Source organism: Enterobacter sp. SGAir0187, from assembly GCF_002952735.2.
Lineage (GTDB): Bacteria > Pseudomonadota > Gammaproteobacteria > Enterobacterales > Enterobacteriaceae > Enterobacter > Enterobacter quasiroggenkampii.
The window spans coordinates 3,764,584-3,879,926 of record NZ_CP025034.2 but is presented as its reverse complement, the minus strand read 5'-3'; the positions used below and the strand labels follow the sequence as shown (position 1 = coordinate 3,879,926).

The 115,343-nt window shown below is 57.1% G+C and carries 99 protein-coding genes and 2 pseudogenes (2 of these 101 only partly in view); 40 read left to right on the top strand and 61 right to left on the bottom strand.

Annotated features, from left to right (window positions below):
• Positions 1 to 42 carry the final stretch of an oxygen-dependent coproporphyrinogen oxidase gene (gene hemF / locus CWR52_RS18705; RefSeq protein ID WP_104950389.1) on the top strand. It extends 858 nt beyond the left edge of the window, so only the last 42 of its 900 coding nucleotides appear in the window; its start codon lies beyond the left edge, outside the window; its stop codon occupies positions 40 to 42.
• A gap of 79 nt (positions 43 to 121) precedes the next feature.
• On the opposite strand, the gene maeB is transcribed toward hemF, so the two are convergent.
• Entirely contained in the window at positions 122 to 2,401 is a 2,280-nt protein-coding gene (maeB, locus tag CWR52_RS18700) for an NADP-dependent oxaloacetate-decarboxylating malate dehydrogenase (protein WP_104950388.1), read from the bottom strand.
• Positions 2,402 to 2,647: 246 nt separating this feature from the next.
• Here maeB and tal point away from each other — a divergent pair, with 246 nt between their 5' ends.
• Positions 2,648 to 3,598, top strand: a complete 951-nt coding sequence (gene tal, locus CWR52_RS18695; RefSeq protein ID WP_045909457.1) for a transaldolase — start codon at positions 2,648 to 2,650, stop codon at positions 3,596 to 3,598.
• Positions 3,599 to 3,617: 19 nt separating this feature from the next.
• Positions 3,618 to 5,606, top strand: a complete 1,989-nt coding sequence (gene tkt / locus CWR52_RS18690; RefSeq protein WP_104950387.1) for a transketolase — start codon at positions 3,618 to 3,620, stop codon at positions 5,604 to 5,606.
• A gap of 94 nt (positions 5,607 to 5,700) precedes the next feature.
• Here tkt and CWR52_RS18685 read toward each other — a convergent pair whose 3' ends face one another.
• The 3 genes from CWR52_RS18685 to aegA all read right to left on the bottom strand — a co-directional run bounded on the left by CWR52_RS18685 (position 5,701) and on the right by aegA (position 9,485).
• Positions 5,701 to 6,744 carry a DUF1176 domain-containing protein gene (locus CWR52_RS18685; RefSeq protein WP_104950386.1) on the bottom strand — a complete coding sequence of 348 codons (1,044 nt, stop codon included), beginning with the start codon at positions 6,742 to 6,744 and terminating at the stop codon, positions 5,701 to 5,703.
• A 101-nt stretch (positions 6,745 to 6,845) separates the two neighbouring features.
• On the bottom strand, positions 6,846 to 7,439 hold the full coding sequence (nudK, locus tag CWR52_RS18680; protein ID WP_104950385.1) for a GDP-mannose pyrophosphatase NudK: 594 nt from the start codon (positions 7,437 to 7,439) through the stop codon (positions 6,846 to 6,848).
• A gap of 66 nt (positions 7,440 to 7,505) precedes the next feature.
• Entirely contained in the window at positions 7,506 to 9,485 is a 1,980-nt protein-coding gene (gene aegA / locus CWR52_RS18675) for a formate-dependent uric acid utilization protein AegA (protein WP_104950384.1), read from the bottom strand.
• Positions 9,486 to 9,637: 152 nt separating this feature from the next.
• Here aegA and narQ point away from each other — a divergent pair, with 152 nt between their 5' ends.
• Positions 9,638 to 11,332 (top strand): nitrate/nitrite two-component system sensor histidine kinase NarQ, encoded by a 1,695-nt coding sequence (gene narQ / locus CWR52_RS18670; RefSeq protein ID WP_104950946.1) that lies wholly within the window; start codon positions 9,638 to 9,640, stop codon positions 11,330 to 11,332.
• A gap of 142 nt (positions 11,333 to 11,474) precedes the next feature.
• Positions 11,475 to 14,588 carry a multidrug efflux RND transporter permease AcrD gene (gene acrD, locus CWR52_RS18665; protein WP_104950383.1) on the top strand — a complete coding sequence of 1,038 codons (3,114 nt, stop codon included), beginning with the start codon at positions 11,475 to 11,477 and terminating at the stop codon, positions 14,586 to 14,588.
• 109 nt (positions 14,589 to 14,697) lie between these two features.
• On the opposite strand, the gene ypfM is transcribed toward acrD, so the two are convergent.
• On the bottom strand, positions 14,698 to 14,757 hold the full coding sequence (gene ypfM, locus CWR52_RS18660; RefSeq protein ID WP_015572204.1) for a protein YpfM: 60 nt from the start codon (positions 14,755 to 14,757) through the stop codon (positions 14,698 to 14,700).
• A 387-nt stretch (positions 14,758 to 15,144) separates the two neighbouring features.
• Between ypfM and CWR52_RS18655 the strand changes: the two genes are divergently transcribed.
• The 3 genes from CWR52_RS18655 to CWR52_RS18645 are packed head-to-tail and all read left to right on the top strand — an operon-like array spanning position 15,145 to position 16,855.
• On the top strand, positions 15,145 to 15,495 hold the full coding sequence (locus CWR52_RS18655) for an ArsC family reductase (protein ID WP_023294259.1): 351 nt from the start codon (positions 15,145 to 15,147) through the stop codon (positions 15,493 to 15,495).
• Positions 15,496 to 15,505: 10 nt separating this feature from the next.
• Positions 15,506 to 16,633 (top strand): succinyl-diaminopimelate desuccinylase, encoded by a 1,128-nt coding sequence (dapE, locus tag CWR52_RS18650; protein WP_104950382.1) that lies wholly within the window; start codon positions 15,506 to 15,508, stop codon positions 16,631 to 16,633.
• Between the two features lie 24 nt (positions 16,634 to 16,657).
• Positions 16,658 to 16,855: a YpfN family protein gene (locus CWR52_RS18645; protein ID WP_008501627.1), complete on the top strand. Its 198-nt coding sequence runs from the start codon at positions 16,658 to 16,660 to the stop codon at positions 16,853 to 16,855.
• A gap of 38 nt (positions 16,856 to 16,893) precedes the next feature.
• Here CWR52_RS18645 and ypfH read toward each other — a convergent pair whose 3' ends face one another.
• The 6 genes from ypfH to dapA all read right to left on the bottom strand — a co-directional run bounded on the left by ypfH (position 16,894) and on the right by dapA (position 23,351).
• Complete coding sequence (gene ypfH / locus CWR52_RS18640) at positions 16,894 to 17,589, bottom strand: esterase (RefSeq protein ID WP_104950381.1); 696 nt, start codon at positions 17,587 to 17,589, stop codon at positions 16,894 to 16,896.
• A gap of 73 nt (positions 17,590 to 17,662) precedes the next feature.
• Entirely contained in the window at positions 17,663 to 19,609 is a 1,947-nt protein-coding gene (locus tag CWR52_RS18635; protein ID WP_104950380.1) for a tRNA(Met) cytidine acetyltransferase TmcA, read from the bottom strand.
• On the bottom strand, positions 19,609 to 20,478 hold the full coding sequence (gene ypfJ, locus CWR52_RS18630; RefSeq protein WP_028016137.1) for a KPN_02809 family neutral zinc metallopeptidase: 870 nt from the start codon (positions 20,476 to 20,478) through the stop codon (positions 19,609 to 19,611). Before ypfJ ends, CWR52_RS18635 begins: the two co-directional genes overlap by 1 nt.
• Before the next feature lie 120 nt (positions 20,479 to 20,598).
• Positions 20,599 to 21,312, bottom strand: coding sequence for a phosphoribosylaminoimidazolesuccinocarboxamide synthase (purC, locus tag CWR52_RS18625; RefSeq protein WP_008501631.1), 714 nt, complete (start codon positions 21,310 to 21,312; stop codon positions 20,599 to 20,601).
• A gap of 109 nt (positions 21,313 to 21,421) precedes the next feature.
• Positions 21,422 to 22,456 (bottom strand): outer membrane protein assembly factor BamC, encoded by a 1,035-nt coding sequence (gene bamC / locus CWR52_RS18620; protein ID WP_028016136.1) that lies wholly within the window; start codon positions 22,454 to 22,456, stop codon positions 21,422 to 21,424.
• 16 nt (positions 22,457 to 22,472) lie between these two features.
• Positions 22,473 to 23,351, bottom strand: a complete 879-nt coding sequence (dapA, locus tag CWR52_RS18615) for a 4-hydroxy-tetrahydrodipicolinate synthase (protein WP_008501633.1) — start codon at positions 23,349 to 23,351, stop codon at positions 22,473 to 22,475.
• A gap of 145 nt (positions 23,352 to 23,496) precedes the next feature.
• Between dapA and CWR52_RS18610 the strand changes: the two genes are divergently transcribed.
• Both CWR52_RS18610 and bcp read left to right on the top strand, forming a co-directional pair.
• Complete coding sequence (locus CWR52_RS18610; protein WP_104950379.1) at positions 23,497 to 24,066, top strand: glycine cleavage system transcriptional repressor; 570 nt, start codon at positions 23,497 to 23,499, stop codon at positions 24,064 to 24,066.
• A complete protein-coding gene (gene bcp / locus CWR52_RS18605) occupies positions 24,066 to 24,536 on the top strand; it encodes a thioredoxin-dependent thiol peroxidase (protein WP_104950378.1) in 471 nt (156 codons plus the stop codon). Before CWR52_RS18610 ends, bcp begins: the two co-directional genes overlap by 1 nt.
• An 85-nt stretch (positions 24,537 to 24,621) precedes the next feature.
• Here the strand turns inward: bcp and CWR52_RS18600 are convergent, their stop codons facing one another.
• A complete protein-coding gene (locus CWR52_RS18600; protein ID WP_104950377.1) occupies positions 24,622 to 25,686 on the bottom strand; it encodes an AI-2E family transporter in 1,065 nt (354 codons plus the stop codon).
• Positions 25,687 to 25,907: 221 nt separating this feature from the next.
• Between CWR52_RS18600 and bepA the strand changes: the two genes are divergently transcribed.
• The gene (gene bepA, locus CWR52_RS18595; RefSeq protein ID WP_045908582.1) at positions 25,908 to 27,371 is read left to right on the top strand and encodes a beta-barrel assembly-enhancing protease; all 1,464 of its coding nucleotides are present in this window, start codon (positions 25,908 to 25,910) and stop codon (positions 27,369 to 27,371) included.
• 18 nt (positions 27,372 to 27,389) lie between these two features.
• Complete coding sequence (arsC, locus tag CWR52_RS18590) at positions 27,390 to 27,746, top strand: arsenate reductase (glutaredoxin) (RefSeq protein ID WP_104950376.1); 357 nt, start codon at positions 27,390 to 27,392, stop codon at positions 27,744 to 27,746.
• Between the two features lie 84 nt (positions 27,747 to 27,830).
• Here the strand turns inward: arsC and CWR52_RS18585 are convergent, their stop codons facing one another.
• The 4 genes from CWR52_RS18585 to CWR52_RS18570 all read right to left on the bottom strand — a co-directional run bounded on the left by CWR52_RS18585 (position 27,831) and on the right by CWR52_RS18570 (position 32,275).
• Entirely contained in the window at positions 27,831 to 28,532 is a 702-nt protein-coding gene (locus CWR52_RS18585; protein ID WP_213014348.1) for a DnaA inactivator Hda, read from the bottom strand.
• 95 nt (positions 28,533 to 28,627) lie between these two features.
• Entirely contained in the window at positions 28,628 to 29,917 is a 1,290-nt protein-coding gene (gene uraA, locus CWR52_RS18580) for a uracil permease (protein WP_032646790.1), read from the bottom strand.
• Between the two features lie 86 nt (positions 29,918 to 30,003).
• Positions 30,004 to 30,630, bottom strand: coding sequence for a uracil phosphoribosyltransferase (gene upp, locus CWR52_RS18575; protein ID WP_008501641.1), 627 nt, complete (start codon positions 30,628 to 30,630; stop codon positions 30,004 to 30,006).
• 214 nt (positions 30,631 to 30,844) lie between these two features.
• On the bottom strand, positions 30,845 to 32,275 hold the full coding sequence (locus CWR52_RS18570; protein ID WP_104950375.1) for a 6-phospho-beta-glucosidase: 1,431 nt from the start codon (positions 32,273 to 32,275) through the stop codon (positions 30,845 to 30,847).
• Positions 32,276 to 32,541: 266 nt separating this feature from the next.
• Between CWR52_RS18570 and purM the strand changes: the two genes are divergently transcribed.
• From purM to ppx, 4 genes are all read left to right on the top strand, one after another.
• Entirely contained in the window at positions 32,542 to 33,579 is a 1,038-nt protein-coding gene (gene purM / locus CWR52_RS18565; protein ID WP_025758936.1) for a phosphoribosylformylglycinamidine cyclo-ligase, read from the top strand.
• Positions 33,576 to 34,217 (top strand): phosphoribosylglycinamide formyltransferase, encoded by a 642-nt coding sequence (gene purN / locus CWR52_RS18560; RefSeq protein WP_032675307.1) that lies wholly within the window; start codon positions 33,576 to 33,578, stop codon positions 34,215 to 34,217. Before purM ends, purN begins: the two co-directional genes overlap by 4 nt.
• Before the next feature lie 184 nt (positions 34,218 to 34,401).
• Positions 34,402 to 36,462, top strand: coding sequence for a polyphosphate kinase 1 (ppk1, locus tag CWR52_RS18555; RefSeq protein WP_104950374.1), 2,061 nt, complete (start codon positions 34,402 to 34,404; stop codon positions 36,460 to 36,462).
• Positions 36,463 to 36,465: 3 nt separating this feature from the next.
• Positions 36,466 to 38,004, top strand: coding sequence for an exopolyphosphatase (gene ppx, locus CWR52_RS18550; protein WP_024907553.1), 1,539 nt, complete (start codon positions 36,466 to 36,468; stop codon positions 38,002 to 38,004).
• 4 nt (positions 38,005 to 38,008) lie between these two features.
• Here ppx and CWR52_RS18545 read toward each other — a convergent pair whose 3' ends face one another.
• Positions 38,009 to 40,249 (bottom strand): EAL domain-containing protein, encoded by a 2,241-nt coding sequence (locus CWR52_RS18545; RefSeq protein ID WP_104950373.1) that lies wholly within the window; start codon positions 40,247 to 40,249, stop codon positions 38,009 to 38,011.
• A 351-nt stretch (positions 40,250 to 40,600) separates the two neighbouring features.
• On the opposite strand from CWR52_RS18545, the gene CWR52_RS18540 reads away from it, so the two are divergent.
• The gene (locus tag CWR52_RS18540) at positions 40,601 to 40,789 is read left to right on the top strand and encodes a YfgG family protein (RefSeq protein WP_021241815.1); all 189 of its coding nucleotides are present in this window, start codon (positions 40,601 to 40,603) and stop codon (positions 40,787 to 40,789) included.
• On the opposite strand, the gene CWR52_RS18535 is transcribed toward CWR52_RS18540, so the two are convergent.
• Positions 40,786 to 41,676 (bottom strand): LysR family transcriptional regulator, encoded by an 891-nt coding sequence (locus CWR52_RS18535; protein ID WP_104950372.1) that lies wholly within the window; start codon positions 41,674 to 41,676, stop codon positions 40,786 to 40,788. The two genes, CWR52_RS18540 and CWR52_RS18535, sit on opposite strands and share 4 nt — an antisense overlap.
• Before the next feature lie 97 nt (positions 41,677 to 41,773).
• On the opposite strand from CWR52_RS18535, the gene CWR52_RS18530 reads away from it, so the two are divergent.
• Genes CWR52_RS18530 through CWR52_RS18520 form a run of 3 tightly spaced genes read left to right on the top strand, consistent with a single transcriptional unit; the run spans position 41,774 to position 44,277 of the window.
• On the top strand, positions 41,774 to 43,003 hold the full coding sequence (locus CWR52_RS18530; protein ID WP_104950371.1) for an MFS transporter: 1,230 nt from the start codon (positions 41,774 to 41,776) through the stop codon (positions 43,001 to 43,003).
• Positions 43,004 to 43,054: 51 nt separating this feature from the next.
• Positions 43,055 to 43,522 carry a DUF6130 family protein gene (locus CWR52_RS18525; protein ID WP_104950370.1) on the top strand — a complete coding sequence of 156 codons (468 nt, stop codon included), beginning with the start codon at positions 43,055 to 43,057 and terminating at the stop codon, positions 43,520 to 43,522.
• Positions 43,523 to 43,533: 11 nt separating this feature from the next.
• Positions 43,534 to 44,277 carry an alpha/beta fold hydrolase gene (locus tag CWR52_RS18520; RefSeq protein ID WP_104950369.1) on the top strand — a complete coding sequence of 248 codons (744 nt, stop codon included), beginning with the start codon at positions 43,534 to 43,536 and terminating at the stop codon, positions 44,275 to 44,277.
• 13 nt (positions 44,278 to 44,290) lie between these two features.
• On the opposite strand, the gene CWR52_RS18515 is transcribed toward CWR52_RS18520, so the two are convergent.
• The gene (locus CWR52_RS18515; RefSeq protein WP_104950368.1) at positions 44,291 to 44,734 is read right to left on the bottom strand and encodes a winged helix-turn-helix transcriptional regulator; all 444 of its coding nucleotides are present in this window, start codon (positions 44,732 to 44,734) and stop codon (positions 44,291 to 44,293) included.
• A 116-nt stretch (positions 44,735 to 44,850) separates the two neighbouring features.
• Here CWR52_RS18515 and CWR52_RS18510 point away from each other — a divergent pair, with 116 nt between their 5' ends.
• Entirely contained in the window at positions 44,851 to 46,065 is a 1,215-nt protein-coding gene (locus tag CWR52_RS18510) for an MFS transporter (protein WP_104950367.1), read from the top strand.
• On the opposite strand, the gene iolB is transcribed toward CWR52_RS18510, so the two are convergent.
• The 10 genes from iolB to CWR52_RS18460 all read right to left on the bottom strand — a co-directional run bounded on the left by iolB (position 46,031) and on the right by CWR52_RS18460 (position 59,148).
• The gene (iolB, locus tag CWR52_RS18505; RefSeq protein ID WP_104950366.1) at positions 46,031 to 46,855 is read right to left on the bottom strand and encodes a 5-deoxy-glucuronate isomerase; all 825 of its coding nucleotides are present in this window, start codon (positions 46,853 to 46,855) and stop codon (positions 46,031 to 46,033) included. The genes CWR52_RS18510 and iolB overlap by 35 nt on opposite strands.
• 9 nt (positions 46,856 to 46,864) lie before the next feature.
• Positions 46,865 to 47,755, bottom strand: a complete 891-nt coding sequence (gene iolE / locus CWR52_RS18500; protein WP_045908575.1) for a myo-inosose-2 dehydratase — start codon at positions 47,753 to 47,755, stop codon at positions 46,865 to 46,867.
• A gap of 11 nt (positions 47,756 to 47,766) precedes the next feature.
• Complete coding sequence (locus tag CWR52_RS18495; RefSeq protein ID WP_104950365.1) at positions 47,767 to 49,671, bottom strand: bifunctional 5-dehydro-2-deoxygluconokinase/5-dehydro-2-deoxyphosphogluconate aldolase; 1,905 nt, start codon at positions 49,669 to 49,671, stop codon at positions 47,767 to 47,769.
• A 12-nt stretch (positions 49,672 to 49,683) separates the two neighbouring features.
• Positions 49,684 to 50,817 carry a Gfo/Idh/MocA family protein gene (locus CWR52_RS18490; protein WP_104950364.1) on the bottom strand — a complete coding sequence of 378 codons (1,134 nt, stop codon included), beginning with the start codon at positions 50,815 to 50,817 and terminating at the stop codon, positions 49,684 to 49,686.
• Between the two features lie 8 nt (positions 50,818 to 50,825).
• Complete coding sequence (locus tag CWR52_RS18485) at positions 50,826 to 51,854, bottom strand: ABC transporter permease (RefSeq protein ID WP_023308786.1); 1,029 nt, start codon at positions 51,852 to 51,854, stop codon at positions 50,826 to 50,828.
• Between the two features lie 11 nt (positions 51,855 to 51,865).
• On the bottom strand, positions 51,866 to 53,413 hold the full coding sequence (locus CWR52_RS18480) for a sugar ABC transporter ATP-binding protein (RefSeq protein ID WP_032675318.1): 1,548 nt from the start codon (positions 53,411 to 53,413) through the stop codon (positions 51,866 to 51,868).
• A gap of 54 nt (positions 53,414 to 53,467) precedes the next feature.
• On the bottom strand, positions 53,468 to 54,397 hold the full coding sequence (locus CWR52_RS18475; RefSeq protein WP_008502118.1) for a sugar ABC transporter substrate-binding protein: 930 nt from the start codon (positions 54,395 to 54,397) through the stop codon (positions 53,468 to 53,470).
• Positions 54,398 to 54,428: 31 nt separating this feature from the next.
• Positions 54,429 to 55,415, bottom strand: a complete 987-nt coding sequence (gene iolG, locus CWR52_RS18470) for an inositol 2-dehydrogenase (RefSeq protein ID WP_104950363.1) — start codon at positions 55,413 to 55,415, stop codon at positions 54,429 to 54,431.
• Positions 55,416 to 55,705: 290 nt separating this feature from the next.
• Complete coding sequence (gene iolD / locus CWR52_RS18465; RefSeq protein ID WP_104950362.1) at positions 55,706 to 57,631, bottom strand: 3D-(3,5/4)-trihydroxycyclohexane-1,2-dione acylhydrolase (decyclizing); 1,926 nt, start codon at positions 57,629 to 57,631, stop codon at positions 55,706 to 55,708.
• A gap of 11 nt (positions 57,632 to 57,642) precedes the next feature.
• Entirely contained in the window at positions 57,643 to 59,148 is a 1,506-nt protein-coding gene (locus CWR52_RS18460; RefSeq protein WP_104950361.1) for a CoA-acylating methylmalonate-semialdehyde dehydrogenase, read from the bottom strand.
• Positions 59,149 to 59,440: 292 nt separating this feature from the next.
• On the opposite strand from CWR52_RS18460, the gene CWR52_RS18455 reads away from it, so the two are divergent.
• Together CWR52_RS18455 and CWR52_RS18450 are read left to right on the top strand one after the other, a co-directional pair.
• Positions 59,441 to 60,271, top strand: a complete 831-nt coding sequence (locus tag CWR52_RS18455) for a MurR/RpiR family transcriptional regulator (RefSeq protein WP_008502123.1) — start codon at positions 59,441 to 59,443, stop codon at positions 60,269 to 60,271.
• A gap of 110 nt (positions 60,272 to 60,381) precedes the next feature.
• The gene (locus CWR52_RS18450; protein ID WP_104950360.1) at positions 60,382 to 61,080 is read left to right on the top strand and encodes an HNH endonuclease; all 699 of its coding nucleotides are present in this window, start codon (positions 60,382 to 60,384) and stop codon (positions 61,078 to 61,080) included.
• 224 nt (positions 61,081 to 61,304) lie between these two features.
• Here CWR52_RS18450 and CWR52_RS18445 read toward each other — a convergent pair whose 3' ends face one another.
• From CWR52_RS18445 to guaB, 4 genes and pseudogenes are all read right to left on the bottom strand, one after another.
• Positions 61,305 to 63,074, bottom strand: a complete 1,770-nt coding sequence (locus CWR52_RS18445) for a hypothetical protein (RefSeq protein ID WP_104950359.1) — start codon at positions 63,072 to 63,074, stop codon at positions 61,305 to 61,307.
• Between the two features lie 55 nt (positions 63,075 to 63,129).
• Positions 63,130 to 63,279: pseudogene (locus tag CWR52_RS18440) on the bottom strand (Arm DNA-binding domain-containing protein); the annotation flags it as partial.
• A gap of 303 nt (positions 63,280 to 63,582) precedes the next feature.
• Positions 63,583 to 65,160 (bottom strand): glutamine-hydrolyzing GMP synthase, encoded by a 1,578-nt coding sequence (gene guaA, locus CWR52_RS18435; RefSeq protein ID WP_024908661.1) that lies wholly within the window; start codon positions 65,158 to 65,160, stop codon positions 63,583 to 63,585.
• Positions 65,161 to 65,229: 69 nt separating this feature from the next.
• On the bottom strand, positions 65,230 to 66,696 hold the full coding sequence (gene guaB / locus CWR52_RS18430; protein WP_008502128.1) for an IMP dehydrogenase: 1,467 nt from the start codon (positions 66,694 to 66,696) through the stop codon (positions 65,230 to 65,232).
• Positions 66,697 to 66,854: 158 nt separating this feature from the next.
• Between guaB and xseA the strand changes: the two genes are divergently transcribed.
• The 3 genes from xseA to CWR52_RS18415 are packed head-to-tail and all read left to right on the top strand — an operon-like array spanning position 66,855 to position 69,657.
• On the top strand, positions 66,855 to 68,228 hold the full coding sequence (gene xseA / locus CWR52_RS18425; RefSeq protein ID WP_104950358.1) for an exodeoxyribonuclease VII large subunit: 1,374 nt from the start codon (positions 66,855 to 66,857) through the stop codon (positions 68,226 to 68,228).
• Positions 68,229 to 68,286: 58 nt separating this feature from the next.
• Positions 68,287 to 69,306, top strand: a complete 1,020-nt coding sequence (locus tag CWR52_RS18420) for a M4 family metallopeptidase (RefSeq protein ID WP_104950357.1) — start codon at positions 68,287 to 68,289, stop codon at positions 69,304 to 69,306.
• A complete protein-coding gene (locus CWR52_RS18415) occupies positions 69,307 to 69,657 on the top strand; it encodes a protealysin inhibitor emfourin (protein ID WP_104950356.1) in 351 nt (116 codons plus the stop codon).
• On the opposite strand, the gene CWR52_RS18410 is transcribed toward CWR52_RS18415, so the two are convergent.
• The 3 genes from CWR52_RS18410 to CWR52_RS18400 form a co-directional block, all read right to left on the bottom strand.
• Positions 69,654 to 69,875, bottom strand: coding sequence for a zinc ribbon domain-containing protein (locus tag CWR52_RS18410; protein ID WP_104950355.1), 222 nt, complete (start codon positions 69,873 to 69,875; stop codon positions 69,654 to 69,656). The two genes, CWR52_RS18415 and CWR52_RS18410, sit on opposite strands and share 4 nt — an antisense overlap.
• Positions 69,876 to 69,933: 58 nt before the next feature.
• Positions 69,934 to 71,475 (bottom strand): peptide MFS transporter, encoded by a 1,542-nt coding sequence (locus tag CWR52_RS18405; RefSeq protein WP_104950354.1) that lies wholly within the window; start codon positions 71,473 to 71,475, stop codon positions 69,934 to 69,936.
• A gap of 724 nt (positions 71,476 to 72,199) precedes the next feature.
• Positions 72,200 to 73,078 carry a LysR family transcriptional regulator gene (locus tag CWR52_RS18400; protein ID WP_024906930.1) on the bottom strand — a complete coding sequence of 293 codons (879 nt, stop codon included), beginning with the start codon at positions 73,076 to 73,078 and terminating at the stop codon, positions 72,200 to 72,202.
• Positions 73,079 to 73,182: 104 nt separating this feature from the next.
• Here CWR52_RS18400 and eamB point away from each other — a divergent pair, with 104 nt between their 5' ends.
• Positions 73,183 to 73,770 (top strand): cysteine/O-acetylserine transporter, encoded by a 588-nt coding sequence (gene eamB / locus CWR52_RS18395; protein WP_024906929.1) that lies wholly within the window; start codon positions 73,183 to 73,185, stop codon positions 73,768 to 73,770.
• A gap of 99 nt (positions 73,771 to 73,869) precedes the next feature.
• Here eamB and CWR52_RS18390 read toward each other — a convergent pair whose 3' ends face one another.
• Together CWR52_RS18390 and CWR52_RS18385 are read right to left on the bottom strand one after the other, a co-directional pair.
• Complete coding sequence (locus CWR52_RS18390; protein WP_038808063.1) at positions 73,870 to 74,880, bottom strand: aldo/keto reductase; 1,011 nt, start codon at positions 74,878 to 74,880, stop codon at positions 73,870 to 73,872.
• A gap of 110 nt (positions 74,881 to 74,990) precedes the next feature.
• A complete protein-coding gene (locus tag CWR52_RS18385; RefSeq protein WP_024906927.1) occupies positions 74,991 to 75,392 on the bottom strand; it encodes a MarR family winged helix-turn-helix transcriptional regulator in 402 nt (133 codons plus the stop codon).
• Positions 75,393 to 75,629: 237 nt separating this feature from the next.
• On the opposite strand from CWR52_RS18385, the gene CWR52_RS18380 reads away from it, so the two are divergent.
• Entirely contained in the window at positions 75,630 to 77,018 is a 1,389-nt protein-coding gene (locus CWR52_RS18380; protein WP_104950353.1) for an MFS transporter, read from the top strand.
• A gap of 71 nt (positions 77,019 to 77,089) precedes the next feature.
• Here the strand turns inward: CWR52_RS18380 and CWR52_RS18375 are convergent.
• Both CWR52_RS18375 and CWR52_RS18370 read right to left on the bottom strand, forming a co-directional pair.
• Positions 77,090 to 77,692 (bottom strand): annotated as a pseudogene (locus CWR52_RS18375) (site-specific integrase).
• A 140-nt stretch (positions 77,693 to 77,832) separates the two neighbouring features.
• The gene (locus CWR52_RS18370; protein WP_047174584.1) at positions 77,833 to 78,405 is read right to left on the bottom strand and encodes a flavin reductase family protein; all 573 of its coding nucleotides are present in this window, start codon (positions 78,403 to 78,405) and stop codon (positions 77,833 to 77,835) included.
• 129 nt (positions 78,406 to 78,534) lie between these two features.
• On the opposite strand from CWR52_RS18370, the gene CWR52_RS18365 reads away from it, so the two are divergent.
• On the top strand, positions 78,535 to 79,431 hold the full coding sequence (locus CWR52_RS18365) for a LysR family transcriptional regulator (RefSeq protein WP_104950945.1): 897 nt from the start codon (positions 78,535 to 78,537) through the stop codon (positions 79,429 to 79,431).
• A gap of 249 nt (positions 79,432 to 79,680) precedes the next feature.
• On the opposite strand, the gene CWR52_RS18360 is transcribed toward CWR52_RS18365, so the two are convergent.
• Positions 79,681 to 79,932: a hypothetical protein gene (locus CWR52_RS18360; RefSeq protein ID WP_104950352.1), complete on the bottom strand. Its 252-nt coding sequence runs from the start codon at positions 79,930 to 79,932 to the stop codon at positions 79,681 to 79,683.
• A 207-nt stretch (positions 79,933 to 80,139) separates the two neighbouring features.
• Here CWR52_RS18360 and CWR52_RS18355 point away from each other — a divergent pair, with 207 nt between their 5' ends.
• The 4 genes from CWR52_RS18355 (at position 80,140) to CWR52_RS18340 (ending at position 83,075) form a co-directional block, all read left to right on the top strand.
• Positions 80,140 to 80,724 carry a TetR/AcrR family transcriptional regulator gene (locus tag CWR52_RS18355; RefSeq protein ID WP_104950351.1) on the top strand — a complete coding sequence of 195 codons (585 nt, stop codon included), beginning with the start codon at positions 80,140 to 80,142 and terminating at the stop codon, positions 80,722 to 80,724.
• A 199-nt stretch (positions 80,725 to 80,923) separates the two neighbouring features.
• Complete coding sequence (locus CWR52_RS18350; RefSeq protein ID WP_104950350.1) at positions 80,924 to 81,487, top strand: hypothetical protein; 564 nt, start codon at positions 80,924 to 80,926, stop codon at positions 81,485 to 81,487.
• Positions 81,484 to 82,539, top strand: a complete 1,056-nt coding sequence (locus CWR52_RS18345) for a catalase family peroxidase (RefSeq protein ID WP_104950349.1) — start codon at positions 81,484 to 81,486, stop codon at positions 82,537 to 82,539. Before CWR52_RS18350 ends, CWR52_RS18345 begins: the two co-directional genes overlap by 4 nt.
• A complete protein-coding gene (locus tag CWR52_RS18340) occupies positions 82,536 to 83,075 on the top strand; it encodes a cytochrome b (RefSeq protein WP_104950348.1) in 540 nt (179 codons plus the stop codon). Before CWR52_RS18345 ends, CWR52_RS18340 begins: the two co-directional genes overlap by 4 nt.
• Before the next feature lie 2 nt (positions 83,076 to 83,077).
• On the opposite strand, the gene CWR52_RS18335 is transcribed toward CWR52_RS18340, so the two are convergent.
• Positions 83,078 to 83,947, bottom strand: coding sequence for a LysR family transcriptional regulator (locus CWR52_RS18335; protein WP_104950347.1), 870 nt, complete (start codon positions 83,945 to 83,947; stop codon positions 83,078 to 83,080).
• Between the two features lie 130 nt (positions 83,948 to 84,077).
• Here CWR52_RS18335 and CWR52_RS18330 point away from each other — a divergent pair, with 130 nt between their 5' ends.
• The 3 genes from CWR52_RS18330 to CWR52_RS18320 all read left to right on the top strand — a co-directional run bounded on the left by CWR52_RS18330 (position 84,078) and on the right by CWR52_RS18320 (position 86,854).
• Complete coding sequence (locus CWR52_RS18330; protein WP_104950346.1) at positions 84,078 to 84,824, top strand: SDR family NAD(P)-dependent oxidoreductase; 747 nt, start codon at positions 84,078 to 84,080, stop codon at positions 84,822 to 84,824.
• Positions 84,825 to 84,902: 78 nt separating this feature from the next.
• Positions 84,903 to 86,360: an MFS transporter gene (locus CWR52_RS18325; protein ID WP_104950345.1), complete on the top strand. Its 1,458-nt coding sequence runs from the start codon at positions 84,903 to 84,905 to the stop codon at positions 86,358 to 86,360.
• A 110-nt stretch (positions 86,361 to 86,470) separates the two neighbouring features.
• Positions 86,471 to 86,854: a Rid family hydrolase gene (locus tag CWR52_RS18320; protein ID WP_104950344.1), complete on the top strand. Its 384-nt coding sequence runs from the start codon at positions 86,471 to 86,473 to the stop codon at positions 86,852 to 86,854.
• Between the two features lie 633 nt (positions 86,855 to 87,487).
• Here the strand turns inward: CWR52_RS18320 and der are convergent.
• The 10 genes from der to CWR52_RS18270 all read right to left on the bottom strand — a co-directional run bounded on the left by der (position 87,488) and on the right by CWR52_RS18270 (position 103,910).
• Positions 87,488 to 88,963: a ribosome biogenesis GTPase Der gene (gene der, locus CWR52_RS18315; RefSeq protein ID WP_024908655.1), complete on the bottom strand. Its 1,476-nt coding sequence runs from the start codon at positions 88,961 to 88,963 to the stop codon at positions 87,488 to 87,490.
• Positions 88,964 to 89,075: 112 nt separating this feature from the next.
• Complete coding sequence (gene bamB / locus CWR52_RS18310) at positions 89,076 to 90,254, bottom strand: outer membrane protein assembly factor BamB (RefSeq protein WP_008502135.1); 1,179 nt, start codon at positions 90,252 to 90,254, stop codon at positions 89,076 to 89,078.
• A 10-nt stretch (positions 90,255 to 90,264) separates the two neighbouring features.
• Positions 90,265 to 90,885, bottom strand: a complete 621-nt coding sequence (locus CWR52_RS18305; RefSeq protein WP_008502136.1) for a YfgM family protein — start codon at positions 90,883 to 90,885, stop codon at positions 90,265 to 90,267.
• 13 nt (positions 90,886 to 90,898) lie between these two features.
• Entirely contained in the window at positions 90,899 to 92,173 is a 1,275-nt protein-coding gene (gene hisS / locus CWR52_RS18300; protein WP_032622984.1) for a histidine--tRNA ligase, read from the bottom strand.
• Between the two features lie 80 nt (positions 92,174 to 92,253).
• Positions 92,254 to 93,372, bottom strand: a complete 1,119-nt coding sequence (gene ispG / locus CWR52_RS18295; protein WP_008502138.1) for a flavodoxin-dependent (E)-4-hydroxy-3-methylbut-2-enyl-diphosphate synthase — start codon at positions 93,370 to 93,372, stop codon at positions 92,254 to 92,256.
• 26 nt (positions 93,373 to 93,398) lie between these two features.
• Entirely contained in the window at positions 93,399 to 94,415 is a 1,017-nt protein-coding gene (gene rodZ, locus CWR52_RS18290; protein WP_104950342.1) for a cytoskeleton protein RodZ, read from the bottom strand.
• Positions 94,416 to 94,707: 292 nt separating this feature from the next.
• Complete coding sequence (locus CWR52_RS18285) at positions 94,708 to 95,874, bottom strand: bifunctional tRNA (adenosine(37)-C2)-methyltransferase TrmG/ribosomal RNA large subunit methyltransferase RlmN (RefSeq protein ID WP_014171168.1); 1,167 nt, start codon at positions 95,872 to 95,874, stop codon at positions 94,708 to 94,710.
• Between the two features lie 169 nt (positions 95,875 to 96,043).
• Positions 96,044 to 96,475: a nucleoside-diphosphate kinase gene (gene ndk / locus CWR52_RS18280; protein ID WP_003860625.1), complete on the bottom strand. Its 432-nt coding sequence runs from the start codon at positions 96,473 to 96,475 to the stop codon at positions 96,044 to 96,046.
• Positions 96,476 to 96,631: 156 nt separating this feature from the next.
• On the bottom strand, positions 96,632 to 98,956 hold the full coding sequence (gene pbpC, locus CWR52_RS18275; protein ID WP_104950341.1) for a peptidoglycan glycosyltransferase PbpC: 2,325 nt from the start codon (positions 98,954 to 98,956) through the stop codon (positions 96,632 to 96,634).
• Between the two features lies 1 nt (position 98,957).
• Positions 98,958 to 103,910: an alpha-2-macroglobulin family protein gene (locus tag CWR52_RS18270; protein WP_104950340.1), complete on the bottom strand. Its 4,953-nt coding sequence runs from the start codon at positions 103,908 to 103,910 to the stop codon at positions 98,958 to 98,960.
• Positions 103,911 to 104,198: 288 nt separating this feature from the next.
• Between CWR52_RS18270 and CWR52_RS18265 the strand changes: the two genes are divergently transcribed.
• The 4 genes from CWR52_RS18265 (at position 104,199) to CWR52_RS18250 (ending at position 108,829) form a co-directional block, all read left to right on the top strand.
• Complete coding sequence (locus CWR52_RS18265; RefSeq protein ID WP_104950339.1) at positions 104,199 to 105,743, top strand: PTS transporter subunit EIIC; 1,545 nt, start codon at positions 104,199 to 104,201, stop codon at positions 105,741 to 105,743.
• 12 nt (positions 105,744 to 105,755) lie between these two features.
• Positions 105,756 to 107,123 (top strand): 6-phospho-alpha-glucosidase, encoded by a 1,368-nt coding sequence (locus CWR52_RS18260; protein ID WP_104950338.1) that lies wholly within the window; start codon positions 105,756 to 105,758, stop codon positions 107,121 to 107,123.
• A 90-nt stretch (positions 107,124 to 107,213) separates the two neighbouring features.
• Positions 107,214 to 108,059, top strand: coding sequence for a 3-mercaptopyruvate sulfurtransferase (gene sseA, locus CWR52_RS18255; RefSeq protein WP_104950337.1), 846 nt, complete (start codon positions 107,214 to 107,216; stop codon positions 108,057 to 108,059).
• The gene (locus tag CWR52_RS18250) at positions 108,059 to 108,829 is read left to right on the top strand and encodes a MurR/RpiR family transcriptional regulator (protein WP_048029586.1); all 771 of its coding nucleotides are present in this window, start codon (positions 108,059 to 108,061) and stop codon (positions 108,827 to 108,829) included. The genes sseA and CWR52_RS18250 overlap by 1 nt, the downstream gene beginning before the upstream one ends.
• 17 nt (positions 108,830 to 108,846) lie before the next feature.
• Here CWR52_RS18250 and sseB read toward each other — a convergent pair whose 3' ends face one another.
• The 9 genes from sseB to iscS all read right to left on the bottom strand — a co-directional run.
• Positions 108,847 to 109,623, bottom strand: coding sequence for an enhanced serine sensitivity protein SseB (gene sseB, locus CWR52_RS18245; protein ID WP_032648693.1), 777 nt, complete (start codon positions 109,621 to 109,623; stop codon positions 108,847 to 108,849).
• 111 nt (positions 109,624 to 109,734) lie between these two features.
• Positions 109,735 to 111,021 carry an aminopeptidase PepB gene (gene pepB / locus CWR52_RS18240; protein WP_104950336.1) on the bottom strand — a complete coding sequence of 429 codons (1,287 nt, stop codon included), beginning with the start codon at positions 111,019 to 111,021 and terminating at the stop codon, positions 109,735 to 109,737.
• A 60-nt stretch (positions 111,022 to 111,081) separates the two neighbouring features.
• The gene (iscX, locus tag CWR52_RS18235; protein WP_003860650.1) at positions 111,082 to 111,282 is read right to left on the bottom strand and encodes a Fe-S cluster assembly protein IscX; all 201 of its coding nucleotides are present in this window, start codon (positions 111,280 to 111,282) and stop codon (positions 111,082 to 111,084) included.
• 1 nt (position 111,283) lies between these two features.
• Positions 111,284 to 111,619: an ISC system 2Fe-2S type ferredoxin gene (gene fdx, locus CWR52_RS18230; protein ID WP_003860652.1), complete on the bottom strand. Its 336-nt coding sequence runs from the start codon at positions 111,617 to 111,619 to the stop codon at positions 111,284 to 111,286.
• A gap of 1 nt (position 111,620) precedes the next feature.
• Positions 111,621 to 113,471: a Fe-S protein assembly chaperone HscA gene (gene hscA, locus CWR52_RS18225; RefSeq protein WP_104950335.1), complete on the bottom strand. Its 1,851-nt coding sequence runs from the start codon at positions 113,469 to 113,471 to the stop codon at positions 111,621 to 111,623.
• Positions 113,472 to 113,485: 14 nt separating this feature from the next.
• The gene (gene hscB / locus CWR52_RS18220; RefSeq protein ID WP_104950334.1) at positions 113,486 to 114,001 is read right to left on the bottom strand and encodes a co-chaperone HscB; all 516 of its coding nucleotides are present in this window, start codon (positions 113,999 to 114,001) and stop codon (positions 113,486 to 113,488) included.
• Between the two features lie 80 nt (positions 114,002 to 114,081).
• Complete coding sequence (iscA, locus tag CWR52_RS18215; protein WP_003860659.1) at positions 114,082 to 114,405, bottom strand: iron-sulfur cluster assembly protein IscA; 324 nt, start codon at positions 114,403 to 114,405, stop codon at positions 114,082 to 114,084.
• A gap of 13 nt (positions 114,406 to 114,418) precedes the next feature.
• Entirely contained in the window at positions 114,419 to 114,805 is a 387-nt protein-coding gene (gene iscU / locus CWR52_RS18210; RefSeq protein WP_003860661.1) for a Fe-S cluster assembly scaffold IscU, read from the bottom strand.
• Between the two features lie 24 nt (positions 114,806 to 114,829).
• Positions 114,830 to 115,343: the final stretch of a cysteine desulfurase gene (gene iscS, locus CWR52_RS18205; RefSeq protein ID WP_008502157.1), read on the bottom strand. The gene runs 701 nt beyond the window's last position; only the last 514 of its 1,215 coding nucleotides appear in the window; its start codon lies off the right edge, out of view — the gene reads right to left on this strand; the stop codon is at positions 114,830 to 114,832.

Sequence of the window (115,343 nt, the reverse complement as noted above, 5' to 3'; positions counted from 1 at the left end):
GCTGCCTTAAAAGAATTTATTCAGGTTCGGGATTGGGTGTAACTGCCGGATGGCGCTGCGCTTATCCGTCCTGGTCAACCTGTAGGTCGGGTAAGCGAACGCGCCACCCGACTCACAATGCTTACAGCGGCTGCGTCTGCGCCTCAACCACCGCCAGCGCAACCATATTCACGATACGGCGCACGGAGGCAATCGGCGTTAACACATGCACCGGTTTCGCCACCCCCATCAGCACCGGTCCTACGGTCACCCCTTCTGAGCTGGAGACGCGCAGCAGGTTATAGCTGATACGCGCCGCTTCCACGTTCGGCATAATCAGGATATTTGCCGATCCCTTCAGCGGGCTGTCCGGCATACGTTCGTTACGGATACTCTCCACCAGCGCCGCATCGCCGTGCATTTCCCCGTCAATCATCAGCTCCGGCGCGCGCTCGCGCACCAGCGCCAGCGTCTGACGCATTTTGCAGGCCGCCGCCGATTTAGACGAACCAAAGTTAGAGTGCGACAGCAGCGCCACCTTCGGCTCAATACCAAAGCGACGCACGGTCTCGGCGGCCATCACGGTGATCTCCGCCAGCTCATCCGGGGTCGGATCGTCGTTAACGTAGGTATCGGCAATAAAGGTGTTGCCGCTTGGCAGTAGCAGGGCGTTCATCGCCCCGGCGGTATGGACGCCGTCGCGATAGCCGAAGATCTCCTGCACCACGCTAAAGTGCTCGTGGTAGTCGCCGATGGTGCCGCAGATCAGCGCATCCGCCTCGCCGCGATGGACCATGATCGCGCCGATCACCGTCGTGTTGCTGATGACGGCTTTCTGCGCCTGCTCCTGGGTGATCCCCCGACGCTTCATGATCGCGTAGTATTCGCTCCAGTACTCTTTGAAGCGCGGATCGGATTCGTTGTTGACGATCTCGAAGTCGACGCCCGGCTTAATCTGCAGGCCCAGCTTCTGGATACGCATTTCGATCACGCTCGGACGACCAATCAGAATCGGCTTCGCCAGGCCTAAGGTAATCAGCTCCTGAGTGGCGTGCAGCACACGCGCCTCTTCCCCTTCCGCCAGCACCACGCGCCTGGCGTCGGCGCGCGCCTGAGAGAAGATCGGCTTCATAAACAGGTTGGTTTTATAGACAAACTCGGTGAGCTTATCGACGTAAGCGTCGAAATCCTCAATCGGACGCGTCGCCACGCCGGAATCCATCGCCGCTTTGGCCACCGCAGGGGCAATTTTGACAATCAGACGCGGGTCGAACGGTTTTGGAATGATGTAGTCAGGGCCAAAGCTCAGATCCTGATCGCCATAGGCTGAGGCAACCACTTCGCTCTGCTCGGCGTGGGCCAGCTCCGCGATGGCGTGCACGGCGGCCAGCTTCATCTCTTCGTTGATCGCCGTCGCGCCGACGTCCAGCGCGCCGCGGAAGATGAACGGGAAGCAGAGCACGTTGTTCACCTGGTTCGGGTAGTCGGAACGCCCGGTACAGATAATGGCGTCTTCACGCACCGCTTTCGCCAGCGGTGGCAGAATTTCCGGCTCCGGGTTGGCCAGAGCCAGGATCATCGGCGCGCGCGCCATCTTCTTCACCATCTCCTGGGTCAGTACCTTCGGACCCGAGCAGCCGAGGAAGATATCCGCGCCGTCGATCACGTCCTCAAGCGTGCGCTTGCCGTCGTCTTCTACCGCATACGCCGCTTTGGTTTCCGCCATGTTCGGCTCGCGGTCTTTGTAAATCACGCCCTTGGAGTCACAGACCACAATGTTGTGTTTCTGCATCCCCAGCGCCACCAGCAGGTTCATACAGGCGATGGCCGCGGCGCCAGCGCCGGAGACCACCATGCGCACGTCGGAGAGATTTTTCTCCACCACGCGCAGGCCGTTGAGAATGGCGGCGGTGCTGATAATGGCCGTACCGTGCTGGTCGTCATGGAACACGGGAATGTTCATACGCTCGCGCAGCTTCTGCTCGATATAGAAACATTCCGGCGCTTTAATGTCTTCCAGGTTGATCCCCCCGAAGGTCGGCTCCAGCGCGGCCACCACGTTGATGAATTTGTCAGGATCGAGCTCGTCCACCTCGATATCAAACACGTCGATACCGGCGAATTTCTTGAACAGCACCCCCTTGCCTTCCATCACCGGCTTACCGGCCAGCGCGCCAATGTTGCCCAGCCCCAGCACCGCCGTGCCGTTAGAGATCACGGCAACAAGGTTGCCACGCGCGGTGTATTTGTAGGCCGCCAGCGGATCTTTTTCGATCTCCAGACACGGGGCAGCTACGCCCGGCGAATAGGCCAGCGCCAGATCGCGCTGGGTTGCCAGCGGCTTGGTTGGGGAGACCTGGATTTTCCCCGGGACAGGAAACTCGTGAAAATCGAGGGCACTCTGTTTTAACTGATCGTCCATCTTGTTATTCCTTTTACGTATCGGTCAGATAGTATCGCCGCAGGACAGCGCATAAACTTTGAAGGCTGCCAAACTCTCACCATCACACATTAAAAATTGTTATCAATTTATAACAGCCATGTTACCCGTCTCAAAAGCAATGCCTCCCCCGTCTGCTATGCTTTTTTGTTAAGCCCATCATGATTTTCTCAGAAGTGTGAACTAACGCACTCAGCTAACACTTTTATTTCCAAGGAGTAATCATTTATGAACCAGCTAGACGGCATCAAACAATTCACCACCGTGGTCGCAGACAGCGGCGATATCGAGTCGATTCGTCACTACCAGCCGGAGGATGCGACCACTAACCCTTCGCTACTGCTCAAGGCAGCCGGGCTTGCCCATTTTAGTCATCTGATTGATGACGCCATTGCCTACGGCAAGCAGCGCGGGAAAACGCAGGAGCAGCAGGTCGCCGAAGCCAGCGACAAGCTGGCGGTTAATTTTGGTGCGGAAATTCTTAAAAGCATTCCGGGCCGCGTCTCGACCGAAGTCGACGCCCGCCTCTCGTTCGATAAAGAAAAGAGCATTAATAAAGCGCGTCGTCTGGTGGAACTCTATCAGGAGCAGGGGATCGATAAATCACGCATTCTGATCAAGCTGGCGTCGACCTGGGAAGGCATCCGCGCCGCAGAGGTGCTGGAAAAAGAGGGGATTCACTGCAACCTGACGCTGCTGTTCTCGTTTGCCCAGGCGCGCGCCTGCGCGGAAGCGGGCGTGTTCCTCGTCTCGCCGTTTGTCGGGCGCATCTACGACTGGTATCAGGCAAAACAGCCGATGGATCCGTACGTGGTGGATGAGGATCCGGGCGTGAAATCGGTCCGTAACATCTACGACTACTACAAACAGCACCGCTACGAAACCATCGTGATGGGGGCCAGCTTCCGCCGTACCGAGCAGATCCTTGCCCTGGCAGGCTGCGACCGCCTGACCATCTCCCCTAACCTGCTCAAAGAACTACAGGACAAAGAAGAGACGGTGATCCGCAAGCTGGTGCCGACCTCTACCGTTCTGCCAAAACCGAAAGCCATGACCGAAGCAGAGTTCCGCTGGGAGCACAATCAGGACGCCATGGCCGTGGAAAAACTGGCGGAAGGTATCCGTCTGTTCGCCGTCGACCAGCGCAAACTTGAAGATCTTCTCGCTGCCAAACTTTAACCTTGCCACGGAGTGAACTATGTCCCGTAAAGAGCTCGCCAATGCCATCCGCGCCCTCAGCATGGATGCCGTGCAGAAAGCCAATTCCGGCCACCCCGGCGCACCGATGGGCATGGCTGATATTGCCGAAGTGCTGTGGAACGACTTCCTGAAGCACAACCCCAACGATCCCACCTGGTATGACCGTGACCGCTTTATTCTCTCCAACGGCCATGCCTCGATGCTGCTCTACAGCCTGCTGCACCTGTCCGGTTACGATCTGCCGCTTGAGGAGCTGAAAAACTTCCGCCAGCTGCACTCCAAAACCCCGGGGCACCCGGAGATCGGCTATACGCCGGGCGTAGAAACCACCACCGGGCCGCTCGGTCAGGGTCTGGCCAATGCGGTCGGGCTGGCGATTGCCGAGCGTACGCTGGCGGCACAGTTCAACCAGCCGGACCACGAGATTGTTGATCACTATACCTACGTGTTTATGGGTGACGGCTGTCTGATGGAGGGGATCTCCCACGAGGTCTGCTCCCTGGCGGGCACCCTGGGGCTGGGCAAGCTGATCGGGTTCTACGATCACAACGGTATCTCCATCGACGGGGAGACCGAAGGCTGGTTCACTGACGACACGGCAAAACGCTTCGAGGCCTACCACTGGCACGTGGTGCATGAGATCGACGGCCACGATCCTGAGGCGGTGAAAAAAGCGATTCAGGAAGCGCAGAGCGTGAAGGACAAACCGTCCCTGATTATCTGCCGCACGGTTATCGGCTTCGGCTCACCGAACAAGGCGGGCAAAGAAGAGGCGCACGGCGCGGCGCTGGGTGACGAAGAAGTGGCGCTGACCCGCCAGAAGCTGGGCTGGAAATACCCGCCATTTGAAATCCCGAAAGAGATCTACAGAGCCTGGGATGCCCGTGAAGCGGGTGAAAAAGCCCAGCACGCCTGGAACGAGAAGTTTGCCGCCTACAAAAAAGCGCACCCGGATCTGGCCGCCGAGTTTTCCCGCCGCATGAGCGGCGGTCTGCCGGAGGACTGGGACGATAAAACTCAGGCGCTGATTGAAAACCTGCAGTCCAACCCGGCAAAAATCGCCACCCGTAAGGCATCGCAAAACACCTTGAATGCGATTGGCCCTCTCCTTCCTGAGCTGCTGGGCGGCTCAGCGGACCTGGCACCGAGTAACCTGACCATCTGGTCGGGCTCGAAATCGCTGAAAGAAGACATTGCCGGGAACTATATCCACTACGGCGTGCGCGAGTTCGGGATGACCGCGATCGCCAACGGCATCGCTCACCACGGCGGCTTCGTGCCCTACACCGCCACCTTCCTGATGTTCGTCGAGTACGCCCGTAACGCGGCGCGCATGGCAGCGCTGATGAAGGCGCGGCAGATTATGGTTTATACCCACGACTCTATCGGTCTGGGAGAAGACGGTCCCACCCACCAGGCGGTTGAACAGCTGGCGAGCCTGCGCCTGACGCCAAACTTTAGCACCTGGCGTCCCTGCGATCAGGTTGAAGCGGCGGTGGGCTGGAAGCTGGCGGTAGAACGCCATAACGGCCCGACGGCACTGATTCTGTCACGCCAGAACCTGGCGCAGATAGAGCGCACGCCAGAGCAGGTGAAAAACATCGCTCGCGGCGGCTATATCCTGAAAGACAGCGGCGGCAAGCCGGACGTGATCCTGATTGCGACCGGTTCAGAGGTGGAAATCACGGTGAAAGCGGCGGAGAAACTGACCGCCGAAGGCCACGCGGTGCGGGTCGTCTCCCTGCCTTCCACGGATATCTTTGACGCCCAGGACGAGGCGTACCGGGAATCGGTCCTGCCGTCCAGCGTCGCGGCGCGCGTGGCGGTGGAGGCCGGTATTGCCGACTACTGGTACAAGTATGTCGGGCTCAAAGGAGCGATTGTTGGCATGCGGGGCTACGGTGAGTCCGCCCCTGCCGATAAGCTGTTCCCGTACTTCGGCTTTACCGTTGAGAACGTGGTGGAGAAGGCGCTGAGCGTGATCTAGTGCGGCCTGCGTTGCCGGGTGGTGCTGTCGCTTACCCGGCCTACGGTTCGGTTTTTGTGGGCCGGGTAAGGCGAAGCCGCCACCCGGCAAAAAGCTACCGCGTGATCCACAGCGTGGGCCAGGCGTCTGGCCCGTTCCAGTTATCGCAGCTGGGTTCCTCAGCATAACGCACCAGGCGGAAACGCTGGCCGTCAAACCGCCAGCGCGTCTGGAACCCACAATCGCCCATACCGCGCCCCAGCGAGAGCGTGGTCAGCTCGCGCGTCTTCTCATCAAAGCTGGCGTTCATCAACTCGATTTCGCTGCTGTCGCTTGACGGCGTAAACGGCAGACGCAGCCTCACGCTGCGGGCAGAGAACGGTTTTTTACGTGACACCAGCCACGCCAGATCGACCGTGTTATAGGCCCCCGCCTCGCAGCTGATGATCAGCAGCGCCTTGTCATCGGTTAACGCAGTGACGCGCACTTCGCGACGGTTAGGATCCAGCGAACACTGGCTGCTGTTCATCCTGCCGGTACCATAATCCAGCAGATCGTTCAGTTCAGCGTGGGAAAGCGGTGTTGGGGTAGGATTAACGATCGCCACCTTTTTCAGGGCAGGTGCGGGCGGCACGCTTAACGGCGGATCGTCACCTTTCTTGATCCACGCGGTTTCGCTGCCCACGCGCTTTTGCTGGGCATCAATGAACAGCAGCGCGGCTTTCAGACCGGCCAGTGAAATCACCTGCTTACCGCCTCGCAGGGTCAGGGCCTTCCCTTCCTGGATATTTTTCAGAAAGGCAGTGATGGTGGCCGCATCGTCTGTTTTCAGATGCCAGGGGGTGAGCTGCCAGCGCTGTTTGTCGAGCTTCAGGGGAACATTATCCAGCAGCAGCCGCGGGGCAATATCCGGCTCTTTAACGGAAGGCGTATCAAGACCGCCGAGATCGATACGCAGCGTGGCATCCGTTTTCGCCCCGGCGCTTCGGGTGAGCGTCATGACCAGACCACGGTGTTCGCCCGTGTTGCGGGCAAGGCAAAAGTTCTGGTTATTGCAGGTCACCTGCCAGTCAGAAAAGGCTTGCTGTGCGGGTGCAGCCCGCACCTGCGGCGCGAGGAGCACACAAAACAGGGAAAATAAAAAAACGCTGTAGCGCATGAATGGCACAATCCCGGAACGAAAACGCGTAACTGGGCAGTATCTTCGTGTTCCCGCCGGGGTTGCTCAATCGGATTTATCAGATATACCCGAAAAACAGGCTATATCCGTTCGAAAGGGGTATTCATCAGCCCGGTAGTCTGTAAATACTGCAGTAATATCACCGCTTTACCATCCCTGATTTCGCCTGAACGCACCATCTCCAGCGCCCGGGCAAAAGGAAGCTCCAGCACCTCGATATCTTCATCCTCTACGCCGCCGCCCCGGTGAGTGCGCTGCGCGTCGCTGTATTCCGCGATGAAGAAATGGACGATTTCCGTCACGCCGCCCGGCGACATAAACAGCTCGAAGACCTTTTTGACCTCGCCCACTTCGAAGCCGGTCTCTTCGACGGCCTCTTTGCGGATGCAGACTTCCGGCTCATCGTCATCGAGCAGGCCCGCGCAGGTTTCAATCAGACGTCCGTCCGGGTTGCCATTGACCCATGTTGCCACCCTGAACTGGCGGATCAGCACCACGCTCTGCTTTTCACGGTTATAGAGCAGGATGGTTGCTCCGTTACCACGGTCATAGACCTCGCGCTTGTGGCGGATCACTTCACCGTTGTTACGTGTAAGATCATAGGTGATGTTACGCAGGACAAAGTAGTTTTCAGAGAGAATTTTGTCTTTGATAACGTCAATTTTCAGGGTCATACGGGCTCCACGGCAAAATGAGTCGTCCTATACTACGCCGTGAATCCCGCTTTGTCGTCCGCCGGATTAATGATGTTGTGGTACATCAACTCCCAGCCAGTCGAGTATCCCTTGCGCGGCATGACGCCCTTCTGCCATCGCGGTCACCACCAGATCCGCGCCGCGTACCGCATCGCCCCCGGCGAAGATCTGCGGGTTGGTCGTCTGGTAACGGTAGCGGCTCTCGACCGAGGCCACGATCCGTCCCCAGTCGTCCGTTTCAACCCCCTGCGCCTGCAGCCAGGGCATCGCGTGCGGATTAAAACCAAACGCCATGATGACCGCATCCGCGGCCATCACAAACTCGCTGCCCGCCACCGGAACGGGCCGGCGCCGTCCCTGCGCATCCGGTTCACCGAGTACGGTTCGCAGCATCCGGATACCGTTGACCTTACCGTTCGGATCCAGCGTCAGCTCAACCGGCTGGACGTTAAACTCAAATGACGCCCCCTCTTCTCTGGCGTTCTGCACCTCTTTCTTCGAGCCCGGCATGTTGGCCTCATCCCGACGATAGGCGCAGGTGACCTTCGCCGCGCCGTGGCGTAACGCCGTGCGGACGCAGTCCATCGCGGTATCCCCTCCGCCCAGCACCACCACGTTCAGGCCACGGGTGTCGATGAACGGCTCGCTGGCCGTCGCCTCCAGCCCCATAACATGCCGCGTGTTACCCACCAGGAAAGGCAGCGCGTCGTAGACCCCTGGCGCATCCTCGTTCGGGATACCCGCCTTCATCGAACGATAGGTACCCACGCCAATAAACAGGGCGTCGTAATCGTGCTTTAGCTGTGACATCGACACGTCCTGGCCCACCTCGCAGTTCAGCTCGAAGCGGATCCCCATCGCGGTAAAGATCTCTCTGCGCCGCGCGAGCAGCGATTTGTCGAGCTTAAATGCCGGGATGCCAAAGGTCAGCAAACCGCCGATCTCCGGATGCCGGTCATAGACCGTCACGCTCACGCCGTGGCGCGCCAGCACGTCGGCGCACGCCAGCCCGGCGGGCCCCGCGCCGACAATCGCGACACGTTTACCTGACGGCGTGACGGCGGACATATCCGGCCGCCAGCCCATCGCCAGCGCCCGATCGGCGATATAGCGCTCAATGTTGCCGATGGTCACGGATCCCGCCGCTTCACGTATTGTGCAGGCACCTTCGCATAATCGGTCCTGCGGACAGACGCGGCCGGTAATTTCAGGTAAACAGTTGGTCTGATGAGAAAGCTCGACCGCACCGGCGATATCCCCCGCGTTGAGGCGCTCAATCCACTGCGGAATGTGGTTGTGCAGCGGGCAGGTCCATTCGCAAATGCTGTGCTCTCCGCATTTCAGGCAGCGTGACGCCTCGCGGGCGGCCTGTTCGGCCCGGAACGGCAGGTAAATTTCGTTAAAATGGCTCACGCGTTCGGCGGCAGCCAGCTTATCGGGCTCGCCGCGGGGCGCCGTCGCCTGCATCTGCTGCAGTTTGGTACGCGGCGCATCCACGATGACGGCCTCCGCATCATGCCAGGGTTGCGCCTCCAGGCAGGCCGTGCGCTGTCGGCGCGATTTCGCCAGATTATCCAGCACGGCAGGCGTCACCAGGGAGAGGACATCTGCCGGGCAATTTTCGATACAGGCCGGGCCGCGTGGACGCGTCAGGCAGAGATCGCATTTATTCGCCGCGGCCTTCACGCTGCCGTTGTCGAGCGGGGTGACGATAATCTCCATCGTGCCAAACGGGCAGGCCACCACGCAGGCCTTACAGCCGATGCATTTTTGTTGATTCACCTGTACGCTGTCATCGCATTTGCTGATGGCACCGTTCGGGCAGCTTTGCGCGCAGGGTGCATTTTCGCAATGATGGCAGGTCACCGGGCAGCTCTTCTCACCGGATCTCGGGACCGTAATACGGGGATGAAAATGGCGCTCGCTCAGGACATGCTGCTCATCGTTGTGCGCCATCACGCAGGCCACTTCGCAGGCGCGACACCCAATGCACTGCTGGCTGTTAGCCATAATAAAACGATTCATAACCACACCTGTTTTTGGTTCAATAACCTTTCTCTTTATAAGAGTATGGTATTTACGCATCACGGTGCGATCGGGCAATGTTCAAATGCCCTGAACGCCCAATTATTTCCAGTGAACCTGTGGCAGATCAATTTTATTCAGAGAGCCGTTCTGTGACCGTTAAACGACCCGTTTCCGGAAGCCTTGCCTGGGCTTTCTTTTCGATCATTGCCCTATCCGTGCTCAGCAGCACCGTCGCGCTGCTGACGCTGACCAGCAGCCAGCGCGATGCCGAAGCCATTAATATCGCCGGTTCGCTGCGCATGCAGAGCTATCGTCTGGGCTACGAGATGCAGCGCAACAGCCCTTCCCTTGCGGCACATCGCGAGAGCTGGCAACAGACGCTCGGCGCGCCTGCCCTGCAGAAGCTAAACCGCTGGTACGTCCCGGACAATGTGAAAGCACGCTATCAGCAGCTGCATGTGGCCTGGCAGGAGATGGATGCGCACATCGCCCGCGGCGACAGCGCGTGGTATCAACGCAATATTGAAGATTTTGTCGGCCGCATTGATGCCTTTGTGCTCGCCCTCCAGCACTACACCGAACATAAAATTCAGACGGTCACCCTGCTCTCGCTGGCTGGCGCACTCGGGATCCTGCTGCTGACACTGTTTACCCTGCGACGCATCCGTCGTCAGGTGGTGCTACCGCTGAATAACCTGGTGGCCGCCAGCGAACGCATTGAGCGCGGCGAATTTGCCACTCCTGCGCCGGATAGCGCCCTGCCGAACGAGCTGGGCCAGCTTTCGCGCGCCTTTAACCACATGTCAGCCGAGCTCGATACGCTCTACCGTTCGCTCGAAGCCTCAGTTGCGGAAAAGACGCGGCACCTGCACGAAGCCCACCAGCAGCTCGACATGCTGTTCAAGTGCTCGCAGGCGCTCAATACTGGCCAGATAGACAGCCACTGTTTCCGGCATATCCTGCAGATTGTCCATGACTATACGCAGATGAATTATCTGGAACTGCGCACCAGCGACGACTGGCGGCTGTGTGAAGGGACGGAGGCTGAGGGTATCCCTCTGCAAAACCTGCCGGTACTGATGCAGGACACGCTCTACGGCGAGCTGCGCTGGCAAAGCGAGGCGGACAGCGTCCCCCTCCCGCTGATGAGAAGCGTGGCGACCATGCTCGGACGCGGGCTGTACTTTAACCAGGCGCAAAAGCATTACCAGCAGTTGCTGCTGATGGAAGAGCGCGCCACCATTGCCCGCGAGCTGCACGATTCGCTGGCGCAGGTGCTGTCGTATCTGCGCATTCAGCTTGCGCTGCTCAAACGCGCCGTGCCGGAAGAAAATACCCCGGCGCAGGCCATTATCACCGACTTCTCCCGCGAGCTGAACAACGCCTGGCAGCAGCTGCGCGAGCTGCTGACCACCTTCCGCCTGACGCTGAACCACGCGAATTTACCCGCGGCGCTGCAGGAGTCACTCGATGCCCTGCAGAGCCAGACGCAGGCGAAACTGCATCTTGACTGCCGCCTCTCCTCGCTGGCGCTGGACGCGCAAAAGCAGGTACACCTGTTACAGATCGTGCGTGAGGCCGTGCTGAACGCCATTAAGCACGCGCAGGCGAGCGAAATCACCGTCAGCTGCGTGACCGCAGCGGACGGTACGCACAGCGTCAGCATTCGCGACAACGGCATCGGGATTGGCGAGGCCAGCGAGCCGCCGGGACACTACGGGCTGAACATTATGCGCGAACGCGCGCAGCGGCTTGGAGGAGTGCTGCACTTCTCGCAGCCGCAAAACGGCGGCACGCTGGTCAGCGTGACGTTTCCGGCGCCCACGCCGTTAACGGGTAAATAACGGTAAAGAGGGAAGCGCAGGGAAAAGCGCATGATAATTTACATTATCTCCTTTATTTCTCCACGTTTGACCTGGGCCTTACCGCTAAAGTTATGCGGGCAATAAACAATAATGACGTGCAGCAAAACGAGGTCACACTTTCATGGCGAATTTTTTCATCGATCGCCCCATTTTTGCCTGGGTGCTTGCCATCCTGTTGTGTCTGACAGGCGTCCTGGCGATTACTTCACTTCCCGTTGAGCAATACCCCGACCTGGCACCGCCGAACGTGCGCGTCACCGCAAACTATCCCGGCGCGTCGGCACAGACGCTGGAAAATACCGTGACGCAGGTTATCGAGCAGAACATGACGGGTCTGGATAACCTGATGTACATGTCCTCGCAAAGCAGCGCCACGGGACAGGCGACGGTTACCCTGAGCTTTAAGGCGGGCACCGACCCGGACGAAGCGGTGCAGCAGGTCCAAAACCAGCTGCAGTCGGCCATGCGCAAGCTGCCCCAGGCGGTGCAGAACCAGGGCGTGACCGTGCGTAAAACCGGCGATACCAACATATTGACCATCGCGTTTGTCTCGACAGATGGCTCGATGGATAAACAGGACATCGCGGACTACGTCGCCAGTAATATTCAGGATCCCATCAGTCGTATTAACGGCGTCGGGGATATCGACGCCTACGGCTCACAATACTCCATGCGTATCTGGCTCGATCCCAACAAGCTGAACAGCTACCAGATGACGGCAACCGACGTGACGGATGCCATTAAAGCCCAGAACGCCCAGATTGCCGTGGGGCAACTGGGGGGAACGCCTTCCGTTGATAAGCAAGCCCTGAACGCCACCATTAATTCGCAATCCCTGCTGCAGACGCCGGACCAGTTCCGCAATATCACCCTGCGCGTGAATCAGGACGGGTCGGAAGTACGTCTCGGCGATGTCGCCACGGTGGAAATGGGGGCGGAGAAATACGACTACCTGAGCCGCTTTAACGGCAATCAGGCCTCCGGTCTGGGGATTAAACTGGCCTCCGGCGCGAACGAAATGGCGACGGCAAAACTGGTGTTAGACCGTCTGGACGAGCTGTCGCAGTATTTCCCGCACGGGCTGGAGTACAAAGTCGCCTATGAAACCACCTCCTTCGTAAAAGCCTCCATTGAGGACGTGGTAAAGACTCTGCTCGAAGCCATCGCGCTGGTGTTCCTGGTCATGTACCTGTTCCTGCAAAACTTCCGTGCGACGCTGATCCCCACCATTGCCGTCCCCGTGGTGCTGCTGGGGACCTTTGCGGTGCTCTACGCTTTCGGGTACAGCATTAATACCCTGACGATGTTTGCGATGGTGCTGGCAATCGGCCTTCTGGTGGATGATGCCATTGTGGTGGTTGAAAACGTCGAGCGCATCATGAGCGAAGAAGGGCTCTCTCCGCGCCAGGCGACGCGCAAGTCCATGGGGCAAATTCAGGGGGCGCTGGTCGGGATTGCGATGGTGCTGTCGGCCGTCTTTATCCCGATGGCCTTCTTTGGCGGCACCACCGGGGCGATTTACCGCCAGTTCTCGATCACCATCGTCTCGGCGATGGTGCTCTCCGTGCTGGTCGCGCTGATCCTCACCCCCGCGCTGTGCGCCACCATTCTGAAACCGCTGCACAAAGGAGAGCATCACGGGCAGAAAGGGTTCTTCGGCTGGTTTAACCGCATGTTCAACCGCAACGCCGCGCGGTATGAATCTGCCGTGGGTCGCGTACTGCACCGCAGCCTGCGCTGGATGATGATTTACGTTGTGCTGCTGGGCGGCATGGTCTGGCTGTTCCTGCACCTGCCCACCTCGTTCCTGCCGATGGAAGACCGCGGGATGTTCACCACCTCGGTGCAGCTTCCGAGCGGCGCAACGCAGCAGCAGACGCTGAAAGTGGTGCAGAAAGTGGAACAGTACTTCTTCACCAAAGAGAAAGATAACGTTGTGTCGGTCTTCTCCACCGTCGGCTCCGGCCCGGGCGGAAACGGGCAGAACGTCGCCCGCATGTTCGTCCGTCTGAAGGACTGGGACGAGCGCGATACCAAAACCGGAACGTCATTCGCCATCATTGAACGTGCGACAAAAGCCTTTGCGCACATCAAAGAGGCGCGCGTCTTTGCCAGCAGTCCGCCGGCGATAAGCGGGCTGGGCAGTTCCGCCGGGTTCGATATGGAGCTGCAGGATCACGCTGGTGCGGGCCACACGGCGCTGATGGCGGCACGCGATAAGCTGTTAGCGCTGGCAGGCAACGATCCTGGCCTGACCCGCGTTCGCCATAACGGCCTCGACGACAGCCCGCAGCTTCAGGTGGATATCGATCAGCGTAAGGCGCAGGCGCTGGGTGTGTCGATCAACGATATCAATGACACCCTGCAAACGGCATGGGGCTCGAGCTATGTGAATGACTTTATGGATCGCGGCCGCGTGAAAAAAGTGTATGTCCAGTCCGCCGCGCCGTTCCGCATGCTGCCGGATGATATTAACCGCTGGTTTGTCAGAAATAATGCGGGCGGCATGGTGCCGTTCTCCGCCTTTGCCAGTTCGCACTGGGAGAGCGGATCGCCACGCCTGGAACGCTATAACGGCTATTCTGCGGTTGAAATCGTCGGAGAAGCCGCGCCGGGCGTCAGCACCGGTACCGCCATGGACACCATGGAAAAACTAGTGCAACAGCTGCCCGCCGGTTTTGGTCTCGAGTGGACGGCCATGTCTTACCAGGAGCGTCTCTCAGGCGCGCAGGCCCCCGCCCTTTACGCGCTCTCGCTGCTGGTGGTCTTCCTCTGCCTGGCCGCACTGTATGAGAGCTGGTCGGTCCCGTTCTCGGTCATGCTGGTCGTTCCCCTTGGGGTTATCGGTGCGCTGCTCGCGACCTGGATGCGCGGCCTGGAGAACGATGTCTACTTCCAGGTGGGCCTGCTCACCGTCATTGGGCTATCGGCTAAAAACGCCATTCTGATCGTTGAGTTTGCCAACGAGATGAATGCCAAAGGCCATGAACTGATGGCCGCCACGCTGCACGCCTGCCGTCAGCGCTTACGTCCGATCCTGATGACGTCGCTGGCGTTTATTTTTGGTGTACTGCCGATGGCGACCAGCACCGGTGCAGGCTCCAGCAGCCAGCATGCCGTCGGCACGGGAGTGATGGGCGGCATGATTTCGGCCACCATCCTCGCCATTTACTTCGTTCCGCTGTTCTTTGTGCTGGTGCGTCGCCGCTTCCCGCTAAAGGAACGTCCTGAGTAAGTGGTTGAAATAAAAAAAGGCGGCTTTATCGGCCGCCTTTTTACTGTGTGATTAATTCACACTATGGTTATTTTACTTATTTTAGTGCTCTTGCAATTCTTACTGAATGTCATTTACGAAGCATGCCTTCGATAAAATCTTTCCAGTTCCCCAGTTCACGTTCAATCATAACAACCTCTCTTATTATTATGCGCATTCTACAAAAACGTACCATCATTGTGAAGACTATTTAACCAATTGCTGTGATTGTACCCCACGTCCTGCGGGGATTTATGATAAATATGAACGGAGAGCCCTCAATTTTTTGTGACGGCCAGCAATATTTTGAAATAACCCTACGGACGGGTGAGTTTTATTTTATTGGCTGAGTTTATTGGATTTTTAAAGTTTATGGACATCTATGCTTAAATGATGAAAGAATATTCAGCGTACAGTTGTGAGTTGAATTAAGCAGGCGCGTTAATCCAGACAATTCCTGAATGTGTTATATTCCACTTAAGGATATATCTTCGAATTTACTGAACATTTAATTATCAGAACATCAAAAGGATTCACCATGGTTGTGATGTACGGCATTAAAAATTGCGACACCATCAAAAAAGCCCGCCGCTGGCTGGACGCTAACAGCGTGGAGTACCGCTTCCACGATTATCGTGCCGATGGGCTCGATGCAGAATTTCTGCATAGCGCTATTCGCGAACTGGGCTGGGAAGCCCTGCTGAACACCCGCGGTACCACCTGGCGTAAACTGGACGACTCTCTGCGCGCCAGCATCAAAGATGCCGACAGCGCGGCAAAACTGATGCTCGAGATGCCGGCAATTATCAAACGCCCATTGCTCTGCGCGCCAGGGCAGCCTATGCTGCTGGGTTTCAGTGAAACCCTTTATTCCGACTTTTTTCGTTGAGGTGTAGTTTATGTCATGCCCGGTCATTGAGCTGACTCAGCAGCTTATTCGCCGTCCTTCCCTTAGCCCGGACGACGCAGGTTGTCAGGCTCTTATGATTGAACGCCTGCGTGCCATCGGTTTTACCGTTGAACGCATGGATTTTGGCGATACCCAGAACTTCTGGGCGTGGCGCGGACAGGGCGAAACACTGGCCTTCGCCGGGCATACTGACGTCGTTCCCGCCGGTGACGCGGATCGCTGGATTAACCCGCCGTTTGAGCCGACCATTCGGGATGGCATGCTGTTTGGTCGCGGCGCGGCAGACATGAAAGGCTCCCTGGCGGCGATGGTCGTGGCGGCAGAGCGCTTTGTGGCGCAGCATCCGAACCACAAAAACCGTCTCGCGTTTTTGGTAACCTCCGACGAAGAAGCCAGCGCGCACAACGGTACCGTAAAGGTCGTTGAAGCGCTGATGGCACGCAACGAGCGTCTCGACTACTGCCTGGTCGGTGAGCCGTCCAGCACCGAAGTGGTGGGTGACGTCGTCAAAAATGGACGCCGTGGCTCGCTGACCTGTAACCTGACCATTCACGGCGTTCAGGGCCACGTCGCTTATCCGCATCTCGCCGATAACCCGGTTCACCGCGCCGCGCCAATGCTGAGCGAGCTGGTGGCGATTGAGTGGGATAAGGGCAACGAGTTCTTCCCGCCGACCAGCATGCAGATAGCAAACGTCAAGGCCGGGACCGGCAGCAATAACGTGATCCCGGGGGATTACTTCGTCCAGTTCAACTTCCGCTTCAGCACGGAACTGACCGATGAGATGATCAAGGCGCGCGTTATCGCCCTGCTGGAAAAATATCAGCTGCGCTATACCGTGGAGTGGTGGCTTTCCGGCCAGCCGTTCCTGACGCAGCGTGGCAAACTGGTGGATGCGGTGGTGAACGCCATCGAGCACTATAATGAAATTAAGCCACAGCTGCTGACAACGGGTGGTACCTCAGACGGACGCTTTATCGCCCGTATGGGTGCTCAGGTTGTCGAACTGGGGCCAGTGAACGCAACCATTCATAAAATAAATGAGTGTGTCAATGCGGCAGATTTACAACTGCTGGCCCGTATGTATCAACGTATTATGGAGCAAATCGTCGCCTGACGAACGCTCTGAGAGGAATAGCGAATGGATTGGCTTTCAAAGTACTGGTGGGTTCTGGTGTTGGTTTTTCTGGTCGGCGTACTGCTTAACGTGATTAAAGACCTTAAGCGCGTGGACCATAAAAAATTTCTCGCCAACAAACCGGATCTTCCCCCGCACCGTGATTTCAACGACAAGTGGGACGATGACGACGACTGGCCGAAGAAAGACCAGAAGAAGTAACCGGTCTGTATCCCCTCTCCTGGAGAGAGGGGATAACCTCACATAAACTCAACAATATCATCGTTATCCGGCTTACCGCCGCTGAGTGCTTCATCAAAGTAGTGCTTCGGTACGGTATAGCGCAAACGATCGAGCGCAAACTGCATGCTGCGGTCGTCAATGGCGTGGCCCAGATCGTCAACGATATCCAGCGTCACATCCCCACCTTCCCGAATCAGCGCTTCCTGGGCGGCAACCGCATGCGAGAGTTCAATCACCCGGTCTTCACCGCCGTGGATTAAGTGGATCGTGGTCTGCGTGGTTGCGCTTGTTGGTAACGTCGCAAAACGGCCGTTAAACGCGATCACCCGTGACACCAGACCTGGCTGCGCCTTTATGCTTTCCAGCGACATGATTGATCCCTGCGAGAAGCCAATCAGCGCGGTCGCATCAGCTCCTACGCCGCTCTGCTGCTGCCAGTAGCGGACGACCTCGATAAAGGCCGGCATGATGGCATCAATGCGCGCCTGACGGTTGTCTTCCGTCACGCCCTGAACCGAGAACCACTGGCGCCCGCTCGGGCCGCATGGCTCTACGCCCCCGATGCTGACAATCAGCGCGTCGGGGAAAACGGGCGCAAACCAGCTGCCAATCTGCCCCATATTGACGGCATTATCGCCAACCCCATGAAACAGAAGCAGTAACTGTTTAGCCGGTTTGTCAGGGCTTTGAACAACAAAATGGTCATGTTTCATGGTGGTCTCCTTAATAGATGACCTGGATTCTACGCCTCCCGGCGGGAATGACCATGCCACTTTACTGAAGAAGTCATTGAAAAAATTGCCATTGCAAAATGGCTTCCTTCAACTGCTGGCAGCGGGGATAATCAAGGCTTTCAAGCGCTTGTGCGGTTTCACTGCGCAGCTTTGCCAGCAACGCTTTTCGCCCGACCTCATCCGCTTTCCCTGCCATTTTCCCCCGCAGGGCCAGAAGCGGCATATCAACGGTGAGCAACAACCGCGTCAGCGCGGCAACCGAGGTTGAAAACGCGCGATGGGCAAAAGCAAACCCCGCCAGCTCCCGCCAGTCATCATTATTAAGGGTAGCTTCCCAGCCGTCGTCCACCGGGATCTTTTCACCGTTCCAGGCCGACAGGACGCGCATATCCCGGCACAAACGCTGATGTTCCTGCGCGCATAGCCGACGCCCTGCCTCGCTCAGCGGCAGCAGCGCCATCGCCGTGTAGCAGCCGCTGCTGGCTTCCCGATGGCTTCCCATCCGCACCAGTACAAACCCGCACCGCTGCCAGAAATGCCACAGCTCGTCGGTATAACCGAAACTCACCGACAGATAATCTTCCCCGCTGGCGCTACGGATAAGCCGTTGCCCGATACCTTCCCGCTGGCGCAGGGGGTGAACCGCAATGCGGCTAACCCGTCGCCCTTTCAGCGTCGCCGCGAGCGGAGAGCCGCCGTGCGCCGCCAGCGACTGCGCCACGAGATTCCCGCGTGGACGCCGGTATCCCGCCCACACGGCGCGGCTAAGCTCCTGTGATAACCCACCCTCTTCCACCAACCAGAGCGCGCCTGCAATATCAGCCCCCGTCTCTGCAACAGCAAAGTGCTGGCCGGGCGCGTCCATCATCCGGCGTAAATCGAGCGGTGACGTGCGATAGTGTGCCGCACACAGCAGTTCATACACGCTTGCCACGCGTGCCGGGTCGCTCTCCCACATCCTCGGCGCCAGCGGCGTTATACGCACGTCGCCTTCCGGTTTGCGGTCGATAAGCGCATCATCAAATAACAGAGCATTCGCCACGAACCGCTCAAGCGGACATCCGGCAGCCCAGCGAATGGGGGTCGATAAGGCATAATGCCGCAGTTCGCTGAAACGGGCGCAAAACTTCAGCAGGAACCCCCTGCCCGTCCCTTCATAGCCCTGCACCGTGGTGGTTAACACTACGCGCGGAAAGCGCGTGACCAGCTTTTCCAGCAGCGGGCCCGGGATGGCAGCCGCTTCATCGACAATCAGCCAGTCAGCCTGCAGTGTGGAGGCCAGCAGCGCATCCGGGGCCATAAAGTGGAAATGCTCGCCCGCGAAGCGCGCAATGACATCCGTTGCCCCTTTAGCCGGTGCCGTGACCACCGCACTCCCCTGAATGCTACTGAGCAGCATCCCCGCCAGCGCGGACTTTCCGCGCCCGCGCGGTGCCGTTACGGCTGCGATGCCCGCAGGCATCGTCAGAAGCGCGTCGAGGATCTCCGCCTGCTCGCGCTGCGGTGCGCCGCTGGCAGGCTGCCAGGCGGGTAAATCCGGCGCAACGGGAACGGACAAGGGACGATGCTGTTGCCAGACAATCGCATCCGAATCGGCGGCAAGCGTCCGGCAGAAGTGGTGCACAAAGTGTGGAGTGGCGATCGGCTCCGCGCTGTCGCTCCAGCGCAAAGAATCGCTGTCAGGCCTGTCGGCCCAGTCAGCAAGCGGCGGAACCCGCAGCACCAGAAGGCTTCCGGCGCTCAGCGTTCCGCTCAGGGCGGCAAAGGCGGCGACATCAAACCCGGTGCTGGCGTCAAAAACGGCATGTCGGAACTCGCGTCCCAGCAGGCCGCTGATGGCTTTTGAAGGGTGTTCGTCAAGCCTTACCCAGTCTCCGGGTAAGGCGTCACGCAGGGCAACCGCCTGGCTTAACGTCCACTGCGCCTCACCGCTGAGCACCACCAGCCGACGATGGCCGGTGCGCTCAAGCTCGCGTATCAGCTGATCAAACGCCAGCATTACATCGCTTTGCCGAAGGTATTACACTGCGCCGGGTCGCCGCTGTCGAAACCGCGTTTAAACCAGCTGTAGCGCTGCTGTGAGGTACCGTGGGTGAAGCTGTCCGGCACGACGCGCCCCTGGCTCTGCTGCTGAAGACGGTCGTCACCGATCGCCTGAGCGGCATTCAGCGCCTCCTCAAGATCGCCGGATTCCAGCACGCCCTGCTGCTGCATGCTGTGGCCCCAGACGCCCGCGAAGCAGTCCGCCTGCAGCTCCATTTTGACGGACAGGCGGTTCACTTCAGCCTGCGAAGCATTTTGCTGCAGCTGGCGTACCTTAGGCTCAATCCCCAGCAGCTTTTGCACGTGATGACCGACTTCATGTGCGATCACGTAGCCCTGGGCAAAATCGCCGTCAGCGCCAAGCTTGCGTTTCATGTCATCGTAAAAGGAGAGATCGATATAGACGGTGCCGTCCGCCGGGCAGTAGAACGGCCCCATCACGGACTGTCCGGTACCGCATCCGGTGCGGGTTGCGCCCCGGTACATCACCAGCTTTGGCTGCTGGTAGGTACGCCCCATCTTCTCAAACAGCTGACCCCACGTATCTTCCGTTGTGGCGAGGATCACGGAGGTAAATTTGGCCGCTTCATCTTCATTCGGGCTGATGGAGCGCTGAGAATGCTGCTGCTGTTGAAGCGGCTGACCGGTCATTAACCCGGTGAGATCGACGCCGTAATACCCTGCGACCAGCACCACTATCAGCAGGATAATACCGCCCTTGCCGCTGGGTAAACGGAAGCCGGGTCCCCCCATGGAAGGACCGCCGCCGCCATCACTGCGTCTGTCTTCTACATTGTCACTTTCACGACGCCCTTGCCAGCGCATAACCACCTCGAACTATTCCATTTATAATAGCTATGATCGTAGGCGGTTAACGGCAAGATTACCATAGGAAACAAAGGTAAGACGCCAAAGGATGCGAACATCCTTTGGCAAGTGAGGGAGTTAGTCGAGCTTAACGCCTAAACGGTGAGCAACCGCTTCGTACGCTTCAATCAGGCCACCCAGGCTCTGACGGAAACGGTCTTTGTCCATTTTATCCAGGGTTTCTTTGTCCCACAGGCGGCTGCCGTCCGGAGAGAACTCATCGCCCAGCACCACTTCGCCTTTGAACAGACCAAACTCCAGCTTGAAGTCGACGAGGATCAGGCCCGCGTCATCAAACAATTTTTTCAGCACGTCGTTGGCTTTATAGGTCAGCTCTTTCATGCGCGCCAGGTTCTCTTTGTTCACCCAGCCGAAGGTTTCGCAGTAGGAATCATTGACCATCGGATCGTGCATGGCGTCGTTTTTCAGGAACAGATCGAACAGCGGTGGATTCAGTTCGATACCTTCTTCAATGCCCAGACGCTTCACCAGGGAGCCCGCCGCACGGTTACGAATAACGCACTCAACCGGAACCATATCCAGTTTTTTCACCAGACATTCCGTATCGGACAGCAACGCTTCCATCTGAGTCGGGATACCCGCTTCGGCCAGTTTGGTCATAATGAAGTGGTTGAACTTGTTGTTCACCATGCCTTTACGATCGAACTGCTCAATGCGTGCGCCATCCCCTGCTGACGTATCATTGCGGAACTCGAGCACCAACAGATCCGGGTTTTCCGTGCTGTATACGGTCTTCGCTTTGCCACGATACAACTCAGCTTGCTTCTGCATCTTCATTACTCCTGGTGTGATGATTTGTGTTCAAAACTGGGGATATTATGCCACGCACACGTTTGCGTAGCACGAAAATAAAAAGGGCTGGATTCACCAGCCCTCGTATTTATTTGCTGAATGCTGCCTGGAAGACAGCGACCAGCGCATCGTTCTGCGACTGGGTCAGCGTGTGACCTTTTGGATCGATAAACTGCAGGCTACTGCGGTTATCAAGGTCACCGACCTGAATTTTGTAGTCACCGGAGGCAAGCTGAGGATCTTTCGCACCCAGTTCCTGCCACGCGCTGTCGGAGAGCGGCTTATAGGTTGCCGTTATGCTGCCGGTTGAGCGGGTGCTGTCAGTGACTTTCATGCCCACTTTTTCCAGCGTCGCTGGCAGACGCTGCCAGGTCTGGTTAAACGGCGCGCGCACCACCAGCATTGGCAGGCCGGTATCATCCGCGCCGCTCTGGACATCGAAGGTTACACCGTTGCGGCTCTGCGCGGCGTTAGCGGCATCGGTCGCGGTTTTATCCAGACCTGCGGCAATCACGTTCAGCATTTCGGTGCTGTAACGCTGCAGGGACGAGGCATCCGCAACCGGTTTACCCGCCTGCTCCAGGTTCAACAGCTTAACGTTGACCGCCTGCTGGTAACCCTGTGGTTTTACGGAGACTTGATAGCGACCGCGGTACTGCTGATCTTCATCCAGACGGTTCCATTCGATCCAGTCGGTGGTTAACGTCTGGCTGGCGTCATCGCGTTTATCGATGGTGTAGTTCTTCGACTGAATGACGCTGACAACCTGTGGCCACAGCGTGCTACCGCGCGCGCTCTCAACCATCAGAGACGCGGTATCACCGGTGAACTGGGTACGCGCCCCGTTAACCAGCGCCAGAGGCTGTGCTGGTGGACGAATATCAAGCGCTTTACCGACCAGGCCGCTGCCGTTGGTCACGGGAATATTATAATCGCCGTTCTGAATCGGCAGGATCATACCAGCCGGTGCGTGAAGTTCAGCAAGCGGGGTCGCATCCAGATAGGATTCATCACCGCTCACCTGGCGCTTGTAGCGCGAGTCTGAACTACAGGCAGCGAGCAGCATAACAAGCGAAACACTCGCAACCTTCGCCAGGCGCGACTTCTGTACTGAATAAGCCATCAAATCTCCCTAAACTCTACAGCAAACCGGCATGCTTCAGCGCTGCCCTGACGATATCACGACCATGGTCGGTAATCGGTGTCATTGGCAGACGCAGCGTGTCGGTTGCTACAAGCCCCAACTCCTTACATGCCCATTTCACTGGGATCGGATTGGGTTCGACAAATAATTTATTGTGCAGCGGCATCAGACGCTGATTGATGACACGCGCTTCATCAAAGTGACCGGCCGCGGCCAGTTTGCACATTTCAGCCATGTCGCGCGCCGCAACGTTTGCCGTTACGGAGATCACGCCATGACCACCGAGCTGCATAAAGTCCAGCGCGGTCGCATCATCACCGCTCAACAGGATAAAGTCGTCTGAAACCAGCTCTTTGATCTGATGAACGCGGCTTAAGTTCCCTGTCGCCTCTTTAATACCGATAATATTTTTTACTTCCGAGAGACGGCCAACGGTTTCCGGCAGCATATCGCAACCGGTACGGGACGGCACATTATACAGAATTTGTGGCAAGTCAGTATGTTCAGCGATGGCTTTGAAGTGCTGGAACAAACCTTCCTGAGTGGGACGGTTGTAGTAAGGGGTCACCGTCAGACAGCCGACAATGCCGCTGTCGTTAAAACGTTTAGTCAGGCTGATCGCTTCTGCGGTGGCATTCGCGCCTGTGCCCGCGATGACCGGAATACGTCCGTCAGCCAGTTCCAGGGTCAGCATAACCACATCGCCGTGCTCGTCGTGGCTCAGCGTTGCAGATTCACCGGTAGTCCCTACCGAAACGATCGCCGAGGTTCCATTGGCGACATGGTAATCAATCAGCTTCTTCATGCTAGACCGGCAGACGTTACCTTTTTCATCCATCGGTGTTACAAGCGCGACAATACTTCCCGTGAACATGAGCCATCCTCTGTGCGAACAAGAGTCTCAATGGTACGTTTGGAACTGTAATAAAAGCAAGCGACCTGAGGCCCTCAGGCGGTTGTATGCATGTTTTTTTTATGCTTTCCTTAGGAAGACTTAACCATGCAAAGGAAGAACAGGTTTGACAACCTCATCACAACATTACCTGGTTATCACTGCGCTGGGTGCCGACAGGCCGGGTATCGTGAACACCATCACCCGCCACGTAAGCAGCTGCGGCTGTAATATCGAAGACAGCCGTCTGGCCATGCTTGGCGAAGAGTTCACATTTATTATGTTGCTTTCCGGGACATGGAACGCCATTACGTTGATTGAATCGACCCTGCCGCTGAAAGGCGCCGAGCTGGATTTGCTGATTGTCATGAAGCGCACCACCGCGCGACCGCGTCCGGCGTTACCTTCTACCGTCTGGGTGCAGGTTGAAGTGCCTGATTCTCCGCATCTGATTGAGCGCTTCACCGCGCTGTTTGACAGCCATCAGATGAACATCGCCGAGCTCGTTTCCCGCACACAGCCGGGCGACGCAAGCACGGTTCCCACGCTCTTTATTCAAATTACCGCGCACAGTCCTGCATCACAGGATGCGTCAAATATCGAGCAAGCGTTCAAAGCCCTCTGTACAGAATTAAACGCGCAGGGCAGTATAAGCGTCGTCAATTATTCGCAGCACGAACAGGATGGAGTTGAGTAATGAATCCACTGAAAGCCGGTGACATCGCACCGAAATTTAGCTTACCGGATCAAGACGGCGAGCAAGTAAATTTGACCGACTTCCAGGGACAGCGTGTTCTGGTCTATTTCTACCCGAAAGCCATGACCCCCGGCTGCACCGTACAGGCCTGCGGCTTACGCGACAACATGGATGAGTTGAAGAAAGTCGGCGTGGAAGTGCTGGGTATCAGCACCGATAAACCAGAAAAGCTGTCACGATTTGCTGAAAAAGAGCTGCTGAACTTCACGCTGCTTTCTGATGAAAATCATCAGGTTTGCGAGCAGTTCGGCGTCTGGGGTGAGAAGACGTTTATGGGTAAAACCTACGACGGCATTCACCGCATCAGCTTCCTGATTGACGCTGACGGTAAAGTTGAACACGTGTTTGACGACTTCAAAACCAGCAACCACCACGACGTGGTGTTGAACTGGCTGAAAGCGAACGCCTGATACTTTTGCGCCGGATGGCGCTGCGCTTACCCGGTCTACATTCCGTGTGTAGGTCGGGTAAGGCGAAGCCGCCACCCGACAAAACCTACTTCTCTTCCACCACCGGCACATCCGGCCACGCGTGGACGACCGCTTTAATCAGTGTTGCCAGCGGAATGGCGAAGAACACGCCCCAGAATCCCCACAGCCCGCCAAAAATCACCACCGATAAGATAATCACCAGCGGATGCAGGTTCACCGCTTCGGAGAACAGCACCGGTACCAGCAGGTTACCGTCCAACCCCTGAATAATCAGGTACACCGCGAAGCAGCTCCAGAACTCGGTACCCAGCCCAAACTGGAACAACGCCACGCCAACCACCGGAATGGTCACCACAAACGCGCCGATATACGGGATCAGGACCGATAACCCCACCAGCACCGCCAGCAGCAGCGAGTAGTTCAGGCCGAAAATCAGGAAGCCAATCCAGGTGGCGACCCCTACGACAATCATCTCCAGCACCTTGCCGCGAATGTAGTTGGTGATCTGCTGGTTCATCTCTTCCCACACCTGCCCCGCCAGCCCGCGGTTGCGCGGCAGAATACGGCGCACGGCGTTGAGCATCTGGTCTTTATCTTTCACCAGGAAGAAGACCATCAGCGGCACCAGCACAAGGTAGACCGCCAGCGTCAGCAGTCCGACCAGGGACGCCAGAGAGTACTTCACCACCGAATCACCCATCGTCATGATGCGGGCGCGCATGTTTTCGGCCATCGCGTCGATAATCCCGGCATCCATCAGCGCAGGGTAACGGCGCGGTAGCGTGGCAGCGAAATCAGACAGTTTGTTCAACATGCCGGGCATATCGCGGATCAGGTTGATTCCCTGCTGCCAGGCCACCGGCATCACCACAAAGGCCATCAGCAGGAGGATGCCAACAAACAGCACCAGCACGATGCTGGTCGCCCAGCGGCGGGAACAGCCGATATGTTCCAGGCGCGCCGTGGGCCACTCCAGCAGGTACGCCAGCACAATCGCCACCAGCAGAGGGGCGAGCAGACCGCTAAAGAAGAACAGGATACCGAACCCGGCGACCAGAATAACCAACAAAGCAATGGCTTCCGGGTCGCTGAAGCGACGCCGGTACCACTGCATTAACATTTCGAGCATACAACCCTTCCCTGAATCGAATGGCGGGAGTGAGACGGTGAATTGTATCTAACTGTCACAAAAAAGACTTTCGCTTTTTGTATCTCGATCGCAATCCGCAAAAGCCTGATGAATGGGATTTTCTTCATGCTATAACACGGCTACACTCGCAGGGCAGCAGAGATGAACGATATGCCGGTTCATTGGTCAAATTAGCACATCCAACATACAGGACAGTGGTTATGTTCAGGCAATTGAGAAAAACACTGGTTGCAACACTGATTGCCGCGGTGACGGTCGGTCAGGTGTTGCCCGCTTTTGCTGACTCGTCCGATACATTGCCGGACATGGGCACCACAGCAGGAAGCACGCTCTCTATTGGGCAAGAGATGCAAATGGGGGATTACTATGTTCGCCAGCTTCGCGGCAGCGCCCCGCTGATTAACGACCCTTTGCTGGTACAGTACATAAACGGGTTGGGAATGCGTCTGGTGGCGCACGCCGATTCGGTCAGAACCCCCTTCCATTTCTATTTAATCAATAACGACGAAATCAACGCCTTCGCCTTCTTTGGCGGTAACGTGGTGCTGCATTCGGCGTTATTCCGTTACTCAGACAACGAAAGCCAGCTGGCCTCGGTGATGGCGCACGAAATTTCGCACGTCACGCAGCGTCACCTGGCGCGAGCGATGGAAGACCAGAAACGTAACGCTCCCCTCACCTGGGTGGGCGCACTGGGATCGATTCTGCTGGCGATGGCCAGCCCGCAGGCCGGGATGGCAGCACTGACCGGTACGCTGGCAGGAACGCGCCAGGGGATGATCAGCTTTACCCAACAAAACGAGCAGGAAGCGGACCGCATCGGCATTCAGGTGTTACAGCGCTCAGGCTTTGACCCGCAGGCCATGCCGAGCTTCCTGGAAAAACTGCTCGATCAGGCGCGTTACTCTTCCCGTCCACCGGAAATTTTGCTCACGCACCCGCTGCCTGAGAGCCGTCTGTCGGACGCGCGTAACCGTGCCAACCAGATGCGCCCGGTCGTGGTCCAGTCTTCACAGGATTTCTACATGGCGAAAGTGAGAACGCTGGGGATGTACAATTCCGGGCGTAACCAGCTCACCAGCGACCTGCTGGATACCCTGGCGAAAGGCAACGTGCGCGAGAAGAACGCCGCGCAGTATGGTCAGGCGCTCCAGGCGATGGAGGCCAGCAAATACGACGAGGCGCGTAAGGCGCTGCAGCCGCTTCTGGCTGCCGACCCGAACAACCCGTGGTACCTCGATCTGTCGACGGATATCGATCTGGGACAGAAGAAGCCTGCCGATGCGATTAACCGCCTGAAAGGGGCAAAAGACGTCCGTACCAATCCGGTGCTGCAGCTTAACCTGGCGAACGCTTACCTGCAGGGCGGCCAGCCGGGTGAAGCGGCGACCATCCTGAACCGCTACACCTTTAATAATAAAGACGATCAAAACGGCTGGGATCTGCTCGCTCAGGCGGAAGCCCAGCTCGGCAACCGCGATCAGGAGCTGGCGGCGCGCGCCGAAGGCTTTGCCCTGGTAGGGCGCCTCGATCAGGCCATTTCCGCACTCAGCAGCGCCAGCTCGCAGGTCAAACTCGGCAGCCTCCAGCAGGCCCGATACGACGCACGTATCGATCAGCTTCGCGGCCTGCAGCAGCGCTTCAAGCCGTACGAGAAGATGTAATCAAGGAGAATTCACGTCATGATAGACGCCGTAAAAATCTACCACAACCCGCGCTGCTCCAAGAGCCGCGATACCCTGAGCCTGTTGAAGTCTAACGGCGTGGAGCCGGAGGTGGTGCTGTACCTCGACACCCCACCGGACGCGCAGACCCTCCGCCAGCTGCTGCATATGCTGGGGATGGGCAGTGCGCGGGATCTGATGCGCAAGAAAGAAGATCTGTATACGTCGCTTAACCTGGATGACAGCCGTCTCTCCGAGGCTGAACTGATACAGGCGATGGTTGAAAATCCAAAGCTGATTGAGCGCCCGATTGTAGTGGCGAACGGCCAGGCGCGCATTGGACGCCCGCCGGAAGACGTGCTCGAGATCCTCTGATGGTTTCGCCCGGTGGCGCTGCGCTTAGCGGGCCTACGGGTGCCATATGTAGGCCGGGTAAGGCGCAGCCGCCACCCGGCACAACTATAGCTTCAGAATATCTTTCACAAACGGAATGGTCAGCTTGCGCTGGGCGGTAATGGAGGCGCGATCGAGCTGATCCAGTGTGTCAAACAGCGTACGCATTTCGCGATCCAGCCGCTTCAGCAGGAAACGGCCCACGTCTTCCGGCAGCTCAAAGCCGCGCTGCTTTGCGCGCAGCTGTAGCGCCTGAAGCTTATCTTCGTCCGACAGCGGCTGAAGCTTATAGATTTGGCCCCAGTCCAGGCGAGACGCCAGATCCGGCAGTCCCAGATTCAGCTGGCGAGGCGGACGATCGCCGGTGATCAGCAGCCGGGTTTTGCCCGATTCCAGAATGCGGTTGTAGAGGTTAAAGATCGCCATTTCCCACGGCTCATCCCCCGCCACGCATTCGATGTTATCGATGCAGACCAGGGAGAGATGTTCCATCCCCTCCAGCACGTCAGGGACAAACCAGGTCCGTTTATCCAGCGGCACATAGCCTACCGCATCACCGCGCGCAGAGAGCTCCGCGCAGGCGGCATGCAGCAGGTGGCTGCGCCCCGCGCCTTCGCGTGACCAGATATAGATGTATCCGCTGTGTTCCTGACGCAGCACGTTTTGCAGTGCAGCCAGTAAAGAGGGGTTATCACCCGGCCAGAAACTCGCAAACGTTTCGTCGTCAGGGAGATAGAGTGGCAGAGAGAGCTGTGCCGGTCCGTTCAGAAGTACCTCAACCAGATCTGACATAAAATCGGCATGGAGTTTAACACGGAACCTGCAAGGAGAGAACCGGGCGGATCGTCCGCCCGGTTAAAGGATCAGTGTGACGCTTTTTCGCTTTCGTCAGCGTCCAGCACCACCTCTTCCGGACGGATCACGGAGATCAGCTTGAAAATCAGGCTCAGCCCCACGCCGACGATGGTTGCCAGCGCCATGCCTTTCAGCTCGGCCGCGCCGATGTGCACCTTCGCGCCGCTCACGCCGATAATCAGGATCACCGACGTCAGGATCAGGTTCTGCGCCTTGCTGTAATCCACTTTGGATTCAATCAGCACGCGAATACCGGAGGCACCAATTACCCCGTACAGCAGCAGAGACACGCCGCCCATCACCGGAACCGGGATGATCTGAATCGCTGCCGCCAGCTTGCCGACGCAGGAGAGCAGAATGGCGATGATCGCCGCGCCGCCGATAACCCAGGTGCTGTAAACGCGGGTAATCGCCATCACGCCGATGTTTTCACCGTAGGTGGTGTTTGGCGTAGACCCAAAGAAACCGGAGATGATAGTGGAGAAACCGTTCGCAAACATGGAGCGGTGCAGGCCCGGATCGCGGATTAAATCGCGCTTAACGATGTTCGCCGTTACCACCAGGTGGCCGACGTGCTCCGCAATCACCACCAGCGCCGCAGGCAGAATGGTGAAGATCGCAAACCATTCGAAGCGCGGCGTGTAGAAGGTTGGCAGCGCGAACCAGTGCGCCTCGGCAATCGGGGTGGTATCCACCACGCCCATCACGAAGGAGAGCGCGTAGCCCGCCAGCACGCCGATCAGGATAGGAATAATCGCCATAAAGCCGCGGAACAGCACGGAGCCAAACACCGTTACGCCCAGAGTCACCAGCGAGATGATAATGGTTTTGGAATCCGGTGACTGGCCGTCCGCAGGCAGCAGACCGGCCATATTCGCCGCCACGCCCGCCAGTTCGAGACCGATGACGGCCACAATGGCACCCATCGCCGCAGGTGGGAACATCACGTCCAGCCAGCCGGTCCCGGCTTTCTTCACGATGAAGGAGACCAGGCAGAACAGCACGCCACACATGATAAAGCCGCCCAGCGCGACCTCATAACCCAGCGGTAGCAACAATAACACCGGAGAGATAAAGGCAAAGCTCGACCCGAGATACGCCGGGATTTTGCCTTTACAGATGAAGAGGTACAGCAGCGTACCGATGCCATTGAACAGCAGCACGGTAGCCGGGTTAATGTGGAACAGGATTGGCACCAGCACGGTTGCGCCAAACATGGCGAACAGGTGCTGCAAACTAAGCGGGATAGTCTGTAAAAGCGGCGGTCTTTCACTCACCCCGATAGCACGGCGCGTCATAGTGTTTTCCTCTGAGTAGTATCGTTGTTGGTGTTTTATTCAAAAAAAAGCCGACTATCAAAGTCGGCTTATTTATCGTTATTCGATTATTTCGTACCAAAGATCTTATCGCCGGCATCGCCGAGCCCCGGGATGATGTACCCGTGCTCGTTCAGGCCCTGGTCGATAGAGGCGGTATACAGCTCAACGTCCGGGTGCGCTTTTTCCAGCGCCGCGATCCCTTCCGGTGCCGCAACCAGCACCAGCACTTTAATGCTGCTGCAGCCCGCTTTTTTCAGCAGGTCGATAGTGGCAATCATTGAACCGCCGGTTGCCAGCATCGGGTCAACCACCAGCGCCATACGCTCGTCGATGTTGGACACCAGCTTCTGGAAGTAAGGAACTGGCTCGAGGGTTTCTTCGTTACGGTAGATCCCCACCACGCTGATGCGCGCGCTTGGCACGTGCTCCAGCACGCCTTCCATCATGCCGAGACCAGCACGCAGGATAGGCACGACGGTAATTTTCTTACCTTTGATCTGCTCAACCTGTACCGGACCGTTCCAGCCTTCGATGGTGACTTTTTCCGTTTCCAGATCAGAGGTCGCTTCGTAGGTCAGCAGGCTGCCGACTTCAGAGGCCAGTTCGCGAAAACGCTTCGTGCTGATGTCATGCTCACGCATCAGGCCCAACTTGTGTTTAACGAGTGGGTGTTTCACTTCCACAATCTTCATTCTCTTTCTCCTCTGAATGGCATCCGCAAAAAAATCGCGGGATTATACCGCTTTTTTCGGATTAGGCCATACCCATGTTGCTTGACAGGGATCAAGCAAAGACAAAAAACCGGAGATACGTCTCCGGCTTAAGTGCGGGTTCTGCCCGGTGGCGCTGCGCTTACGCGGGCCTACATGTAGTGTAGGTCGGGTAAGCGTTAGCGCCACCCGACAATTACAGGTTATCGCCGTTGCTCGCGATCACCTCCTTATACCAGTCGAATGACTTCTTCTTGCTGCGGTTCAGCGTACCGTTTCCTTCATTGTCTTTATCGACAAAGATAAAGCCGTAGCGTTTTTTCATTTCACCGGTACCGGCAGACACCAGGTCGATACAGCCCCACGGGGTATAGCCCATCAGGTCTACGCCATCTTCCACCACCGCTTTTTTCATCTCGCGGATGTGGGCGGCCAGGTAGTCAATGCGGTACTGGTCATTAACCGTGCCGTCACGCTCCTGCACGTCGATTGCGCCAAAGCCGTTCTCAACGATAAACAGCGGCAGCTGGTAGTGATCCCAGAACCAGTTGAGTGAGTAGCGCAGCCCCACCGGGTCAATCTGCCAGCCCCAGTCGGATTTCTGCACGTACGGGTTGGAGACCAGGCTCTTGCTTTCGTCATAGTCCAGCTGCGGGTTGTCCGCCGTCGCCTTGGTGGCGAAGGACATATAATAGCTAAACCCGATGTAATCCACGCAGCCCTGCGTCAGCGCGGCTTTATCTTCTTCGGTGATATCCAGCGTGAAGCCGCGACGTTCGAAGTAGTTGAGCAGGTGCTGCGGGTACTTGCCGCGCACGTGCACGTCGGTGAACCAGTAGCGGCGGTGCATGGCGTTCATCGCCATCATCATGTCGTCCGGCGCGCAGGTCAGCGGGTAGATTGGGCACATGGCAATCATGCAGCCGATCTGCAGAGACGGGTTAATCTCGCGCCCCGCCTTCACCGCCAGCGCGCTGGCCACCAGCTCATAGTGTGCGGCCTGGAACATCACCGGCTCACGGTCTTCGCCCGGCGCGTACTTCAGCCCGGAGTTGGTGAACGGCGCAAAGTCTTCATGGAAGTTGGCCTGATTGTTGATCTCGTTAAAGGTCATCCAGTACTTCACTTTATGCTGATAGCGCTGGAAAACCACTTTTGCAAAACGAACGAAGAAGTCGATCAGCTTACGGTTGCGCCAGCCGCCGTATTCGGTGACCAGATGGAAAGGCATCTCGAAGTGAGAGAGGGTAATAACCGGTTCGATGCCGTACTTCAGGCACTCGTCGAACAGATCGTCATAGAATTTCAGGCCAGCCTCGTTCGGCTCACGCTCGTCCCCTTTCGGGAAAATGCGCGTCCAGGCGATAGAGGTGCGGAAACATTTGAACCCCATCTCGGCAAAGAGTTTGATGTCTTCTTTATAGCGGTGGTAGAAATCGATGGCGTCATGGTTAGGGTAATTTTTCCCCGGCAGCACGCCGTTGGTGATTTCACGCGGCACGCCGTGCGCGCCTGCAGTCATGACGTCGGCTACGCTTACGCCTTTACCCCCTTCTTTCCAGCCGCCTTCCAGTTGGTGCGCCGCAACCGCACCGCCCCACAGAAAATCTGCTTTAAATCCTGACATTCGCTTTCCCTCATTCTGCGTTATTTTCTGCAAAAACAATTACAGAAACCGGTTTCAGTTGAATGATGTGCAAAGCCGTTTCGGGTTGCAAGGAGAATACCGAAACCGGTTTCATTTTCGTGAACAGACGCAAGTTTGGGCGCACTGGCAGGCTGGGCGTAAAAAAAGATCCTCTCGCCGAGAATAGGCTCGCAAACGTTTGCCTGGACTGTTAGAATTGCGCCGATTTTTCTTACTAGCTATGCAATCGCGTGGGGATTTAAGCCGTGACCAACAAAACTTCTCTCAGCTACAAAGATGCCGGTGTTGATATTGACGCAGGTAATGCGCTGGTTGACCGAATCAAAGGTGTGGTGAAAAAAACCCGCCGCCCGGAAGTGATGGGTGGTCTGGGTGGATTCGGCGCACTGTGCGCGCTGCCGCAAAAATATCGTGAACCTGTTCTGGTCTCGGGAACTGACGGTGTAGGCACCAAACTGCGCCTGGCGATGGATTTAAAACGTCACGACACGATCGGTATCGATCTGGTCGCGATGTGCGTGAACGACCTGGTGGTTCAGGGCGCAGAGCCGCTGTTCTTCCTCGATTACTACGCGACCGGCAAACTGGACGTAGATACCGCGGCAAGCGTGATCAACGGTATCGCCGAAGGGTGTCTGCAGTCTGGCTGTGCGCTGGTCGGCGGTGAAACCGCGGAAATGCCGGGTATGTATCACGGCGAAGATTATGACGTCGCAGGCTTCTGCGTCGGCGTAGTAGAAAAATCAGAAATTATTGACGGCAGCAAAGTGGCGGATGGCGATGTGCTGATCGCGCTGGCCTCCAGCGGCCCGCACTCCAACGGCTACTCCCTGGTGCGTAAAATCCTCGAGGTGAGCGGTTGCGACCCACAGACGACCGAGCTTGAAGGGAAACCGCTGGCTGACCATCTGCTGGCCCCAACCCGCATCTACGTGAAGAATGTGCTGGAACTGATCGAGAACGTTGACGTGCACGCCATTGCCCACCTGACCGGTGGTGGCTTCTGGGAAAACATCCCGCGCGTGCTGCCGGACAACACCCAGGCGGTGATCGACGAGTCCTCATGGCAGTGGCCAGCGGTCTTTAACTGGCTGCAGACCGCAGGCAACGTGAGCTCTCACGAAATGTACCGCACCTTTAACTGCGGCGTGGGCATGGTTATCGCCCTGCCGGCAAGCGAAGCGGATAAAGCGGTCAAGCTGCTGACAGAGAAAGGTGAAAACGCGTGGAAAATCGGTACGATTAAAGCATCCGATTCCGAACAGCGTGTGGTCATTGAATGAAAAACATCGTGGTGCTCATTTCCGGCAACGGAAGCAATTTGCAGGCGATAATTGACGCCTGCAAACAGAAGAAAATCAACGGCACCATTCGGGCAGTATTCAGCAACAAGGCCGACGCGTTCGGCCTTGAGCGCGCGCGGGAAGCGAACATACCCGCGCACGCGCTGGAAGCCAGCCAGTTCGCCGGGCGTGAAGCCTTTGACCGCGAGCTGGTTCAGGAGATTGATGCCTACGCGCCGGACGTCGTGGTGCTGGCAGGCTATATGCGCATTCTGAGCCCGGCCTTTGTCGCGCACTACGCCGGACGGTTGCTGAATATTCACCCTTCTCTTCTGCCGAAATATCCCGGCCTGCACACCCATCGTCAGGTTCTGGAAAACGGCGATGAGGAGCACGGCACCTCCGTGCATTTCGTGACCGACGAGCTGGACGGCGGTCCGGTGATCCTGCAGGCCAAAGTCCCGGTCTTTGACGGCGACAGTGAAGAAGACGTGACCGAACGCGTGCAGACCCAGGAGCATGCCATTTACCCACTGGTGGTAAGCTGGTTTGTTGACGGGCGCCTCGAAATGCGCGACGGCGCAGCCTGGCTGGATGGCGTGAAGTTACCCCCGCAGGGTTATGCGGCCGAAGAGTAGTTTGCTATGTCGGGTGGCGCTTCGCTTACCCGATATTCCCTCCCCCCAACCCTCTAAATTCCCCAACAAAAAAAATAACTGTCATACTTTTCTGGCACTGTTGGACATATCGTGGAAATGCTCGCCATAATAAGGACGAGACGGATTTACCACGTCCTGTGATTGAACTGGAGTGTGAGCTGTAATGGGTCAGGAAAAGTTATATATCGAGAAAGAGCTAAGCTGGTTAGCATTTAACGAACGTGTACTCCAGGAAGCGGCTGACAAAAGTAACCCGCTGATCGAACGCATGCGTTTTTTGGGCATCTATTCCAACAACCTGGATGAGTTCTACAAGGTTCGCTTTGCCGAGCTGAAGAGACGCATCATCATCAGCGAAGAACAGGGCCTAAACTCGCACTCGCGGCACCTGCTGGGCAAAATCCAGTCCCGCGTGTTGAAAGCCGATCAGGAATTTGACGGCCTGTATAACGAACTGCTGCTGGAGATGGCGCGCAATCAAATCTTCCTGATTAACGAACGTCAGCTTTCCGTTAACCAACAAAACTGGCTGCGCCACTATTTTAAACAGTACCTGCGCCAGCACATTACCCCGATTCTCATCAACCGCGAAACCGATCTGGTGCAGTTCCTGAAAGATGACTACACCTATCTGGCCGTGGAAATTATTCGCGGTGAATCCATCCGTTACGCGCTGCTGGAGATCCCGTCCGACAAGGTGCCGCGCTTTGTGAACCTGCCGCCGGAAACCCCGCGCAGACGCAAGCCGATGATCCTGCTCGATAACATCCTGCGCTACTGTCTGGACGACATCTTCAAAGGCTTCTTCGATTACGATGCGTTAAACGCCTACTCGATGAAGATGACCCGTGACGCCGAATATGACCTGGTGCACGAGATGGAAGCCAGCCTGATGGAGCTGATGTCCTCCAGCCTGAAACAGCGCCTGACGGCCGAGCCGGTGCGCTTTGTCTATCAGCGCGATATGCCGGACGCCATGGTGGAAATGCTGCGCGAGAAGCTGACCATTTCGCGCTATGACTCCATCGTGCCGGGTGGCCGTTACCACAACTTTAAAGACTTTATCGGTTTCCCGAACGTCGGCAAAGCCAATCTGGTGAACAAGCCGCTGCCGCGCCTGCGCCATCTCTGGTTCGATAAATTCCGCAACGGATTTGACGCCATCCGCGAACGCGATGTCCTGCTCTACTATCCGTATCACACGTTTGAACACGTGCTGGAGCTGCTGCGACAGGCCTCGTTCGACCCGAGCGTGCTGGCGATCAAAATCAACATCTACCGCGTGGCAAAAGATTCCCGCATCATCGATGCGATGATCCACGCCGCGCACAACGGCAAAAAAGTGACCGTGGTGGTGGAGCTGCAGGCGCGCTTCGACGAAGAGGCGAACATTCACTGGGCGCGTCGTCTGACGGAAGCCGGTGTACACGTCATCTTCTCCGCGCCGGGGCTGAAAATTCACGCCAAGCTGTTCCTGATCTCCCGTAAAGAGGGCGACGAGGTGGTGCGCTACGCCCACATCGGTACCGGGAACTTTAACGAGAAAACGGCGAGAATCTATACCGACTACTCGCTGCTGACCGCCGATGCCCGCATCACCAACGAGGTGCGCCGGGTCTTTAACTTTATTGAGAACCCGTACCGTCCGGTAAGCTTCGACTATCTGCTGGTCTCGCCGCAGAACTCGCGCCGTCTGCTGTACGATATGATCGATAAAGAGATCGCCAATGCCCAGAAAGGGCTGTCGTCCGGCATCACGCTGAAGCTCAACAACCTGGTGGACAAAGGGCTGGTAGACAGGCTGTACGCCGCGTCCAGCTCCGGCGTGCCGGTTAATCTGCTGATCCGCGGCATGTGCTCGCTGATCCCGGAACTGGAAGGCATCAGCGACAATATTCGCGTGATCAGCATTGTTGACCGCTACCTGGAACACGATCGGGTCTATATTTTCGATAATGCGGGTGATAAACAGGTCTATCTCTCTTCGGCAGACTGGATGACGCGCAATATTGACTACCGAATTGAAGTCGCGGCACCGCTGCTGGATCCGCGCCTGAAGCAGCAGATCCTCGACATCATCGAGATTCTGTTCAGCGATACCGTGAAAGCACGCTATATCGACAAAGAACTCAGTAACCGCTATGTACCGCGCGGCAACCGCCGCAAAGTGCGGTCGCAACTGGCGATTTACGACTATATCAAATCACTCGAGCAACCCGATTAACCTATGCCGATAAATGATAAGACCCCACGCCCGCAGGAATTCGCCGCGGTCGATCTAGGCTCTAACAGTTTCCATATGGTCATCGCCCGTGAGGTGGATGGCGCGCTGCAGATCATCGGTCGTCTGAAGCAGCGCGTGCACCTGGCGGATGGCCTTGATGAACGCAGCATGCTCAGCGAAGAGGCAATGGAGCGGGGGTTAAACTGCCTGTCGCTGTTTGCTGAACGCCTGCAGGGCTTCTCGCCCTCCAGCGTCTGCATCGTGGGCACCCACACCCTGCGCCAGGCGCTGAACGCGCCAGAGTTTCTCAAGCGGGCCGAAAAGGTGATCCCCTACCCGATTGAGATCATCTCCGGTAACGAGGAAGCGCGTCTGATTTTCATGGGTGTCGAACACACCCAGCCGGAAAAAGGGCGCAAGCTGGTGATCGACATCGGCGGCGGTTCTACGGAGCTGGTGATCGGCGAAGACTTTGAGCCTCGCCTGGTGGAAAGCCGCCGTATGGGCTGCGTCAGCTTCGCGCAGATGTATTTCCCGGGCGGCACCATCACCCGCGAGAACTTCCAGCGTGCGCGTATGGCGGCTGTCCAGAAACTGGAAAACCTGGCCTGGCAGTACCGTATTCAGGGCTGGAATGTGGCGCTGGGCGCGTCAGGCACCATCAAAGCGGCGCATGAAGTGCTGCTGGCGATGGGTGAAAAAGACGGGTTTATCACGCCCGAACGCCTGACATTGCTGACCGAAGAAGTGCTGAAGCATAAAAGTTTTGACGCCTTAAGCCTGCCGGGTCTTTCCGACGAGCGTAAGGCGGTCTTCGTGCCGGGGCTGGCCATCCTCTGCGGCGTGTTTGATGCCCTCGCCATTAAAGAACTGCGCCTTTCCGACGGCGCGCTGCGCGAAGGCGTGCTGTATGAAATGGAAGGCCGTTTCCGCCATCAGGATATTCGCAGCCGCACCGCACAAAGCCTGGCTAACCAGTACAACATCGACCGCGAGCAGGCGAAGCGCGTGCTCGACACCACGGTGCAGATGTACGAGCAGTGGGAAGAGCAGAATCCGAAGCTCGCGCACCCGCAGCTTGCCGCGCTATTAAAATGGGCCGCGATGCTCCATGAGGTGGGGCTGAACATCAACCATAGCGGGATGCACCGCCATTCGGCCTATATTCTGCAAAACAGCGATCTGCCGGGCTTCAACCAGGAGCAACAAACCATGATGGCGACCCTGGTGCGGTATCACCGCAAAGCCATCAAGCTCGACGACCTGCCGCGCTTCACGCTGTTCAAGAAAAAGCAGTTCCTGCCGCTCATTCAGCTGCTGCGTCTTGGCGTGCTGCTCAATAACCAGCGTCAGGCGACCACCACGCCGCCCACGCTGAAGCTTAAAACCGACGACCATCACTGGACGCTGAGCTTCCCGCACGACTGGTTCAGCCAGAATGCGCTGGTCCTGCTGGACCTGGAAAAAGAGCAACAGTACTGGGAAGCGGTCACCGGCTGGCTGCTCAAAATTGAAGAAGAGAGCGCTGACGTCGCCGCGTAAAGGTTCAGGCGTCCGCGCAGGACGCCTCCGTTTCCAGCAGTGATTCCAGCGGCGCTGGCCTGCCAATCAGATAACCCTGCACATAATCGATGCCTAGCGCGTGAACCGCGCTACGTATCTCCTCGGTCTCGACATACTCTGCCACCACCAGCATCTTCTTCATGCGCGCCAGATGGCAAATAGACGCCACGATCTGATAATCCAGGCTGTTGTTGACGATATTGCGGATAAAGCTGCCGTCGATCTTGAGAATGTCGGCATCCACGCTTTTCAGCCGCGCATAGCTTGCATAGCCGGTCCCGAAATCATCAATCGCAATGCGTACCCCCATTTTCTGCAGCTGCTGGAGAATGTGTAGCGCCTGCTCCCCGCTGCCGAAGGTGCTGCACTCCGTCACCTCAAAAATCAGCTGCCACGGCTCAATGGCGTATTTCGCCAGCAGGCGACTCACCTCAAGCGGGAACGGCACCCGGCATACGGTTGAGGGGGCCAGATTAATGGCAAAACGCTGGCCGGGCAGGCTCTCGCGATGCGCGGCCAGGAAGCGCAGCGTATGCTCAAGCACCCACAGGTCCACCCGGGAGGACAAACCAAACTCCTGCGCGACAGGCAGGAACTGGTCGGGAGAGATCAATAGCCCGTTTGTATCCGGCATCCGCAGCAGGACTTCATGATAGCGATCGCCACGCAGGCCGCGAACGGGTTGAACCAGCAGGGTGAATTCATCGTTATCGAGCGCCTTTTGCAGGCGGCTCATCATCGCGACTTTATCCTTCAGGCTGCGCTGCAAATGGACGGCACCACGCTGCTGAAGATTTTCCGGATGGTTTGAGGAGAGTGACAGATCGGCCACCACCCCCAGCTCACCCAGCACCAGATAAAGATGGTTAACCGGGGACCGGACATAGCAGTAGCTCACGCCCACCTGCGGCTGCAGCGGCATGCCGTCCCAGACAAAGCGGAACTGCTTGATATGCTCGTCCAGAGTTTCAATTCGCTGCTGGTGCGATTCCGCGTTGAGCCGTACCGCCAGGTCATACCCGGTCAGGTGATACACCTGCTCGTTGGGCTGGAGGGTACCGTTTACCCACTGCGCCAGCTGCTGTTTGTACAAAATACGCAGCAGCACGCCGTAATTTCGACCCAGAATTTCCAGCTCCGGAATGCGCAGCAGGCAGAGCGCCGACCACGGATTCTTCGCCAGATCGCGCGACAGCGCCCGCAGGTTAGGCATATGGACGACCGGGTCGAGCAGCGCCAGCCTGCGGGAGCGTTTATTCACTGCGCGCTGGCGAGTCGCCAGCATCGACATATAAATCACCACAAACGAGAAGACCAGGTAACTGGACGAGGTGATCGCCAGCTGAATGTCATACCCCTGGTTCAGCGGGATATAGTGATAATAGTAGTGAATAGACACCAGCAGCACTGGCGTCCAGATAAGCGAAATCAGCTTATAGCCAAAACGCATCGCGCCCCAGAGCATCACCGGCATCAGTAGCGACAGGGTGTAATTGGTGGTGAATATCGAACTGTTTTCATTTAACGGCAACAGCAGCAGCGAAAGCAGCCCGCCGAGTGCCACCGTCCACAGCAGAAATTCTGTTGCCGTCACCTTTTTGTCAATCTGCAAACGGATTTGCGAGATGAGGCTTATGATATACCGCGGATGACGAATCAGGCGGATCAGCAGATAGCTCAGCGGCACGCCCGTCAGCCCGCTGACCAGCAGCGCCTGGTAGTTGATAAGCGTACGAATATTAAGAGGGTTTAATCCCGCAAGGCTCTGGCGGCTCTCATACACGCCCAGATACACGGCAAACTGAAACAGCACCAGAAACAGCGTCGCGGGGCAGAAGGCCTGCCAGAAGATGCGCTGCGCCATCAAGCGGATGTCGCCGTACGCCGTCATATTGCGTCTGGGCGCAAACACCCGGTAGCTGCCCCAGCTGAGCACTAAAGGGACGATAAAATGGAGCACACCGGCAACCGTTTCAAACATCCCGACCGACGGGTAATAGCGGATAAACAGGGATAATACGATCCCGGGCAGCGCTTCCAGGCCAAAGAACATCATCAGCGAAAGCAAAAATGAGAGCGGTAAATAATAGAGTGCCACAATGCCGTCGCCCAGCTGCGTAAACGTATTCGCGACGCTCAGCGCGGGAAGTAAAACCACAGGTAAAATAAGCGGCAATGCCCACCAGCGGTTTGCATTGTTTTTCAGGAAAGCGAGAATAGTCATAGATGCCCGGTTAAACCCCTATCGCTCCAGAGGGAAATAAAGACAGGCATCCAACCTGACGTACGCGCCGCCCGGCAGCATGTCGGGCGAACAGTGTGGAGGAAGGATTTTAAATATCAGGGCCGGGAATCCGTTGACATAAATCAAACTACTTTACGCAAATAACATTTTGTGGCGTTTTTTCGACATCTTTTTCTTCATATTATCAATATGGTAAATGCGTTGATTAATTTCAATAACATTAATTAATGTAAACATTGACGGTTATTTACACATCACAGAATTGACCCCATCTTCCCGCTGTGCCTTAATATCCTTATCGCCCGGAAGGGCTTATCCAGGAAAAACAGAGTGAGTCAGGTCACGCGTATGCGCAAACGACATCGATTTAACACCCGAATGACCCGCATCATACTGCTCATCAGCTTCCTGTTTTTCTTTGGCCGCTTCGTTTACTCTTCGATTGGCGCCTGGTACCACCATCAGGATAAAACCCAGTCGCAGCAATCCAGCCTGACCGTCGACACCGCTGACCGCTAAACCGCCGAAGGCTGTTGCACGAGCCGAATAAGGGCCGCGATCCCTTTGCTGAGGATTTTATCCTGCCGCATGACCACCGCCAGCTGCCGCTGCAGCATGGGCATCAGCGACATCACGCATAGCCCTTCGCGATCGACCTCCTGTTCCACCGCCATGCGCGGCACGATGCTGTAGCCCAGCCCTGCGCGAACCATCCGTTTGATCGCCTCGATGCTGCCAAGCTGCATCACCGGCGCGATCGCTAAACCCTGGGCGGCAAACCAGCCGTCGATCAGCGCCCGGGTCCCACTGCCTGATTCAAAGGCTATCAGCGGATGAGTGTGCAGCGCGGCTGGGGTGAAGTCCCTGAATGCAGCCAGCTGTTCCCTTGAGGCGATAAAGACAAACTCTTCGTCCATCACCGGCATCACGTCCAGCGCTCTGCCACTCACCGGCAGCGTAACCAGCCCCATATCGAGACGGTTCTCTTCGATAGCTCTGACGATGTCGAGGGTGTTGCCCGTCGTCACCCCCACGCTCAGGAGCGGATAGTCGTGGCGTAGCTGCTCCAGCAGCGGCGGCAGAAGATGGATGCAGGCCGTTGCGCCCGTGCCAAGCGTAATGGTGCCGCTTACGTCGTGGCTAAACGCATTCACGGCCCGGATGGCGTCATCCACCACCTGCTGAATACGCTCCCCGTGCGCCAGCAAGGTTTCTCCGGCAGCCGTCGCCTTAATCCCTCGTCCGGTACGCTCCACCAGTCGCGTTTGCAGAAACTGCTCCAGCTGGCGTATTTGCAGGCTGACGGCGGGCTGGGAGAGGCCCAGCACGTCCGCTGCCGCTGAAAAACTGCCGCGCTGGTGAACCAGACGGAAGGTGGCGAGATAGCCCAGATTAAGCGTCGTCATTCAAAGTTTCTCTTATACCGCGCATAAGGTTGCGGCCCTGCCAGCACAATACCGCGCCCGTTATGCTCAGGACAACTGCATAGCGGAATGAACACTCATGGAAACACCTGCCCTGCCACACCGCCTCGCCCTCACGGCCGGGTGCAATCAGCTCATCAACTGGGGGATCTCGTTTTATATGCCCGGCACCTTTGCGCTGGCCATTTCAGCCGACCGGGGATGGTCATCACCGCAGATTTACCTCGGCCTGACGCTGGCGATGCTGGTGATGGCGGCGGTTTCCCCTTTTGTCGCCCGCCTGCTGGCACGCTTTGGCGGTCAGAAGGTGGTGATGGGCGGAACGCTGCTGATCGCCGCAAGCTGCGCCTGTATGGCGTATACCCGGACGCTTTATGGCTGGTACGGCGCCTGGCTGGTTACGGGCGTGGGAATGCGCCTGTCGCTGTACGATGCGCTCTTCGCCGCGCTGGTCAACCTCTACGGACAACAGGCGCGAAGAACAATCTCGCGCGTCACGCTGGCGGGCGGGCTGGCCTCCGTCGTCTTCTGGCCGCTGGGCGATGCGCTGCTTCACGTGATGCGCTGGCAGGACGCATTACGCATTTATGCCCTGCTTGGCCTGCTGAGCGCGGTGCTGATCCGCACGCTTCCCCGGCAGCGGCTCACGGTGACGACGAAAATCGCCGCACCGCCGCTGAACAACGAGCGACGAAACGGCTGGCTTTATGCCGCCTTCATTGCCCTCATCACCTTTGTCTCTAACGGCACGTCCACCCATCTGCCGGAGTTTATTGCCCACTACGGCCTGCCGGTCGCTATCGGCATGCTGTGGGGAATCGGCCAGACGGGCGCGCGCTCGCTGGAGGTGCTGGCGGGGGCTCGCTTAACGCCCTTCACGTTAACGCTTTTTACCGCTCTCGCCATGCCGCTCTGTTTTCTTGTTGGGTTGAGCAGCGCCCTGTTTGTCTGGTGTGCGGCCGGTTTTGTGCTGGGCTATGGCGCCATCAACGGGCTGGTTACCCTTGTCAAAGCCACCCTGCCGCTGGAACTGTTTAGCGCGGAAAGCTATGCCCGCCGCACCGGCATGCTGCTTATCCCCGGCCAGCTGATGGCGGCAGCCTCGCCGTTTGCCTATGCGTGGCTGAATAAAACGCTGGGGATCGTGGGTGCAATGGGGGTTTCAACGGGCCTGACGCTGCTGATTGCCGGGCTGGCGATAGCCATTGTGCACCGTCCCGGAAGGCAAAGTGTATCGCACTGTATCCTGCGGGCCACGGTGACAAACGGGTACAAAACGCCCCCTCCGGCAAATATCTCCGATACATAAAAATGGTTTTCTTTCCCTGTCGCCATTGAGAACCGATGAGGAGAGAGAGCAATGATTCGTCGCTATGTACTTTTCCCCCTGCTTGTCCTGACATCTGTAGCACGTGTCCAGGCCACACCGCTGGACAATCTGAGCGCCGCGGACGTTAACGGCCCCGCCGCCGTTGCCCCGCTGGCGCAGCCGCAGCCGCCTGCAAAACTGATCGTCGATCCGCCGCTTGCCGGGCCGCTGAGCAAAGGCGCGGTGTTTATCCAGTACCGCGCCGAAAACCTGCGCATCGAGCCGGTATTCGGGCCCGACGCGCTCAAGGTCACCCCGCGCATCGGGCACATTCACGTGGTGGTGGATGATGCGCCATGGCACTGGGCTGACACCAGCGGAGAGCCGGTGATCCTGGTGGGGCTGCCCGCCGGTAAACACAAGGTGACGATAATTCTGGCCGACCCGACGCACAAGCCGCTCGACCACAAAACCGTTGAATTCACCGTCCCGCCCCACGCGGCGGTCCACCATTTTTAAGGAGTCTGAAGATGAAAGCACTGTCTGTACTGACGGCAGGCCTGCTGGCGCTTTCCGCCAGCACCTTTGCACAGAGCAAAACCAGCGTCGTGCTGGTACACGGCGCGTTTGCCGACGGCAGCAGCTGGAATAAAGTCATTACCCTGTTGCAGAAACAACACGCAGAGGTCATTGCCGTCCAGCTGCCGCTCACGTCGCTAAAAGATGACGTTGCCACCACAAAGCGGGCCATCGCCCGCGCGCAGGGCGATGTCGTACTGGTGGGTCACTCCTGGGGCGGCACCGTCATTAGCGAGGCGGGTAACGATGCGCGGGTAAAATCACTGGTGTATGTGGCGGCGTTCGCGCCGGATTCCGGTCAGTCGACGGCGGATCTGGCAGGAAGCTACCCTGCACCGCCGGGCAGCGCGGGCATTGCCAAAACGGCGGACGGCTATTTATATCTGCCAACGGACACCGTCAGGAAGGATTTCGCGCCGGATGTGACGCCAGACATTCAAAACACGATTGCAGCTACTCAGGGGCCGATTAAGGCCGAGGCGTTTGGTGAAAAGGTCGCCCACGCGGCGTGGCATGATAAACCGAGCTGGTTTGTGGTCAGCAAGAATGACCGAATGATCAACCCCGATCTTGAGCGCGCGATGGCAAAAACGATCCATGCGAAAACCGCAGAGGTGGCAGCGAGCCACGTATCGATGGTGAGCCAGCCGCAGATCGTTGCCCGCACGATTGAGCAGGCGATCAGGAGCAATTAACAACAGCGGCGGCTTATTCAACTTTCTGCACTTCCGTATCCCCAGGCAGCAGCGCAGTGCCGTCATGCGCTGCTGGCGCCATAAAGGGAACCGGCTTGCCCGTCCGCCTGTCGACCAGCAGCGAGTGGCGCTCGCCCTGTGCAAACAGATTCTGCTCTCCCCACTGACGCAGCGCCACGACCAAGGGGAAAAGCGCTTCCCCCTTGTCGGTCAGGACATATTCCTGATAAGCCGTGCCGTCTGATGCCCCCTGTAACGTCAGGATATCCGCCTCAACCAGCTTGCGCAGCCGGTCAGAAAGGATGTTGCGCGCCACGCCCAGGCTGCGCTGAAAATCCCCGAAGCGCGTCATGCCGTCAAACGCATTGCGCACGATAAGCAGCGACCAGCGATCCCCGATCGCCTCGACGCTGCGGGCAACGGGACAATATTCCGCTTTAACCGTCTTTTGGGACATCTCGTATTTTCCTCGCAAAGGCCACCCCGCAACCAGTTGCATTTTAAAACCACATGGCCTAGCATTCAACCAGTTTCATTTTAAAACCAGGTTATATCAGGCGAGGAATATTAAACATGTCAGTGACATCAGCCCCTCTTTCAGCCGACATGCCACGCAGCATGGTCTGGCTGTTCGCCACTGCCAGCGGCTTAAGCGTGGCAAATGTCTATTACGCCCAGCCTTTGCTTGACGCGCTGGCGAACGATTTCGGCATCAGCCATGCGGCCGTGGGTGGCGTGGTGACTGCGACACAAATTGGCTGCGCGCTGGCTCTTTTGCTTGTGGTTCCTCTGGGTGACAAAGTGGATCGGCGAGGGCTGATGGCAATACAGCTGATTGCTCTGGTGGTTGCGCTGGTTTCCGTCAGCCTGGCACAGTCCCCCCCGGCGCTGCTTATCGGTATGCTTGCGACCGGTATGCTGGGTACGGCCATGACACAAGGGCTGATTGCCTACGCCGCCAGCGCCGCGTCGCCGCATGAACAAGGCCGCGTTGTCGGCGCAGCGCAGGGCGGCGTGTTCATGGGTCTGCTGCTCGCGCGCGTCTTTGCTGGCGGCATCAGCGATATCGCGGGCTGGCGCGGGGTTTATCTGTGTGCCGCCGCGCTGATGCTCATCATTGCGTTACCGCTGTGGTGGAGGCTCCCCACTCTGCCAGCCGTCACTGCCACGATGAGCTACCCGCGGCTGATTGGCTCAATGCTCACACTGTTGCGGCAGGAAAAAGTGCTGCAGATACGCGGCGTGCTGGCGCTGCTGATGTTTGCATCGTTCAACATTTTCTGGAGCGCGCTGGTGCTGCCGCTGAGCGCCCCGCCCTTTAGCTTCTCGCATACCGCGATTGGCGCGTTTGGACTGGCAGGCGCGGTGGGGGCGCTGGCGGCTGGCCGGGCAGGACGCTGGGCCGATCGGGGATATGCCCAACGCACCAGCGCCGCGGCGCTGGTGATGCTGCTGTTGGCATGGTGGCCGTTGTCGCTGATGGACCGTTCACTCGGGATCATGCTTATCGGCATCATACTGCTCGATTTGGGGGGACAGGCGCTGCACGTCACCAACCAGAGCATGATCTTTCGCACCCGTCCCGAGGCGCACAGCCGGCTGGTCGGGCTTTACATGCTGTTTTATGCCGTCGGCAGCGGGCTCGGCGCACTCGGCACGACGATGACGTATGCCTTTGCCGGCTGGCCGGGCGTCTGCCTGCTTGGCGCCTCGGTCAGCCTGCTGGCGCTGGTGTTCTGGTGGCTAACCCGCGTTAGCTACCGCCATCCGCGGGATAATCCCGATTAATCCACGCGTGGTCCTCCTCCCAGGTGAACATCCATTTGCGCACCGGCCCCGCCATCACGTTGAGGTAATAGCTGTCATACCCGGCCATTGTCGCCACCGGATGATAGCCCTTCGGCACCATGACCACGTCACGGTTATAGACCGCCATGCACTCGTCCAGCGCTCTGTCGTCGGTGTAGACGCGCTGCATGCAGAACCCCTGCTCCGGGTCGAGGCGATGGTAGTAGGTCTCCTCCAGATACGTCTCCTGGGGCGGGTTATCCGTGTCGTGCTTGTGGCTCGGGTACGAGCTGGTGCAGCCCTCGTTGGTCCAGACCTCCACCACCAGCAGGCTGTCGGCGGGCTTGTCTTCCGGGAGAATGTTGTGCACGTAGCGCTGGTTGTGGCCCTTGCCGCGCGCCTCAGCGTCGATATCCTGCGGCGCAATCAGCCGCGTCGGACAGGTGCCCTTGCCCGGCGCAGCGCAGACCGCCAGCTCCAGCGTCGTCAGCGCCTTCACCTGCACCGTCTCCTGCGGAGTGACGTACACCGCCCACGGCTTGATGCGCTCGAACGGGCTCATCCGCTCGCCGATGTCGTTAAACTGCGCGGAAGGCGTGCTGATGGAGGCGCGTCCTGCCACCAGCACCAGGCAGCGCTCTTCGCGGACGGCGGGCAGCGTCAGCGTCTGCCCCTCCTGCAGCTCATACGCCTCAAAGCCGACGTATCCCCACCCTGCGCTTTCCGGCGTGACGGACTGGGTGCGTCCCTCCGCGTTCGGCTGTTGCCAGCGTGATAACAGACGTGACATGTCACCTCCTCAAATCAGTCCAGCGTCGCGCGCCAGACGGCTCAGATTGTTATACCCCAGACGGGCGTAGGTCAGCGGATGGGCAATGGCCGGATCCTGCTCCGCCTCCACCACCAGCCAGCCGTGATAGTTCTGCGCCTTCAGCAGCCGCATGATCGGCGGGTAATCCACGCAGCCGTCGCCCGGCACGGTAAACACGCCGCTCAGTACCGCATCAAGGAAGCTGGTTTTACGGTTTTTCACATCCGCCAGCACGTCGGCACGCACGTCTTTGCAGTGAACGTGGTTGATACGCGACGCCCAGCGCTGCGCAACCGCCAGCGGATCGGCCCCGGCAAAGGTCAGGTGACCGGTATCCAGCAGTAGCCCCACCGCGTCGCCGGTGTGGGTCATCAGATTGTCCACGTCGTCGGCGGACTCAATCACCGTGCCCATATGGTGATGGTAGGCAATCTGCACGCCCTGCTGCTGGGTGTAGCGGGCAAATTCGGTAAGCTTCTCGCCGTACTCCTTCCAGCGCGCCTGCGGGAAGCGCGGGCGCAGGTGCACCGGTGTCTGCTGCTCGCCGTGAATGCAGCCGCTCACTTCCGCAAACACCAGCACCTTTGCCCCCAGCTCGCGCAGGAGCGTCAGGTGGGACTGCACGGCGGCAATCTCCTCCTCCACGCTGCGCTCCAGCAGGCGGCCGGAGTACCAGCCGGAGACCAGCTGCAGGTCGTGGCGCTGCAGGATGGGGCCAAGCAGGCGCGCTTCGCGCGGGAACTTATTGCCCAGCTCGAAACCGGCGAAACCGGCCTCTTTACCTTCGCTCAGGCAGGTCTCAAGCGACGTCTCCGCGCCGAGAGAAGGCAGATCGTCGTTCGTCCACGTCAGCGGGTTAATGCCCAGTTGTACACTCATTGTCGTCTCCATTATGCGTGTCCGCGCTCGCGCCACCAGGCGATAAGCTGCAGGTAGTTGTCCCGGATGCGCGCCACCAGCTGCGCATCGTCAATATCGTGCTTCAGCCACGCGCGGGAGGCATCGCCAAACAGCGTGCGCCCCACGGCGAAGCCTTTCACCAGCGTCTGCCCCGCTGCCGCTTTAAAGTCGGCGCGCAGCTGTTCCGCCGGGGCGTCAAGACCGAGGATCACCACCCCGCGGCAGTGCGGGTCCCGGCGTTCGATAATCTCGCTCAGCGCCGTCCAGCCGTCGGCAGAGAGCGGCGGCAGCTTCCACCAGTCGGGGTAAATGCCGAGGTTGTAGAAGCGGGAAATGGCGCGCAGGTAGAGCTCGTCGCTACGCGGCATGCTGGCAGGCAGGATCACCTCCAGCAGCAGCTCGTGCCCGGACTGGCAGCAGGCGTGATACACCTCGGCAATTTTCTGCTCCTGCTCCAGGCGCAGGCCGTGAGCGTCTTCCGGGTGGAAAAAGACCAGACACTTCACCACGTGCTCCTGCGGCCAGCTGATGAGCTGGGTGCCAATGTTGCCATGCTCCATCTCCAGCGGACGCGAGCCCGGCAGCTCAATGGGGCGACCAATCCACCACCCCTCGCCGGTGATGGCGTTCAGCGCGTCCTGACCAAAGGTGCCGTCGCACAGCAGGCCGGCTTTGCCCTCCAGCCCGGCCCGGCTCGCCGCCTCGCGGCTGGCCTGCAGGATCAGCTGCTTCAGCGCCGGAATACGCTTAAGCGACGCGCCGCACTGCAGCGCCATATCCTCAAGCTGGCTGCGGTGATCGAAGGCCATCACGCACAACTCCGGCCACTCGCGGCGGCGGGTGGTCACCCGGTGGAGGTGGTTAAGACGCGGGTCGAGATCCGGGCGCGGCACGTTCGCAGCGCGGGAGAGATAGTCATCCAGCTCGATTTTGCTCGGCATGGCCGGGGCGCAGCCGTGGCGCGACACCACCAGCGCGCCGCAGGCGTTGGCGTAGCGGCACGCCTGCTCCCAGCCCTCATCGTTCAGGTAGCCGCGCAGCAGGCCGGACATAAACGCGTCCCCCGCGCCGAGGACGTTCAGCACCTCCACGCGCACGCCGGTCACCGTCAGGCCGTCGTCCAGCCGGGGCGGAATGGCGTCGGTATAGACCGAGCAGCCGAGGGCGCCGCGCTTGCAGACCAGCGTTGCGTCACTCACGACACGCACCTGCCCCAGCGCCTGCAGGGTCTCCGTGCTGCCGCCCGCAATGTGAAACTCCTCTTCGGTACCGACAATGACGTCAAAGAGGTGCAGCACCTCCTGCAGCTCGCGGGTGACCTTATCGGCGGCGATAAAGCGCGTTTCACCGTCGCCTAAGGAGGTCAGCCCCCACAGCACCGGACGGTAGTCGATGTCCAGCACCGTGCGCACGCCGTGACGGCGGGCATAGCCCAGCGCCGTCAGCACCGCCTCGCGGGTCTGAGGATGAGAAAGGTGAGTCCCGGTGATGGCAAGACAACGTGCGGAGGCAATGTAGCTTTCGTCCACATCGCTGGCCGTAATGGCCATATCCGCGCAGTTATCGCGATAAAAAATCAGAGGAAAGGTGTCCCGGTCTTTAATGCCGAGTAGCACCAGCGCCGTGAGGCGGTCTTTATCGGTGATCAGATGGCTGGTATCGCACCCCACCAGGTTGAGCTCTTCGCGCAGGAAGCGGCCCATATGTTCATCGCCGACGCGCGCCAGCATCGACGAGCGCAGGCCCTGGCGCGCGGTGCCGTACGCCACGTTGCCGGACGAGCCGCCGAGGTATTTGGCAAAGCTCGACACATCCTCCAGACGGGCACCAATCTGCTGACTGTAGAGGTCTACCGCCACGCGGCCCATGCATATCACATCAAACTGCTTTTCCACGTTGAACCCTCTTCAGACAATGTCGTTCACGTTCAGCCAGCGGCCTTCCTGGTGCGAGAGCGCGATCGCGTCCAGCACGCGCGACACCTTCCAGCCCTCTTCGAAGTCCGGCCACATCGGCGCGTCGGCGGCAATCCCGTCCACCAGGTCGCGCACCTCCACCGTTTTTTGATCGTTAAAGCCTATCCCGTGACCTGCGCCCATGCAGAACGCGGCGTAGTCGGGGTGTGCAGGGCCGACAAGTAAGGTGCGGAATCCCTGACGGTTAACCGGATCGTCATGCAGATAGAGCTTCAGCTCCGCCATGCGCTCCTGGGTAAAGCTGATGGCGCCTTTCGTCCCGGTAATGACGTACGACAGCCCCATCTTGCGGCCGCAGGCGACGCGGGAGGTTTCAATCACGCCCTGCGCCCCGCCCGCGAAGCGCACCATCGCGTGGGCCTGATCCTCGTTTTCGACGGTAATCATGTCTGACGATCCGGCCTTCGCCGGACGTTCCGGGACCACGATCTTCAGGTCGCCGCAGACCTGCTCGATATCTCCCACCAGGTACTGGGCCATATTGACGATATGCGCCGCGAGATCGCCCAGCGCGCCCAGTCCGGCAGTCTCTTTGAAGCAGTGCCAGTGGATCGGCGAGAGCGGGTCGGCCATATAGTCTTCGTTGTGGGTACCGTAGAAGTGGATCACCTCGCCAATCTCGCCGCGGGCGATAATCTCCTTCGCCAGCTGCGCGGTCGGGTTTTTCATGTAGTTGAACCCCACCAGCGTTTTCACCCCGGCCCGCTTCGCGGCGTCGACCATCTCCCGCGCGTCGTGGGCGTTCAGCGCCAGTGGCTTCTCCGAGTAGACGTGCTTGCCGTGGCGGATCGCCTCCAGCGCCATCTCTTTATGCAGATGGTTGGGCGAGCAAATATCCACCACGTCAATCGCCGGGTCGGCCACCAGCGCCCGCCAGTCGCCGGTGGAGCGGTTGAAGCCAAACGCCTGCGCGCGCGCTGCCGCCAGCTCCGGCGTGACTTCCGCCACCATCTCGCGCACCAGCCTGCCGCGCAGGTTGAACACCGTCGGGGCCTGGGCATAGGCGATAGCGTGCGCCTTGCCGATATACCCGGTGCCAATCAATCCAATACGAACCTCTTTCATCGTGATCCTCACAGTGCGCCGCGACGGCTCTTGGCGTAGGTATCAAACGCCACCGCCAGAACGATAATTAATCCGGTGATAATCTGCTGGTAGTAGGCCGAGACGTTCATCAGCACCAGGCCGTTAATCAGAATCCCCATGATGATGGAGCCGATAATGGTGCCGCCGATGCGCCCGTAGCCGCCCATCAGCGAGGTGCCGCCAATCACCACCGAGGCGATGACGCGCAGCTCAAAGGAGATCCCGGCCACCGCCTCGGCGCTCCCCAGACGCGCGCTCAGAATGAAGCCCGCCAGCCCCGCCAGGCAGCCAATCAGCACGTAGACGCTGACCAGCACGCGCTTGACGTTGACCCCCGCCAGGCGCGCAGCCTCCGGGTTGCCGCCGATGGCGTAAACGAAGCGCCCCCAGCGGGTTTTATGCAGCGCCAGATAGCCGCCGAGGGCGACGATGGCGAAGATCCAGATAGGAATAGAGATGCCGAGCAGCTCCCCGCGCCCCCACCAGCGGTAGCCAGGATCGAAACCGGCGATCGGCGCGCCGTCGTTGATCACCAGCGTCAGGCCGCGCCAGATGGTCATCCCGCCGAGGGTCACGATGAACGGCGGCAGGCGCAGGCGGGTCACGCCCAGACCGTGCAGGAAGCCAATCGCCGTCCCCATCGCCAGGCAAATCCCGAGCCCAATCAGCCAGCTCATGCCGCCCCAGGCGTTCGGGTCGACGGTGGTGAAGTTGTCGCCCTTGATCACGTACGCCGCGGTCATGGCGCAGACCGCCAGAATGGAGCCCACGGAGAGATCAATCCCGGCGGTCAGGATGACAAAGGTCATCCCCACGGCCATGATCCCGTAGATGGAGACTTCGGTCAGGATGTTGAAAATATTGCGTTCAGAGAAAAAGTTGCTGTTCTGCGACTGGAAGAAGATCAGCAGCAGGATCATGAAAATCAGAACCCCGAAGCGCTCGAAGAAGGCGATGGGATCGATGCGTCCGGCGCGTTTGACCGGGGCCTGCGTTTTGGAAATCATCTGCGTCATGAGAAACTCCGTTATGCCGCGTTCAGGGCGTTGTGGTTGATGGCCATCATCGTCATCAGCCGTTCTTCGTTAGCGTCGTCACCGTGGATCTCGCCGGTCACCCGGCCTTCGCTGAGGGTGATGATCCGGTCTGATACCGCCATCACTTCAGGCAGATCGGAGGAGATCACGATCACCGCCACGCCCTTTTTCGCCATGTCAAACAGCACCTGGTGCACTTCTGATTTGGTCCCCACGTCGATGCCGCGCGTCGGCTCATCGACGATCAGCACCCGCGGGTTGAGCGCCATGCAGCGCGCGAGGATCACTTTTTGCTGGTTACCGCCGGAGAGCTTGCGCACCTCCTGCGCGCTGTTGACCATTTTGATCTGCAGCGCCTTGCGGTAGGACTCGATCAGATCGTCCTCTTTGCGGGTGTTCACGAACCAGCGCCACTGCAGCAGCGAAGAGAGGCAGGAGAGCGACAGGTTGTCGCGAATCGACAGCCCCAGCACCGCCCCCTCTTTTTTGCGATCTTCCGGTACCAGCGCCACGCCCTGGTCAAGGGCATAGAGCGGGTCGCGCGGCTGGTACGGTACGCCGTCCAGCTCAAAGCTCCCGGCGGTAAACGCGTCTGCGCCAAACAGGCAGCGCGCCACCTCGGTGCGTCCCGCGCCCACCAGTCCGGCAATGCCTAAGACTTCCCCGGCGTGGACGTGGAAGCTGATGTCGTGCAGGGCGATGCCGTGCGGATCCAGCGGCGGCTTTTCGCGGCTCAGCCCCTTCACCGCCAGGCGGACGGGTTTGTCCTCATGATGCGTTTCGCTGGCGGGGCGGCGATTAAAGGCCACGTCGCGACCGACCATCAGGCGGATCAGCTGTTCGACGTTGGTCTCCGCCACCGCCCCGGTGCCGGTGAAGCGGCCGTCCTGAAAAACGGTGAAGCGGTCGCAGAGCTGGAAAACTTCGTGCAGGCGGTGGGTGACATAGATAATGCTCACGCCACGGTTTTTAAGCTCGCGCACCACGCGGTGCAGGCTTTCCACCTCGCTGTCGCTCAGCGCGGCGGAGGGTTCGTCCATAATGATGAGCCTGGCGTTGAGGGTCAGCGCCCGGGCGATCTCCACCATCTGCTGCTGGGCAACGCTCAGGCGGGCGACCGGGGTGGTCGGCGCAACGTTCAGCTGCAGATAGTCGAGAATGACCTGCGCCTCCTGATTGACCGCCTTTTCGTCGACGATCAGGTTACGTTTACGCGGCTCGCGCCCGAGAAACATGTTTTCCGCGACGGTCATGTTGGGCAGCAGGTTGAATTCCTGATAGATGGTGATAATGCCCTTGTTCTGCCGCTCCACCGGGGAGTCGTCCACCGGCAGCGTTTCGCCATTGAACCAGATCTCCCCGCGGGTTTGCGGCTGCGCCCCCGCGAGCGCCTTCAGCAGCGTGGATTTACCCGCCCCGTTTTCCCCCAGCAGGGCGTGGATCTCGCCCGCGCCGACGGTCAGCTGGGCGCTGCTTAACGCCCAGACGCCGGAAAAGCTTTTTGCCAGGTCGGTCACTTTCAGTAAGGGTTGCGACATCGGTCTGCTCCTCCTTTAGAGTGAGCCGCCGCGCCAGCGGCGGCTGCGGATAAATCAGTTACCGGCCTCACCGATACGCTCAGCCTGCTGCAGGTTTTCTTTGGTGATCAGCGTCGGCGGGTAGTCGGCACCAGTGATGGCTTTTTTCTCGCGCACGTTGGCCACCAGCTGGCTCATCGCCGTCTGCACCGCAAAGCCCGGACGCTGATCCGCCGTCACCGCCAGCCAGCCGTCGCGCACGCGGGCCAGCGCTTCCGGTACCGCATCAAAGCCGGTGACCAGAATTTCGCCCGGCTTCACGCCCTGGCTCTGCAGCGCTTCAATCGCCCCCAGCGCCATGTCGTCGTTGGCGGAGAGGATCACCTGAGGACGTTTCGGCAGCGAGGGCAGCACGCTTTCCACGATGCGCATCCCTTCAGAACGCATCCAGTTGCCGGTCTGATCGGCGACGATCTTGTACTTATCCCCGCCTGCCTTCAGGCTGTCGCGGATCCCTTTGGTACGTTCGATGTTGGAGGAGGAGCCCGGCTGGCCGGTCAGCAGAATAATCTCCGCCCCGTCGGGGAATTTGGTTTTGACGAAGTCGCCAATCGCCTGGCCGCCTTTGTAGTTATTGGCGCCAAAGTGCGGCACTTTCTTCTGACTGTCGACGGAGCGGTCAAGGGTGACCACCGGCAGCTTCGCATCCTGAATTTCATCCACCGCGCTGGAGACCGCGTTCACGTCGTTCGGGGAGACGATAAAGCCCTGCGCCCCGCGGGTGATGGCGTTTTCCAGGTCAGCCACCTGCTTCGGTGAACTGCCCTGCCCGTCCAGCACCTGAAGCTTCACGCCCATCTCTTTTGCGGCTTTTACCGCCGTGCGCTGCATGTGAACTTCAAACGGCATGGCCAGGTTTGGCGTACTGAAAACAATTTGCTCGTTTTCGGCGAGAGCGGCCCCGGACGTCATGGCGATGAGGGCGGCTACGATCAGTTTTTTCATTATTATGTCTCTCTGTGTAGGGTTGTGGTGTTTAGAGGACGATCTCGCGCTGGCTGCGCAGTGACTCCAGCGCTTTATCCGCAAGGTACAGCGCACGTTCACCATCATCGCCGCTGCAGTCAGGCACCGCTTCGCCGCGCAGGACCGCAACAAAGTGTTCCCATTCCGCGGCGTAAGCGGATTTGTAGCGCTGCAGGAAGAAGTGTTCCGGCAGCGCGCTGGTGCAGCCCTGTTTGCCGTAGTGCTGCACCTGGTTTTCCAGAATGTTGCCCGCGCACAGCAGCCCTTCGGAGCCGTGCAGCTCCAGACGCTGGTCGTAGCCATACGAGGAGCGGCGGCTGTTGACGATGGTCGCCATCGCGCCGGAGGCATATTTCAGAACGATAAACGCGGTATCGATATCCCCCGCCTCGCCAATCGCCGGATCCACCAGGTTGCTGCCCTGGGCATACACCGACACCGGCTCTTCGCCCATGATGAAGCGGGCCATGTCAAAATCGTGAATGGTCATATCGCGGAACATGCCGCCGGAGACGCGCACGTACTCCGTAGGCGGTGGAGACGGGTCGCGGGAGATGATCAGCAGCGATTCCGGCTTGCCGATGCGCCCGGCCTGCACGTCGGTTTTCACGCGGCGGAACTGCGGGTCAAAGCGGCGGTTAAAGCCGATAAACAGCGGCACGTCGTACTCTTTGACCACCTTCAGGCAGTCGCGCACGCGGGCGAGGTCGAGGTGTACCGGCTTTTCACAGAAGATGGCCTTACCGTGGCGGGCGGCCATTTCAATCAGGTCCGCGTGGGTATCGGTGGCGGAGGCGATCAGCACGGCATGAACGTTAGGGTCGGTCATCGCTTCATCCAGGCTCTGCTGGCGGGCCTGATACTGCGTGGCGAGGCGGGTGGCAAATTCCTGATTCGGGTCAACCACGGACCAGAGCGTGGTCGCGCCGTGGCTGGCGATGTTAGCTGCATGTACCTGGCCAATTCGGCCAGCGCCCAGTAAAGCAATGTTAAACATAACGGCTCCCGGTGTTGGTGAATGCTGTGAACTAACGACCCTATAAATAAAACATTTATTTCATTTTTATAAATAGTGAAAATTATATTTTTGAGTGTAGGTTAACACTTTTGAGATGAATGAGATAAATTTTGTTATCAATCTCACAACATGGCAGTAGTGATACCCCTCCATTGCAAAGGGGTGAGGGAGAAAAAACCGCACCGATCCGTCCCCCTCTCCCTTTGGGAGAGGGTTAGGGTGAGGGTAAAAATAAAAATGAAATGAAAATTTCGTTACTTCGGGAAAACTCAATACTGACGGGCTTTTTTCACCTGTGCCTGCGTTTGCTCCGCAGCTTCGCGCACGGCAGACGACGCCGCCACCTGCGCATCACCGGTTCGCCACCAGGAGGCGTAATCGTGGGTCATGGTCTTCGGCAGCACTTTGATGTCCAGCAGCGTCGGGCCCGGATGCGCGCGGGACGCCTCCAGCGCCGCCAGCAGGGTTTGCTCGTCGTGCACGCGCCACGCGCGGCAGCCGTAGCTTTCCGCGTTTTGCGCAAAGTCGACCTTCACCAGCGGCCCGTCAAGCCGTCCGGTTTCCGGGTTGCGTCGACGGTTTTCCGTGCCAAAGCTGCCCATGCCGTGCCCCATCTGCAGGTTGTTAATGCAGCCGAAGCTGGCGTTGTCAAACAGCAGAACGGTGACCTTAATGCCCTCCTGAACGGCGGTTTGCAGCTCGGAGTGCAGCATCATGTAGGAGCCATCCCCCACCATGGCGTATACCGGCTGCCCGGGTCGGGCAAGCTTCGCGCCGAGGGCTGCCGCAATCTCGTAGCCCATGCAGGAGTAACCGTACTCCAGGTGATAGCTGTCCGGCGTTTTGACCTGCCAGAGGCGCTGTAAATCGCCCGGCAGCGAACCGGCCGCGCCCACCACGATGGCGTTATCTTCAATATGCTGGTTGATCAGCCCCAGCACCCGCGTCTGGGTCAGGCGGGTGTTGAGCGTCTCGCCGTACTCCGCCAGCTGCGCGTCCAGGTGCCCCGCCACTTCGGGCGCGTCGTCAGGGTGCCACTGGCGATCCCACAGGCGACGGCACTCGTCGCGCCAGGCAGATTTCGCCTCAGCGATCGCCTCTCCCCAGCCGCTGCGGTAATCACCGAGCGCGTGGGTCAATGCCTGGAGCCCGGTTTGAGCGTCGGCAATCAGCGCCGTGGCGTCCAGCTTCAGGGCATCAAACTCAGCCACGTTCAGCAGCAGGAATTCGACGTCCGGATGGGAAAAGAGCGCCTTGGAGCCGGTGGTAAAGTCGGTCAGGCGCGTGCCGATGCCAATCACCAGATCGGCCTGCGGCGCGAGCTGGTTGGCCGCCATTCCGCCCGTCACCCCTACGCCACCGAGGTTAAGTGGGTGGTCACTTACCAGCGCCCCCTTTCCGGCCTGGGTTTCGGCAAACGGCAGCTGCAGCGTCTCGACAAATTCGCGAAACGCCTCATGTGCGCCGGAATAGCGTACGCCACCGCCGCACACCACCAGCGGACGGCGTTTGCGGGCAATCAGCGCCCGCGCCTGCGCCAGACGCTGCGGATCGGGCGGACGACGCTCGATGTGGTGCACGCGACGCGCGAAGAAGCTCAGCGGGTAATCCCAGGCTTCCCCCTGCACGTCCTGCGGCAGGCAAATCGTCACCGCACCGGTATCTGCCGGGTCAGTAAGTGTTCGCATCGCGTTTAACATGGCGCTCATTAACTGCTCCGGGCGGTTGATGCGGTCCCAGTAGCGGGAGACCGGGCGGAAGCAGTCGTTGGTGCTGATGCTCAGATCGTGATACTGCTCGATCTGCTGCAGCACCGGGTCCGGCTGGCGGCTGGCGTAGATATCGCCCGGGAGCAGCAGCAGCGGGATGCGGTTCGCCGTGGCGGTGGCCGCCGCCGTGACCATATTGGCAGCGCCCGGCCCGACAGAGGAGGTGACGGCAAAGATGCGCTGACGCCGATGCTGTTTGGCAAATCCTGTCGCCATATGGGCGATGCCCTGCTCGTTGCAGCCCTGCATCACCTGCAGATGGCCGGGCTCCTGCTCCAGCGCCTGGCCGATACCCAGCACGTTGCCGTGTCCAAAGATGGTGGCGACGCCCTCCACGAAGGGCGTCTCGTGGCCATCCACGCTAACGTACTGTTGATTAAGGAACCGGACCAGCGCCTGAGCCATGGTCATACGTTCGGTTTGCATAACGCCTCCTGTCAGCCCAGCGTCGGCATGGAGAACGCAGCGCCTGTCTCCTGCTGCATTTCCGGCCAGCGCGCGGTGATGGTTTTCATTCGGGTGTAGAAACGCACGCCGTCGTTGCCGTGGACGTTGAGCGCGCCAAAAATCGAGCGCTTCCAGCCGCCGAAGCTGTGGAACGCCATCGGCACCGGGATCGGCACGTTGACGCCCACCATGCCCGCCTGCACCTCTTCGCAGAAGCGGCGCGCGCAGCCGCCGTCGCGGGTGAAGATTGCCGAGCCATTACCATATTCATGGCGGTTAATCAGGTCCACTGCGCTGGCGTAATCTGCTACGCGCACCACAGAAAGCACCGGACCAAAAATTTCTTCTTTATAGATAGTCATCTCCGGGGTGACGTTATCGAACAGCGTCGGCCCGACGAAATAGCCCTGCTCGTGGCCCTTCACGCTAAAGCCGCGCCCGTCCACGCGCAGTTTCGCCCCCTGCGCTTCCCCGCTGTCGATGTAGCCCAGCACCTTGCTACGGTGCGCGGAGGAGATGAGCGGTCCCATTTCGTTTTCCGGCGTCTGGTCCAGCCCCGGCCCGACGCGTAGCGCGGCAATCTGTTTTTCCAGCCGGGCGCAGAGGTCATCGGCGGTGTTATCCCCCACCGCCAGTACTACTGAAAGTGCCATGCAGCGCTCGCCCGCCGCGCCGTAGGCCGCGCCCATGATGGCGTTAGTCGCCATCTCCATGTCGGCATCCGGCATTAAAATGCAGTGGTTTTTCGCACCGCCCAGCGCCTGGCAGCGCTTACCGTGGGCGGACGCGGTCTGGTAAATGTATTCCGCAATCGGCGTGGAGCCGACAAAGCTCACCGCCTGCACGCGCGGGTCGGTCAGAAGCACGTCAACGGACTCTTTATCGCCCTGCACCACGTTGAAGACGCCGTCCGGCAGGCCGGCCTCTTTCAGCAGCTGCGCCAGCGCGAGCGCCAGGGAAGGGTCTTTTTCCGACGGCTTCAGCACGAAGGTGTTGCCGGTCGCCAGCGCAATCGGGAACATCCACATCGGTACCATCGCCGGGAAGTTAAACGGCGTGATCCCGGCGCAGACGCCGAGCGGCTGCATCAGCGAGTGGCTGTCGACGCCGGTCCCGACGTTCGCCGAGTGTTCGCCCTTTTGCAGATGCGGAATACCACAGGCAAATTCCACCACTTCCAGGCCGCGGGTCAGTTCGCCCACCGCGTCGGAGAAGACCTTGCCGTGCTCTTCGCTGATGAGGCGGGCCAGGCGCTCCATGTTCTCCTCCAGCAGCGCTTTGAAGCGGAACATCACGCGCGCGCGCTTAAGCGGAGCATGACGCGCCCACGCCGGAAACGCCTGCTGCGCGGCGGCAATCGCCTGCTCTGTTTCCTGTGCCGTACTCATCACCACCTGGCGGATCTGCTCGCCGGTGGCCGGGTTGAAGATCGCCTGAACGCGCTGGCCTGAACCGGTGACACATTCGCCGTGAATAAAATTCGCTACCGTCTCCATCCTTAACCTCTCGCTGTTGATACGTGACTGTGACCTGAACACTGTGTACTGACCACTATATATGAAACAAATATTCCATTTTAAGTTGAAATAAAATAAATGATGATTATTGTGATCAAGGATGGATTTTTATGTTAACAGCCAGCATCACTGACGCCGCGTGCGCTATTAAGGAATTTCGGGCGAGGAAATGACTGAATCTTCTGTTTCATTTTTGCTGCCAGATGGATGGCCGACATTTAAAAGACGCGGTTTTGCGTTTAGAATCATATGACTGTATTTGGGGGAAAAGATGACGACAGCAACCAGCCTGAACGAACTGCAGCAGCAAATCCGCGATCGCTACGATAGCCTGAGCAAGAGGCTGCAGCAGGTCTCCCGCTACGTGCTGGACAATACCAACAGCGTGGCCTTCGATACGGTTGCCGTCATTGCCGAGCGCGCCGACGTGCCGCCCTCGACGCTGATCCGCTTTGCTAACGCCTTTGACTTCACCGGCTTCAACGAAATGAAACAGCTGTTTCGCATGAACCTGGTGGAGGAGACCGCCAGCTACAGCGACCGCGCGCGGCTGTTCCGCGAAATGGAGAGCGAGGCCGTGCCGGAAACGCCGCTCGATATTCTGCAGGAGTTCGCCCGCTCGAACGCGCAGGCGCTGCAGCAGCTGGCCGCCCGCGCCGAGCCGGAAATGCTGGAGCGCGCGGTACAGCTGCTGGCCGACGCCGACACTATTTACATCGCCGGACTGCGCCGCTCGTTTAGCGTCGCGGCCTACCTCACCTACGCCCTGAGCCACCTGGAGTGCCGCCCTATCCTGCTCGACGGCATGGGCGGGATGCTGCGCGAGCAGATTAGCCGCATTAAGGCGCGCGACATCGTGGTGTCGATAAGCTTCTCGCCGTACGCGGAAGAGACGGTGATGGTCAGCGAAACCGCCGCCAGCGTCGGCGCGCGGCAGATTGTGATTACGGACAGCCAGATAAGCCCGCTGGCGACGTTCAGCGATCTCTGCTTTGTGGTGAAAGAGGCGCAGGTGGACGCGTTCCGGTCTCAGTCGGCGACGCTGTGCCTGGTGCAGTCGCTGGTAGTGGCGCTGGCGTATCGGTTGGGTGAAGGGAAGTGAGAGATAAACAAAAACTGTATGAGAAAGCGTGAGATCAGAGGGATATTATCCCCAATCGAATACTAATCAGAAATAAATATGCAGAAAGAACAATTCATATGGAGTTTTAAATGGATTCATATTTAGATATTTTGCCTAAAGGTTGTACTGCTGTTGCTGTCAAAACAAAGGGGTACAACTTTTTCATCGATGAAAAGGGATTATCATCTACTGGTTGTTGGGTTGTATCAAAAGACAGGGTCGATGATTATGTAATTGTTTTTCACCAAACAAGCACCCTTAATCATATCTACATTGGTGAATTTGTCGAAAAAAAAGCTGAAGAGTATACCGAAAGGAAAGGAAAGCAATATCCGCGCTATAGAATCTTCATAAAAAATCTGATATTAGCCTTAAAAACAAACACAAACTGGACTTCTTTTGTTGGAAAAGGCAATGGTGGCTTCGAAAGGATATATTTGAAAAACGAAGAACAGGTAAATCCTAGGTATTTAGATCCTGACTCAACTGAAGCCGAAGAGGGATATAGAAAAGACTCAAGTCGAATGACAAGTGCAAGAGATAAAAAATTAGCTGAAGCGCGGAAGAAAAAGGATAACTACACTTGTCAGTCATGTGAGAAACGATACTTCGTAAACAATAAATACATTATAGATTGTCACCACATAAATCCAATCAGTTTAGGAAAAAGAAAAACAATTTTAGATGACCTTATTTCGCTGTGTCCAACATGTCATCGAATTGCACATACTCGAATCCCCCCATATTCTTTGAAAGAGTTAAAAGGCTTCGTAGAAAGCTTTACTTAAATGTACGCTTTATAAGATATATTAAAAATGACGGAATTTATTATAAACTTAGTATTTTTTGAATTTTAACAGTAAATTCCACAGTCGTGTGGATGTATAGCAGGTCTATTTATGGGATGATGCCCTCAGCCTTAAGAATAACCTGCTTAGGCCACTAAAAATCCGTCCGTTCTTGGCAGTACCGCTTGTCAGGACTGACAGAAACTGGCCAGAAACAGTCATTGCTACTCGTCCGACTCGTCAGTCTCGCCAAACAAGAATTTCCCTATGTACCAAATCGATCGCCCAACGTTGTGAATGAGTTGCTCTCCCTGCCGCAACGGCGAGTCTTCTTCATCGACGCCCGCGAGCTTGATCGCATCTGTTATCTTCGAGCCTGTAGGGTGTGCATCTCCCACTCGCATATCATAAGCACCTGCAATCTCAGCAAATACTCTCTTGGCTTTATCATATCCAATTTTCTCAGCCAAAATACTTTGAAGTAACTTGTTTGAACCGAGCTTGGCTTTCTCTTGGTGTGTAGAAAGCTTGCGTAGCTCGGTTACGTTGAGCCTATCCGAGAATACGCGAATGATGTCCTTGGCTAGTCTGAGTAGGGTCCCTCTATCTTTGCATGCAAACCTAGATATTTGCTGCCCTACTTCGAAGTCATCAATATCATGGGTGAACAGCGATATTTCGTATTTATGCCTGAAGCCGTCTTCCAAAAGCCTCATGCTTCCAAAAAACATTTCTTCAACCGCATATGTGGATGCCGGTTTCGCTCTCACCTGCGCGTCCAGCAGCTCACTTGAAACCTTTCCTTCAGGAGCTACATTATGCCCCGCCCAAACATGCTGCTCCCATGGGGCGAGTCGTGCGATGTCATAAGCATATACGGTGATAAGATCCGAACTGTTTATGCCGAAATGCGTTTTATATCCTGATGTGGAATTAATAGCTCCAGTTTCAGCCGTGTACCACGCCAACTTAAATCCTCGACAATTGAGAAGCTCATTCACGACGCTGACCCGAAACCATAGCCAGCGGCCTATGTCCTCGTTATCAAGCTCTGCTGATCTCAATCGCGTTCCATCGGTTTCCACGATGAATTGCGGGAGGTTCGGATCTGCATCTCCGCGAACGCGAAGGCTTTTTGATTGGTGGTCTATCCATTCATCACGCCAAAACTCCCCCTCTACCCGTACACCTTTATAGCCTCCACGATGCCCCTCAGAACTTTCATAGTCAGTATTCGAGTCATTCTCAGGGCCCATCACAGGGGCGTCTTCACCCTCGTCTACGTCCGTTCGCCAGGCTCGGAACATCGCCCAGCGTCCCCCAAAGACGTCATCAAGCTTGCGAACGATTAGGGTAAATTTACCGTTATCTCTTTCCTCATTGTGAGGCTGCAAATTTGAATATGCGCTCCCCTCAAATACGGGGACATTTTCTACCCTCTGTCGGTAGTATGAAAGGCGAAGCGACAGATTTCTGGCCGCTAGATAGTCGAGTAAAAATTCTCTTTTAATTTCTATCTGACTATGCTCGCCATCCTCACTCACTGTCTCGCGAGCTACCACAACGAAATTTTCTTCAGGCCTGACCCAGTTGCCCCCCTCTTTGACCAAGTGTAGCGCGACAACCAAATCAGGGCTCAGTATCCATTTTCTACCACCAACAACAGGCTGCGGGTGTTCATAGACTAGATTGACACCTATTGGCTCTTTATCATTGTATTGATATTGGTCAATGGACGCATAATATCCATCTTCGTATGCATAAGGCGCGACTGTGTGCCCAATGCCTATGTCGCTCCATCCAAGACGTTCCTCAACTAGCTGGCGATGCTCTGACGGGAATGCAACAGAGCCACAGCCGAAATATTCTCTGACATAGCCTACTTCTTTTAGATCCCCTTTATTGCTCTCAACTGACGCTCTCAAAGGAACCCATGCCGCGTTAGAAAATACCCTGCGGGTTTCCTTAGTCTGGAGAATCCACTCTTCACTCATGGTCGAATTCCTTTATTCATGACAGCATGCTGGGATTAAGCAATGGCATTCGCTTGATAGCCTCCTGCCTGCCGTGGATCGAGTAGTTATAGCGGAATGAAATCGAACCCGCAGGCGTGAAGGCCACATAGAGGCCGTCACGGTCATTCACTTTGTAGAGATTTTCCTTAGGCTTGAGGTTGCACAGCCTGGTATCACTCAGTATGACCGGGTTGGGTTTCCTCTTAAAAATACCATGCTCAAAAAGCCCGACCTCATAAAAATATCCATATTAAAATTAGTTATATAAATTCAACCCCTAATCACACCATCAAGAGCAATGTGGTATCGAGTGTTGAACATGGCATCAGGTTTAAATGGTACCATTTACCATGCCATAGAAAGCGGGTGCTTGGCCATGCGAAAAATTGCCAGACCATGTCAAGCCAATAATGAAAAAAGCCCGCAGTTACGCGGGCTTAGTAAGTGTATTAGTGCTCTTTGATGCAAGTCTATGCCAGACGCGAAATCATTCCCACTCAATCGTAGCCGGTGGCTTACCGCTGATGTCATACACCACGCGGGAAATACCGTTCACTTCGTTGATGATGCGGTTAGACACGCGGCCTAAGAAGTCATACGGCAAGTGCGCCCAGTGCGCGGTCATGAAGTCGATGGTTTCTACCGCACGCAGGGAAACAACCCAGTCGTACTTACGGCCATCGCCCATCACGCCAACGGAGCGAACCGGCAGGAACACGGTGAACGCCTGGCTTACTTTGTTGTACAGGTCAGCTTTGTGCAGTTCTTCGATGAAGATCGCGTCCGCACGACGCAGCAGGTCGCAGTACTCTTTCTTCACTTCGCCCAGCACGCGCACGCCCAGACCCGGACCCGGGAACGGGTGACGGTAGAGCATGTCGTACGGCAGACCCAGTTCCAGACCGATCTTGCGCACTTCATCTTTGAACAGCTCGCGCAGCGGTTCAACCAGACCCATCTTCATCTCTTTCGGCAGGCCGCCCACGTTGTGGTGAGATTTGATGACGTGCGCTTTGCCAGTGGCGGAGGCCGCAGACTCGATCACGTCAGGGTAGATAGTGCCCTGCGCCAGCCACTTCACGTCGTCCAGCTTCAGCGCTTCTTCGTCGAACACTTCCACGAACACGCGGCCGATGATCTTACGCTTCGCTTCCGGATCGTTCTCGCCTTTCAGCGCGTCCAGGAAGCGCTGCTCGCCTTCCACGTGAACGATGTTCAGACCGAAGTGGTCGCCGAACATGTCCATAACCTGCTGGGCTTCGTTCAGGCGCAGCAGGCCGTTGTCCACGAAGACGCAGGTCAGGTTTTTGCCGATAGCGCGGTGCAGCAGCATCGCGGTCACGGAGGAGTCCACGCCACCGGAGAGGCCGAGGATCACTTTGTCATCGCCAACCTGCTGGCGGATACGCTCAACGGCGTCGTCGATGATTTTTGCCGGGGTCCACAGCGCTTCACACTGGCAGATGTCGCGCACGAAGCGCTCCAGCATGCGCATACCCTGACGGGTGTGAGTTACTTCCGGGTGGAACTGCACGCCGTAGAAGCGTTTTTCTTCGTTCGCCATGATGGCAAACGGGCAGCTCTCTGTGCTGGCAACGGTCACGAAGTCAGACGGGATAGCGGTGACTTTGTCGCCGTGGCTCATCCACACGTCCAGCAGCGGTTTGCCGTCTGCGGTCAGGGAGTCTTCGATACCGCGCACCAGCGCGCTGTCGGTGACGACTTCTACCTGCGCATAGCCAAACTCGCGCTCGTTAGAGCCTTCTACGTGGCCGCCCAGCTGCATCGCCATGGTCTGCATACCGTAGCAAACGCCGAATACCGGCACGCCCGCTTCGAACACGTACTGCGGCGCGCGCGGGCTGTTCTCTTCGGTGGTGCTTTCCGGGCCGCCGGACAGGATGATGCCGCTTGGATTGAATTCGCGAATCTGTGCTTCCGTGACATCCCACGCCCACAGTTCACAGTAAACGCCCAGTTCACGTACGCGACGCGCCACCAGCTGAGTGTACTGCGAACCGAAGTCCAGGATGAGAATGCGATGTTTATGAATGTTTTCCGTCATTGACGCTAATTCCGAGGCAAGTGAAACAGATGAAATAAATCGCCCGACACGAGGTCGGGCGAAGAAAAATCAGGAGCCCAGACGGTAGTTCGGGGACTCTTTGGTGATCGTCACGTCGTGAACGTGGCTCTCCTGGATACCCGCACCGCTGATGCGTACGAATTCCGCTTTAGTACGCAGCAGGTCAATGGTACCACAGCCGGTCAGACCCATACAGGAGCGCAGGCCGCCCATCTGCTGGTGGATGATCTCTTTCAGACGGCCTTTATAGGCAACGCGACCTTCGATACCTTCCGGTACCAGTTTGTCAGCGGCGTTATCGGTCTGGAAGTAACGGTCGGAGGAACCTTTGGACATCGCGCCCAGGGAGCCCATGCCGCGGTAGGATTTGTAAGAACGGCCCTGGTAGAGTTCGATTTCACCCGGGGATTCTTCGGTACCGGCCAGCATGGAGCCCACCATCACCGCTGCTGCACCCGCAGCGATCGCTTTCGCGATGTCGCCAGAGAAGCGGATACCGCCGTCAGCGATAACCGGAATACCGGTGCCTTCCAGCGCTTCAACCGCATCAGACACCGCGGTGATCTGTGGAACGCCCACGCCGGTCACGATACGTGTGGTACAGATAGAGCCAGGACCGATACCCACTTTCACCGCGCTGCAGCCAGCGTCAGCCAGCGCACGAGCGCCTGCGCCCGTTGCCACGTTACCGCCGATGATCTGCAGGTCAGGGTATTTGGCACGGGTGTCGCGAATACGCTGCAGAACGCCTTCGGAGTGGCCGTGAGAGGAGTCAATCAGCAGGACGTCAACGCCCGCAGCAACCAGCGCGTCAACGCGCTCTTCGTTACCAGCACCTGCGCCTACCGCAGCGCCAACGCGCAGACGGCCATGCTCGTCTTTACAGGCGTTCGGTTTGCGTTCTGCTTTCTGGAAATCTTTTACGGTGATCATGCCGCGCAGGTGGAAGTTGCTGTCAACAACCAGCGCTTTTTCAACGCGTTTTTCGTGCATTTTTGCCAGCACCACGTCGCGGGTTTCACCTTCGCGAACGGTAACCAGACGCTCTTTTGGCGTCATGTACACGCTGACAGGCTGGTTCAGGTCAGTCACGAAACGCACGTCACGACCGGTGATGATGCCCACCAGTTCGTTCTCTTCGGTCACCACCGGGTAACCGGCAAAGCCGTTACGCTCGGTCAGGGCCTTCACTTCGTGCAGGGTGGTGGTTGGCAGAACGGTCTGCGGATCGGACACGATGCCGGATTCATGTTTCTTCACGCGGCGAACTTCTTCCGCCTGACGTTCGATAGACATGTTTTTGTGAATAAAGCCAATGCCACCTTCCTGTGCCAGGGCAATAGCCAGGCGCGCTTCAGTCACGGTGTCCATTGCCGCAGAGAGCATAGGAATGTTCAGACGAATGGTTTTCGTCAACTGCGTGCTGAGATCGGCAGTATTCGGCAGAACAGTGGAGTGAGCGGGAACGAGGAGGACGTCGTCAAACGTCAGTGCTTCTTTAGCGATACGTAGCATGGGCAATATCTCTGACCTGGGTGGTTAAATATTGCCGTGGCATTATACAGAGCGTAACCGATTGCATCTACACTTTTTTATAAAAAAGCTTGCGATTGCCTCTCAGCAGGTTACTATCGACTGAATAACTTGCTGATTTAGAATTTGATCCCGCTCACATGTTATCCTCTCAATCCCCCTCAATTTATACCGTCAGCCGCCTGAATCAGACGGTGCGTTTGCTGCTTGAGCAGGAAATGGGGCAGGTCTGGATCAGCGGTGAGATCTCTAACTTCACGCAGCCCTCCTCCGGCCACTGGTACTTTACGCTAAAAGACGATACCGCCCAGGTGCGCTGTGCGATGTTCCGCAACAGCAACCGCCGCGTGACGTTCCGTCCACAGCACGGCCAGCAGGTTCTGGTGCGCGCCAATATCACCCTGTATGAGCCGCGCGGTGATTATCAAATTATCGTCGAGAGCATGCAGCCTGCGGGGGAAGGCCTGCTGCAGCAGAAGTATGAACAGTTAAAGGTTAAGCTCTCGGAAGAGGGACTTTTCGACCAGCAGTTCAAAAAGCCCCTGCCCTCGCCTGCCCACTGCGTGGGTGTCATCACCTCAAAAACTGGTGCGGCGCTGCACGATATTTTGCACGTGCTGAAGCGTCGCGACCCTTCCCTGCCCGTGATCATCTACCCGACCGCCGTGCAGGGTGACGATGCGCCGGGCCAAATTGTGCGCGCCATTGAGCTGGCGAACGCGCGTCAGGAGTGCGACGTCTTAATCGTCGGACGCGGCGGCGGCTCGCTGGAAGACCTGTGGAGCTTTAACGACGAGCGCGTGGCGCGGGCAATCTTTGCCAGCCTTATCCCCGTGGTGAGCGCCGTCGGCCACGAAACGGACGTGACGATCGCCGATTTTGTCGCGGATCTCCGCGCGCCGACGCCGTCCGCGGCGGCAGAGGTGGTCAGCCGCAACCAGCTGGAGCTGCTGCGTCAGATCCAGAGCGCACAGCAGCGTCTTGAGATGGCGATGGACTACTACCTCGCCAACCGGACCCGTCGCTTTACCCAGCTTCATCACCGTCTTCAGCAGCAACATCCGCAGCTGCGTCTGGCGCGTCAGCAAACCGTGCTGGAGCGTCTTCGCCAGCGCATGAACGTGGCGATGGACACGCAGATCAAGCGCGCGGTGTCGCGCCAGCAGCGCGTGACGCAGCGTCTGAACCAGCAGAACCCGCAGCCGAAAATTTATCGCGCGCAAACGCGGATTCAGCAGCTGGAGTACCGTCTGGCGGAAACTCTCCGTGCGCGACTGAGCACCACCCGCGAACGCTTTGGCAATGCGGTGACCCACCTTGAAGCGGTCAGCCCCCTCTCCACGCTGGCGCGCGGCTATAGCGTGACGACGGCGACGGACGGCAAGGTGCTCAAGCAAACCAAACAGGTGAATACCGGCGATGTGCTGACGACGCGTCTGTCAGACGGCTGGGTAGAAAGCGAAGTGAAATCAATTAAACCGGTGAAAAAGACGCGTCAGCGTAAAACCGGATAATTCTTCGCCGGTTACTTACTATACTGCTGCTATTCCCTTTTTTAATAAGGAGAGCAGCATGTCCCATCTTTATAGCGTGATTCCCCCGTATATTCTTCGTCGTATTATCGAAAGCGGTTCCGAGCCGCAGCAGCGCTGTGCCCGCCAGACCTTAACCCACGTCCAGACGCTGATGGCCCATATGCCGGGCAAACCCGCCGCGCCGCACGTGAATAAAGCCGGGCAGCTGGAGCGGGATATCTACGATGCGAAGCAAACCCAGGAGCTGCCGGGTACGCAGGTGCGTTACGAAGGCCAGCCGTCGAACGGCGATGTAGCGGTGGATGAAGCCTACGAGTATTTGGGTATTACCCATGATTTCTTCTGGAAAGAATATCAGCGCAATTCGCTCGATAACAAAGGGCTTATTTTAACCGGCACCGTTCACTACGGTCGGGAATATCAGAACGCCTTCTGGAACGGTCAGCAGATGGTATTTGGCGACGGCGACGGGGAAATATTTAACCGCTTTACCATCGCCATCGACGTGGTGGCGCACGAGCTGAGCCACGGCGTGACCGAGACCGAAGCCGGGCTTATCTACTTTGAGCAGTCCGGCGCGCTGAATGAGTCGCTGTCGGACGTGTTTGGCTCCCTGGTGAAGCAGTACCATCTGAAGCAAACCGCCGATAAAGCGGACTGGCTGATTGGTGAGGGATTACTGGCGAAAGGCATCAACGGCAAAGGGCTGCGCTCGATGTCTGAACCGGGCACCGCCTACAACGATCCGCTGCTCGGCAAAGACCCGCAGCCTGCACATATGAAGGATTTCATCAAAACGCGTGAGGATAACGGCGGTGTACATCTGAACTCCGGCATCCCCAACCGGGCATTTTATCTGGCCGCGACGGCGATCGGCGGCTACGCCTGGGAAAAAGCGGGTTATGCCTGGTACGACACGGTTTGCGATCGCAATCTGGCGCAGGATGCAGATTTTGAGGCCTTCGCAAAACTGACGATAGCGCACGGAGAGAAACGCTCCGGCGGCGACGTTGGGGCGGCCATTAAACAAGCCTGGGAACAGGTGGGAGTGTTGTAAATGCAGGTTCCGGAACTGACGGATGACGCCGTGGTTGAGCTGGCCCGGGAAGGCGGCGTCGCCTATATTCCCAAGCTGAGCGGACAGCGGACCATCGCGCTCTCCTCGCTCAATGAGGCCCAGCGCCAGCGCCTGATAAGCATCCTGGAGCAGGCCTTTCCGCGCGGTCAGCCGCCGGGACAGGCCTCGTCACCCGGTAGCGGCGACCAGCGCTATTTCCGCATCCAGATTATCTGGACCGGGCAAAATCAGGCGCACTACGCCGATATCATCGTGCTGATACCGGAGCAGGAAGCGCCCGAGTCGCTGGTCGAGCTGTGGAAGAAAGGCGAAGGCTGCGTGTGCGATTAACCTTCGGCCCGAACAAACTCCACGCGCTTTTTAGAAATTAAGCCGTGGCCGTTCTGGCAGAAATAGTCCACCGCCCCGCAGGCCTTTAAGACCTGGAGTGGCTGATGGCACTCCGGGCAGCGGGCTTCAAGCGCAATATCCTTATTACAGCTCTCGCAGTGTGCCACCCCGTTCACGGGCTCAAGCGGTGCCTGGCAATCCGGGCAGGTAATCGACATATTCTCTCCTGTTGGGTTTTACCGGGACAGGATAACTGCCCCGGTAGGCTGAACATTATCAGGCTTCAGCTGCCGGTTTAGTCTGCGCATTTTCCAGCATGCGGCGTACCGGAACTATGAGGACGATCAGTACCGCGGCACAAATCAGCAGCGCGACGGAGCAGCGCGCAAAGAGATCCGGCAGCATATCCAGCTGGTCGGCCTTCACGTGGCCGCCAATCAGACCCGCCGCCAGGTTACCCAGCGCGCTCGCACAGAACCACAGCCCCATCATCTGACCGCGCATTCTCTCCGGCGCCAGCAGCGTCATGGTCGCCAGACCAATCGGGCTCAGACACAGTTCGCCGAGCGTCAGCATCAGGATACTGCCAACCAGCCAGAACGGCGATACGCCCGCCCCACCGCTGCTCAGCACGTTCTGTGCCGCCAGCATCATCAGGCCAAAGCCCGCTGCGGCACACAGAATACCGATAACAAACTTGGTGATGCTGCTCGGACGAATGTTCATGCTCGCCAGCTTCGGCCACGCCCAGCTGAACACCGGTGCCAGCAGGATGATGAACAGGGCGTTGATTGACTGGAACCACACAGCCGGGATTTCGAAATCGCCGATCATGCGGTTAGTGTAGTCGTTGGCAAACAGGTTGAACGAGGTTGGCTTCTGTTCAAACGCGGACCAGAAGAACGCCGCGGAGATCAGCAGAATAAAGCAGACCAGCAGTCTGGCGCGCTCTTTACGGTTCAGTCCAGCAAAGACAAACAGATAAATAAAGTAGAGGGCAACGGATGCCGCAATCACGTAGACCAGCACGCTGGCTACCGCGACCGGGTTAATCACAATCACGCCCTGCGCAATCAGCGTCACGAGCGTTGCCACACCTGCCGCCAGCGCCAGCAGCCAAACGCCCACGCCGTTACGCTTCACCACCGGGCTGTTCCAGGTGGAGTCGAGGCCGACTTCGCCGTCATAGCGTTTCATGGCCGGAACGGCAAACACGCGGAAGATAATCAGCGCCACCAGCATCCCGATACCGCCAATGCCAAAGCCCCAGTGCCAGCCGTGGGTTTTAATCAGCCAGCCGGAAATCAGCGGCGCGATGAACGAGCCCATGTTGATACCCATATAGAACAGCGAGAAGCCGCCGTCGCGACGCGCGTCGCCTTTTTTATACAGGGTACCGACCATCACTGAAATACAGGTCTTGAACAGCCCGGAGCCGAGCACGATGAACATCAGGCCGATAAAGAACAGGTTGTTGCCCATGATAGCCGAGAGCGCAATCGACAGGTGACCGAGCGCAATCAGGATCGAACCGTACCAGACGGCTCTCTGCTGACCGAGCCAGTTATCCGCCAGCCAGCCGCCCGGCAGTGCAGCCAGGTACATGGTACCGGCAAAGATACCGACAATCGCCGAGGCGTTTTCACGCGCCAGACCCATCCCGCCGTCATAGACGGTGGCGGCCATAAACAGGATCAGTAACGGACGAATGCCGTAAAACGAGAAACGCTCCCACATCTCGGTAAAGAACAGCGAACCGAGCGGATACGGGTGGCCGAAGAACGTTCGGCTCTCTTTTTGATTAACAGTGGATTGCATAATTCTCCCGAAAGGTATGTCGTCGTGCTTGTAAACACCAGCAGGTACGCCGGCCAGTTACGTATCTGGCCGATTTTTTACATGCGGCGAAAAGTTAGTTAACCATTTGATAACCAGGCGCTAGTTTTGTCTAGTACCGGACCCTGGACTTTAAGATGAAAATTCGACGATTGTCTACTTTCTTAGATTTAAACATGGTTAAAAGTGAATAGTGATTGACTTCACACAGGGAAAACCGGCGGTATGCCTGGGCAAAAAAAGCCCGCGATCATCGCGGGCTTTCGTGAGAGCAGCAAAGCTTATTTGCTTTTCTTAATGTGAAAAACCATTAAAACAATAATGTATTGTTTTTAATGCATTTTTAAATTCTTATCACATGTATGTGTACACCCTTGGGTACACAAAAAAGGACCATCGATAACTTTTAGAGGTCTAGTTGACCGATGAGACCGTCAGTCCGTTAAGAGCGAACAGCGGAAGTTCGCATTTGTCATAACAGCCGGGATCCATGACTAAAATTGGCATCTGATAATCAACCGGGAGCAGGTCAGAGCACGCCGCGCATACCTGAAAATGAAAGGCAAAATTGACCTAGTGTCATCAGCCGTACCTGGACTTCCGGGGAGCCGGCCCAACGTGACATCGTTTGGCCGTTAATCATTGTCAGCCCTGTCTACTGCTAAAACCGACAGGGCAATCCTGCAAAGCAATACGAGGGCAGCGATCAGGCATCCAGACTCTCCCGTAAGGACTGAATAAACAGCTCCATTGCTGGCGTAATGACCTTACCTGAGTGATGAGCACACACTGCAGAAAGGGTTTCAGGGCGTGGTGACAGAGGAAGTTCTTGCAACAGTCCGGCACGCAGCTCTTTCTCCACCGTGAATCGCGGTAAGTACGTCACGCCTGTATTAGCCATCACGCACTGCTTAATGCTTTCAATGCTGATGAGTTCAATGGTGGAGTCAATCGTTATTTTTCTTTGTCTGAGGACAGATTCAAACATCAGACGGAATACACATTGTTTTTCATTAATAATGAAACTAACGGGGATATGCTGATTTCCCCGAGTGAAATCAACCAGTGCTAATTCGGGAGAGGCAACGAGCACGAGAGGATGTTCGCCATAGTTTTCCATAATGAGAGAAGCATCATTGCCCACACGATAGAAAATCCCCAAATCAATTTCATTGGCCAGCAAGCTGTCACGGATTGTATAACAGTTCTGGGATTGCAGAGACAGCAACACATTCGGCGCTCTTTTCTTAAAACTCTTCAGCACCTGCGGGATCTTGTAGGAGAGCAGCGTCTCGCCCACGGCAAGGCGCAATTCACCTTCCGGTTCATCGTTTCGCTGGACAGCCTGCTTAATGCTATTTATAACGACCATCATTTCATGAATATGGGGCATCATATTCCTGGCGGCATCCGTTGGCACCATGCGGCGACCAATTTTTTCAAACAGCTGAACGCCGTATTCGGCCTCAAGTTGCCTGATCTGAAATGTAACCGTTGACTGCGTACAGCAAAGTTTACTGGCTGCTTTGGCAAACGATCCTTCTTCCAGAATGGTCCTGAGGGTTAACAAACGACGTAAGTCCAAGATTGTCTCCTGTGAAGTATTCATAATGTTGAATCATGAATGCGAAAACATTCAATATTTTTTCTTATTGGCATCCTCTAAATTAAAAAAAAAGAGGAGTTATTATGTCACTTTCAATTGCTGGCGCTTTTCTGGCTTATACTTTCATCACTGCACTTACCCCAGGTCCTAATAACATTCTGGCTCTGAGCTGCGTACATACTCACGGGTTTCATAAAAGCCTACGTCCACTGGCTGGCATGGGGGCTGGATTTCTCATTATTATGCTCCTGTGCGCCTTATTTACCGTGGCGATAACCCGGACACTGCCTTCCGTAACCCACTGGCTGACCTGGTTAGGCGTGATTTATATTCTCTGGCTGGCACTGAAAATAGCCCGAAGCCAGCCTGCAAATAACACCCGTTCTGACGTCCCACTGAGCTTCAGAACCAGTTTTTTACTGCAGTTTGCGAATGTAAAAATCATCCTTTATGGAGTAACGGCGCTCTCTACTTTCGTCATTCCCTATACCAGCAGTCAGGTCTGGATTATTCTGATCAGCGTTCTGCTGGCTTTGATCGGTGTTTTTGGCAACCTCTGCTGGGCGGCAGCAGGACACCTTTTTCAGGCGCTTCTTCGCCAGCACGGTCGCCTGGTCAATAGGATCCTTGCAGGGGCACTGGTACTGGTCGCAGTGGATATGTTGTTGTGAAACACATACAGTTCGCTTGATCCTGTTCCCGTCATTTCAGTCGGATAAACTGACAACAGTTCTGATGTCAGTTTATCCCCCAGGGCTATAGCCCTAATGTTATGCCACGGGTTTACCCGGTATAACATGCCCCAGTAATGCCTGCACGGGGGCAGTTTTAATGTCATTGTCAAACTGGCTGACGCTGTTCAGCCTGTCGATTTGTGCCTCTGTGAGATTCGCCCCTGAAAACCCCACATTACTGACGTACTGCGCCTGGGTCCGGGGGCCAATAATAGGGATACATTCCTGTGCAGCAACCCAGGCAATAGCTACCTGGTCCGGGCTTACCCCGTTTTCAGTGGCTATAGCCAGAACCTCGTCAAGAATGGCGCTCCGCTGTTCGTTGTTTTCCGCCTGGAATACCTTTCCGCCCATCCCTTCTGCCCTGCCTTTTTCACCGGCGCGGTATTTGCCTGTGAGCATTCCACCGCCCAGCGGGGACCAGGTTATGGGTGTTATCTGCAGCGCCTGACAGGCTTTCAGCATGTCACGTTCGGGCTGACGTGAAACCAGACTGTACTGGAACTGAGAGGCGACAATCGGCACCGCGCGAGACAGCTCGGCAAGTGTTGCTGCGCGTGCCAGCCGCCAGGCCGAAAAATTGGACAAACCGGCGTAAAGAATTTTTCCGGCTCTGGACAGATCTTCAAGCCCCCGTACCAGTTCTTCTGACGGCGTAATATCGTCAGGATGATGAACCCAGTATAAATCGATACGATCGGTTTTAAGCCGCTTCAGACTCGACTCCACCGAAGACACCATCGCCCGGCGACTGTTGCCTGTAACCAGCCCGCCAGCTGCTTTAGATGCGCCGCTCGAATATTTTGTCGCAAGAAAGAAATTCTCTCTGCGTCCCTGAAGGAGGGCCCCCAGAAACTCTTCTGATTCACCGAACTGATACACATCAGCCGTATCTATAAAGTTACCGCCATCCTCTGCAAAAGCATCTAAAATCGCCCGACTTTCGTCTAACGATGCGCCGTATCCCCACCGCATGCCAAAATTTGCCGTTCCCAGGGCTACTGAAGAGACTCGAACGCCTGTATTGCCAAGGATCTGATATTTCACATTGTCACCTCTTGCTTATGTTTATGATTTACCATGTCTTTGAAGGAGACCTGGATTAACGGGTATATGCCCGTATATCATCTTATTCTTTTACGCTGACAACCTGCAATTCAGATTTGGTGAAAAATGTTCTGCAGCGCCATGACGTTGTCCGCGCCAAGACGTTCTTCAATGATGTGCTGGCAGCGCTGCCAGGACGGAAACGCGTCTCTGATAAGCGCTTCACCTTCAGGGGTGATAGAGACCTGCTGCTGCCTTTTGTCCATACCATCACGGTCAACCTGCAACCACCCCTGACGCGCCAGAACGGTGACGTTTCGTCCTACCGTAGAACGATCCAGCCCGGCGATATCACCGAGCCGGGTAAGGCTTACGGGATTATTGTTTATCACCAGCCTCATCAACGAATACTGAGCAATATTGATGCCATAGGCATCCAGCTCGGCATCGTAAATCGCGGTCATCTTACGTGTGAAATCACGCAGATTTTTACAGTAGCAGGGAGAACTCATATCCAGTGCCCATATCAAGATCAGATAACAAAAGGGATTTAAGAGCATATACCCGTATTAGATCTGAGTACAGAATGCGACACCGGAAAATAAACATTTGATGCAGTGACTCCCTGGCTGAACCCGAAGGTTTATTGACCTGCTGGAAAGCGTTGACGCTGATCGCAATATGTGGGTATATACACGTATATTGTTATACCCGTAGTCAGCGGACAGCGCTTTGTTCAGAGAGGAAACATGGCCATTAATTCATCAACCATAGCAGCGAGTTCACCGTCACGTATTCACCCGGCTGGCCTGCTTTCAATCGGGCTGGGCAGCATCCTGAGCTCACTGGACTTATTTGTCGTCAATCTTGCCTTCCCGTCGATCAGCCGAAGTTTTCCCGAACACCCCGAGGCCACACTGTCACTGATTCTGACGATCTTCTCAGTCTGTTTTGCCTCCACTCTGGTGCTGAGCGGCCGTTTTGCTGACCGGTACGGCCGACGGACTATTTTCTCGGTAGGTCTGGCCCTGTTTGGTCTGTCGAGCCTGCTCTGCGGGCTGGCGCCCACGCTCTGGATACTCATCGCCGCGCGGGCAATACAGGGGGGTGCTGCGGCCATGCTCATCCCGACAAGCCTTGGGCTACTACTGGGTGCATATCCTCAGGAGAAGCATAAGCAGATGATCGGGTTCTGGGCAGCCACCGGCTCGGTTGCGGCCGCGGCGGGCCCTGTCCTGGGTGGCTTTCTGGTTCAGGCGGACTGGCATCTGATTTTCTTCATCAACGTGCCCATCGTGATTGGGGCTCTCATCTGTACCCGATACCTGAAAGAAAGTGCACCGCATACCGGGCCTGCCCCCGATATTGCTGGAAGCGTACTCCTGACGTCAGGAATAGCTCTCCTCACCGCCACCATAGCTCATACTTCGGAATGGGCCACCCACAAAGCCGCTATTTTCGCGGGAAGTATGGGAGCCATCGTCGTTCTGACGGTATTTGTGTACCACTGCCTGAAATCCTCCCGTCCTCTTCTCGACCTGAGTCTGTTCCATTCCCGGGCTTTCACAACGGCAACAATAGGCATGGGATGTTTTTATATGAGTTTTGCCGTTATGTTACTTGGCGGCACGATGTTTCTGACCCAGGCATGGCACCTGACCGCCGCACAGGCAGGTCTTGCTTTTGCTGCGGGACCGGGCACCGCCGTTGTCGCCTCGCTGCTTATCGGGAGGGTAAAGGCCACTCCACAGAACCTTGCTGTCGCAGGCTCCGTACTGTACTTCCTGAGTGGACTCTGGTGGTTTTTAACGCTCAGCGACCATACCGATAATGCCTGGTTACTGAACTATTTGCCCGGACTGATTATGACCGGACTCGGTGCGGGTATCGCGCAGACGGGCTTTATGGCAGGTGCGGTTTCCGGGCTTCCGGCCCATATGTATTCGACAGGAACAGGGCTGATCAACACCTCACGCCAGATTGGTGCGGCGATCGGCGTGGCGCTTTTTGTTGCTCTAAGCGGTAAAGCTGCTGCACCCGAATCCTTCCATGCAGCCTGGCTGCTGATGAGTCTGTGTGGCCTTATTGCGGCGCTGTCGGCGAATTACCTGCGCCGCAAAATTTCCCCGAAAAAGTAAATGCCTCAGCAACACGGGAGCAAGTCAATGTCCGCTCCTGGCACAGGGCTGCTGTTGCAGCCCTGACAACCTTAGACTTCAATCGATTCAGATATCTCTAACGCATCATCGACTTCGATGCCCAGATAACGGACTGTGCTTTCCAGTTTCTTATGGCCCAACAGAATTTGTATCACCCGGAGATTCTTGGTTTTCTTGTATATCAAGTAAGGTTTTGTTCTTCTCATGGAATGTGTGCTGTAAAGCGAAGCTTCGAGACCAAGCTTTTCTACCCACCCATGAAAAATTCGGCTGTATTGTCAGGTTGATATGTGCCGGTTAGTTCCGATCCGAGACCGAAACAAGAAGTCTTTACTGTGCAAATTGCCAAGCTTTATCAATGCAGCAACAGCTTCTCTTGTCCCTTTGGTTATCTCAAATTGCACAGGGCTACCGGTTTTCTGTTGCAGCACCGTAGCTCTGCTTGAAACCGAGCTACCATATGCAACATCAGATACTTTGAGGCTCACCAGATCGCAGCCTCGTAGCTTACTGTCTAAGGCCATATTGAACAGAGCTAAATCACGCGTTTTACCTTCCAGTTCAAGCCGGATTCGGATCCCCCAGATATGAGATATCTGAAGTGGTCTTTTTTGGCCTATGATACGGTCTTTATTCCACGGTGACGTGTTCATACTCAAATCTCCTGCAATGTGGGAGATTTGAGTATGGTTGTCCTTTATGAGCGAAGAGTGGACATCTTTAATGGGTTGATTTTGGTGTTCTTACCTCTATGTAGCCATTTTCTATGGCTACATTTATACAGAAGTAAGGATTAGTCTTTTCCCGGACCATAATTAAATTTTGTACCTTTGCCAATGGCGTAAAACTGTCCGCCAGCTACGTAATGGACAGTACGTAGTTCATCAGGCGCATCATCAAAAATCCAGTGTCCATTCCTGAAAACGCGGTCATCACTCCATGCTCCGACAATTTCCCCCATGAACAAGTTGTGCTGCTTTTCATTTTCTTCATTGGGTATAACCTTACAGACTAGCCAGCCAGCGCAACCTACAACTAAAGGCAGATCAAACTCTTTCTGATAAAAAAGTGGGATTTTATTGTTTTTTTCGGGTGTGTCAGAATAACTGTGACCGCCTGCATATAAAACCATTTCCATCTGATTTACTACTGGGACCTGGACAACGTAATATCCACTTTTTTCGACAAGGCCGCGTGTAAATGCCTGTGGACCTATAAAAGCCATCACTTTGTTATTGCCTACTAATCCCACCCAGGCAGCTGCCATGACATTTTCAATACCATTATTTTTAGCCGATATCATCGTCGTTGGCCCGACCTGCAATAAACGATAGGCTTTGTTTAATTCTACTGGTTGTATTGCCATAAATTACTCTTCAAAGTTCTGATAAAAGGATACGATAGATTACTTGTTTGATGGTTTGATTATACGATTGGAATAATTGCAAATTAATTGCTAATATCAAAAAACATTATTGCAACTTTCACAACAATCATGAACAAACTTGATGCTCTGAAGTTTTTTATCATCGCCGCTGAGACCCTCAACTTCCGCGAAGCCTCTATAAAGCTTTCGGTTTCACCATCGGTTGTAACACGAACAATCGCTGAGCTGGAGAAACAGCTTGATGAACCCCTTTTCAGACGCAATACTCGCTCGATCTTTCTCACAAGCTTCGGTGAGCTTTTTTTACCTCAAGCCAGGCGACTGCTTGAGGATTCGGAAAAACTATTTCAGACGGCGAAAGATGATAATGAAATGAAGGGCATTGTCCGTATCACGTCGCTTCGATTTCCAAAGCATGAACAAGTATTATATGAACTATTGACTGCGCTACGCCCATATCCTGAATTATTTATCGACTGGCGTTTAGACATGATGAAACTTGATACTGTCGAGCATCGTATCGATATAGGTATACGCGTCGGGCGAGAACCTAATCCAAACTTTATCATTAAAAATATCACGCAGGTGGAACATATTTTAGTAGCATCCCCAGAACTCGTTGCGCGCCTGGGAGCTCCAACGGATTTAGAAGATCTTCGGCAACGTTATCCATTCAGTGGTTTACTTAATCCTGAAACGGGAAAAATCTTTGAATTTATGAGTGACGCAGTGAATACCTTTGCCCCTCGTCATATTGAATTTTATACTACGGACCCATACGCAGAAATTCAGGCCGCTTTGGCTGGCAAAACGGTTGTACAGTCCAGCGATTTTATCTGTAGAGAGTACTTAGCAAATGGTCAACTCATAAAACCCCTGCCAGAACTGCGACAGGAGAAATGGCAATTTTATTTATATCGGCCTTATCAGACGATTACTCCAAAAAGGGTCACAGTAATTTTTTCACTATTAGAAAAAATCTTACGCAAACATTTCGTATCATAACTAACATACCGCGCAACGTCCGCTGCTGGCACAGAGCGGGCATGTGCATTCCAGCAATCCAAACTAAGCGTTAACAGGTGTTGAAGACGTTTTGTTCCTGTTTGAGACGTTCCGGAACGCAACCTTCAGGTCCCACGATCAGCGGGTTGAATCAGAACCCATACGGAATGGGTTCTGACGGATGAACGGAATAGGACGAGGGCAAACGAGAACCACCTTCTTTTTCTTAGCTGCCCGCCCGACCCGACATCAGCTGTCTCTGGATTCAGTCATCAGCACTCTGACGATTTTGTCCACCAGAAAAGGCATCGCCTGATTCAGCTCTGGATCGCTTAAAAGCTTCCCGGCGACCCTTAATGCAAAATGGCGAACGGCATCGTTGTTTGTGCTGCACGGTGTGCGGCTGTAGTCTTGATACGCATCCCGTAAGCCGGGAAGCGTTTGGCTGTTGTCCTCTGGTACCGCCGGCTTAACCCTGTCAGGAAACGGAATCACCGCCATGCACACTCTCCATGCAGGAATAGACTTTGAATTTTACCCATCCTAGTAGTAGGATGGGTGCGTGTCAATCCTGCCAGCCTCCTTTATCGGGATCGTCGTCCTCCGGGCCTGTGATTTGACCATCTGGCGTCCTGTCTGCAGGCCATCCCGGCAGGATGCTATCAGACACTGCCCCCTGTTTCACAGGGTTAAAGACTGGAGACTGAAATGATCGAACGTTCGCCGAAGGCGCGAGAAATTATGGCAAACACCCGGCAACTGCTGACAGCCGGAGGGTATAAAAGCTTCAGCTATGCCGATCTTGCTGAGCGTGTCGGTATCCGCAAAGCCAGTATCCACCACCATTTTCCCGGCAAGGAAGATTTAGTGAAGGCGGTTGTGCAGGAGTACCGCGCAGAAGCCCTGGCGGGAATGGCGACCATGGATCGGCAAATCGACGATCCCCTGGCCAAAGTGAAAGGATATGCCGACTTCTGGTCTGCGTGTATTAAGGATGGCACTTCGCCATTTTGCATCTGTGTAATGCTTGCCGTTGAGCTTCCCACCTTGCCTGCTGAAATAGCCGCCGAAGTCACCGGCCATTTCAGCGATCTCTCTGACTGGCTCGCCACCTTACTGAGGGCCGGCGAAGCCCGCGGCATTTTCCTGCTAAATGAAACGGCGGAAGCCGAAGCCCGGACGCTGATGGCAGGCATTCATGGCGCCATGCTGGCCGCACGCGCGTTCAATAATCCGGCGGTGTTTGATCAGATTGCCTCGCCGCTGATTAACAAGGTGGTCAACATCGCCTGACGCTAGCCCGGTTTATCTGCCGGGCCGCTTTTATTTCAACTCGTCCCCTCCTCTGCCGTCCCCGGACGATCCTTTTACGCATTCACAGCCTCGCACGAAAACAGGTTGATCTTTTACCTACCTACTAGTAGGTTTACTAACAAAGAGAAGCTCACGCCGATGCTTCGTTTGTTCAGCCTACCGGGTTGAGAGGGTTAACATGTCCGATAATCATTACCATGTGCACCAGCAGCACTGGCTCCAGCGCTATTATTTTATCCGCACCGCCTTCTCCGTTTTATGGGTGATTGCCGTGTTTTCCGCGGGCCAGTCTTCACTTGTCTGGACATCGGTACTGCTCATTCTTTACCCCGCCTGGGATGCAATGGCTAATTATATGGATGCCCTTAAAAGCGGTGGATTCGGCCGCAGCCGGATGCAGACCGTCAATATTATCGTCAGTGCCCTCACCACACTGGCCGTGATGGTGAACATAGACAGCATGTATGAGGTGATCCGTATATTTGGTGGCTGGGCAATCCTGTCCGGTCTGCTGCAGCTGGGGGCGGCGGTACAGCGCTGGAAACATTATGGTGCGCAGTGGAGCATGATTTTAAGCGGCGCGCAGTCTGCACTGGCGGGCGCCTTCTTCCTCGTTCAGTCCCGGCTACCGGAACCCCCGTCGGTAAACATTATTGCGGGCTATGCGGCGTTTGGCGCCGTCTATTATTGTCTGTCCGCCGCGTCGCTAACGATTCGAAAACAAAATGAGCTCACACAATGAAAATCACATCGCAGATAAACAGAAAGATGCTGGTGCGTCTCGCACTGGTCGGCCTGATCCCCCTGATACTGTGTTTATTATTTCTGTGGACTGGCGGCTGGCTTGCGCCCGAACGGCTGACGTCGGATAAGCTCGTCAACGTCCTGGAACAGTCGGGTGGAATTCATGAAGGCTATCGCCGAAATCACGCTAAAGGGATGTGCGTGCTGGGCACCTTTGTCTCGAACGGCAATGCCAGCACGCTGTCGCGAGCGTTACTGTTCAGTAAAGGTGAAACTGCCGTAACGGGCCGATTTGCGATTGCCGGCGGTAACCCGGGGGCGCCGGATTATGCCGTTCCTGTCCGGAGCATGGCGCTGTCCTTTCAGCAGGCTAATGGTGAGCAGTGGCGTACCGGCATGAACGCCATGCCCTTTTTCCCCGTCAGCTCCGTTGAAGGTTTCTATGAGCTTCAGAAGGCCACCTTACCGGATGCGGCCACCGGAAAACCGAATCCGGAGAAAATGGGGGCCTTTGTCATGAAGCATCCGGAGATAAAACCGTTTTTTGTCTGGGCCAAACAAACCGTTCCCTCTTCCAGCTGGGCCAGCGATCGCTTTAACAGTCTGAATGCGTTTCGCCTGATTGATAAGGCCGGCAATGCACACCTGGTACGCTGGAGTATGGTGCCGCATGCAGCGTTTACGCCTGTTACCGATCCCGATAAACAGAACAAGGATTTTCTGCAACAGGATCTTCAGCGTCGTCTGGCGCAGGGCCCGCTGAAATGGGATCTGGTGTTCACGCTGGCTCAGGCGACGGATAACGGTAACGACGCCTCAAAAGCCTGGCCAGCCGACCGGAAGACGATGACGGCCGGCACGTTAGTCCTGACCAGCGCTGTCCCTCAGCAGCAGGGTCCCTGCAATGACATCAATTACGATCCGTTAATTTTGCCCGACGGCATCGCGGCATCTGATGATCCAATACTTAACGCGCGCTCATCGGCTTATGCCAAATCCTACAATCTGCGCACCCATGAACAGGCGCAACAGTCAGGAGAGCATCTATGAAAAAGGTCGATTATTTTCATCCGGTCCTGCGCGTCCTGCACTGGCTGATGGCCGCCGCGATCTTCATCATGTTGTTTATCGGTGTGGCGATGGTATCAACCGTTTCCTCCCTGCACAGCCTGCTGGTGTCGATCCACAAGCCGCTGGGGGTGATGATCCTGCTCCTGGTCGTCGTTCGCGTGTGGGTACGCTTCACCACACCGGTCCCCGCTTTACCCGCCTCGCTACCGGCCTGGCAGCGCGGGATGGCCCATCTTTCGCACTGGGCGCTCTATCTGATGATGCTGGCCCAGCCGCTGTGTGGCTGGGCCATGCTCTCGGCTGCCGGGTATCCCGTCACGCTGGGGTACGGGATCGTCCTGCCTCCCATCATGGGCATGAATAATGACTGGTATGCGGTACTGCGGCCGCTTCACACCTGGGTTGCGCTGGCGCTGTTCGCGACCGTAATGCTTCATCTTGCGGCGGCGCTGCTCCATGCTTTTGTGCTGCGCGACGGCGTGTTCAGCAGTATGGCAGGCATCCGCAAAAAATAGATTTACGTCGCGGCCGTCGCCGGATCGGCAAGCATCGCATCGGCGATATCCAGCATGACCCGGAGTCTGTCCATGTGCCGGAGGTCGGAGTGATAGCCCACCCAGATATCTTTGGACGGCGGGGGTTCCGGCATGCTGACAGGCTGCAATCCGGGGATGGCATCGCCAAGCGGGCGCGGCAGCACGGCAATGCCCATGCCCCGCTGGCACATTTGCGCCTGGACGGCGCGGCTGGTGCTGGTGAACACCCGTCGTGACTGCGGAAACCTGTCGAGCAGCCAGGCGACGTCAGAAAAGTGGGACTGCGCCGTGTTCATCAGAATCAGCCCCACGGCGGCCGGATCGCGCTGCGCGACATCGGCGATTTCCGGTACGCCGTACAACGCATAGGGAATGCGCATCAGACGACGCTGGACAATATCCGGTTCGGTAAAAGGAACAATACGAAACGCGATATCGGCATCGCGGCGCGACAGATTGAGCAAGCGGTAGCTCGCAATGATTTCCGGTACAATCGCGGGATGACGTCGCGTCAGTTCGCTCAGAACAGGCGCCAGAACGTAGTTAGCAAACCACTCTGCGGAAGAAATCCGCAATAACCCTTCAAGGCGGTCGTGATTACCAGCCAGACGACGCTCCATCGCCAGCGCGGAGTTTTCCACGGCTTCTGCCAGCTTTAGCACCCTGTCGCCAGCGTCGGTGAGCACCAGCCCCGCCTTTGTCCGGCGAAACAGGGCTTGCTGCGCCTCATCCTCCAGCGCCTTTATCCGGCGTCCGACCGTCGGATGGCTCACGCCGAGACTGCGGGCCGCCTCCCCGAAAGACCCCTTACGCATCACTGCCAGAAATACCCGCACGTCGCCCCATTCCATGCTGTCGCCTCGCCGTACAAAAATGAACATCCAATATACAAAAGTGTCAGTTCCCAAACAACTTTGTCGACTTCACTATAGCGTTCTCAACTCAATCCGCCCCCGGCGGGGATTTCAGGAGGCCTGCGCCATGAAAAAATTACACGACAAAGTTGCCATCGTAACCGGTGGATCCAGCGGTATCGGAGCCGCCATTGCCCGACAGCTGGCGGCTGACGGCGCAAAAGTCATTGTCAATTACACCTCCGGCAACAGCCGTGCCGGTAAGGTTGTCGCCGACATCGAGGCCGCTGGCGGGCATGCCGTGGCGTTTGCGGCGGATGTCACTCGCCAGGCGGACGTCGGGGCACTGATCGCCTTTGCCATCGACCACTACGGACACCTGGACATTGTGGTGAACAACGCCGGTGTCTACGAGTTCGCCCCGATAGAAGAAAGCACCGAAGCGCGCTACCGCAGGCAGTTTGACATCAATGTCCTGGGCCCATTGCTGGTGGCTGGCGCCGCCGCGCCGCATCTGACGAAAGGCAGCAGCATCATTAACATCAGTTCGTTCGTCACCCGCGTCTTTATCCCCGAGAGCGCCATCTACAGCGGCACCAAAGGCGCGATGGACGCCATCACCGGCGTGCTCGCGCGCGAGCTCGGGCCACGGGGCATTCGCGTTAACGCCGTCAACCCGGGCCTCATCGAAACGGAAGGGAGTCACAGTGCGGGCGCGATGAACTCGGACTTCCAGACATGGAATGAAAAGCAGACGCCACTCGGCCGCATCGGGCAGGTGCAGGATGTTGCGCCGATCGTTGCCTTTCTCGCCTCCGAGGACGCGGGGTGGATCACCGGCGAGGTGATTGTGGCCGCTGGCGGCATGCGCTGACGTTTTCTGCATGACCCTCTGCCCAAACTGACCGAATACGTCCCTTACCCGGGACAGAACCGTTATCTGGAGTGTTCTATGTCAACACAACATCACACGCGCGCCAAGCCCCGTCGCTGGGCGATGTTTATCATCCTGCTGGTGGGCGCGTTTTTGCCCCCGCTCGATTTTTTTATCGTTAATGTGGCGCTGCCTGCCATTCAGGGCGAGCTGGGTGCCTCTTCCTCCGCGCAACAGCTTGTCATTTCATCCTATGCTGCCGTCTACGCGGTCACGTTAATCACCGGCGGTCGACTGGGTGATATTTATGGCCGGGGGAAGATGTTCTTTCTTGGACTTATCGGTTTTGCTGCAGCATCGTTGTTGTGCGGCGTGGCCTGGTCGCCGTGGGTGCTGATTGCCGGGCGCGTGTTACAGGGTGCCACCGCAGCCATTATGGCACCCCAGGCACTGGCCTCCGTACAGGCGATTTTTCCGGAAGCGGAAAAACCGCTGGCGCTGAGCCTCTATGGCGCCGTCTTTGGTCTGGCCTCCGTTATCGGGCAGATACTGGGTGGCATTCTGATTTCTGCAGATCTGTTTCATCTGGGCTGGCGTGCGATTTTTATCGTTAACCTGCCAGTGGCGCTGCTGGTCATTCTCTTCGGTCTGCCGCTGCTGAAAGAGACGCGGGCGCAGTCTGCACAGCGACTGGATCCCGGCGGCATGCTGCTGGCCACCGTCACCCTTAGCGCGCTGATTGTGCCATTAATTGAAGGCCGTGAAGCGGGATGGCCCTGGTGGACATGGGGATCATTTCTTGCGTTCCCGCTGCTGGTGCTGGGGCTATGGCGTTATGAACGTCGCCTCAACCAGAACGGTGGTTCGCCGCTGCTCGATCCGACCGTCTTACGCGCGCCGGGACTGGGTCAGGGTCTGGCGATCGTACTGCTGTTTTATTCCATTGGTGCCTTTTTTCTGTTGTTTTCTGTTTATCTTCAGGATGCGTTGCATTTAAACGCCCTGACCGCAGGCCTGATTTTTCTGCCCTTTGGCATCGGCTTCCTGGTTGGGCCGTTGCTGACCCCCTACTTCAGGCGGTTTGCCGGAAATTACCTGAGCGCAATCGGAATGGGATGTGAGACGGCGGGTCTGGCGGGCCTTGCCGGGCTGATTGCCAGCACGCTGACGGGCACGCCTCCGGCCACGCTGCCGCTCGCGGCACTCCTTTTTATCACCGGTCTGGGTCAGGGGCTGGCAATGCCAACACTGGTGAGGATGGTGACCGGCCGCGTAGCGCCCGCGTTTTCAGGCATGATTGCCGGCGTGACCAGCTCGACGCTGCAAATCAGCACTGCGCTGAGCGTCGCCGTCATCGGCGGCATTTTTTACAGCATGCTGGGGGGCGATAAAAGCGGGGCAACGATCACGCATGCCTTTATTGTCTCACTGCTGACAATGGCGGTATGCCTCGCGGCTGGTGCCGGACTGAGTATCCGGCTTATCCGGCGCGCCTCCGGAATAATTTCTGCTGTGGCCCGGCTTTCCATCAAGTAACGTAACGGGCGGCTGGCCGACGTGGTCTGCACGACATGGCTTATGTGCTTCCCCGGGTATGAGATGTGGCCGTTGCCTTTTTCCCGTGCTCATCCATTTGAGAAAAAAATATGAAAAAATCGATCGTTCCAGAAGCCTTTCAGCATTATTACGATGACTGGCACTTCTCTCCTGTCATCGAAGCCGATGGCACCGTGTATCTTTCGGGCGTTACGGCAGCCCGGAAGGACAAACCCATCAGCAAGGATCCTGAAGAACAGTTTCACGATGCGTTTTATAAGCTGGGTGTGTACCTGAATGCCGCAGGCTTAGGCTATGACAATATTCTTGAGATGACTACGTTTCATATTGATCTTAAAACACATATTGACGTTTTTTCTCAGGTAAAAGATGCGTATATCAAGGCGCCCTACCCGGCATGGTCTGCCATAGGCGTATCGGCAATCATCCCGGAAAATGCCCTTGTGGAGATGCGGATTGTGGCCAAAAGGTAGTCTTTGCCACCTGTCTCAACAGGATTATAACGTCCCCTACCGATAAAGAGCGGCCTGCCCTGCATGCAGTCAGGCCCGCTGCGTACGCATAGCGGACGCTGGCTTATACTCTTCCCCAAAAAGCCGGAATTATCCAGAGGTAGGTTTGGGTAAAAATGGTGTCTCAGATTTTGCCAGGTAGAATATTTCAAATGCGGCGCAAGGAGAAGACGGGTTGACGCGGAGTAATAGTTTGTGATCTTCAGACTGAAGCAACTGTAACTTAGACTCCCCTGCTCCGTTCCTCCCACTCATCCTGCCTTTGTGGGGGTAGCAGGAGCTTCAGACCAACCAGGCTAATAGACTGCTGCCTTAGGCCAGCCTGGTCACCACACACTTTTGCTTTTTCCCCGCAAAAACCTTTGCATTCCTTAGCATGCCAACTTGACACTTTTCTCCTGAAGGCCGCCTTTAAAAGTGTACCCAAAAGCGTAAAGGTGTACCCAAAACGACATAACAGCATGCTGGTTACACCTCTGTGTAAACCTAAAGGATGCACTTTCTTGTACTCTTATGACAGCCCCTGAAAACAAAAAAGCCCGAAATATTCGGGCTTTAGGATGCTTATGATAGCTAGCAAATCACTTTGAAAGCTTATTTGCTTTTCTTAATGTGCTTAATCAGACGCTTACGCTTGCGCATCTGGTTCGGCGTCAGGGTGTTGCGCTTGTTGGCGAACGGGTTTTCCCCTTCCTTGAACTGAATACGGATAGGCGTGCCCATCACGTCCAGCGATTTACGGAAGTAGTTCATCAGGTAGCGCTTGTAGGAATCCGGCAGGTCTTTCACCTGGTTGCCGTGGATCACCACGATTGGCGGGTTATAACCACCGGCGTGGGCGTATTTCAGCTTCACGCGACGACCGCGCACCAGCGGCGGCTGATGGTCTTCCGCAGCCATATTCATGATACGGGTCAGCATGGCGGTGCTCTGACGACGGGTGGAGCTGTCGTAAGCTTCGCGCACGGATTCGAACAGGTTACCCACGCCGCTGCCGTGCAGCGCAGAGATGAAGTGTACGCGAGCAAAGTCGATAAAGCCCAGACGGAAGTCGAGGGTCTCTTTCACCTGCTCACGCACTTCATTGCTCAGGCCATCCCATTTGTTGACCACGATAACCAGTGAGCGCCCACTATTGAGGATAAAGCCGAGCAGAGAGAGGTCCTGATCGGAGATACCTTCGCGTGCGTCGATGACGAGCAGCACGACGTTGGCATCTTCGATCGCCTGCAGGGTTTTGATAACGGAGAATTTTTCCACCACATCGGTGATTTTCCCGCGCTTACGCACCCCGGCGGTGTCGATGAGGACATACTCACGCTCATCGCGCTGCATCGGGATGTAGATACTGTCGCGGGTGGTGCCCGGCATGTCGTAAACGACCACGCGCTCTTCACCCAGAATACGGTTAGTAAGTGTAGACTTACCTACGTTTGGACGGCCCACGATAGCCAGCTTGATCGGCAGATCCTGCGGGTTGAAGTCATCTTCAGGCTCTTCTTCTTCGCCCTCTTCTCCGTCTTCAAACTGCGCCCAGTATTCAGCGTCTTCGTCCACCTCTTCCGGCGGGTTCACTTCGTCAACCCACGGCAGCAGAACGGTTTCCAGCAGGCTGGTAACGCCACGGCCATGCGATGCCGCGATAGGGTAGATTTCACCCAGGCCCAGAGACCAGAAATCTGCGATGGCCTGATCGGCATCGATTCCGTCGGTTTTGTTCGCCACCAGGAAGGTTGGCTTTTCGCGTGAACGCAGGTGTTTAGCGATAGCGGAGTCCGCTGGCATCAGACCAGCGCGTGCATCCACCATGAACAGCACCACGTCCGCTTCTTCAATCGCCAGCAGCGACTGTTCCGCCATGCGGGTTTCCACGCCGTCTTCTGTGCCGTCAATACCACCGGTATCAATACAGATGAACTCGCGTCCTTCCACCTCTGCACGACCGTACTTACGGTCACGCGTCAGCCCCGGGAAATCCGCAACCAGCGCATCACGGGTGCGTGTTAAACGGTTAAAAAGAGTGGATTTTCCAACGTTAGGGCGCCCGACAAGCGCGACCACAGGTACCATGTTTGAAGCCTCATAAAATTCAAAATAACGTCGCTTTCGCGGCGTTTTTAAAAATGTCAAAACGGCTCCTGAGTGAACAGGAGCCGTTTAGTATACTACAACCGCCGGGTAATTAACGCGTGATCGCGTACAGCGTGCCGTCTTTTGCCTGAATCAGCAGTTTGCCGTCAGCCACAACCGGGTCGGTCAGGAAACCAGAGCTGTCGACTTTTTGCTGCGCAACAAAGCGGCCGTTATCCGGATCGATCCAGTGCATATACCCTTCGCTGTCGCCCACAACCAGGCTACCGTTGTACAGCGCTGGCGCAGTCAGCAGACGGTGCAACAGGTCGCTTTGCGTCCACAGCGTCACGCCGCCTTCGGTACTCAGGGCCAGCAGACGGTCGTTCTGGTCAACCATATAGATGCGGTTACCCTCAACGATGAAATCATTTACCGAGCCCAGCTCACGTTTCCACATGATCTGGCCGCTGCGCAGATCCAGCGCGGTCAGGTTGCCGTTGTAGGCCAGCGCGTAAACCACACCGTTAACGATAACCGGCGTCGTATCCACGTCGCTCAGACGGTCAATTTCCGTTGAGCCTGTGGCCTGAGAGATACGCTGCTGCCAGATCATCTGGCCCTGCTGCATCAGCACGGCGCTTACGCGACCGTTGTCACCGCCCACAATAGCAGCACCAAATGCGGTAGCCGGGGCAGATTCGCCGCGCAGAGAGAGCGCAGGCATATCCAGGTTAACGGTCCATTTCACCAGGCCGTCCGCTTCGTTCAGCGCCTGCAGCTGGCCGTTGCTGGTATGAATCAGCACCAGGCCGTCGCTCACTACCGGACGCGACAGGGATTCACCCGCCACGGTTGTTTGCCAGGCAATGGAGCCGTCGCTGCTGTTCAGGGCATAAACCTGTGCTTTTTCGCTGCCCACGTAGACGTGGCCACCGGCAACGGTCAGGCCGCCAGACAGCAGTGCCGGCTTACGGGAGAACCAGCCGTCTTTTTCCGCCAGGTTAACAGACCACACTTCTTTTCCGTCATCCGCGTTCACCGCTTTCACGGTACCTTTGCGGTCAGCCGCATAGACAACGCTGTCTGCATACGCTGGATGAAGGTTGGAATAGAAATCACCAATCCCATTGCCCACGGAGACATCCCACGCGGTGGATGGGGTAAACTGGTTTTCAACCGTCGGCAGTGGGGACATTTTCACAACGTCTTCTTCGCCACTGAACAGTGAACAACCACTCAATAACGTAACAGAAAGCAGTCCTGGCAGAAGTAATTTACGCAATTGCATCGGGTCCCTCTCAGACGGACAAATTATTTATTTTCATCTGCATCATTTCGCTCAGCGCAGGTGAAGCATTGCTCTCTACGCCAGCTTGCCACGCTTTACGCGCGCCCGCTTTGTCACCTTTGCTCAGCAGTGCTTCACCGCGCAGATCGGCAACGATGGCAGCAAAACCTTCGCCTTTGATGGTATCGAGCGTTTTCAGCGCATCGTCAGCTTTCTTCTGCTGAACCTGAATACGTGCCAGGCGCAGATTGATCACCGCTTTCAGGTTTTCATCACTGGCGGCAGCAAGGCCCTGAGACAGCTGTGCTACGGCTTTATCCAGTTCGTTCTTATCAACGTACTGCTGAGCCACTTCCAGCGCAGCCAGTGCACCGTAGGTGTTTTTGTTGTCAGCCGCAAATTTTTCTGCCGCCGTCAGCGTTTGCGGCTGATCGGCGCGAATTGCGCTCACGGTATTTTCATAGGACAGGGACGCGCCGCGCGCGGAATCCGCCTGATGATTGTTCCAGTAACGCCAGCCTACCAGCGCACCGACACCTAAAATAACCCCAACAACCAGCGCTTTGCCGTTTTCAGCAAAGAAGCGTTTAATCGCGTCGACCTGATCGTGTTCGTTCTCGTAAATTTCCACGCAGTCCTTCTCCTTAGCCCAATAGAGTGCGCAAGTGCGCCGCAACGCCGTCCTGCGTTACCGTTGTCTGCTCACCAGAGCGCAGGTCTTTCACCACCACTTCGCCGTTGGCCACTTCGGACTCACCCAGCACCAGTGCGATACTTGCGCCCCACTTATCGGCACGAGCAAACTGTTTTTTGAAGTTGCCGCCGCCATGGTTGGTCATCAGCTTAACGCCCGGCAGCGCATCGCGCACGCGTTCGGCAAGCTGCATTGCCGCAGACTGCGTTTCCGCGCCTGAGGCCACCAGGTATATATCGACAACGGAATCTGCTTTAAATTCCGGATTAACTGCCTGAACCAGCAAAACAAGTCGCTCAAGGCCCATTGCAAAGCCAACAGCAGGCGCTGCGCGACCGCCAAGTTGCTCAACCAGACCGTCATAACGACCGCCCGCGCACACGGTGCCCTGAGAGCCGAGGCTGGTGGTCACCCACTCAAACACGGTACGGTTGTAGTAGTCCAGACCGCGTACCAGGCGCTGGTTTACGGTGTAGGCGATGCCAGCCGCTTCAAGCAGCTTGCACAGGCCCGCGAAGTGTTCGCGAGATTCTTCATCCAGATAATCACCCAGCGCAGGCGCATCGTTCAGCAGTGCCTGAACATCTGCGTTTTTGGAATCCAGAACGCGCAGCGGGTTGCTGTACATGCGACGTTTGCAGTCTTCGTCCAGCTTCTCTTTATGCTGTTCCAGGAACGCCACCAGCGCATCGCGGTAATTAGCGCGCGCTTCCAGAGAACCGATAGAGTTCAGCTCGAGGGAAACGTGATCGGCAATACCGAGCGCACGCCACCAGCGGGCGGTCAGCATAATCAGTTCAGCGTCGATGTCCGGGCCCTGCAGGCCAAAGACTTCCACACCCAGCTGATTGAACTGGCGATAACGACCTTTCTGAGGACGTTCGTGGCGGAACATCGGGCCGATATACCACAGGCGCTGCTCCTGATTGTACAGAAGACCATGTTCGATGCCGGCGCGTACGCAGCCCGCCGTCCCTTCCGGACGCAGGGTCAAGCTGTCGCCGTTGCGGTCCTCAAAGGTGTACATCTCTTTTTCAACCACGTCGGTGACTTCACCAATCGCGCGTTTGAATAACGGGGTCTGCTCTACAATCGGCAAACGGATTTCGCTGTAACCGTAGCTGCCGAGCACCTGCTTCAGCGTGCCTTCAATGCGCTGCCAGATGGCGGTTTCGCCAGGCAGATAATCGTTCATGCCGCGGATGGCTTGAATGTTTTTTGCCACGTTTATTCTCTTTCTATATACAAAAAAAACCCAAAGAATGGGTTCAATCATACATGGGAAGCGGCACGCTTCCCATCACGTTATTTTTCAACCTGCTGAACGTTAATACGCTGTGTCTCGTCCATCATTGCGGCTTTCGCACGGATGCGGGCTTCAAGCTGGTCGATCATGTCGCTATTATCCAGACGATCTTTACGAACGCCATCTTCATAGAGACCACTTTTCTTGTTACCGCCGGTCACGCCCAGGGTTGACACCAGTGCTTCACCCGGACCGTTCACCACGCAGCCGATGATAGAGACGTCCATCGGGGTGATAATGTCTTCCAGACGTTGCTCCAGGGCATTCACCGTCCCGATCACATCAAACTCCTGACGCGAACAGGTTGGGCAGGCAATGAAGTTGATCCCACGCGCGCGAATACGCAGTGATTTCAGGATATCGAAGCCGACCTTGATCTCTTCGACCGGATCGGCCGCTAGCGAGACGCGCAGGGTGTCACCGATCCCTTCAGAGAGCAGCAGCCCCAGACCGATCGCGGATTTTACCGAGCCGCTACGCAGGCCGCCCGCTTCGGTGATCCCGAGGTGCAGAGGCTGATCGATCTGCTTTGCCAGCAGGCGATAAGATTCTACGGCAAGGAACACGTCGGAGGCTTTTACGCTGACTTTGAACTGATCGAAGTTGAGACGATCGAGATGATCGACATGACGCATCGCGGATTCGAGCAGCGCCTGTGGCGTCGGCTCACCGTATTTTTCCTGCAGATCTTTTTCCAGGGAACCGGCGTTAACGCCGATACGGATAGGAATATTTTTATCGCGGGCGCAGTCCACGACCATGCGGATACGCTCTTCGTTACCGATGTTGCCCGGGTTAATACGCAGGCAATCGACGCCGTATTCGGCCACTTTCAGTGCGATGCGGTAGTCGAAGTGAATATCAGCCACCAGCGGAACGCTGACCTGCTGTTTGATCAGTTTGAACGCCTCAGCCGCATCCATGGTCGGGACAGAGACGCGAACAATATCCGCGCCGACACGTTCTAATGCTTTGATTTGATTGACCGTCGCTTCCACATCGGTGGTGCGCGTGTTGGTCATCGACTGAACGGCGATAGGTGCCCCATCGCCGATTGGCACATTCCCAACGTAAATCCGTTTCGATTTTCTACGTTGAATCGGAGCCTGGTTATGCATGAAAAATCTCCCGCGTTGCCCGTCTGTTACTGTGCTGCTGATTGTTCGGCATTAACGGTAAGACGTGCAACCTGGTTAGTTCTGATAAAGCGGCTCAGGTCGACAGGTTTTCCTTGATACTGGATCTGTACCGCTGCCGGAGCGCCGATTTTAAGTTTATAAGGAGCCTGGCCCGTTAGGTTTAACGTGCCATCTTTGCGCTGCAGGCCGCTGAACAGTTTTTTACCTGTCGCATCAGTGACTTCCAGCCAGCAGTCAGCAGAGAAGTTCATCACCAGCGCATTCGGGTCTGCTGCTGGCGCAGCCGTTCCAGCCGGGTTGGTTGGCAGTGAGGCAGCGCCGTTGTCAGCAGGCTGAGTGGCCGCTGGCGCGTTGGTCGCGGTATCAACGTTTGCCTGAGAAGGGGCAACCACCGCGTTTTGATCCTGAGCCTGTGGCGCAGCGGTGTTAGCCGTTGCGGCTGGTGCCTGCGCAGCATCGGTTGCAGGCGCATCGGTCGCGGCGGTCTGTGGCTCGCTGGAGGACGCCGCACCGTCGGTACTCAGCGGCACGCTCTGGCTGTTATCACTTCCAGCCTGGTTGAGTTCGGCGGAGGATTGATCGGCCATGGTGGTGATCTCTTCCTGCTGCGCCTTGTGGTTTTGCCACCACCATGCACCGGTCAGACCGACCACCACAAACAGCACCAGCCAGGTAAAGCTCATCAGCCAGCCATCACGTTTTTTACGACGTTTCCCCAGGGAGAAGGTCTGCATCGGCGCAACTTTTGCTGCACGGACCGGGGCCTGCTTCTCCATCATTGGCAGTAATTCGTTTTCGGGGATGTGCACCAGTTTTGCGTAAGAGCGGATATAACCGCGCAGGAAAGTTGAAGCCAGATCGGCAGGCGCCTTATCTTCTTCAATATCGCGAACCGTGGAAACCTTCAGGCACAAGCGTTCCGCAACGGCTTGCTGGCTGAGTCCGAGTTGTTCACGGGCGTTGCGAAGACGAACGCCAGTGGAGAGTGCTTCATGTTGGTCGTGAGTGGCTTCAGTATTCATTCGCTACAACTACTGGTACGTGAAAAAAAGGGTTCAGGCGCCGGTGAGTCACAATGCCACCCGCACCGCGAAACTTCTGGTCAGTTAACCTTGAACAGAGAGTATAAGACTGTCAGCCCGGAGATGACAGTACAGCCCTGCCCGTACGGCTAAACTGTTGTTACGTCGTTACATACTGCCCGAAAGTCGGATGAAACGCACCGTAATTATTGATCAGTCTTCACGAATCTGACTGATTATTCAGTAAGGTTATGTCTCACGGCGCAGATAATGCGCCGCGAGTGCATAATAATCAAACAGCTTTAACCGCGATCGTCTCGCCCTGCATGCGTTTACGCAGAGTACGCTTGGTGCGGTCAATAACATCACCAGCCAGCTGTCCACATGCGGCATCAATATCATCACCACGGGTTTTACGCACGATGGTGGTGAAACCATACTCCATCAGTACCTTGGAGAAACGGTCGATACGGCTGTTCGAGCTACGGCCATACGGCGCGCCCGGGAACGGGTTCCATGGGATCAGGTTGATTTTGCACGGCGTATCTTTCAGCAGTTCAGCCAGCTGATGCGCATGTTCGGTGCCGTCGTTGACGTGGTCCAGCATCACGTACTCGATGGTCACGCGGCCCTGGTTGGCGTTAGATTTCTCCAGGTAGCGACGTACGGCGGCGAGGAAGGTTTCGATATTGTACTTTTTGTTGATCGGCACAATTTCGTCACGAATTTCGTCGTTTGGTGCATGCAGGGAGATCGCCAGCGCGACGTCAATCATGTCGCCAAGCTTGTCCAGCGCAGGCACAACGCCGGAGGTCGACAGCGTGACGCGACGCTTGGACAGACCAAAGCCAAAGTCATCCAGCATGATTTCCATCGCCGGAACGACGTTGGTCAGGTTCAGCAGCGGTTCACCCATCCCCATCATCACCACGTTGGTGATAGGGCGCGTGCCGGTTACTTTTGCCGCGCCCACGATTTTCGCGGCACGCCAGACCTGGCCGATAATTTCTGAAACACGCAGGTTACGGTTAAAGCCTTGCTGCGCGGTTGAGCAGAATTTGCACTCCAGCGCACAGCCAACCTGAGAGGAGACGCACAGCGTGGCGCGGTCTTCTTCCGGGATGTAGACGGTTTCAACGCGCTGATCGCCGACCGCAATTGCCCATTTGATGGTGCCATCCGCGGAGCGCTGCTCTTCCACCACTTCCGGTGCACGGATTTCAGCCACTTCTTTGAGCTTGTTGCGCAGGACCTTGTTGATGTCAGTCATGTCATCAAAATTGTCGCTGCAGTAATGGTACATCCACTTCATGACCTGATCGGCACGAAACGGCTTTTCGCCCATCTCTTTGAAGAACTCGCGCATCTGCTGACGGTTCAGATCCAGCAGGTTGATTTTTCCATTTTTATTGGGAACCGCAGGAATGGCGACTTCGGAGGTATTTACTAATTCAGACATAATATTTACCGGCCTCGTTGTTACACGTTATGGCCCATGGAGGGTTGAATAGAAACGCCCCGGAAAGCGGTCTGCTCGTCCGGGGCGTTGCATTGTACAAAGTCTGACGCAGGGATGCCACGTCTGGACGCGGCATTTACGAAAATAATGTGTAAACGAAACCGTTAAATTAACGGGTACGTGGACACACTTCGCCTTCTGCGAAGAAGAAAGCGATTTCGCGTGCGGCAGATTCAACAGAGTCAGAACCGTGGGTGCCGTTCTCGGTGAAGCTGTCAGCGTAGTCAGCGCGCAGAGTTCCTGCCAGCGCGTTGTCCGGGTTGGTTGCACCCAGCAGGTCGCGGTGACGCTGTACGGCGTTTTCGCCTTCCAGTACGGATACCACGATTGGACCGGAGGTCATGAACTCCACCAGGCCGTCAAAGAATGGGCGACCTTCGTGCTCAGCGTAGAAGCCGCGAGCCTGCTCAACGGTCAGGTGCAGCATTTTGGTGCCAACAATTTTGAACCCTGCAGATTCAAAGCGAGCGAAGATGCTGCCAATAACGTTTTTTGCCACCGCGTTTGGTTTGATGATGGAAAAAGTACGTTCAATAGCCATGATAACCTCTGTCAATGTTCTGTTGTTTTGCATACCTGAGTATGGTGTGGCGCGGATTATAATGAGCAATGGCGCCATTGCCTATGGATTCAGGTAACATTTTTTTAAAATAAGACGAGTTTTAGCAACAGCTCACATCTGAAAGCTGTTTTCAGATCACTGCAGCGTAAAATTCACCGTCGCGACCTGCCCGGTCTCATCCATGACGAGTAACTGATAATCGCCTGACTTATCAAGCTGTAATGTGTAAACCCTTCCCTTCACACTCAGCGGTTCACCGTTCAAAAACCACCAGCGCTCACCGCTGTTGCCGGTCGCCTGAAGCGGCAGCGAAACGCGGGATTCCCCCGGCAGACGTTTAATAACGGCCCCTTCACGCACGCCGGTCAGGATGAGTGGCGCAGGTGCGTCCTGAGACAGCGGAGGACAGGTTGTTGATGAAGGCGGGACCCGTACCGCACGACGCTCGGTTGCAGGCAGCCACGGCTCCAGCGGCAGCGGCCATACATCCAGGACTTTTTCAGTAGCATCCGGGCAATCTGCGGCCACGCGTTTGCCGGTTTTATCCAGCCAGACCGGGAAACGGATCCCACGTATGCCCTCCTGTTCGGGCAGGAGCAGCGTGGGCGGTTCACTGCCTTCCAGCAGCCAGGTCGACAGGCGACGCCGACAGTTTTCACTCCCTTCCGGCAGCGACTGGCCGCCCGGCCAGCAGATCACGCCCCGCCCGACGCTCTCCGGACGCGGGTCGCGCGGCAGGCGGGCTTCATCTACCGTTGAGCGCGACTGAAGCAGGTTATTGACCTGGTTTAATAGCGGAACCGCGCTGGCAAACCCGAACTGTCCCGCCACGGGTGTGCCGTCCGGTCGTCCGGTCCAGATGCCAATCACGTAACGGGCATTCAGACCGATGGCCCAGGCATCACGGTAGCCGTAGCTGGTACCGGTTTTCCACGCCAGCGGCGCAACCTGGGGTAGCGCATTATCCGGCAGCGGCTGCGCTTCATTGGCCAGAATACGGCGAATAATCCACGCCGATCCCGCTGATAACAGCGGACGTTCAGTCAGCGGATCGCCTGGCTGTAACCGCAGCCTTCCCGCCTTACCGTGTCGGGCAAAGGCACTGTAGGCCGCGGCGATATCGGCCAGCCGCGCGCCTGCCCCACCGAGGATCAGAGACAGATTCGGCTGCGCCCCCGCAGGCAGGATCAGCGGCAAGCCTGCGTTGCTCAGCATCCCGGCAAAACGTTTTGGCCCGTAGGCTTCCAGTACCTGTACCGCGGGCAGGTTGAGGGAGCGCACCAGCGCTTCACTCATGCTAACCGGTCCATGAAACCCGCTGTCAAAATTCCCGGGCCGATAATCACCGGTTTTTCTGGGAACGTCCTGAAGCAGCGAGGCGGGATGGATCAGGCCATCATCCAGCGCCATGCCGTAGATAAAGGGTTTTAACACCGATCCCGGCGATCGGATCGCATTGACCATATCCACATGGCTAAAACGCGTGTCATCGTTGATATCCACCGATCCCACCCAGCCGCGCACTTTCATATCGGTATGATCGACCACGATCATCGCCAGCGAGCTGCGTGCCGGCAGGCGGGATTTCCAGTTCATCGCCAGCTCTTCCAACTGCCGCTGCAGTCCGGCATCCAGCGTGGTGACAATTTTCGTGTCGCGACTTTTGCCGAGCATCATCCGAGCAAAGAGCGGCGCCAGCTGCGGCATCTGCCGGGGCGCCAGCCATACCGATTCTTCACGGGACTCTTTGACCTGCTTTGCGGACCAGACACCCTGCGTCGCCATGCGGTCGAGCACTTTATTTCGCGCCGCTTCGGCCCGTTCAGGCCAGCGATCCGGACGTAAACGACTCGGTGCCTGTGGCAGCACCGCCAGCAGCGCCGCGTCGGAATAGCTGAGCTGCGACGGTGGCTTGCCGAGATACGTCCAGCTTGCCGCACCCACGCCCTGCAGCGTACCGCCAAATGGGGCACGATTGAGATAGAGCGTCAGGATTTCGCGCTTGGAAAGATGCCACTCCAGCTGCATGGCACGCCAGAGCTGGCGAATTTTACCGCCGAAGGTGCGCGGATGCGGGTCCAGCAGGCGTGCCACCTGCATGGTGAGCGTGCTTCCGCCAGAGATGACTTTCCCGGAACTGAGATCCTGCCAGGCAGCGCGCAGGACAGAAAGCGGGTTTACGCCGGGGTGATCCCAGAACCAGCGATCTTCGTACTGGATCAGCGCCTCAAGATAACGGGGAGAGACCTCTTCAATGGTAACCGGGTAGCGCCAGATCCCGTCGCTATCGGCAAAACGCCAGAGCGGTGTGCCCTTCTCATCCACCACCACCCGGGCGGGGTTAACCTCTTTCAAAGGCAACGGCCACAGGCGGTCGGCGGCGACAATCAGCCCCCATAAAACGAGAAGCGCTCCCGCCAGCCATAGCCAGCGGGAGCGTGTCAGACGTGCCATTCGCATATTACGGAACAACAATCAGCGGGCCACTGGCCGCCCCCGTTGCCCGCCACTGCGGAACGTACATAGACTCCACCATCGGCACCGGCACCTGGTAGGTTCCCGGCGTCACGGCACGGGCCAGATAGACCAGCGTGACCGGCTGGCCTTCGTTTACCGGCACGGCAGCCACAAAGCGGTCATCGCGGAATTCCATATGCTGAATATCAGCCTGCTGCATCTGGCTGAGCAGGTTCTGCACTTCGCTACCGCTGTCCTGCAGGCTGGCGCTGCTGTTCGCCAGGTTCTGGTTTTCCAGCTCCAGACCTGCCGGGAGAAGATCCACCACCAGCGCATCCGGCACGTTCTGGCTGGCTTTGACTTCCAGCCATACCAGGACTAGTTCACCGCTCTTCAGTGAAGAGAGTGACTTCGTGCTGCCATCCGTTGCCAGAATATGGCGTTCAACCTGCAGCACGTTAGACGTTGGCTGAGGGGCATATTCCGGATAACCGGTGCTGTCGAGGCGTACCCACAGCGGCGTTGTCCCGGTATTGGTGACCTGCAGTGCGCCAAGCTGGTCCCCGTTGACGTTTTGGATCTGCGATTTATCGCTGCTCAGCGCTTGTTCTGAAAGACTGGTTGTTGCCTGCCACGCCCCAGACAAGGTTTGCAGCGAACGTCCTGCCAGGAACAGCGCATTGCTCTCCTGCGTTGACAGCCAGCGCTGGCTGAAGGCCTCTTCAGACAGAGCATTCAGCAGCGTATTCTGCGCATCCGGCAGCAGCTTGTACTCTTCAAGAAGAGAGAGCATCAGCGCGTTATCGCGAAGCTGGCTACCGTAATCGGCCATCCAGGTTTTGCTGTCGTTGCGCGGCGTTTTGAGCGCCAGATCCAGCGCCTGCTGGCTGCGCGGGGCATCGCCCATCAGCTTGAGCGCCATGCCCAGCTGCATCAGCGGCAGGCCGGACGCCGCCTGAGCGTGACGATCCCAGATTTCACGCAGCGCGCCCAGCGGCGCTTTTTGCTGACGTGCCAGCACCAGCGCGGCATAGGCCTGCACGGCGAACTTGCTCGCCTGCGTATCGTCGCTGTAGCGAATGGACATCATGCCCGGATCCTGCAGGTAGCGCAGCAATCGGCTATTGGCATTATTCACCGCATCGGCAGGCACGCTGTAACCCTGCTCGCCCGCGCGTACCAGGAAGTCGGTCACATAGGCCGTCAGCCAGTACTCTTCCGGACCGTTTTTATCCCACAGCGCAAAACCACCGTCTTCACGCTGCATCTGCAGCAGACGGGAGATGCCAATATCAATCGCTGCACGGCGCTTGTCATCGGTGTCGCCCTTGATGCCAAGTGCAGTCAGCTGCGCCGCGTTGGTGTAGAGCGACGGGAACAGACCGCTGGTGGTCTGCTCCAGACAGCCATACGGATAGGCCTGCAGTTCGCGAATATAGCGCGCCAGGTTGAGCGGTGGTTTGCCGCTCAGCAACAGTTGTCCCTGCAGGGTGGCAGGAGAGAAACCGTTGCTGTGCTGCGCCGGTGCGATCCACGATTCGCCAGGGTTCAGCATGGCACCGGTATTGACCGTCTGCGCAGGGAACGCCGGACGCACGCCGATTTTCCAGCTCTTCTGCTGCGGGGCGAAGGTCTCGCCCGGAAGTTGCAGGCCGGTCACCTGCGCGGTCACTTCACCGTCACCATAACCGTCCAGCGCGCGCACCGGAATAAACAGCGTGCTGCGCGCCCCCGGTGGCAGCTGAACCGGCTGCGGCTGTCCACCTTCCAGCGACAGTTTGCCTGTCGCGTTCAGGGCGATATTCAGCGTTTGCGGCTGGTCGGTCAGGTTGGTGAGATCCAGCGTCAGGCGTGAGGTATCTCCGCTTGCCAGGAAGCGCGGGGTATTCAGCTCGGTAATGACCGGCGCGGCCACGATAATCTTGCTTTCGCTGCTGCCGAAATCCTCTTCCGTCCAGGCCTGCGCCATCAGACGCAGCTCACCGTTGAAGTCTCCAATCGGCAATGTAATTGTGCCTTCCCCGTTGGCATCCAGCGTGACCGGCTGTGCCTGCTGGGCAATGATGGTGACGTGGTTCACCGGCGGTTTGCCGCCGCGCTTCAGTTCATCTCCATCGCCACCAAAGCGCAGCGCGGCCAGGCGGCCTTGCCCTTCGATGACCTGGCCGTAGATATCGTAAATGTCCGCGCCATAGCGCTTCTGGCCGAAGAAAGCCTGCCACGGATCGGGCGTAACGTAATCGGTAATATTCAGCACGCCGCTGTCCACCGCCGATACCAGGACGTTCACCTTCTGCGGCACGGCCCCCTCTTTCACGCTGGCTTTCACCTTCACCGAGAGCGTCTGGTTTGGACGCATTTTCTGCGGGTTATCGAGCGCAATATTCAGGCGGCGATTTTCGTCACCCATCGGCAGATGCAGAAGACCAACCGCGCGTTTCGGCGTGGCGGATTTGGATTTATCTCCGGGACGTACCACCAGCGTACTCAGGTAGAGGTCGTGACGCTTCCAGGCCTTGTCGACCGGGATAGCGAGATCCAGTCCGTTTGCCGGTACGTCGATCTCTTTCCACCACAGCGGCCCTTCGCTGGACTCGATCATCGCATAGCCCTTGCCTGCGGCTGGCGCGGCAATGTGCAGGTTGATGGTGTCGCCCGGCTGATAGGCTGGCTTATCCAGTTTCAAGGTCACGCGGTCCGGGCGTGCAGCGCCGGTGCCGTCGCTGTTATCCTGCCAGCTGTACCCCGCCCAGAAGCGCACGCTGCTGACCACATCATCAGGCGCTTTCACCTCCAGACGATAAGAGCCCCACTCCACCGGGAAGGTGACTTTACCCGTTTCATCGGCCTTAAGCGTCAGCTCCTGCTCACCTTCGACCAGATCTTTCTGATCGAACTGAGACTGCCAGCCTTCGCTCTCAGACCAGTTCCAGAAGTAGTCCCGACGCTCGCGAATCAGACGAACCTGTAACCCGGAAACGGCCTTTTTCGCGCCGCTGGCATCGGCATACACGATGTCGAAGCTGGCATTGCCGTTCTCATCAACAATCGGTTGGTTGACGGTCGTATCGGTGCGGTAGTCGTAAACAGCTTTACTGGCGAACTGAGGGTGAATACCCGGCAATTCCGCTGCGGGCCAGATGGCCTGCTCAGCACGACGCGTTACCGGACGACCGCCCGACTCCAGCAGGCTGGCCTGCAGGATCAACTGCAGCGGAGAGTGCACCTCTTTCCACTGGCTTTCAGTAGAAACCTGCCCACGTCCCTGCTCGTCCAGCGTAAGCTGCACTTCATCCAGGCTGCGGCTCAGGTTCTCTTCAGCGATATCACCAAACTGGAAGCCCGGCAGCGCGGCCACCGCGTCACGCAGCGGACGCAGGAAGAGCTGGCCCTGCAGAGAGTTACCGTTGGCCGGAGCGCCATACAGGTAATAGCCGACCACGTTAAAGTCGACGTTATCCTGCGGTGAAACCGGCGTTTTTTGTCCGCTCAGGTTGAGCGCCATACGCTCTGGCATGAAGTCTTCAACGTGGAAGTCCCACAGACGCTGCAGGTTATCGCCCGTGTTGGCGCGAATATGCCACATGCCGGTCTGCGCCCCGCTGTCCAGCGGATAGTTAAAGCGATAGAGGCCGTTCTCCGGCTTGACGACGATGGTACGCGCGACCTGTCCATCCGGACGCAGCACGTCGAGCTTCACGGGCTGATCGGGAAGTGGCTTACCGTCACTGTCGCGCAGCAGGCCGTTGAGGATCACCGTTTCGCCCGGGCGGTAGAGATCGCGTGGGCCAAACATAAAGAACTGCTTGCTGTAGCCCGGACTCCCTGCGATATCAAACTCCGCCAGATCAAGAGCCGGCAGCTTGAGGTCAAGCAGCGTGGTCTGGCCGTCTTTACTGGCCAGGATCAGCGCGGCCTCTTTGTCGGTCTCAAGCTTTGCGTGGCCATCGCCGTCGCTTTTCGCTTCGGCAAGGGTCTGCCCTTTGTCATTCAGCAGCGTGACGGTCACGCCGGACTGCGCCGCACCGTTCTCCAGACTCTGGGTGAAGATGTCCAGGCGATTATGATAACGGTGAGCGGACAGTCCAATATCGCTTAAGGTAAAGAGCGTCGCGGCGTTGCTGTAGTTGTAGTGCCCGGCCTGGTTCATGACCGCGATGTAAACCCCAGACTGCTGGAGCGGTTTAATATCCTTCAGGGGCAACAGCAATTTTTCGCGCGTGTTGCGCGCCGGATTAAGATCGAAGCGACCGGTGTAAACCAGCTCCGCCATCTTCAGCAGGTTGTCGGATTCCCAGTTGGTCAGCGAGTTACGGTACTCCCACTGGCTGACAAGGGAAGCCAGCGATTCCGGCTTCACGCGGTAGAAGTTGACGTCAACATTGTTGACGTTAAGCGCCATTACCGGCAACCCTTCCACCACCTTACCCGGCAGCAGCGAGCCACGGCTGGCAAACCCGACGGTGGGTTCAACGTCCCGGGTGGTCAGGGCTTTCTCATAATCAATGCCGAACGTCGCCTTGTTCAGCGCCTGCAGGTCCCGTTCAACGGTGACGACCAGGTTGCGGTTGGGCTCCAGATGACGCAGGCGAAGCTCTTTCAGGTTAGGCGCAAGTTCCCACGCCCCGTCAACTTTGCCGCTTTTTTTGTCCACGACATGCACGGTTTTCGCGAAATCCTGATCGGGATTCAGCGGAACCGAGAATGTCAGCACCAGCGTGGCGGCACCGTCGAGCTGAACTTCAGAGGCATCCAGCAGGGTCAGCGCTTTTCCCTGACTCTGGGCGGCGAGCTTAGCCAGCGTTTCAGCATTTGGCTTTTCCGCGGCTTTCGGTGTGGATGCGGTGGTTGCCGCGGGAGCCGCAGCCTGAGATTTATCGTCGCTGTTATCACAGCCGACAAGCGTAAACGTGGTAATCAGCGCAAGGGAGAGCGCGGCTAAGCGAAACGGTTTCATCCTTTGTCCCTGGCCCTGAGGGGGCCTGTTGGTCGTCGTCCGGATAAGTATTATCCGCAAGTTTCATTAATTCAAAAAGTCCAATTTTAGAATCTGGAAAGCGCCTCGCAGAATGGCAACACGCCGCTACGCCGTGATGGAACCGCGATCACAGCCCCAAACGTCACATGTTACCTTTCACGTCATTTGTTTTTAAAACAAGAGGATAGCTGGATAAGCGTCCCTGAAGGCTGCTAGTTTTATAACCATGACGCACCCCGAGTGCGCGGTTCAATAAGAGAGAAAGCCATGAAACGAGCCGTGAACGCCCTACAAAATTTCGGAAAATCATTGTACGGACCGGTGCTTATCTTACCGATCGTCGGTCTGTTTATCGCCTTTGGTAACGTGCTGGGTAACGGTAATCTCGCTGAATACCTGCCCTTTCTTGGCCATCCGCTGATTCAGCATCTTGGTCAGCTTATCGCGAAATCGGCCGTGTCGGTGCTGGTGAACCTGGCGCTGGTGTTTGCCGTTGGTATTCCGATTGGTCTGGCGACGCGCGATAAAGGCTATGCCGCGCTGATTGGCCTGGTCACCTTTGTCGTATTCATCAACGCCATGAACGTCACGCTGCAGCTGCAGGGCGCGCTGGCGCCTGCAGCCGAAATGAAGGCGGCCGGGCAGACCATGGTGCTGGGCGTCCAGGTGCTGGAGATGGGCGTTTTCGCCGGGATCCTGACCGGGGCGCTGTCGGGATATCTGTACAATAAATATTCCGGCGTACAGTTTAACGGCGCGATGGCAATTTACTCCGGCCACTGTTTTGTCGCCATTGTGATGCTTCCCGTCTCCATGCTGCTCGGCGTGGTGATGAGCGAACTGTGGCCGTTTGCCCAGCACGGTATTAGCGCCCTGGCGCTGGCCATAAAAGGCTCCGGACCGTTTGGCGTGGCCATCTACGGCTTCCTGGAACGCATTCTGGTCCCCACAGGACTGCACCATCTGGTTTATACGCCGTTCCTCTATACCGAACTGGGCGGCACGCAGGAGGTGTGCGGCGCAACCTATCAGGGCGCGCGCAATATCTACTTCGCCGAGATGGCCTGCCCGGACGTGAAGCAGCTCAGCAGCACCGTGGTGTGGGATGCGCGCGGCATCAGCAAGATGTTCGGCCTGCCTGCCGCCGCGCTGGCGATGTATATGACCGCAAAGCCTGAGCGTAAAACCATTGCGAAAGCCATTCTGATCCCGGCGGCGCTGACCTCGCTGCTGGTCGGCGTCACCGAGCCGATTGAGTTCTCCTTCCTGTTCGTCGCCCCGCTGCTGTTCGTGGTGCACGCGGTGCTGACCGGCATCGGCATGATGCTGCTCTCCCTGCTGGGCGTTCACGCCATCGGCGCCAACGGGATTATCGACTTCATCCTCTACAACCTGCCGCTCGGCACGGCCAAGTCCAACTGGCCGATGTACATCGTGGTCGGGCTGATCATGTTCGCCCTCTACTTCGTGGTGTTCCGCTTCCTAATCCTGCGCTTCAACATGAAAACGCCGGGCCGTGAAGATGAGGACCAGGAGACGCGCCTCTACAGCAAGCAGGAGTACCAGGCTAAAGGCAATAACGACGGGCTGGGCGAATCCATCGTGGTGGGGCTGGGCGGTCGGGAAAATATTGAAGTGGTGGACAACTGCTACACCCGATTACGCGTCACGGTGAAGGACGTCGCCATTATCGACGAGCCGCGTCTGAAGGCGACCGGCGCGAAAGGGATTATCAAACAAGGTAACAACGTTCAGGTGGTCTATGGGCTGCATGTCAAAAAAATGCGAGAAGCCGTTGAGACGTTTCTCTGAAAGGAGCTAAAGATGTTTACACCCCCATTCATTCTGTCGATTGCCGGCGGCGGTAGCACCTACACGCCGGGTATTGTGAAAAGCCTGATGGTGCGCCTGCAGGATTTCCCGCTGGCCGAAATCCGCCTCTATGATATCGACGAGGCGCGTCAGAACACCATTGCGCCCGTCGTCGAGAAGGTCATTCGCGACCACAGTCAGCGCATCAAATTTACCGTCACCAGTGACCCGGAAGTGGCCTTCAGCGGCGCGCATTTCGTCTTCGCCCAGATGCGCGTCGGCCAGTATAAAATGCGCGAGCAGGATGAGAAGATCCCGCTGCGTCACGGCGTGGTCGGCCAGGAAACGTGCGGACCCGGCGGGCTGGCGTACGGTCTGCGCACCATCCTGCCGATGGTGGAGCTTATCGATCTGGTCGATCGCTACGCGCATGAAAAAGCCTGGATCGTGAACTACTCCAACCCGGCGGCGATCGTCGCGGAGGGCGTGCGCCGCCTGCGGCCAAATGCGCGGGTGCTGAACATCTGCGATATGCCGGTCGCGGCGATGCGTAATATGGGGGCCATTCTGGGTGTCGATCGTCGCAAACTGGAGGTGGACTACTTTGGCCTGAACCACTTCGGCTGGTTTACCCGCGTGCTGGTGGACGGCGAGGACAAATTACCGGAGCTACGCAAACATATCGCGAAGTTTGGCCTGCTGACGGAAGATGCCGCCAAAACCGACCCGCAGCACTCGGATCCGTCGTGGGTGAAAACCTGGCGCAACATTAAGCCGATCATGGACAACTTCCCGGAGTATCTGCCGAATCCGTATCTGCAGTATTACCTGATGCCGAACCAGATTGTGGAGCATCAGAACCCGGACTATACCCGCGCCAATGAAGTGATGGACGGGCGCGAGAAAAAGCTGTTCGCCGCAGCTGAAGAATACAAGCGCACCGGGATCCTGCCGGATGCCTTCCACGTGGGCGTCCACGGCGAGTTTATCGTCGATGTGGCCTGTTCGCTGGCCTTTAACCTGAGAAGCCGCCATCTGGTGATGGTGGAAAACCGCGGGGCGATTACCAACCTGCCTTACGATGCCGTGGTAGAAGTGCCCGCTTATATCACCTCCGAAGGGCCGGAGCCTGTCCGTATTGGTCAGGTGCCGCTGTTTCATCAGACGCTTTTGCAACAGCAGCTCGCCTCTGAACAGCTGCTGGTGGAGGCGACTATCGAAGGCAGCTATGAGAAAGCCTTGCAGGCGTTTACCCTCAACCGCACCGTGCCAACCATGGAACATGCAAAAGCCATTCTGGATGAGATGATCGAGGCCAACCGCGACTACTGGCCAGCGCTGCAAAAAGCCTGGCAGGACGGCGAACCGGTAAAAAAATAGGGGCTTGCTCGCGAGTTGAACGTGGTTTGCTTGTCGGTGTCAGAAAAAACACCGACAATCCTTTTTTACGGAAAAGAATGGAGGCAACCCATGTCCACCTCATATTTTGTCGCTGCCGACTGGCTGATTGAGCACGGCGACGATCCGGAAGTTCAGATTATCGACGCGCGTATGGCCCCTCCGGGACAAGAGCATCGTGATGTGCCCGGTGAATACCGTGCCGGGCATCTGCCGGGTGCGGTTTTTTTTGATATTGAAGCCCTCTCCGATCACACCTCTCCCCTGCCGCACATGCTGCCGCGCCCGGAAGCGTTTTCCGTGGCGATGCGCGAGCTGGGCATCAGCAAAGACAAACACCTCGTTGTCTATGATGAAGGTAACCTCTTCTCCGCGCCGCGCGCGTGGTGGATGCTGAAAAACTTCGGCGTGGAAAAAGTCTCGATTCTTGCCGGTGGGCTGGCGGGCTGGAAGCGCGACGAGCTGCCGCTTCAGCAGGGTGATGTCACGCTGCCGGAAGGTGAATTCGACGCGACCTTTGACACCCACGTGGTAAAACGCCTGACCGACGTGCTGGTCGTGAGCCATGAAAAAACGGCGCAAATCGTCGATGCCCGCCCTGCTCCTCGCTTCAATGCCGAAGCGGATGAACCGCGTCCGGGGCTGAAGCGCGGACATATTCCGGGCGCGCTGAACGTGCCGTGGGGCGATCTGGTTTTTGAGGGCGAGCTGAAAACTACTGACGAACTGCGCGCCATTTTTGACCGGGCAGGGGTTGATTTGCATCGTCCAGTGATTGCCAGCTGCGGTTCCGGCGTAACGGCCTGCGTGGTCATTCTGGCACTCGCCACGCTCGGCATAAGCGACGTCACGATCTACGACGGCGCCTGGAGCGAATGGGGTGCGCGAGACGATCTGCCTGTCGAACCCGCAAAATAATGGATAACCGCCTGGCCACGCTGTTAACGCGCGGAGCGTCATTGACCCGCGCGGAGTATCGCGTCCTCGCCCACCTCACGGAGCATCCGCTGCTGGTGGGCAATATTACGGTTCGCGAGCTGGCGCAGGCGACGTTCGTTTCTACCGCCACCATTATGCGGCTGTGCCAGAAGCTGGGTTTCAGCGGCTTTAGCGAGTTTATCTGGCACTGCAAGCAGCTGCTCACCGACACGCCGCACATTGCCGTTCAGGGGCAATCGCCCCCTGAGCTCCCGGCGCTGTTTAATCAGTTTATCGCCAACTATCAGCACACCTTTCAGTGGGTCACCCAGGACAAACGCCAGCAGTTTGCTAACCTGCTGCGCCAGAAAGAGAGTTTCTTTCTCTACGGGGCCGGGTTCTCTTATCTGTTTGCGGAGTACCTGACCAAGAAGCTGCAGGTGCTGGGTAAAACGGCGTTTATCTCCGGGCCGGGGGACAGCAGGAATATTTTCCTCAGCAACGCCGCGCGCTATCAGGTGTTTATTGCCGTCTCGCGCAGCGGCGAAACGGAGCAGGTGCTGGATAAAGCGCGGATTGCCAAAAACGTCGGCATGACCATCGTCGCGTTTACCCGCGCCTCGGCCAACACGCTGGCGGAGATGGCCGACGTGCACTTTGCGCTCTATGACGAAGCGGTACACTTCGCTGCCGAAGCCGCAGGGGTGACGTCGTTTGAGTCGAATCTGGTGCTGCTGATGGATTTACTGCTGCTGGAAGCAACGGGGTGATATTCACCCCGCTGAAATCAGATGATGCGGTTGGTTTTGAGATCGCGCAGGAAGCCCCCCCAGCGACGCTCATAGAACGGCGTGATGTGCTCGGTAATAAAGTGGCTGATGCCCTTCTCACCGTTTTTCACCTGACAGATATCAATTGGTTCATCGCCCGGTAGCGTGTCGGTCGCCACGCTGCCCGCCGCCTGAACGATCTCGTCGAAATCGCCATCGGCTTCAATACCGATCAACAGCACCGGCTTTTCGTCCGCGCGCTCTTTGATGGAGCAGAGAAACGCGCGCCTGACGGGCTTGAGCGTTTTGAACAACGTCGTCAGGGAATCAATCATCTGCGCGGGCGGCTCGGCCACTTCAGACAGCAGCAGCGTTTCGCCCCCTTCCAGCACTTCCTGCGTGCTGAGCGGGTTGCCCTCTTCGCCAATCAGGTGGCTGATTTCACGCGGCGTAAACTCTTTCCCGGTCGGCAACTTGGCGTTGAGGAACAGCGTCTGGCCGAGCGTCATTTCAAACAAGGTACGCACCGGCATCACCACGAACGCCTGTTCGTCTTCAACCGCTTCCTGCAGCGCTTCCAGCGAGGTGAAGAACGGAATCACCGACGTGCCGTCGTCTTTCTCCCAGTGCAGCAGATCCAGCGCGCTGTCTTCCACGACCTGTTCACCTTCCGCGGCGGTACCCGGCACCCAGACGGTGGACTCCAGCAGCGTGCGGAAAAAGGCCGGACGGTGGGCGGGCTCGGTCGCCGCCTGTTCCAGCAGAGTCTCTAATTCGTTTTTGGTATCTGACATAACAATTCCAGATGATGCATTTCCCCCTCACCCCGGCCCTCTCCCTCAAGGGAGAGGGAGCAAACCATCCCCTCTCCCCGTGGGAGAGGGTTAGGGTGAGGGCAATGAGGATTACTCAGCCGTCAGCAGGTTCGCCACGGTACGCACGCCCAGACCGGTCGCACCCGCGGACCACTGCTCAACCGCCGCTTTGCGGTACGTTGCGGAGCAGTCAATGTGCAGCCAGCCCTCGTGGTAGTTCTCAACAAAGTGAGACAGGAACCCTGCTGCGGTGCTTGCCCCCGCCGGGTACGCCGCGCTGGCGGTGTTGTTCAGCTCGGCAAAGTTGGACGGCAGCTGGCTACGGTGGAACTCGGCCAGCGGCAGACGCCAGAACGGTTCGTTTTCCGCCGCGGCGCTGGCCAGCAGGCGTGCTGCCAGCTTGTCGTCAAAGCTGAACAGCGCGTGGTAGTCGTTACCCAGCGCGGTTTTCGCCGCACCGGTCAGAGTCGCCATGTCGATGATCAGCTCAGGCTTCTGGGCAGACGCGTCGATCAGGCCATCGGCCAGCACCAGACGGCCTTCGGCGTCAGTGTTCATCACCTCAACGTTTTTGCCGTTGCGGTAGCGAATGATGTCGCCCAGCTTGAAGGCGTTACCGCTGACCATGTTGTCCGCGCAGCACAGGTACAGCTTCACGCGCTTTTTCAGACCGCGGGTGATGGCAAACGCCAGCGCGCCGGTGATGGTGGCCGCGCCGCCCATGTCGGACTTCATGGAGTCCATGAACGCGCTCTGCTTCAGGCTGTAGCCGCCGGTGTCGAAGGTAATGCCTTTACCCACCAGGCAGGCAAAGACAGGGGCGTCTTTATCGCCGGTTGGGTTGTAGTCCAGCGCCAGCAGCACCGGTGGACGCTCGGAGCCGCGGCCCACGGTGTGGATACCCATGTAGTTCTGCTCGCGCAGGTCTTCACCCTTGGTGATGCGGTAGGACATCTTGTCGCCCGCCACGCCGCACAGGAGATCAACGGCGCGCTGCGCCAGCTGCTCAGGGCCTAACTCTTCCGCCGGAGCGTTGATGGTGTCGCGCACCCAGTCGATAATTTTCAGGCGGCTTTCCAGCTCTTTCTGACCGGCTTCGTCGAGGTTTGCCCACTCAATTTTGCGGGTGCCTTTTGGGCCTTTGTAGCCTGCCCAGAATGCCCAGCTGCGGTCGGTGTCCCAGCCTTCGCCTTCCAGGGAGACATGCTTAATGCCCAGCCCGTCAATTTTACGCGCGGCGCGCTGGATCAGGCCCAAATCATCGTTGCCCGTCAGGTGCAGGGTAATACCGTCGTTGTTGATGCTGTAGCTGGCTTTCTCGCCCCAGCGCGCGTCGGCGGGCTGCGTAGAGAGCGTAATCTTCATCGCTTCGGTCATTTTATTTTTCCTTATTAGCAACTAGCAAACGGGCCGCCTGAAGGCAGCCCGTTTTGTTATTTATTCTGCTTCATCTAACCAGACTAACAGAATCGCCTCCAGAATTTTTTCATTGGATGCGTTTGGATCGTCGTCGAAATCCTCTAAATCGCAGATCCACTGGTGCATGTCGGTGAATCGTACGGTCTTCGGATCGAGATCCGGGTTCGCGTCGTAGAGCGCTTCGCCGATTTCACGGCTGTCTGTCCACTTCAGTCCCATATTAATGCTCGCGTGCGTGGTTGATGGTATAGCGTGGGAATTCCACGACCAGATCTTCATCGGTCACCGCAGCCTGGCAGCTTAAGCGGCTGTCTGGCTCCAGACCCCATGCTTTATCCAGCATGTCGTCTTCGTCTTCGGTGCTCTCGGCGAGAGAGTCAAAACCTTCACGCACGATGCAGTGGCAGGTGGTGCAGGCACAGGATTTTTCACAGGCGTGTTCCACTTCGATACCTGCACGCAGGGCAACATCGAGAATGGTTTCACCGGTCTTCGCTTCCAGAACAGCGCCATCCGGACAGAGGTCCGCATGAGGCAAAATTACAATCTTTGGCATATTAAACCTCGTCCACGGACTGGCCTTTCAGCGCGACGCGGACAGATTTGTCCATGCGGCGAGCAGCAAAGTCCTGGGTTTGTTTATCAACGTTTTTAATGGCTTCTTCTATTGCGTCAGCGTCATTACCTTCGGCGACTGCGCGTAAGCGCGCGGCAGCCTCGTCAATCACCTGACGCTCAGCGGCGCTTAACAGCGCGGCGTCGGCAGCGAGCGCGCCGTTCAGGCTCTCCAGCACGCGTGCGGCTTCCACTTTTTGTTCCGCCAGCATACGCGCCTTCACATCCTGCTCGGCGTAGCTCATTGAGTCCTGAATCATGGAGGCGATTTCACCATCGGTCAGGCCGTAGGACGGCTTCACCTGGATGGACGATTCCACGCCGGTCGATTTTTCCATCGCCGTGACGCTCAGCAGACCGTCGGCGTCCACCTGGAAGGTGACGCGAATATGCGCCCCGCCCGCAGGCAGCGCCGGGATGCCGCGCAGCGCAAAGCGCGCCAGAGAACGGCAGTCCTGCACCAGCTCGCGTTCGCCCTGCATCACGTGGATGGACATCGCGGTCTGGCCGTCTTTAAAGGTGGTGAACTCCTGCGCGCGCGCCACCGGAATGGTGGTGTTACGCGGGATGACTTTCTCCACCAGGCCACCCATGGTTTCTAAGCCCAGCGACAGCGGGATGACATCCAGCAGCAGCATTTCGCTGTCCGGCTTGTTGCCAACCAGAATATCGGCCTGGATCGCGGCACCTACGGCAACCACTTTGTCCGGGTCGATGGAAGTCAGCGGCGTGCGGCCAAAGAATTCGCCCACGCGCTCACGCACCAGCGGCACGCGGGTCGAACCGCCCACCATGACCACTTCCAGCACCTCGTTCGCCTCAACGCCCGCATCTTTCAATGCGCGACGGCAGGCCAGCAGGGTGCGTTTCACCAGTGGGGCGATCAGATCGCTGAACTGATCGCGAGAGATCTCACCCTGCCAGCCCGCAACATTGACGGTAACCGTCTGCGCATCGCTCAGGGCGATTTTGGCGTCGATGGCCGCATCCAGCAGTTCACGCTGTACGCGCGCATCGCTGCGATCGCTGATGCCCGCCTGCTCGCGGATGTAGTCCGCCAGCAGATGGTCGAAGTCATCACCGCCCAGCGCGGAATCCCCGCCGGTCGCCAGCACTTCAAACACCCCGCGACTCAGGCGCAGGATAGAGATATCAAACGTCCCGCCGCCAAGATCGTAAACCGCGATCACCCCTTCCTGACCGGAATCGAGGCCGTAGGCAATCGCCGCCGCCGTCGGTTCGTTCAGCAGACGCAGCACATGCAGGCCCGCCAGACGCGCGGCGTCTTTGGTGCCCTGACGCTGCGCATCGTCAAAGTAGGCAGGAACGGTGATCACCACGCCGTCCAGATCGCCACCGAGCGTTGCCGTAGCGCGCTCAGCCAGCGCTTTGAGGATGTCAGCAGAAACACGAATCGGGTTCAGCAGACCGGCCGCGGTCGCAATCATCGGCAGGCCGTTTTCACTTGCCTGCAGCTGATACGGCAGGTGCGGGTAGCGGGTCTGAATATCGGCCAGCGAGCGGCCCATCATGCGCTTGACGGAGCTGATGGTATTCGCCGGATCGCGCGCGGCATTAGCGCGGGCGTCATAGCCTACCGCGTGACCCTGCTGCTGGTAGTGGACCACGGAAGGCAGCAGATGGCGCCCCTGCTCGTCAGCCAGCGTTTCCGCCTGGCCGCTGCGCACGGTCGCCACGAGGGAATTGGTGGTGCCCAGATCGATACCCACCGCCAGACGACGCTGGTGCGGTGCGGCACTTAAGCCAGGCTCACTAATTTGTAATAAGGCCATAATTGCTTCCGAAATTAAAAATCGAGCAGCTTTTCTTCGAGTTGTTCAGCACTGCTTCGCAGTTTATCGAGAAAACGGAGTTTGCGCACAGTATCTGCCGCCACTTCCCAGGTCTCGTTGTTCAGTTGCTCCACCATCTGCTGATGGCGGGTATCGAACATGCCCTTCACGCGCGTGATGAAGCTTTCCAGACGCGCTTCGTCTTTGGCCTGTTCAATCTCATCGAGCTCTTCGCGAAGCTCCAGCTGCTCCATCAGAAACGCCGTGTCGCGCACGGTATGCTGTTCGCTCGCCAGATCAAAACCGTGGAGCGAGAGCAGATATTCAGCACGCGCCAGCGGATGGCGCAGCGTCTGCCAGGCCTGGTTGATGGTGGCAGAGTGGGAAACCGCAGCCAGCTGCTCTGCCTGAGTACCGCTCGCGAATTTGTCCGGATGGTACTGACGCTGCAGATCCTGAAAACGGATCGTCAACGCCTGGAGATCAATCGGGTATTGAGCGGGTAGTCCGAAGAGAGTGAAGTAATCCATAACAATCTCAGGGGTAGCCTGTTAAAACAAACCCCACGCGTAGCGGGTAACGCCACGGTGGGGTTTCGGATGACGCGCGGTTAAACGTGGAAGCTTTCGCCGCAACCACACTCGTCTTTGACGTTCGGGTTCGTGAATTTGAACCCTTCGTTCAGGCCTTCTTTAACGAAGTCCAGCTGAGTGCCGTTGAGGAATTGCAGGCTTTTGCCATCGACCACCACCTTCACGCCCTTGTCTTCAAACACGGTGTCGTCAGACGCCGGTTCGTCAACAAACTCCAGTACGTAAGCCATACCAGAACAGCCGGAGGTACGTACGCCCAGTCGCAGGCCAAAGCCTTTACCACGGTTCGCCAGAAAAGAGCTTACTCGCGCGGCAGCGCTGTCGCTAAGGGTAATCGACATACTCAAACCTCAATTATTTTGCTTCACGTTTGCTTTTGTAATCCGCAATGGCGGCTTTGATCGCGTCTTCTGCCAGAATTGAGCAGTGAATTTTCACCGGTGGCAGTTCGAGTTCTTCAGCAATATCCGTGTTCTTGATTGCCTGTGCTTCGTCCAGAGACTTGCCCTTCACCCATTCGGTGACCAGGGAGCTGGACGCGATAGCAGAACCGCAGCCGTAGGTCTTGAAGCGCGCGTCTTCAATGATACCTTCATTGTTGACTTTAATCTGCAACTTCATCACGTCGCCACACGCTGGCGCACCGACCATGCCGCTACCAACAGATTCATCGCTGTTGTCAAAAGAGCCAACGTTGCGTGGGTTTTCGTAATGATCGATGACTTTTTCGCTGTATGCCATGATTGAATTCTCCTTATGTACCGATTAGTGATGTGACCATTCAATGCTGTTCAGATCCACGCCCTGCTTGAACATTTCCCACAGTGGAGAAAGGTCGCGCAGACGGCCAATGGAGTTACGAACCAGCTTGATGGTGTAGTCAATCTCTTCTTCGGTAGTGAAACGACCTAAAGAGAAACGGATAGAGCTGTGTGCCAGCTCGTCAGTCATACCCAGCGCACGCAGCACGTAGGATGGCTCAAGGCTTGCAGACGTACAGGCAGAACCGGAAGAAACCGCCAGGTCTTTCAGCGCCATGATCAGCGACTCGCCTTCAACATAGTTGAAGCTGACGTTGAGGATGTTCGGTGCGCCCTGCTCGAGATCGCCGTTCAGATACACTTCTTCCATATCCTTCACGCCGTCCCACAGACGGTTACGCAGCGTGCGCAGGCGTGCCATCTCGGTTTCCATCTCTTCTTTTGCAATGCGGTAGGCTTCACCCATGCCCACGATCTGGTGAACAGGCAGCGTACCGGAACGCATGCCGCGCTCGTGA

Coding starts and splice junctions, on each gene's coding strand:
- CWR52_RS18570 (WP_104950375.1), bottom strand. CDS start 32,275: ATGTCAGGATTTAAAGCAGATTTTCTGTGGGGCGGTGCGGTTGCGGCG.
- CWR52_RS18485 (WP_023308786.1), bottom strand. CDS start 51,854: ATGACGCAGATGATTTCCAAAACGCAGGCCCCGGTCAAACGCGCCGGA.
- CWR52_RS18460 (WP_104950361.1), bottom strand. CDS start 59,148: ATGGAGACGGTAGCGAATTTTATTCACGGCGAATGTGTCACCGGTTCA.
- maeB (WP_104950388.1), bottom strand. CDS start 2,401: ATGGACGATCAGTTAAAACAGAGTGCCCTCGATTTTCACGAGTTTCCT.
- hscB (WP_104950334.1), bottom strand. CDS start 114,001: ATGGATTACTTCACTCTCTTCGGACTACCCGCTCAATACCCGATTGAT.
- CWR52_RS18530 (WP_104950371.1), top strand. CDS start 41,774: ATGGAAACACCTGCCCTGCCACACCGCCTCGCCCTCACGGCCGGGTGC.
- CWR52_RS18655 (WP_023294259.1), top strand. CDS start 15,145: ATGGTTGTGATGTACGGCATTAAAAATTGCGACACCATCAAAAAAGCC.
- CWR52_RS18600 (WP_104950377.1), bottom strand. CDS start 25,686: ATGCTCGAAATGTTAATGCAGTGGTACCGGCGTCGCTTCAGCGACCCG.
- xseA (WP_104950358.1), top strand. CDS start 66,855: ATGTTATCCTCTCAATCCCCCTCAATTTATACCGTCAGCCGCCTGAAT.
- tal (WP_045909457.1), top strand. CDS start 2,648: ATGAACCAGCTAGACGGCATCAAACAATTCACCACCGTGGTCGCAGAC.
- CWR52_RS18455 (WP_008502123.1), top strand. CDS start 59,441: ATGACGACAGCAACCAGCCTGAACGAACTGCAGCAGCAAATCCGCGAT.
- CWR52_RS18420 (WP_104950357.1), top strand. CDS start 68,287: ATGTCCCATCTTTATAGCGTGATTCCCCCGTATATTCTTCGTCGTATT.
- CWR52_RS18265 (WP_104950339.1), top strand. CDS start 104,199: ATGAAACGAGCCGTGAACGCCCTACAAAATTTCGGAAAATCATTGTAC.
- ypfJ (WP_028016137.1), bottom strand. CDS start 20,478: ATGCGCTGGCAAGGGCGTCGTGAAAGTGACAATGTAGAAGACAGACGC.
- upp (WP_008501641.1), bottom strand. CDS start 30,630: ATGAAGATTGTGGAAGTGAAACACCCACTCGTTAAACACAAGTTGGGC.
- iscU (WP_003860661.1), bottom strand. CDS start 114,805: ATGGCATACAGCGAAAAAGTCATCGATCATTACGAAAACCCACGCAAC.
- iolG (WP_104950363.1), bottom strand. CDS start 55,415: ATGTTTAACATTGCTTTACTGGGCGCTGGCCGAATTGGCCAGGTACAT.
- CWR52_RS18335 (WP_104950347.1), bottom strand. CDS start 83,947: ATGGAATGGGGCGACGTGCGGGTATTTCTGGCAGTGATGCGTAAGGGG.
- CWR52_RS18685 (WP_104950386.1), bottom strand. CDS start 6,744: ATGCGCTACAGCGTTTTTTTATTTTCCCTGTTTTGTGTGCTCCTCGCG.
- CWR52_RS18340 (WP_104950348.1), top strand. CDS start 82,536: ATGAAAAAGGTCGATTATTTTCATCCGGTCCTGCGCGTCCTGCACTGG.
- CWR52_RS18345 (WP_104950349.1), top strand. CDS start 81,484: ATGAAAATCACATCGCAGATAAACAGAAAGATGCTGGTGCGTCTCGCA.
- dapA (WP_008501633.1), bottom strand. CDS start 23,351: ATGTTCACGGGAAGTATTGTCGCGCTTGTAACACCGATGGATGAAAAA.
- CWR52_RS18645 (WP_008501627.1), top strand. CDS start 16,658: ATGGATTGGCTTTCAAAGTACTGGTGGGTTCTGGTGTTGGTTTTTCTG.
- fdx (WP_003860652.1), bottom strand. CDS start 111,619: ATGCCAAAGATTGTAATTTTGCCTCATGCGGACCTCTGTCCGGATGGC.
- CWR52_RS18405 (WP_104950354.1), bottom strand. CDS start 71,475: ATGCAATCCACTGTTAATCAAAAAGAGAGCCGAACGTTCTTCGGCCAC.
- bamC (WP_028016136.1), bottom strand. CDS start 22,456: ATGGCTTATTCAGTACAGAAGTCGCGCCTGGCGAAGGTTGCGAGTGTT.
- CWR52_RS18490 (WP_104950364.1), bottom strand. CDS start 50,817: ATGAAAGAGGTTCGTATTGGATTGATTGGCACCGGGTATATCGGCAAG.
- CWR52_RS18450 (WP_104950360.1), top strand. CDS start 60,382: ATGGATTCATATTTAGATATTTTGCCTAAAGGTTGTACTGCTGTTGCT.
- rodZ (WP_104950342.1), bottom strand. CDS start 94,415: ATGAATACTGAAGCCACTCACGACCAACATGAAGCACTCTCCACTGGC.
- ispG (WP_008502138.1), bottom strand. CDS start 93,372: ATGCATAACCAGGCTCCGATTCAACGTAGAAAATCGAAACGGATTTAC.
- dapE (WP_104950382.1), top strand. CDS start 15,506: ATGTCATGCCCGGTCATTGAGCTGACTCAGCAGCTTATTCGCCGTCCT.
- CWR52_RS18270 (WP_104950340.1), bottom strand. CDS start 103,910: ATGAAACCGTTTCGCTTAGCCGCGCTCTCCCTTGCGCTGATTACCACG.
- CWR52_RS18320 (WP_104950344.1), top strand. CDS start 86,471: ATGAAAAAATCGATCGTTCCAGAAGCCTTTCAGCATTATTACGATGAC.
- ypfH (WP_104950381.1), bottom strand. CDS start 17,589: ATGAAACATGACCATTTTGTTGTTCAAAGCCCTGACAAACCGGCTAAA.
- bamB (WP_008502135.1), bottom strand. CDS start 90,254: ATGCAATTGCGTAAATTACTTCTGCCAGGACTGCTTTCTGTTACGTTA.
- sseA (WP_104950337.1), top strand. CDS start 107,214: ATGTCCACCTCATATTTTGTCGCTGCCGACTGGCTGATTGAGCACGGC.
- CWR52_RS18545 (WP_104950373.1), bottom strand. CDS start 40,249: ATGACTATTCTCGCTTTCCTGAAAAACAATGCAAACCGCTGGTGGGCA.
- guaA (WP_024908661.1), bottom strand. CDS start 65,160: ATGACGGAAAACATTCATAAACATCGCATTCTCATCCTGGACTTCGGT.
- CWR52_RS18515 (WP_104950368.1), bottom strand. CDS start 44,734: ATGTCCCAAAAGACGGTTAAAGCGGAATATTGTCCCGTTGCCCGCAGC.
- CWR52_RS18365 (WP_104950945.1), top strand. CDS start 78,535: ATGAACAAACTTGATGCTCTGAAGTTTTTTATCATCGCCGCTGAGACC.
- CWR52_RS18385 (WP_024906927.1), bottom strand. CDS start 75,392: ATGAGTTCTCCCTGCTACTGTAAAAATCTGCGTGATTTCACACGTAAG.
- CWR52_RS18415 (WP_104950356.1), top strand. CDS start 69,307: ATGCAGGTTCCGGAACTGACGGATGACGCCGTGGTTGAGCTGGCCCGG.
- ppx (WP_024907553.1), top strand. CDS start 36,466: ATGCCGATAAATGATAAGACCCCACGCCCGCAGGAATTCGCCGCGGTC.
- CWR52_RS18250 (WP_048029586.1), top strand. CDS start 108,059: ATGGATAACCGCCTGGCCACGCTGTTAACGCGCGGAGCGTCATTGACC.
- aegA (WP_104950384.1), bottom strand. CDS start 9,485: ATGAATCGTTTTATTATGGCTAACAGCCAGCAGTGCATTGGGTGTCGC.
- der (WP_024908655.1), bottom strand. CDS start 88,963: ATGGTACCTGTGGTCGCGCTTGTCGGGCGCCCTAACGTTGGAAAATCC.
- CWR52_RS18260 (WP_104950338.1), top strand. CDS start 105,756: ATGTTTACACCCCCATTCATTCTGTCGATTGCCGGCGGCGGTAGCACC.
- CWR52_RS18525 (WP_104950370.1), top strand. CDS start 43,055: ATGATTCGTCGCTATGTACTTTTCCCCCTGCTTGTCCTGACATCTGTA.
- CWR52_RS18535 (WP_104950372.1), bottom strand. CDS start 41,676: ATGACGACGCTTAATCTGGGCTATCTCGCCACCTTCCGTCTGGTTCAC.
- nudK (WP_104950385.1), bottom strand. CDS start 7,439: ATGACCCTGAAAATTGACGTTATCAAAGACAAAATTCTCTCTGAAAAC.
- iscA (WP_003860659.1), bottom strand. CDS start 114,405: ATGTCGATTACCCTTAGCGACAGCGCTGCCGCGCGAGTAAGCTCTTTT.
- ppk1 (WP_104950374.1), top strand. CDS start 34,402: ATGGGTCAGGAAAAGTTATATATCGAGAAAGAGCTAAGCTGGTTAGCA.
- CWR52_RS18410 (WP_104950355.1), bottom strand. CDS start 69,875: ATGTCGATTACCTGCCCGGATTGCCAGGCACCGCTTGAGCCCGTGAAC.
- CWR52_RS18380 (WP_104950353.1), top strand. CDS start 75,630: ATGGCCATTAATTCATCAACCATAGCAGCGAGTTCACCGTCACGTATT.
- CWR52_RS18355 (WP_104950351.1), top strand. CDS start 80,140: ATGATCGAACGTTCGCCGAAGGCGCGAGAAATTATGGCAAACACCCGG.
- CWR52_RS18285 (WP_014171168.1), bottom strand. CDS start 95,874: ATGTCTGAATTAGTAAATACCTCCGAAGTCGCCATTCCTGCGGTTCCC.
- ndk (WP_003860625.1), bottom strand. CDS start 96,475: ATGGCTATTGAACGTACTTTTTCCATCATCAAACCAAACGCGGTGGCA.
- tkt (WP_104950387.1), top strand. CDS start 3,618: ATGTCCCGTAAAGAGCTCGCCAATGCCATCCGCGCCCTCAGCATGGAT.
- sseB (WP_032648693.1), bottom strand. CDS start 109,623: ATGTCAGATACCAAAAACGAATTAGAGACTCTGCTGGAACAGGCGGCG.
- CWR52_RS18510 (WP_104950367.1), top strand. CDS start 44,851: ATGTCAGTGACATCAGCCCCTCTTTCAGCCGACATGCCACGCAGCATG.
- hscA (WP_104950335.1), bottom strand. CDS start 113,471: ATGGCCTTATTACAAATTAGTGAGCCTGGCTTAAGTGCCGCACCGCAC.
- CWR52_RS18350 (WP_104950350.1), top strand. CDS start 80,924: ATGTCCGATAATCATTACCATGTGCACCAGCAGCACTGGCTCCAGCGC.
- CWR52_RS18360 (WP_104950352.1), bottom strand. CDS start 79,932: ATGGCGGTGATTCCGTTTCCTGACAGGGTTAAGCCGGCGGTACCAGAG.
- CWR52_RS18475 (WP_008502118.1), bottom strand. CDS start 54,397: ATGAAAAAACTGATCGTAGCCGCCCTCATCGCCATGACGTCCGGGGCC.
- iscX (WP_003860650.1), bottom strand. CDS start 111,282: ATGGGACTGAAGTGGACAGACAGCCGTGAAATCGGCGAAGCGCTCTAC.
- arsC (WP_104950376.1), top strand. CDS start 27,390: ATGATAGACGCCGTAAAAATCTACCACAACCCGCGCTGCTCCAAGAGC.
- CWR52_RS18445 (WP_104950359.1), bottom strand. CDS start 63,074: ATGAGTGAAGAGTGGATTCTCCAGACTAAGGAAACCCGCAGGGTATTT.
- purN (WP_032675307.1), top strand. CDS start 33,576: ATGAAAAACATCGTGGTGCTCATTTCCGGCAACGGAAGCAATTTGCAG.
- CWR52_RS18325 (WP_104950345.1), top strand. CDS start 84,903: ATGTCAACACAACATCACACGCGCGCCAAGCCCCGTCGCTGGGCGATG.
- CWR52_RS18520 (WP_104950369.1), top strand. CDS start 43,534: ATGAAAGCACTGTCTGTACTGACGGCAGGCCTGCTGGCGCTTTCCGCC.
- iolE (WP_045908575.1), bottom strand. CDS start 47,755: ATGAGTGTACAACTGGGCATTAACCCGCTGACGTGGACGAACGACGAT.
- uraA (WP_032646790.1), bottom strand. CDS start 29,917: ATGACGCGCCGTGCTATCGGGGTGAGTGAAAGACCGCCGCTTTTACAG.
- pbpC (WP_104950341.1), bottom strand. CDS start 98,956: ATGCGAATGGCACGTCTGACACGCTCCCGCTGGCTATGGCTGGCGGGA.
- bepA (WP_045908582.1), top strand. CDS start 25,908: ATGTTCAGGCAATTGAGAAAAACACTGGTTGCAACACTGATTGCCGCG.
- bcp (WP_104950378.1), top strand. CDS start 24,066: ATGAATCCACTGAAAGCCGGTGACATCGCACCGAAATTTAGCTTACCG.
- CWR52_RS18480 (WP_032675318.1), bottom strand. CDS start 53,413: ATGTCGCAACCCTTACTGAAAGTGACCGACCTGGCAAAAAGCTTTTCC.
- pepB (WP_104950336.1), bottom strand. CDS start 111,021: ATGACCGAAGCGATGAAGATTACGCTCTCTACGCAGCCCGCCGACGCG.
- CWR52_RS18370 (WP_047174584.1), bottom strand. CDS start 78,405: ATGGCAATACAACCAGTAGAATTAAACAAAGCCTATCGTTTATTGCAG.
- purC (WP_008501631.1), bottom strand. CDS start 21,312: ATGCAGAAGCAAGCTGAGTTGTATCGTGGCAAAGCGAAGACCGTATAC.
- CWR52_RS18330 (WP_104950346.1), top strand. CDS start 84,078: ATGAAAAAATTACACGACAAAGTTGCCATCGTAACCGGTGGATCCAGC.
- acrD (WP_104950383.1), top strand. CDS start 11,475: ATGGCGAATTTTTTCATCGATCGCCCCATTTTTGCCTGGGTGCTTGCC.
- iolD (WP_104950362.1), bottom strand. CDS start 57,631: ATGCAAACCGAACGTATGACCATGGCTCAGGCGCTGGTCCGGTTCCTT.
- eamB (WP_024906929.1), top strand. CDS start 73,183: ATGTCACTTTCAATTGCTGGCGCTTTTCTGGCTTATACTTTCATCACT.
- iolB (WP_104950366.1), bottom strand. CDS start 46,855: ATGTCACGTCTGTTATCACGCTGGCAACAGCCGAACGCGGAGGGACGC.
- guaB (WP_008502128.1), bottom strand. CDS start 66,696: ATGCTACGTATCGCTAAAGAAGCACTGACGTTTGACGACGTCCTCCTC.
- CWR52_RS18635 (WP_104950380.1), bottom strand. CDS start 19,609: ATGCTGGCGTTTGATCAGCTGATACGCGAGCTTGAGCGCACCGGCCAT.